Origin of the sequence: Nannocystis punicea, from assembly GCF_026965555.1 — a bacterium.
Lineage (GTDB): Bacteria > Myxococcota_A > Polyangia > Nannocystales > Nannocystaceae > Nannocystis > Nannocystis punicea.
Genome location: NZ_CP114040.1, coordinates 2819824 through 2935166 on the forward strand (window position 1 = coordinate 2819824; position 115343 = coordinate 2935166).

General features: G+C 72.0%; 75 protein-coding genes and 5 pseudogenes (1 of these 80 running past the window's edge). 44 read left to right on the forward strand and 36 right to left on the reverse strand.

Annotated features, from left to right (window positions below; genetic code table 11):
* The 7 genes in view from O0S08_RS10700 to O0S08_RS10735 are tightly spaced (at most 38 nt apart) and all read right to left on the reverse strand, a layout consistent with a single transcriptional unit that may run on beyond the window.
* A protein-coding gene (locus tag O0S08_RS10700; protein ID WP_269038982.1) for a non-ribosomal peptide synthetase crosses the window boundary here: on the reverse strand, window positions 1-3534 show its 5' portion. 6840 nt of this gene lie to the left of the window's left edge; 3534 of the gene's 10374 nt are visible here — the first part of the coding sequence; its start codon is at window positions 3532-3534; its stop codon lies beyond the left edge, outside the window.
* Between the two features lie 32 nt (window positions 3535-3566).
* Window positions 3567-8198: a non-ribosomal peptide synthetase gene (locus tag O0S08_RS10705; RefSeq protein ID WP_269038983.1), complete on the reverse strand. Its 4632-nt coding sequence runs from the start codon at window positions 8196-8198 to the stop codon at window positions 3567-3569.
* Window positions 8195-13783: a type I polyketide synthase gene (locus O0S08_RS10710; protein ID WP_276082593.1), complete on the reverse strand. Its 5589-nt coding sequence runs from the start codon at window positions 13781-13783 to the stop codon at window positions 8195-8197. Before O0S08_RS10710 ends, O0S08_RS10705 begins: the two co-directional genes overlap by 4 nt.
* Before the next feature lie 38 nt (window positions 13784-13821).
* Window positions 13822-19665, reverse strand: coding sequence for a type I polyketide synthase (locus O0S08_RS10720; RefSeq protein WP_269038984.1), 5844 nt, complete (start codon window positions 19663-19665; stop codon window positions 13822-13824).
* 7 nt (window positions 19666-19672) lie between these two features.
* Entirely contained in the window at window positions 19673-32185 is a 12513-nt protein-coding gene (locus tag O0S08_RS10725) for a type I polyketide synthase (RefSeq protein ID WP_269038985.1), read from the reverse strand.
* Window positions 32182-39132: an SDR family NAD(P)-dependent oxidoreductase gene (locus tag O0S08_RS10730; RefSeq protein ID WP_443094083.1), complete on the reverse strand. Its 6951-nt coding sequence runs from the start codon at window positions 39130-39132 to the stop codon at window positions 32182-32184. The genes O0S08_RS10725 and O0S08_RS10730 overlap by 4 nt, the downstream gene beginning before the upstream one ends.
* A 19-nt stretch (window positions 39133-39151) precedes the next feature.
* Window positions 39152-39439: a DUF6072 family protein gene (locus tag O0S08_RS10735; protein WP_269038987.1), complete on the reverse strand. Its 288-nt coding sequence runs from the start codon at window positions 39437-39439 to the stop codon at window positions 39152-39154.
* A gap of 290 nt (window positions 39440-39729) precedes the next feature.
* On the opposite strand from O0S08_RS10735, the gene O0S08_RS10740 reads away from it, so the two are divergent.
* The 5 genes from O0S08_RS10740 to O0S08_RS10760 are packed head-to-tail and all read left to right on the forward strand — an operon-like array spanning window position 39730 to window position 45762.
* On the forward strand, window positions 39730-40032 hold the full coding sequence (locus O0S08_RS10740; protein WP_269038988.1) for a DUF6072 family protein: 303 nt from the start codon (window positions 39730-39732) through the stop codon (window positions 40030-40032).
* Window positions 40033-40075: 43 nt separating this feature from the next.
* Window positions 40076-42121 carry an HAD-IC family P-type ATPase gene (locus O0S08_RS10745; RefSeq protein WP_269038989.1) on the forward strand — a complete coding sequence of 682 codons (2046 nt, stop codon included), beginning with the start codon at window positions 40076-40078 and terminating at the stop codon, window positions 42119-42121.
* A 51-nt stretch (window positions 42122-42172) separates the two neighbouring features.
* Entirely contained in the window at window positions 42173-43666 is a 1494-nt protein-coding gene (locus tag O0S08_RS10750; RefSeq protein ID WP_269038990.1) for a bifunctional metallophosphatase/5'-nucleotidase, read from the forward strand.
* Window positions 43667-43706: 40 nt separating this feature from the next.
* Window positions 43707-45263, forward strand: a complete 1557-nt coding sequence (locus O0S08_RS10755) for a hemopexin repeat-containing protein (RefSeq protein WP_269038991.1) — start codon at window positions 43707-43709, stop codon at window positions 45261-45263.
* Window positions 45264-45294: 31 nt separating this feature from the next.
* On the forward strand, window positions 45295-45762 hold the full coding sequence (locus O0S08_RS10760) for a YcjF family protein (protein ID WP_269038992.1): 468 nt from the start codon (window positions 45295-45297) through the stop codon (window positions 45760-45762).
* Between the two features lie 13 nt (window positions 45763-45775).
* On the opposite strand, the gene O0S08_RS10765 is transcribed toward O0S08_RS10760, so the two are convergent.
* Complete coding sequence (locus tag O0S08_RS10765) at window positions 45776-46129, reverse strand: hypothetical protein (RefSeq protein ID WP_269038993.1); 354 nt, start codon at window positions 46127-46129, stop codon at window positions 45776-45778.
* 109 nt (window positions 46130-46238) lie between these two features.
* On the opposite strand from O0S08_RS10765, the gene O0S08_RS10770 reads away from it, so the two are divergent.
* The 8 genes and pseudogenes from O0S08_RS10770 to O0S08_RS51255 all read left to right on the forward strand — a co-directional run.
* The gene (locus O0S08_RS10770; protein ID WP_269038994.1) at window positions 46239-46439 is read left to right on the forward strand and encodes a hypothetical protein; all 201 of its coding nucleotides are present in this window, start codon (window positions 46239-46241) and stop codon (window positions 46437-46439) included.
* Entirely contained in the window at window positions 46436-46747 is a 312-nt protein-coding gene (gene tnpA / locus O0S08_RS10775) for an IS66 family insertion sequence element accessory protein TnpA (RefSeq protein WP_269038995.1), read from the forward strand. Before O0S08_RS10770 ends, tnpA begins: the two co-directional genes overlap by 4 nt.
* Window positions 46744-47088: an IS66 family insertion sequence element accessory protein TnpB gene (gene tnpB, locus O0S08_RS10780; protein WP_269038996.1), complete on the forward strand. Its 345-nt coding sequence runs from the start codon at window positions 46744-46746 to the stop codon at window positions 47086-47088. The genes tnpA and tnpB (O0S08_RS10780) overlap by 4 nt, the downstream gene beginning before the upstream one ends.
* A gap of 33 nt (window positions 47089-47121) precedes the next feature.
* Window positions 47122-48753, forward strand: coding sequence for an IS66 family transposase (gene tnpC, locus O0S08_RS10785; protein WP_269038997.1), 1632 nt, complete (start codon window positions 47122-47124; stop codon window positions 48751-48753).
* Between the two features lie 307 nt (window positions 48754-49060).
* A complete protein-coding gene (locus O0S08_RS10790) occupies window positions 49061-49639 on the forward strand; it encodes a hypothetical protein (RefSeq protein WP_269038998.1) in 579 nt (192 codons plus the stop codon).
* A gap of 97 nt (window positions 49640-49736) precedes the next feature.
* The gene (locus O0S08_RS10795; RefSeq protein ID WP_269038999.1) at window positions 49737-49874 is read left to right on the forward strand and encodes a hypothetical protein; all 138 of its coding nucleotides are present in this window, start codon (window positions 49737-49739) and stop codon (window positions 49872-49874) included.
* A gap of 32 nt (window positions 49875-49906) precedes the next feature.
* Window positions 49907-50155: a DUF1993 family protein gene (locus tag O0S08_RS10800; protein WP_269039000.1), complete on the forward strand. Its 249-nt coding sequence runs from the start codon at window positions 49907-49909 to the stop codon at window positions 50153-50155.
* Between the two features lie 133 nt (window positions 50156-50288).
* Window positions 50289-50408: pseudogene (locus O0S08_RS51255) on the forward strand (transposase domain-containing protein); the annotation flags it as partial.
* Between the two features lie 47 nt (window positions 50409-50455).
* Here the strand turns inward: O0S08_RS51255 and O0S08_RS10810 are convergent.
* The 3 genes from O0S08_RS10810 to O0S08_RS10820 form a co-directional block, all read right to left on the reverse strand.
* Window positions 50456-52453: a hypothetical protein gene (locus O0S08_RS10810; protein WP_269041968.1), complete on the reverse strand. Its 1998-nt coding sequence runs from the start codon at window positions 52451-52453 to the stop codon at window positions 50456-50458.
* Between the two features lie 94 nt (window positions 52454-52547).
* Window positions 52548-53057 (reverse strand): magnetosome protein MamC family protein, encoded by a 510-nt coding sequence (locus tag O0S08_RS10815; protein ID WP_269039001.1) that lies wholly within the window; start codon window positions 53055-53057, stop codon window positions 52548-52550.
* 408 nt (window positions 53058-53465) lie between these two features.
* A complete protein-coding gene (locus O0S08_RS10820) occupies window positions 53466-54494 on the reverse strand; it encodes an aspartyl/asparaginyl beta-hydroxylase domain-containing protein (RefSeq protein ID WP_269039002.1) in 1029 nt (342 codons plus the stop codon).
* 1339 nt (window positions 54495-55833) lie between these two features.
* Between O0S08_RS10820 and O0S08_RS10825 the strand changes: the two genes are divergently transcribed.
* Together O0S08_RS10825 and O0S08_RS10830 are read left to right on the forward strand one after the other, a co-directional pair.
* Window positions 55834-57936: a choice-of-anchor L domain-containing protein gene (locus O0S08_RS10825; RefSeq protein ID WP_269039003.1), complete on the forward strand. Its 2103-nt coding sequence runs from the start codon at window positions 55834-55836 to the stop codon at window positions 57934-57936.
* Between the two features lie 160 nt (window positions 57937-58096).
* Window positions 58097-60076: an SBBP repeat-containing protein gene (locus O0S08_RS10830; RefSeq protein WP_269039004.1), complete on the forward strand. Its 1980-nt coding sequence runs from the start codon at window positions 58097-58099 to the stop codon at window positions 60074-60076.
* Between the two features lie 109 nt (window positions 60077-60185).
* On the opposite strand, the gene O0S08_RS10835 is transcribed toward O0S08_RS10830, so the two are convergent.
* Window positions 60186-60794, reverse strand: coding sequence for a DUF1036 domain-containing protein (locus O0S08_RS10835; protein WP_269039005.1), 609 nt, complete (start codon window positions 60792-60794; stop codon window positions 60186-60188).
* A 908-nt stretch (window positions 60795-61702) separates the two neighbouring features.
* On the opposite strand from O0S08_RS10835, the gene O0S08_RS10840 reads away from it, so the two are divergent.
* The 3 genes from O0S08_RS10840 to O0S08_RS10850 all read left to right on the forward strand — a co-directional run bounded on the left by O0S08_RS10840 (window position 61703) and on the right by O0S08_RS10850 (window position 65341).
* A complete protein-coding gene (locus tag O0S08_RS10840; RefSeq protein ID WP_269039006.1) occupies window positions 61703-63229 on the forward strand; it encodes an FG-GAP repeat domain-containing protein in 1527 nt (508 codons plus the stop codon).
* Window positions 63230-63408: 179 nt separating this feature from the next.
* The gene (locus O0S08_RS10845; RefSeq protein WP_269039007.1) at window positions 63409-63558 is read left to right on the forward strand and encodes a hypothetical protein; all 150 of its coding nucleotides are present in this window, start codon (window positions 63409-63411) and stop codon (window positions 63556-63558) included.
* Between the two features lie 76 nt (window positions 63559-63634).
* Window positions 63635-65341, forward strand: a complete 1707-nt coding sequence (locus O0S08_RS10850) for a hypothetical protein (protein WP_269039008.1) — start codon at window positions 63635-63637, stop codon at window positions 65339-65341.
* A gap of 48 nt (window positions 65342-65389) precedes the next feature.
* Here O0S08_RS10850 and O0S08_RS10855 read toward each other — a convergent pair whose 3' ends face one another.
* Window positions 65390-65989: a hypothetical protein gene (locus O0S08_RS10855; protein WP_269039009.1), complete on the reverse strand. Its 600-nt coding sequence runs from the start codon at window positions 65987-65989 to the stop codon at window positions 65390-65392.
* Window positions 65990-66474: 485 nt separating this feature from the next.
* On the opposite strand from O0S08_RS10855, the gene O0S08_RS10860 reads away from it, so the two are divergent.
* From O0S08_RS10860 to O0S08_RS10870, 3 genes are all read left to right on the forward strand, one after another.
* A complete protein-coding gene (locus O0S08_RS10860; protein WP_269039010.1) occupies window positions 66475-66798 on the forward strand; it encodes a hypothetical protein in 324 nt (107 codons plus the stop codon).
* A 102-nt stretch (window positions 66799-66900) separates the two neighbouring features.
* Complete coding sequence (locus O0S08_RS10865; RefSeq protein ID WP_269039011.1) at window positions 66901-67653, forward strand: hypothetical protein; 753 nt, start codon at window positions 66901-66903, stop codon at window positions 67651-67653.
* A 9-nt stretch (window positions 67654-67662) separates the two neighbouring features.
* Window positions 67663-68172, forward strand: coding sequence for a hypothetical protein (locus O0S08_RS10870; RefSeq protein WP_269039012.1), 510 nt, complete (start codon window positions 67663-67665; stop codon window positions 68170-68172).
* A gap of 151 nt (window positions 68173-68323) precedes the next feature.
* On the opposite strand, the gene O0S08_RS10875 is transcribed toward O0S08_RS10870, so the two are convergent.
* Complete coding sequence (locus O0S08_RS10875) at window positions 68324-69790, reverse strand: beta-helix domain-containing protein (protein ID WP_269039013.1); 1467 nt, start codon at window positions 69788-69790, stop codon at window positions 68324-68326.
* Between the two features lie 54 nt (window positions 69791-69844).
* On the opposite strand from O0S08_RS10875, the gene O0S08_RS10880 reads away from it, so the two are divergent.
* Complete coding sequence (locus tag O0S08_RS10880) at window positions 69845-71143, forward strand: helix-turn-helix transcriptional regulator (RefSeq protein ID WP_269039014.1); 1299 nt, start codon at window positions 69845-69847, stop codon at window positions 71141-71143.
* Window positions 71144-71375: 232 nt separating this feature from the next.
* Here the strand turns inward: O0S08_RS10880 and O0S08_RS10885 are convergent, their stop codons facing one another.
* Window positions 71376-72056 carry a hypothetical protein gene (locus tag O0S08_RS10885; RefSeq protein WP_269039015.1) on the reverse strand — a complete coding sequence of 227 codons (681 nt, stop codon included), beginning with the start codon at window positions 72054-72056 and terminating at the stop codon, window positions 71376-71378.
* Window positions 72057-72168: 112 nt separating this feature from the next.
* Here O0S08_RS10885 and O0S08_RS51035 point away from each other — a divergent pair, with 112 nt between their 5' ends.
* The 7 genes from O0S08_RS51035 (at window position 72169) to O0S08_RS10920 (ending at window position 81459) form a co-directional block, all read left to right on the forward strand.
* Complete coding sequence (locus O0S08_RS51035; RefSeq protein ID WP_276082594.1) at window positions 72169-74064, forward strand: BRCT domain-containing protein; 1896 nt, start codon at window positions 72169-72171, stop codon at window positions 74062-74064.
* A gap of 435 nt (window positions 74065-74499) precedes the next feature.
* Window positions 74500-75546 (forward strand): IS630 family transposase, encoded by a 1047-nt coding sequence (locus tag O0S08_RS10895; protein WP_269037968.1) that lies wholly within the window; start codon window positions 74500-74502, stop codon window positions 75544-75546.
* Window positions 75543-75863, forward strand: a complete 321-nt coding sequence (locus O0S08_RS10900; RefSeq protein ID WP_269032845.1) for a hypothetical protein — start codon at window positions 75543-75545, stop codon at window positions 75861-75863. The genes O0S08_RS10895 and O0S08_RS10900 overlap by 4 nt, the downstream gene beginning before the upstream one ends.
* 517 nt (window positions 75864-76380) lie before the next feature.
* Window positions 76381-76794 (forward strand): PASTA domain-containing protein, encoded by a 414-nt coding sequence (locus O0S08_RS10905; protein ID WP_269039016.1) that lies wholly within the window; start codon window positions 76381-76383, stop codon window positions 76792-76794.
* A gap of 4 nt (window positions 76795-76798) precedes the next feature.
* The gene (locus tag O0S08_RS10910; RefSeq protein WP_269039017.1) at window positions 76799-77575 is read left to right on the forward strand and encodes a sterol desaturase family protein; all 777 of its coding nucleotides are present in this window, start codon (window positions 76799-76801) and stop codon (window positions 77573-77575) included.
* Window positions 77576-77976: 401 nt separating this feature from the next.
* The gene (locus O0S08_RS10915) at window positions 77977-78600 is read left to right on the forward strand and encodes an RNA polymerase sigma factor (protein ID WP_269039018.1); all 624 of its coding nucleotides are present in this window, start codon (window positions 77977-77979) and stop codon (window positions 78598-78600) included.
* Window positions 78601-78603: 3 nt separating this feature from the next.
* Complete coding sequence (locus O0S08_RS10920) at window positions 78604-81459, forward strand: serine/threonine-protein kinase (protein WP_269039019.1); 2856 nt, start codon at window positions 78604-78606, stop codon at window positions 81457-81459.
* On the opposite strand, the gene O0S08_RS10925 is transcribed toward O0S08_RS10920, so the two are convergent.
* Together O0S08_RS10925 and O0S08_RS10930 are read right to left on the reverse strand one after the other, a co-directional pair.
* Complete coding sequence (locus O0S08_RS10925) at window positions 81460-82257, reverse strand: hypothetical protein (protein ID WP_269039020.1); 798 nt, start codon at window positions 82255-82257, stop codon at window positions 81460-81462. It lies immediately after the preceding gene.
* Between the two features lie 97 nt (window positions 82258-82354).
* Window positions 82355-82747, reverse strand: a complete 393-nt coding sequence (locus O0S08_RS10930; protein WP_269039021.1) for a hypothetical protein — start codon at window positions 82745-82747, stop codon at window positions 82355-82357.
* Window positions 82748-83266: 519 nt separating this feature from the next.
* Between O0S08_RS10930 and tnpB (O0S08_RS10935) the strand changes: the two are divergent.
* Both tnpB (O0S08_RS10935) and tnpC (O0S08_RS10940) read left to right on the forward strand, forming a co-directional pair.
* Window positions 83267-83500 (forward strand): annotated as a pseudogene (tnpB, locus tag O0S08_RS10935) (IS66 family insertion sequence element accessory protein TnpB); the annotation flags it as partial.
* A gap of 30 nt (window positions 83501-83530) precedes the next feature.
* Window positions 83531-84931, forward strand: coding sequence for an IS66 family transposase (gene tnpC, locus O0S08_RS10940; protein WP_269039022.1), 1401 nt, complete (start codon window positions 83531-83533; stop codon window positions 84929-84931).
* Window positions 84932-84986: 55 nt separating this feature from the next.
* Here tnpC (O0S08_RS10940) and O0S08_RS10945 read toward each other — a convergent pair whose 3' ends face one another.
* From O0S08_RS10945 to O0S08_RS10955, 3 genes and pseudogenes are all read right to left on the reverse strand, one after another.
* Window positions 84987-85643, reverse strand: coding sequence for a hypothetical protein (locus O0S08_RS10945; protein ID WP_269039023.1), 657 nt, complete (start codon window positions 85641-85643; stop codon window positions 84987-84989).
* Window positions 85644-86311: 668 nt separating this feature from the next.
* Window positions 86312-86509: pseudogene (locus tag O0S08_RS51260) on the reverse strand (helix-turn-helix domain-containing protein); the annotation flags it as partial.
* A 149-nt stretch (window positions 86510-86658) separates the two neighbouring features.
* Window positions 86659-87282: pseudogene (locus O0S08_RS10955) on the reverse strand (cytochrome P450); the annotation flags it as partial.
* A 186-nt stretch (window positions 87283-87468) separates the two neighbouring features.
* On the opposite strand from O0S08_RS10955, the gene O0S08_RS10960 reads away from it, so the two are divergent.
* Entirely contained in the window at window positions 87469-88386 is a 918-nt protein-coding gene (locus O0S08_RS10960; protein ID WP_269038376.1) for an MBL fold metallo-hydrolase, read from the forward strand.
* 262 nt (window positions 88387-88648) lie between these two features.
* Here the strand turns inward: O0S08_RS10960 and O0S08_RS10965 are convergent, their stop codons facing one another.
* The 3 genes from O0S08_RS10965 to O0S08_RS10975 form a co-directional block, all read right to left on the reverse strand.
* Window positions 88649-89263, reverse strand: coding sequence for a hypothetical protein (locus tag O0S08_RS10965; RefSeq protein WP_269039026.1), 615 nt, complete (start codon window positions 89261-89263; stop codon window positions 88649-88651).
* Window positions 89264-89377: 114 nt separating this feature from the next.
* Window positions 89378-89974, reverse strand: coding sequence for a hypothetical protein (locus O0S08_RS10970; protein WP_269039027.1), 597 nt, complete (start codon window positions 89972-89974; stop codon window positions 89378-89380).
* A gap of 132 nt (window positions 89975-90106) precedes the next feature.
* Window positions 90107-90730, reverse strand: a complete 624-nt coding sequence (locus O0S08_RS10975) for a hypothetical protein (protein WP_269039028.1) — start codon at window positions 90728-90730, stop codon at window positions 90107-90109.
* A gap of 503 nt (window positions 90731-91233) precedes the next feature.
* On the opposite strand from O0S08_RS10975, the pseudogene O0S08_RS10980 reads away from it, so the two are divergent.
* A pseudogene (locus O0S08_RS10980) lies at window positions 91234-92055 on the forward strand (carboxyvinyltransferase).
* Window positions 92056-92345: 290 nt separating this feature from the next.
* Here the strand turns inward: O0S08_RS10980 and O0S08_RS10985 are convergent.
* On the reverse strand, window positions 92346-92522 hold the full coding sequence (locus tag O0S08_RS10985) for a hypothetical protein (RefSeq protein WP_269039029.1): 177 nt from the start codon (window positions 92520-92522) through the stop codon (window positions 92346-92348).
* 240 nt (window positions 92523-92762) lie between these two features.
* Between O0S08_RS10985 and O0S08_RS10990 the strand changes: the two genes are divergently transcribed.
* From O0S08_RS10990 to O0S08_RS11005, 4 genes are all read left to right on the forward strand, one after another.
* Window positions 92763-93968, forward strand: a complete 1206-nt coding sequence (locus tag O0S08_RS10990; RefSeq protein ID WP_269039030.1) for a hypothetical protein — start codon at window positions 92763-92765, stop codon at window positions 93966-93968.
* A 46-nt stretch (window positions 93969-94014) separates the two neighbouring features.
* Window positions 94015-94536 carry a hypothetical protein gene (locus O0S08_RS10995; protein WP_269039031.1) on the forward strand — a complete coding sequence of 174 codons (522 nt, stop codon included), beginning with the start codon at window positions 94015-94017 and terminating at the stop codon, window positions 94534-94536.
* An 865-nt stretch (window positions 94537-95401) separates the two neighbouring features.
* Window positions 95402-95785: a hypothetical protein gene (locus O0S08_RS11000; RefSeq protein ID WP_269039032.1), complete on the forward strand. Its 384-nt coding sequence runs from the start codon at window positions 95402-95404 to the stop codon at window positions 95783-95785.
* A 235-nt stretch (window positions 95786-96020) separates the two neighbouring features.
* Window positions 96021-96923 carry a hypothetical protein gene (locus O0S08_RS11005; RefSeq protein WP_269039033.1) on the forward strand — a complete coding sequence of 301 codons (903 nt, stop codon included), beginning with the start codon at window positions 96021-96023 and terminating at the stop codon, window positions 96921-96923.
* Window positions 96924-96945: 22 nt separating this feature from the next.
* On the opposite strand, the gene O0S08_RS11010 is transcribed toward O0S08_RS11005, so the two are convergent.
* From O0S08_RS11010 to O0S08_RS11020, 3 genes are all read right to left on the reverse strand, one after another.
* On the reverse strand, window positions 96946-97416 hold the full coding sequence (locus O0S08_RS11010; protein ID WP_269039034.1) for a hypothetical protein: 471 nt from the start codon (window positions 97414-97416) through the stop codon (window positions 96946-96948).
* Entirely contained in the window at window positions 97413-97640 is a 228-nt protein-coding gene (locus tag O0S08_RS11015; protein ID WP_269039035.1) for a hypothetical protein, read from the reverse strand. Before O0S08_RS11015 ends, O0S08_RS11010 begins: the two co-directional genes overlap by 4 nt.
* 338 nt (window positions 97641-97978) lie before the next feature.
* Entirely contained in the window at window positions 97979-98296 is a 318-nt protein-coding gene (locus tag O0S08_RS11020; protein WP_269039036.1) for a hypothetical protein, read from the reverse strand.
* A gap of 99 nt (window positions 98297-98395) precedes the next feature.
* On the opposite strand from O0S08_RS11020, the gene O0S08_RS11025 reads away from it, so the two are divergent.
* Complete coding sequence (locus tag O0S08_RS11025; RefSeq protein ID WP_269039037.1) at window positions 98396-98650, forward strand: hypothetical protein; 255 nt, start codon at window positions 98396-98398, stop codon at window positions 98648-98650.
* A 24-nt stretch (window positions 98651-98674) separates the two neighbouring features.
* On the forward strand, window positions 98675-99376 hold the full coding sequence (locus O0S08_RS11030; RefSeq protein WP_269039038.1) for a hypothetical protein: 702 nt from the start codon (window positions 98675-98677) through the stop codon (window positions 99374-99376).
* 96 nt (window positions 99377-99472) lie between these two features.
* On the opposite strand, the gene O0S08_RS11035 is transcribed toward O0S08_RS11030, so the two are convergent.
* Entirely contained in the window at window positions 99473-99823 is a 351-nt protein-coding gene (locus tag O0S08_RS11035) for a hypothetical protein (protein WP_269039039.1), read from the reverse strand.
* Window positions 99820-100218: a hypothetical protein gene (locus tag O0S08_RS11040; protein WP_269039040.1), complete on the reverse strand. Its 399-nt coding sequence runs from the start codon at window positions 100216-100218 to the stop codon at window positions 99820-99822. Before O0S08_RS11040 ends, O0S08_RS11035 begins: the two co-directional genes overlap by 4 nt.
* Window positions 100219-100374: 156 nt before the next feature.
* On the opposite strand from O0S08_RS11040, the gene O0S08_RS51265 reads away from it, so the two are divergent.
* Both O0S08_RS51265 and O0S08_RS11045 read left to right on the forward strand, forming a co-directional pair.
* Entirely contained in the window at window positions 100375-100614 is a 240-nt protein-coding gene (locus O0S08_RS51265; RefSeq protein ID WP_371879533.1) for a MerR family transcriptional regulator, read from the forward strand.
* Between the two features lie 14 nt (window positions 100615-100628).
* Window positions 100629-100985 (forward strand): hypothetical protein, encoded by a 357-nt coding sequence (locus O0S08_RS11045; protein WP_269039041.1) that lies wholly within the window; start codon window positions 100629-100631, stop codon window positions 100983-100985.
* A 570-nt stretch (window positions 100986-101555) separates the two neighbouring features.
* Here O0S08_RS11045 and O0S08_RS11050 read toward each other — a convergent pair.
* The 5 genes from O0S08_RS11050 to O0S08_RS11070 form a co-directional block, all read right to left on the reverse strand.
* Complete coding sequence (locus O0S08_RS11050; protein ID WP_269039042.1) at window positions 101556-102683, reverse strand: acyl-CoA dehydrogenase family protein; 1128 nt, start codon at window positions 102681-102683, stop codon at window positions 101556-101558.
* A gap of 544 nt (window positions 102684-103227) precedes the next feature.
* The gene (locus O0S08_RS11055) at window positions 103228-103929 is read right to left on the reverse strand and encodes a hypothetical protein (protein ID WP_269039043.1); all 702 of its coding nucleotides are present in this window, start codon (window positions 103927-103929) and stop codon (window positions 103228-103230) included.
* A gap of 31 nt (window positions 103930-103960) precedes the next feature.
* Entirely contained in the window at window positions 103961-104419 is a 459-nt protein-coding gene (locus O0S08_RS11060) for a hypothetical protein (protein ID WP_269039044.1), read from the reverse strand.
* 61 nt (window positions 104420-104480) lie between these two features.
* Window positions 104481-106178 carry a DUF8740 domain-containing protein gene (locus O0S08_RS51040; RefSeq protein ID WP_276082595.1) on the reverse strand — a complete coding sequence of 566 codons (1698 nt, stop codon included), beginning with the start codon at window positions 106176-106178 and terminating at the stop codon, window positions 104481-104483.
* Between the two features lie 2 nt (window positions 106179-106180).
* Window positions 106181-106738, reverse strand: a complete 558-nt coding sequence (locus tag O0S08_RS11070) for a hypothetical protein (RefSeq protein WP_269039045.1) — start codon at window positions 106736-106738, stop codon at window positions 106181-106183.
* Between the two features lie 999 nt (window positions 106739-107737).
* Here O0S08_RS11070 and O0S08_RS11075 point away from each other — a divergent pair.
* A complete protein-coding gene (locus tag O0S08_RS11075; protein WP_269039046.1) occupies window positions 107738-108193 on the forward strand; it encodes a hypothetical protein in 456 nt (151 codons plus the stop codon).
* A 75-nt stretch (window positions 108194-108268) separates the two neighbouring features.
* On the opposite strand, the gene O0S08_RS11080 is transcribed toward O0S08_RS11075, so the two are convergent.
* Both O0S08_RS11080 and O0S08_RS11085 read right to left on the reverse strand, forming a co-directional pair.
* Complete coding sequence (locus O0S08_RS11080; protein WP_269039047.1) at window positions 108269-109441, reverse strand: DUF8740 domain-containing protein; 1173 nt, start codon at window positions 109439-109441, stop codon at window positions 108269-108271.
* Between the two features lie 2 nt (window positions 109442-109443).
* Window positions 109444-109983, reverse strand: a complete 540-nt coding sequence (locus O0S08_RS11085; protein WP_269039048.1) for a hypothetical protein — start codon at window positions 109981-109983, stop codon at window positions 109444-109446.
* Between the two features lie 598 nt (window positions 109984-110581).
* Between O0S08_RS11085 and O0S08_RS11090 the strand changes: the two genes are divergently transcribed.
* Window positions 110582-111550: a tetratricopeptide repeat protein gene (locus tag O0S08_RS11090; RefSeq protein ID WP_269039049.1), complete on the forward strand. Its 969-nt coding sequence runs from the start codon at window positions 110582-110584 to the stop codon at window positions 111548-111550.
* Window positions 111551-112765: 1215 nt separating this feature from the next.
* The gene (locus O0S08_RS11095; protein ID WP_269039050.1) at window positions 112766-114895 is read left to right on the forward strand and encodes a sulfatase; all 2130 of its coding nucleotides are present in this window, start codon (window positions 112766-112768) and stop codon (window positions 114893-114895) included.
* Window positions 114896-115343 lie beyond the last annotated feature (448 nt).

The following is a 115343-nucleotide window of genomic DNA, read 5'->3' on the forward strand; positions in this document are numbered from 1 at the left end:
GAAGCGCAGGCGCAGGGCGTCGTGGTGGGCCTGGAGCTCCTCGAGGGCGCCGCGCAGCAGGTCGGGGTCGGTGTCGGCCGGGACCTCGAGCAGGACCGACTGGTTGAAGTGATGCACGTGGCGCGCGGTCGGGTGGTCCTGGTCGAGGAACCACTGCTGGATCGGCGTCAGCGGCACCGGGCCGGAGACCGTGCCCTCGTCGGCGGCGCCCGGTCCGCTCGGGGTCGCGGCGGCGGCGAGCTCGGCGACCGTGGGGTGGTCGAACAGCTGGCCGGGGCGCAGCGCGAGGCCGGCCTCGCGGGCGCGGGCGACGACCTGGATGCCGAGGATCGAGTCGCCGCCGAGCTCGAAGAAGTTGTCGTGGATGCCCATGCCGGCGACGCCGAGGACGGCGCGGAAGATGGCGAGCAGGGCCCGCTCGGCGTCGGTGCGCGGCTCGGCCGGCGCGGCGCCGGCGACGTCGGGGGCAGGCAGGGCGCGCAGGTCGATCTTGCCGTTGAGCGTCAGCGGCAGGGCGGCCAGGGCGACGACCGCCGAGGGGACCAGGTGGGCCGGCAGGGCCGCGCGCAGGCCGTCGCGGACGCGGCCCTCGAGGCCGGCGGCGAGGTCGGGGCTGCGCGGGGTGACGTAGGCGACCAGGCGCGGCGCGGCGGCGGCGTCGACCGAGTGCACCGTGACGACCGCGTCGGCGACCCCGGGCAGGCCGCGGAGGACGTGCTCGATCTCCGTCGGCTCGACCCGGTAGCCGCGGATCTTCACCTGAGTGTCGACGCGGCCGAGGAACTCGAGCGGCGGCGGGCCGGCCTCGCCGAGGCGGTAGCGGACCAGGTCGCCGGTCCTGTACAGGCGGCCGGGGCCGAACGAGTTGGCGACGAACTTGCGGGCGGTCAGCTCGGGGCGGTTGTGATAGCCGCGGCCGACGCCGACGCCGGCGAGGCAGAGCTCGCCGACGGCGCCCGGCGGGACCAGGCGGCCGCGGCGGTCGAGCACGTAGGCCTGCACGTTGGCGATCGGGCGGCCGATCGGGGGCGCGGCGCCGTCGGCGACGCAGGGGGCCCAGGTGGCGAGGATCGAGGCCTCGGTCGGGCCGTAGAGGTTGAGCATGCGGCGGCCGGCGCCCCAGCGCTCGACCAGCGCGGCCGGGCAGCGCTCGCCGGCGACGACGAGGGTGTGCAGCGACGGCAGGGCGGCGTCGGGCAGGGCCGCGAGCATGGTCGGCGGCAGGCAGGTGTGGGTGATCGACTCGCGCTCGATCAACGGCACCAGGCCGGCGGCCAGGAACTCGCCGTCGCGCGGGGCGAGGTAGACCGCACCGCCGGCGCACAGCATCACGAACAGGTGGGCGAGGGCGCCGTCGAAGTTGAACGACAGGACGTGCGCGTGGCGGGTGCCCGGGCCGGTCTCCATGATCCGGACGTGGGCGTCGATCGAGTTGCAGAGGCCGCGGTGCTCGATCTGCGCCCCGTTGGGCGTGCCGGTCGAGCCCGATGTGTAGAGCACGTAGGCGAGGTCGCCGGGGCCGGCGGCGCCGCGCGGGCGCTCGTCGGGGAGGTCGCCCGGGTCCGTGTCGAGGTCGACGAGCCGGAGGTCGGGCGCCGGCAGGCGCTCGCGCAGGGCCCCGCGGCTGACGACGACGTCGACGCCGGTGTCGGCGAGCAGCAGCTGCAGGCGCGTGGGCGGGTGCTCGGGGTCGAGGACGACGAAGGCGCCGCCGGCCTTGAGCACGCCGAGCAGGGCGGCGACGAGGTCGGCGGAGCGCTCGAGGCAGACGCCGACGAGCCGGTCGGGGCCGACGCCGAGGCGCAGCAGGCGGTGGGCGATCGCGTCGGCGCGGCGGTCGAGCTCGCGGTACGAGAGGGCGCCGCCGCGGCCGCACAGGTCGACCAGCGCGGGCGCGTCGGGGGTGCGGAGGGCCTGGGCCTCGAAGCGAAGGTGGACGCAGGCGTCGGGGCCGAGCGGGACGTCGGTCTGGTTCCACTCGACGAGCAGCTGGCGGCGCTCGTCGTCGGCGATCGATTCGAGCGCGGAGGCGGGGCGCTGGCGGTCGCGCAGGACGTCGCGGAGCAGGCGCTCGTAGCGGGCGGCGAGGGCGACGATCGAGCGGCGATCGAAGAGGTCGCAGTTGTACTCGACGGCGATCTCGAGGCCGGTGTCGAGCTCGGAGATCCACAGGGCCAGGTCGAGCTTGGCGGCGCGGAAGCGGAGCTCGCGGCGGGTGGTGCGGAGGCCGGGCAGGGCGAGGCCGCCGGCGGAGAATTTTTCCAGCGAGAGCGCGACCTGGGCGAGCGGGTTCTGGCCGGCGACGCGGTCGGGCCGCAGGTCCTGGGCGACGCGCTCGAACGGCAGGTCCTCGTGTTCGCCGGCGGCGAGCACCGCGGCGCGCACGCGCTGCAGGAGGGTGGAGATGCTCGGGTCGTCGGCGAGCTCGGCTCGGATCACGGCGATGTTGAAGAAGTGGCCGATCAGCGGCTCGAGCGCGGGGTGGCGCCGGCCGAGAGTGCCCGAGGCGACCCCGAAGTCGTCCTGGCCGGACAGGCGCGCGAGCAGCACCTGGAAGGCGGCGAACAGGACGTTGTGCAGGCTGACGCCCTCGGCGCGGGCGACGTCGCGGAGTGATTGTGTCAGGGCGGCGTCGATGACATGGAGGTGATGATCGCCGCGGAAGGCCGGGGTCGCGGGGCGCGGGCGGTCGGTCGGCAGGCGCAGGGCCGGGAGGTCGGCGAGGGTCTGTCGCCAGTGGGCGAGGTGGCGCTCGGCGGCGTCGCCGGCGAGGCGCTCGGCGTGCCAGCGGCTGAAGTCGGCGTACTGCAGCGGCAGCGGCGGCAGCGGCGACGGGCGGCCGGCGGCGAAGGCCGGGTAGAGCGCGGCGAGCTCGCGGCAGAGGACGGTCAGCGACCAGCCGTCGGCGACGATGTGGTGCACGACGAGGCACAGGACGTGCTCGCCCTCGGCGAGGCGGAACAGGCGGGCGCGCAGGAGCGGGCCGCGCTCGAGGTCGAAGGGGCGGTGGACCTCGCGCTCGAGCCGGCGCTCGAGCTCGGCCTCGCGGGCGGCGAGGTCGAGGTCGGCGAGGTCGTCGACGGCGAGGTCGAGGGAGCGCGCGGCGTGGATGACCTGCACGGGGGTGTCCCCGCGCAGCTCGAAGGTGGTCCGCAGGCTCTCGTGGCGGCGGACGACCTCGTCGAGGCTGCGCGCGAGGACTGCGACGTCGAGCGGGCCGCTCAGGCCGGACACGAACGGGACGTTGTAGGCGACGTTGCCGCCGCCCTGCTGGCCGACGAACCACAGGCCGCGCTGGACCGGGGAGACCGCGACCACGCCGTCGTGCGGGAGGGCGCGCAGCTGCTGGTGAGCGGCGGCGTCGCGACCCTGGCGGATGAAGGCCAGCAGCTCGTCCTTGTGGGCGCGCAGCTCGGCGAGCAGGGCGTCGTCGATCGCGCCGTCCGGGGCGTCGTAGCCGAGGAAGCCGTCGTCGTCCCACAGGCGGACGTCGAGGCGCTGGAGGCGAAGCACGAGGTCGTGGATGTTCGTCATGGCGAGGGGATGCGAAGGAGGAAAAGCGAGGGTCACAGGCGGCCGCTCTGGCGGCGCGCGGGGCCGGGTTCGGGGCGCGCGGCGAGCTGCAGGGTGGCGCGCGCGAGCTCGACGTGGCGGGCGACCTCGCGGATCGTCGGCTTCTCGAGCAGGGCGCGGACCGGCAGCTCGACGCCGAACACCGCGGGCAGGCGGGACATGGCCTGGACCGCGAGCAGCGAGTCGCCGCCGACCTCGAAGAAGTCGTCGTCGATGCCGACGCGGTCGAGGCCGAGCAGGGTGCACCAGACGTCGGCGAGGCCGCGCTCGACGTCGTTGCGCGGCTCGACGAGCGCGGCGTCGCTGTCGCGCAGGTGCTCGGGCGGCGGGAGGGCGCGGACGTCGACCTTGCCGTTGATGTTGATCGGGATCTGCGGGAGCACGACGATCGCCGACGGGATCAGGTAGTGCGGCAGGGCGTCGCGCAGCTCGCGGCGCAGGGCGGTGACCAGCTCGCGCTGACGCTCGCCCTGCAGCGGATCGCTGGCCAGGTCGGTGCGAGGCCCGAGCGCGGCCGGCGGGGCCAGCGGGACGCGCGGGACGGTGTCGCGGCCGGCGGCGATCGCCGCGTCGAAGCTGCCGTCGCGGCGCCCGGCGGCCCAGCTCAGGCGGACGCGGCACCCGAGCTCGTCCTCGAGGGCGAACAGGGCCTCGGGGTCCCAGGCGCGCGGGTCGGGCGGCGCCGACTGCCACGCGCGCTCGTCGTCGCCGTGCAGCCAGCGGCGCAGGTCGTCGAGCGCGGCGAGGCGGGCGTTGCTCAGGTCGCGCAGGCCGAGCACCCGGCCCGCAGGCGCGTCCGCCAGCCAGGCGCGCACGCCCGCGAGGTCGATCGCGCCGGCGTCGCGCCACTCGTGCGGGGCCTGGCCCTGCGGCTCGACGCCGAGGCGCAGGGTGACGTCGTAGCGGAACTGCGTCAGCTCGTTGAGGAAGGCGCCGCGCTTGGGCGCGACCTCGACGTCGACGATCTGCGGGAACTCGGCCCGCAGCTCGGTGAAGAAGCGGGGGTCGAGCACGAGCTCGTTGTCGCGGACGAGGGCGCGGCCGACCCGGGCGTGCAGGTCGCGGCGGGTGGCGCCGGGGTTCCGGTGGTGCTCGACCGAGGCGTGGTAGGTCTCGAGCAGCGGCAGGCTGCGGATGTCGCCGAGGAAGATCGCGCCGCGCTCGCCCATGCGCGCGAGCAGGCCGGCGAGGACGTGGCGCAGGTAGGCGGCCGAGGGGAAGTACTGGACGACCGAGTTGAGGATGACCGTGTCGTAGTCGCCGCCCAGGCCGGAGAAGTCGTGGGCCGGCTGTTGCGAGACCTCGACGTGCCCGAGGCCGCCGAGGTGGGCCTTGAGCGCGGCGGCCTTGGTGATCGCGTAGGACGACAGGTCGGTGCCGCGGTAGCGGCGGACGCGAGGCGCGATGCGGGCGAGCAGCATGCCGCTGCCGCAGCCGATCTCGAGCACGTCGCGCGGGGCGAGCCCCAGGATCCGCGCGCCCGTCGACTCGGCCCACACGCGCATCTGCGCGGGGTCGATGTCCTCGCCGGTGTAGCTGTTCTTCCAGCCGCGCAGGTCGAGGGTCAGGTCGCCCTCGAGGGCGGCCTGCGGCGCCGGGGCCTCGGCGCGGCCGCGGGTGGTGTCGAGGCCGGGGGCGACTACCTTCTCGTAGATCGCGTCCCACGAGGCGACGTGGGCCAGCTCCTGCTCGCGGGTGCTGTCGCGGCGAGCCGGGGTGACGTAGGCGACGAGCCGCTGGGTGTTCGGGGTGGCGCCCTCGACGACCGTGACGACCGCCTCGCGCACGAGCGGCGAGGCGCGCAGCGGGGCCTCGATCTCGCCGAGCTCGAGCCGATAGCCGCGCAGCTTGACGAGGTTGTCGATGCGGCGGATGAACTCGAGCGTCGGCGCCTCGCCGGGCAGGACGCGCCAGCGGACCAGGTCGCCGGTGCGGTAGAGCCGGCCGCCGCGGAACGGGTCGTCGGAGTACTTGCGCGCGGTGGCGTCGGGCCGGTCGTGATAGCCGCGGCCGACGCCGACGCCGGCGAGGTGGAGCTCGCCGGCGACGCCGGCAGGGACGACCTGGCCCCAGCGATCGAGGACGTAGGCCTGGATGTTGGGGATCAGGCGGCCGATCGGCGGCGGGAGGCCGTCGTCGACGCAGCGCCACGAGGTGACGAGGATCGAGGTCTCGGTCGGGCCGTAGATGTTGATGAGCCGGCGCGTCCGACCCCAGCGGGCGACGACCTCGGGGGTGCAGCGCTCGCCGCCGACGAGGATCGTGTGCAGCGTCGGCAGCTCGGCGTCGGGCATCGCCGCGAGCATGGCCGGCGGGAAGAAGGTGTGCGTCGACCGCTCGCGCTCGATGAGGGCGATCAAGGCCTTGCCGAGGTAGTCGCCGTCGCGCGGGGCCAGCTGCACCGTGCCGCCGCAGGCGAGCATCCAGAACAGCTTGGCGAGCGCGCCGTCGAAGTTGAACGAGAGGATGTGGATCAGGCGCGAGCCGGGGCCGCTCTCGAGGATCCGGACCGTGGCCTCGACCGAGTTGACGAGGCCGCGGTGCTCGAGCACGGCGCCGTTGGGCTCGCCGGTCGAGCCGGAGGTGTACAGCACGGCCGCGAGGTCGCCGGCCCGTACGCCGCTGTCCGGGCGAGTGACGGGCTCGTCGGCGAAGCCGCGGTCGACGTCGACGAGCTGCGCGGTGACCTCGGGCAGCACCGACAGCAGCCGGCCGCGGGTGACGACGACGGGCGCGGCGGCGTCGGCCAGCACCGCGGCGAGGCGCCGCCGCGGGTGCTCCGGGTCGAGCGGGACGTAGGCGCCGCCGGCCTTGAGGATCCCGAGCAGGCAGACGACGAGATCGGCGCCCCGCTCCATGCACATGCTGACCAGCACGTCGGGGCCGACGCCGAGCCGGCGCAGGCGGTGGGCGACCTGGTTGGCGCGCCGCTCGAGCTCGCCGTAGGTGTAGGCGACCCCGCGGCTGCCCTCGGGCTGGTTGCAGAAGTCGACCAGAGCGATCGCGTCGGGGTCGCGGTCGACCTGCGCCTCGAACATCTCGTGCAGGCACAGCTCGCTCGAGAACGGGGCGTCGTTGCGGTTCCAGGCGACGACCTGCTGCTCGCGCTCGGCGTCGGTCAGGAGCGGCAGCCGCGAGACCGGGCAGCGCGGGTCGGCGACGACGCCGGCGAGCAGGGTCTGAAGGTGCCCGGCCATCCGCGCGATCGTGGCGGCGTCGAACAGGTCGGTGTTGTAGCGGATGCCGAGCTCGAGCCCGGCGGCGTGCTCGGTGATCTCGAGGATCAGGTCGACCTCGCTGATCGTCTGCGCCAGCGCGACCTGGGCCACGCGCACGCCGGCGACCTCGACGGCCTGGCCGGTCATCAGCCGCAGCGCGGCCTCGCCGAGCGCCTGGGCGCGCTGGTACGAGAACATGACCTGGAACACCGGCGGCCGGCCCGGGTCGCGCTCGCCGAGCAGGTGCTTGGCCAGCAGCGGGAACGGGTACTCCTGCAGCTCCAGCGCGCCGAGCACCCGCTCGCGGGTCCGCTGCAGCAGCGCGGAGAACGGCGGCGGATCGTCGGCCGAGATCTGCGCGCGCAGGACGATCGCGTTGACCATGTAGCCGAACACCGACGCGAGCTCCTCGCGCTCGCGCAGCGCCGCGGCCGAGCCGACGCAGAAGTCCTCCTGGCCGGTGTAGCGGAACAGCAGCGCCTGGAAGGCGGCGAGGAAGATGGTGTAGAGGGTGACGCCCTCGGCCCGGCCGAGCGCGCGCAGGCGGTCGACGAGCGCCGGATCGACGGCCTGCGAGTGGGTCGCGCCGCGGAAGGTCTGCAGCGGCGGCCGCGGGCGATCGGTCGGCAGGTCGAGCACGTGCGGGGCGCCGGTGAGGGCGGCGACGGCCTGCTCGCGGAGGGCGTCGCCGCGGCTCGCCAGCAGCTCGCGCTGGGCGGCGACGAACTGCAGGTAGGTGCGGCGGACCGGCGGCAGCGGGTTGGGCTGGCCGTCGGCGGCGAGCAGGCGCAGGAGCTCGTCGCCGATCATGCGGATCGACCAGCCGTCGACGGCGACGTGGTGGACGCACAGGACCAGCACCGAGGCGCCCGGTCCGCGGCGCAGCAGGCAGGCCCGGAAGCCGCCCTCGACCGCGAGGTCGAACGGCCGCAGGTGAAACTCGGAGGCGGCGCGCTCGACCTGCTCGCGGGTCCAGCCGGCGGCGTCGAGCTCGGTCAGCGGCACGGTCCGGTGGGCGTCGACGAGCTGGCGCGGGCGGCCTTCGACGGCCTCGTAGCGGGCCCGCAGCAGCATGTGGCGATCGACGAGGCGCTGCAGGGCGCGCCGCAGCGCCGGCGCGTGGTCGTGGGCCGACTCGAGGTCGAGGGCGACGCCGACGTTGTAGGCCGAGCTGTCGGGGGCGCTGGTCTGGATGAACCACAGGCCCTCCTGGCCGGCCGACATCGGCGCCTCGAAGCGGTGCGCGGGCAACAGGCGCAGCAGCTCGTCGCGAGCGTCGCGCAGGGCCGCCAGGCGCTCCGGCGTCAGCACGCCGTCGGGGGCTCGCACGCGCAGCTTGCCGTCCTCGATCGACAGCTCCGCGCCGGCGACCAGCAGTTGTTCCACCAGTTGCGTCAGCGTGCTCATAGTTCGATGTCCGTCCATCCGCCGCCGTCGGCCGGGCGCGGCGCCTCGCCGGCCGCGGGCCACTGTTCGAGGACCCGGCGCACCAGCCGGGTCACTGTCATGTCGCGCAGCAGCTCGATCATCGGCACGTCGATCGAGGTGTCGCGCCGCAGCCGGTGCTTGAGCTCGAGGCCCATCAGCGAGTCCATGCCGAGGCCGGTGAGCGGGGTGTCCTCGTCGACCCTGGCCTCGGGCAGCCGCAGGACGCGGGCGACGTGGCCGCGCACCAGGCCGCGCACCAGGTCGGGTCGCTCGCCGGGCGCGGCCGCGGCGATCCGCGCCGCCAGGTCCTCGTCGCGCGGGCCGGCGCCGGTCGCCGCGCCGAGGCGGGCGAAGCGGGCCATGCCGGCCACCGCGGGCACGAGCTCGGCCCAGGCGCGGACGTCGAGCGGCAGGACGCCGACCTGCGGCGGGCCGCCGGCGAGCAAGCGCTCGAGGATCGCGAGGCCCTCGTCGGCCTTCAGGCTGCGAGCGCCGCGGGCGACCAGCCGGGCCCCGCGCTCGCTCAACACCGCCGCCAGGCCGGTGTCGGCGAACAGGCCCCAGTCGACGCTCAGCGCCGGCAGGCCGCGCGCGCGCCGGCGGTGGGCGAGGGCGTCGAGCACCGTGTTGGCGGCGGCGTAGTTGGCCTGGCCGGGGGCGCCGAGCAGGCCGGCGCCCGAGGCGTAGAGGACGAAGAAGTCGAGCGTCGCGTCGCGCGTCAGGGCGTCGAGGTGCAGAGCGCCGCGGGCCTTGGCCGCCATCACCGCGTGCAGGCGCGGGGCGTCGAGCTGCTCGAGCAGGGCGTCGTCGAGGATCCCGGCGGTGTGCACCACGCCGCCGAGCGGCGGGCCCTCGGCCGCGATCGCGTCGACGATCCGCGCGACCTCGGTCCGCTGCGAGACGTCGGCCCGCACGACCGTCACGCGGGTGATCGCGGCGAGGGCGGCGACCTTGTCGCGCTGGCCGGGGCTGTTCGCCCCGCCGCGTCCGACGAGCACGAGGTGCCCCGCGCCGCGTGCAGCGAGCCAGCCGGCGACGCCGAGGCCGAGGCCGCCGAGGCCGCCGGTGATCAGGTAGGTCCGATCGCCGCGCACGCGCACCGGCGTCGCGGCCTCGGCGGCCTGCTCCGGCGGCCGTCGGACCACGCGGCCGACCCACCGGTTGCCGTCGCGCAGCGCGACCTCCTGCTCGGGCTCGTCGCCGAGCAGCTCGGCCAGCAACGCCTGCACCTCGCCGGCCGGACGCGCCGGGTCGAGATCGATGCAGGTGCACCGGAGCTCGGGGTGCTCGAGCGCGGCGGTCCGCGCCAGGCCGAGCTGGGCCGCTTGCTCGACCGCGACGTCGTCTCCCATCACTGGGGCGACCTCGAGGCCCCTGGTGGGCTTGCCCTCGGTGGTGACGCCGACAGCGCCGAGCTTGACCCCGGCTCGCTCGATCGCCTGCGCCCCGCGGGTGACCAGCCACAGGCGCGGCGCCGAGGCGAGGCCGATGGTCGCCCGGAGCGTCGCCAGGAAGCGCGCTGCGGTCTCCTCGAGCGCGTCGCTCGAGTCGAGGCCGCGCAGGTGCACGACCGCGGTCGGCGAGAGCCCGGCGAACGCGTCGCGCAGCTCCGTCGTATCGGCGTCGCTCACCAGAGTCGCCGCCACGCCGGCCGTCGTCGGTGCGTCACGCAGTGCCGCGTTGGCGTCGCTCACCAGAGTCGCCGCCACGCCGGCGGCCGTGAGTGCGTCGCGCAGCGGCGCGTTCGCGTCGCTCACCAGAGTCGCCGTCATCCCGGCGGAAGTCAGTGCGTCGCACAGCGCCGCGCCGAGTCCTCCGCCGTCGCCGAGCACGACGACCCGTCCGTCGCCGACGCGGCGCGCGGGCGCGGGCGCGGCGTCCCACGTCGTGTTTAAAAACCACTCGTCCTCCTCGCGGCGTCCGCCGGCGACGCGGCGCGCGACCAGGCCGCGGACCTCGGCGATCGGCGCGCCCTGGGCGTCGACGACCACGAAGTCGGCGGTGCGGCGCGCCCCGGACGTCCCGGTCAGGCGCGCGTGGCACCACAGCTCGCCGGACGGCCGCGCGAACACCCGCAGCGAGCCGACCGCGACCGGCAGCCACCCGCTCGCGTCGCCGCTGCCCTGCGCCCCGGCGATCACGTGCATGCACGCGTCGAGCAGGGCCGGGTGGAACCGGTAGTCGGCCTCGCTGCCGACGGCCGGCGGCAGCCGCAGCCGCCCGAGCGCCTCGCCGTCGCCGCGGTGCAGCTCCACGAGGCCGCGGAACGCCGGCCCGTAGTCGAAGCCCATCGTTGCCAGGGCCGCGTACAGCCCGTCCGCCGGCTCCGCCGCGCCCAGCCTCGCCAGCGCCGCAGCGACTGCGAAGGCCGGCGGCGTCGCCTCGTCCGCGGTCAGAGTCCCGGTCGCGTGCACGATCCACCCGCCGGTCGCGGTCCGGCTGGCGATCTGCACCCGCCGCGCCTCGCTCACGACCACCTGCACCGGCGCCGGCGCCTCCTCGGCCAGCACCAGCGCCTCGACGAACGTCGCCTCGGCGACCGCGACCGCGCGGCCGAACACCTGCTGTCCGGCTGCCAGCATCATCTCGAGGTAGCCGGCGCCCGGGAACACCGCGACGCCGCGCACCCGGTGATCGGCGAGCCATGGCAGGCGCGCGGGGTCGATGCTCCGCTCCCACAGGCGCGTGCCGGGCTGGATCGACAGCGACAGCGACTCGCCGAGCAGCGGGTGCAGGCCGGCGCGCTCGTGCTGCGGCGCGCGAGCCGGTCCGGCGGCGATCCAGTGGCGCTCGCGCTGCCAGGCGTAGGTCGGCAGCGGCACCCGCCGTCCGCCGGCCGGGAACAGGCCCGACCACGCGGGCTCGAGTCCGTGGACCCACAACGTCGCCAGCGACTCGAGCAGCGCGGCCCGCTCCGGCTGCTCCCGCCGCGTCGACCCGACCGCCACCCCCGAGACTCCGAGTGTTTGCCGGATCTCCTCGACCGCCCCCGTCAGCACCGGGTGCGGGCCGAGCTCGACGAACAGCGCGTAGCCCTCGCGCAGCAGCGCCTGCACCGTCTCCGCGAAGCGCACCGGCTCGCGCAGGTTGGCCACCCAGTAGTCGGCGTCGAGCTCCGGCCCGTCGAGCTGCGCCCCGAACACCGTCGACCGCAGCGGCAGCTCGGCGCGGCGCGGGCGGAGCTCCGCCAGCGCGGCCAGCATGTCCGGGCGCAGCGGCTCGACCTGCGGGCTGTGGCTCGCCACGTCGACCTTCACCCGGCGGCAGAACACCTCGCGGGCCGTGAGCTCCGCGAGCACCTCCGCGAGCGCCTCCGGCTCGCCGGACAGCACCGTCGCGCGCGGGCTGTTGCTGACCGCGACGCTGACTCGATCGGCGCGGTGACCCAGCGCCGCCTTCGCCTCCGCGAGCGGCAGCTCGACCAGCGCCATCTCGCCGCGGCCGCTGATCCGGCGCAGGAGTCGGCTTCGCCGGCAGACGACCGCGACCGCGTCGGCCAGGCTCAGCGCGCCCGAGAGGCACGCGGCCGCGACCTCGCCCATGCTGTGGCCGATGACGACGTCGGGCTCGACGCCCCACGAGCGCCACAGGGCCGCGAGCGCCAGGCCGAACGCGAACAGGGTCGGCTGGACGACATCGATGCGCCCGGCCATCGCCGCGTCCTCGGAGGTCAGCGCCGCGAGCACCGAGAAGCCCGCCTCGGCCTGGATCGCCCGGTCGCACTCGGTGAGCCGCGCGCGGAACACCGGCTCCTCCGCCAGCAGCTGCCGGCCCATCCCGGGCCACTGGCCGCCCTGGCCGGGGAACACGAACACGACCCGCGGTCGCCCGGCGGCCGCGCGTCCGCGGACCGTGTCGACCGGCGTCGCGCCGTCGGCCGCCTCGGCGAGGCCCGCCGACAGCGCGGCCGGCGACGTCGCCACCAGCGCGAGCCGGTGGGGCAGGGGGCTGCGCGTCGTCCCCAGGCTGAACGCGAGATCGACGAGCGCCGCCGGCTCCGCGGCGAGCTGCGCCTGCAGCCGCCGCGCGGCGGCGTCGAGCGCGGCCTCGCTGCGCGCCGACAAGACCACCAGCTCGGCCCGCCCCGCCGCAGAGTCGAGCGCCGGAGCGACCTGGCCGATCGGTCCTGTCCTCGGAGACACTTCATTCACGGCCTGCGCGTGCGCCCCTGCGCCGCCCGCGACATGTCCTCCAGGACCTGTCCGAGAGGACATCTCCTGTCCCCGCGCGACCGACTCGGGCGCCTCCTCGAGGATCACGTGGGCGTTCGTCCCGCTCATCCCGAACGAGCTCACGCCTGCCAGGCGCGGCCGCTCGCCGCGGGGCCACGCGATCGGCTCGCTCGCCAGCGCCAGCGCGCTGCCGGCCAGGCGGACGCGCGGGTTGAGCGTGCGGAAGTGCAGGTTCTGGGGGATCTGCCGGTGGTGCAGCGCCAGGGCGGCCTTGATCAGGCCGGCCACGCCGGCGGCCGCCTCGAGGTGGCCGAGGTTCGTCTTGACCGCCCCGAGCACGCAGCGCGACCCGTCGGCCCGCTGGGTCCCGACCGTCGCGCGCAGCGCCTCGACCTCGATCGGATCGCCGAGGGAGGTCCCGGTCCCGTGCGTCTCGACGAAGCCGACCTCGCCGGCCTCGGCCCGCGCGTCGCGGAGCGCCTCGCGGATCAGCGCCTCCTGGGCGCGCACGTTCGGCGCGGTGAGCCCGGTCGAGCGGCCGTCCTGATTGACCGCCGACCCGCGGATCACCGCCCACACGCGATCGCCGGCCCGCTGCGCGTCGGCCAGGCGCTTCAGCACCACCACCCCGCAGCCCTCGCCGCGGGCGAACCCGTTGGCGAGCGCGTCGAAGGTCTTGCAGCGGCCGTCGGGCGCCAGCGCCTGCGTCCGGCCGAGCGCCCCCATCATCAGCGGCGACAGCAGCACGTTGACGCCGCCGGCGAGCGCCAGGTCGCTCTCGCCGGCGCGGAGGCTGCGGCACGCCAGGTGGACCGCGACCAGCGACGACGAGCACGCGGTGTCGAGCGTCATGCACGGCCCCTGCAGGCCCCACGTGTAGGCCAGGCGCCCGGCGGCCACGCTCAGCAGGTTGCCGGTGACCGCGTACGCGTCCTGCTCCTCGCCGAGGCGGCGCGCCACCATCCCGCCGTAGTCGCTGACGCACGCCCCGACGAACACCCCGGTGCGGCTGCCCGCCAGCGTGTGCGGCGGGATCCCGGCGTCCTCGAGCGCCTCCCAGCCGACCTCGAGCAGCAGCCGGTGCTGCGGGTCGAGCGACGCCGCCTCGCGCGGCGACACCCCGAAGAACTCGGCGTCGAAGCCCTCGAGCGGCCCGCGCAGCAGTCCGGCCCACGACGGCACGTCCTCGCGCGCCGTCTCGCCGACCAGCGCCCACCGCTCGGCCAGCGGCGCGATCGCGTCGCGGCCCTCCGCGAGCAGCTCCCAATAACCCGCCGGGCCGTCGGCCCCGCCGGGGAAGCGGCAGCCCACGCCGACGACCGCGATCGGCACCGCCGCCGCCGCCTCGCCCTGCTCGAGCGCCGCGATCCGCTCCTTCAGCCGTCGGATCACCAGGGCTGCTTTTTGCAGCCGGTCCTGTTCCGTCTCGCTCATAGCAGCGCGTCGAACTCCTCGTCGATCAGTCGCTGGGCCGCCTCGCGCGACAGCTCCTCGGCCGGGGCCGGGCTCGGCGCGCCGAGCTCCGCCAGCAGGTGCTCGCTCAGGGCGGCGACCGTCGGGTACGTCCACAGCAGCGTCGCCGGCGAGCGGATCCCGAGCGCCACCTCGATCCGGTTGCGCAGCTCGAGGCCCATCAGCGAGTCCATGCCGAGGCTCGTCAGCGGCGCCTGGACGTCGAGCGCGGCCTCGGCGATCCGCAGCACGTGCGCCGCGTGGCCGCGGATCGCCAGCAGCATCAGGCCGGCGCGCATGCTCGGTTCGGCGGCCAGCACCTGCGCCCGCAGCTCGCGGGCGGCCGTGCCCGCGTCTCCGCCGTGGGCCGCGAACAGCGGCGCCAGCCGGCGCGACGCCGCCGCGACCGGGTACGACTCGACCCACTGGGCCCCGTCGAACGGCGCCACCGCGACCTGCGTCCGGTCGCTCGCCAGCAGCCGCGAGAGCGCCAGCAGGCCCTCGCCGGAGGTCATCCCGCGCAGCCCGGCGGTGAACGCCGCCGCCGCCCGCTCGTCGGCGCGGGCCGCCAGGCCGAGGCCCGTGAAGATGCCCCAGTCGACGCTCAGCGCCGGCAGCCCGCGCGCGCGCCGGTGGTGCGCCACTGCGTCGAGCGCCGCGTTGGCGGCCGCGTAGTTGCCGGTCCCGGGCAGCCCGAGCAGCCCCGACACCGACGCGTACAGCACGAAGAAGTCGAGCTCCGCCGCCCGCGTCAGCGCGTCGAGCAGCAGCGCCCCGCCGAGCTTCGGCGCCAGCACCGAGCGCAGGCGCGCCGGCGTCAGGTCGACCAGCATCGCCGGGTCGGCCACGCCGGCCGCGTGGACGACCCCGCGCAGCGGCGCCCCGGCGGCCCGCACCGCGGCGAGCACCTGCTCGAGCTCCGCCGGCGCGGTCACGTCGGCGCGCGCGACCGTGACCCGCACGCCCCTCGCGGTCAGCGCGTCGATGGCCGCCTGCTGCGCGCCGTCGGTCGCTCCGCGGCGCCCGACCAGCACCACGTGCCCCGCGCCCTGCTCGGCCAGCCACGCCGCCACCTCGAGGCCGAGCGCCCCGAGGCCGCCCGTCACCAGGTAGGCCGCGCCGTCGCGCACCGGCGGCCCGCCTGGCCGCGCCTGCGGCGTCTGGCGGACCAGCCGGGCCACGAACCGCCCGCCGCCGCGCAGCGCCACCTCGTCCTCCGCGTCGTCGGCCAGCAGCTCGCGCGCCAGCGCGGCGACATCGTCCGTCCCGCGGTCGCTCGGCAGGTCGACCCGGACGCAGCGCAGCTCCGCGTGCTCGGTCGCGATCACCCGCCCGAGCCCGAGCACCGGCGCCTGGACCGGCGCCACGTCGTCGCCCGCCGCCACCGCCTGCGCCCCGCGAGTCACCAGCCACAGCCGCGGCGGGTCGCGCCAGCGCATCCCCGCCAGCGCCTGGACCGTCGCCAGCACCGCCTCGGCCGCCCGTGACGCCGCCTCGACCGCGTCTCCAGCGATCGCAGCCGTGAGCGCCCCGAGGTGGACCACCGCCGTCGGCGCCGCCCCCTGGAACGCCTCGCTCAGCCGCGCCCGCACCTCGCCCGGCCCGCGCGCCGCCTCGGCGACCACCACCGACTGGCCCGCCTCCGCGAGCGCGGCCCGCAGCTCCGTCGCCAGCCCGTCGCAGTCGCCGAGCACCAGCCAGCGACCGGCCCGCACGCTCTCGCGGGGGACCACCGCCGGCTCCCACGCGACCTCGAGGTAGCGCCCGTCGTCGTCCTCGCGCCCCGCGATCGCGCCCGCGACCGCCGCGTACGGCGTGCGCTCGGCCAACGCGCGCCGGTTCTCCACCGCCAGCGACGCCGGCGCGGTCGCCACCCGGCGCGCGGTCATCAGCACGTAGCTGGCCATCCGCCGGCGCAGCAGCCGGCCCAGCTGGTCGTACGACTTCAGCGCCGCGGCCGTCCCCGCCGCGCCGACCGTGGCGACGTTGCGCTCGAAGGCCGGGTCGTCGAGGAAGTTGGCGATCTCGCGGCTCACGTCGACGCACTCGACCAGCTTCAGGCCGTTGCGCGACAGCACCTCGACCCATCGCTCGGCCGTCGCCAGGAACGACCCGGCCTCCTCGTGCTCGATGTCCGAGCTCAGGCCCGACACGAAGTCCGACAGCACCAGAGTCCCGCCCGGCCGCAGGTGCGCCCCGATCCGCTCGAACAGCGCCTCCTTGTCGCGCACGTGGCACACGACCTCGACCCCGATCATCAGGTCGTAGTCGCGGACGTACGGCCCTGCCGCGCTGTCGCGCTGGAACACCTCGACGCGCCCCGCCAGCCCGGCCCGCCGGGCCCGCTCGCCGCCGATCCGCGCCTGCTCGGCCGACAGCGTGTAGCCGTGCAGCTTCAGGTGCGGGTGGGTCTCGCCGAGGCGCAGCAGGTCGGTCGCGTAGCCGCAGCCGAAGTCGAGGACATCGGCGCAGCGCGCCAGCTCGACCCCGCGGAACAGCACCTCGCGCATCGCTCGCTGGGCCGCGACCACCTGGCGCGCCTGCTCCGGGTGGCCCGCCGGATCGACCGTCGCCAGCACCCACGAGAACCCGGCCACCGGCGCGGCGAACGGCGCGAACGTCAGGTAGCGCTCGCCGCCGTCGATCTCGCTGGCGCCGTCGGCCAGCGCGTCGCCGCGAGCGACCGCGTCGTACAGCGCGCCGACCGTGGTCGCCCGCGCGCCGTCGGCCGGCACATCGACCGTCGTCCGCGGCGCCTCGAACCAGCAGCGTTGACGCTGCCAGGGGTAGTGGGGCAGGGGCACGCGCCGTCCGCCGGCGACGAACACCCCGCGCCAGTCGAGCTCCGCGCCGCCGGCCCACAACGACCCGAGCGCCGCCAGCACGCTCGTCGTCTCCGCCCGGCCGCCGCGCAGCGACGCCACCAGCGCCAGCTCGACGCCCGGCAGGCACGACGGCACCCCGGCCAGCAGGGCAGGCCTCGGCCCGACCTCGACGAACGTGCGCGCCCCGGCCTCATGCAGCGCCCGCACCCCGTCGGCGAACCGCACCGCCGCGCGGGCGTGGCGGACCCAGTACGCCGCCGTCGCCATCTCCGGCCCCGCCAGCGTCCCGCTGACGTTCGACACCACCGGCCGGCCCGGCGCCGCGAACGTCACGGTCGCCGCGACCCGCCCGAACTCCGCCAGCATCGGCTCCATCATCGGCGAGTGGAACGCGTGTGACACCGGCAGCGCCCGCGTCTTGTGCCCGCGCGCCGCCAGGGTCGCGGCGATCGCCGCCACGGCCCCCGGGGTGCCCGCGACCACCACCTGCTCCGGCCCGTTGATCGCCGCGATCGAGGCCTCGGCCGCCAACGGCTCGACCACCGCCCGCACCTCCGCCTCGCTCGCAGTCACCGCGACCATCGCCCCCGCCGGCATCGCCTGCATCAGCCGCGCCCGCGCGGCCACCAGCCGCGCCGCGTCGGCCAGCGAGAACACCCCCGCGGCGTAGGCCGCCGACAGCTCGCCGACGCTGTGACCCGCCAGCAGGGCCGGCTCGATCCCCCACGAGCGCCACAGCGCCAGCAACCCGACCTGGAAGGCGAACAGCGCCGGCTGCGTATAGAGCGTCTGATCGAGCAGCGCCGCCGCGGCGCTGCCCGGCTCGGCCCACATCACCTCGGTCAGCGGCCGCTCGAGCTCGCGGTCCAGCAGCGCGGCGCAGGCCGCGAACGCCGCGCGGAAGGCCGGCCACGCCGCCGCCAGCTCGCGCCCCATCCCGATTACCTGCGCGCCCTGGCCGGTGAACAGGAACGCCAGCGCCCCGCGCGTCGGCCGGACCGCCCCGCGCAGCGCCTCCGGCGGCGTCTCGCCCGCGGCCAGCCGCGCCAGCGCCGCCGCCAGCTCCTCGCGCGACCGGGCCACCACCGCCGCGCGCTGCTCGAGCGGGCTGCGCGTGGTCGCCAGGCTGAACGCGAGGTCCGCCAGGCCGACCGTCGGCGCGTCCGCCAGATGCTCCCCGAGCCGCCCCGCGACCGCCGCGAGCCCCTCCGCCGACTTTGCCGACAGCACGACGAGCGTCTCGCCGCGATCGCTCGCCAGCTCGTGCGCGTGCACGACACCTGTCCCGGAAGCCAGCTCGCCGGCACGCGCGGAACCTGCCCCGGAAGCCAGCTCGCCCGCGAGCGCAGCACTCGTCCCGGGAGCGGTGTCGTGAGCGCGCGTGGCACCTGTCCCGGAAGCCATGTCGTGAGCGCGCGGGGCACCTGTCCCGGGAGCCATGTCGTGAGCGCGCGGGGCACCTGTCCCGGGAGCCATGTCGTGAGCGCGCGGGGCACCTGTCCCGGGAGCCATGTCGTGAGCACGCAGGGTGCCAGTCCCGGGAGACAGGTCGTGCGCCCGCGCAGTACCTGTCCCGGAGGCCACTTCGCCCGCCCGCGCGGCACCTGTCCCGCGAGCCAGGTCGACTGGCGCCTCCTCGAGGATCACGTGCGCATTGGTCCCGCTGAGCCCGAACGCGCTCACCCCGGCGACGCGCGGCCGTCCTCCGCGGGGCCACGGCGCCTGTGCGGTCGCCAGCGCCAGCGCCGAGTCCTCGAGGCGGATCCGCGGGTTCGTCGCCCGGAAGTGCAGGTTCGGCGGGATCGACTCGTGCTGCAGCGCCAGGATCGTCTTGATCAGCCCCGCGATCCCGGCCGCCGCCTCGAGGTGCCCGAGGTTGGTCTTGACCGCCCCGAGCAGGCAGCGGCTCCCGTCGGCGCGCGGCGCCCCGAGCACCGCGCGCAGCGCCTCGACCTCGATCGGGTCGCCGAGGGAAGTCCCGGTCCCGTGCGTCTCGACGAAGCCGATGTCCTCGGCGGCGACGTGGGCGTTCGCCAGCGCGTCGCGCAGCATCGCCTCCTGCGCGCGCACGTTCGGCGCGGTCAAGCCGGTCGACGCCCCGTCCTGGTTGACCGCCGACCCGCGGATCACCGCCAGGATCGGGTCGCCGGCCCGCTTGGCGTCGCGCAGCCGCTTGAGCGCCACCACCCCGCAGCCCTCGCCGCGGGCGAACCCGTTGGCCAGCGCGTCGAAGGTCTTGCAGCGGCCGTCGGGCGCCAGCGCCTGCGTGCGCGACACCCCGTCCATCGACTCCGGCGCCAGGATCAGGTTGACCCCGCCGGCCAGCGCCAGGTCGCTCTCGCCGGCGCGCAGGCTCTGGCAGGCCAGGTGCACCGCGACCAGCGACGACGAGCAGACGGTGTCGATCGTCATGCACGGCCCCTGCAGGCCCCACGTGTACGACAGCCGCCCCGCGGCCACGCTCAGCAGGTTGCCGGTGATCGTGTACGCGTCCTGCTGCGCCGGCGGCAGGCGGGCCAGCAGCGCCGCGTAGTCGAGGTTGGTCGCGCCGACGAACACCCCGGTGCGGCTGCCCTTCAGGACATGGGGCGGGATCCCGGCGTCCTCGAGCGCCTCCCAGCCGACCTCGAGCAGCAGCCGCTGCTGCGGATCGAGGGCGGCCGCCTCGCGCGGCGAGATGCCGAAGAACGACGGATCGAACCCGTCGATGGCGCCGGTGAGCAGGCCCGCCCAGCGCGGCGCGGCCGGGCCCGGCTGGCCGCCGACGACCTGCCAGCGCGGCGCCAGCGGGCCGATCGCGTCGCGCCCGTCGCGGAGCAGCTCCCAGAACCGCGCCGGGTCGTCCGCGCCGCCCGGGAAGCGACAACCGACCCCGACCACCGCGATCGGCTCCGAGCGCGCGGCCAGCAGCGCGTCGCGCTCGTCGAGGGTGTCGCGCAGCGCGAGGGTCGCCTCGCGCAGGCGCTGGAGAAGTTGTTCCTCGCGCTGAGTCGTCATCCCGCCCTCACTCCCGCGCCCGCGCCCGCACCAGCGACGCGTCGAGCAGCGCCATCAGGTCGTCCTCTTCCGCCGGCGCCGGCGCGCGCTCCTCGACTGGCGTCGCCCGCGTCGTCGTCGTCGCCTCCGGCCCCGCCAGCAGCCCCGCCAGGTGCTCGGCCAGCGCCGTCACCGTCGGGTAGATCCACAGCAGCGTCGCCGGGATCCGCAGCCCCAGAGTCGCCTCGATCCGGTTGCGCAGCTCGAGCCCCATCAGCGAGTCCATGCCGAGCGCCGTCAGCGGCGTCTCGACCGCGAGCTCGCCGGCGGGGAGCCGCAGCACCCGCGCCGCCTCGTCGCGCAGCCGCTCGAGCAGCAGCGCGACCCGGGCCTCCGGACCGGCGCGCAGCAATTGGGCCCGCAGCGCCTCGCCGTCGCCGGAGCGCGCCGACGCCGGCGCGGTCAACAGCCGCGACAACATCGCCGACGTCGCCGCCGCCGGGAAGAACTCGGCCCACTGCCGCAGGTCGAACGGCAGCACCGCCGCCTGCGTGACCCCGGCGTCGAGCAGCCGCCCGAGCGCCGCCAGACCCTCGGCCGGGCTCAGGCTCCGCAGCCCGCGGGCCGCCAGTCGCTCGCCGCGGCTCGCCGACGCCGCCGCCAGGCCGACCTCGGCGAACGCCCCCCAGTCGACGCACAGCGCCGCCAGGCCCTGCGCTCGCCGGCGGTGCGCCAGCGCGGCCAGGAACACGTTCGCCGCCGCGTAGTTGCCCTGACCCGGCGCCCCGAGCAGCCCCGCCGCCGACCCGAACAGCACGAACAGGTCGAGCGGCAGCCCGCGCGTCAGCGCGTCGAGGTGCAGCGCCCCGTCGATCTTCGGCGCCATCACGGCGCGCAGCCGCCTGCGGTCCTGCTGCACCAACAACGCGTCGTCGAGCGACCCCGCCGCGTGCACGACCCCCGCCAGCGGCGCCGGCACCTCCGCGAGCACCCGCGCGACCTGCTCGCGCACCGCGACGTCGGCCTGCGCCACCGTCACCTGCGCCCCGCGCCGCTCGAGCGCCGCGATGGCCTCGCGTTGCTCCTCGCTGGTCACCCCGGCCCGCCCGACCAGCACGAGGTGCCGGGCCCCGCGCTCGACCAGCCACGCCGCGGTCACCAGCCCGAGCCCGCCGAGTCCGCCGGTGATCACGTAGCTCCCGTCGGCCCGCGGCGCCCACGGCCGCGCGCTCCGTCCCGCCTCGGGCGCGCGCCGGACCAGCCGCAGCACTTGCCGCGTCGCCCCGCGCCACGCCACCTCGTCCTCGGCCGCGTCGGCCAGCAGCTCCCCCATCAGCAGCGCCGCCTCGTCGGCCGGGCGCGCCGGATCGAGGTCGACCCGCGCACAGCGGAGCTCCGGGTGCTCCATCGCCACCACCCGCGCGAGCCCCAGCAGCGGCGCCTGGCCGACCTCCGGCGGCGCCCCGCCGATCGCCTGGGCCCCGCGGGTCACCAGCCACAGCCGCGCAGCGTCGCGCGAGCCGACCTCGACCAGCGCCTGCACCGTGTGCAGCGCGCTGTCGCAGCCGCGCGCCAGCGCCTCCGCGACCTCGCAGTCGCCCTCGAGGCTGCGCAGGTGCACGACCGCGGTCGGACCTGTCCCCTGGAACACGTCGCCGAGCAGCGCCCGCAGCCCCGCCGGGTGCCCGTCGTCGAACGCCCAGCAGCCCGCAGGCACCGCCCCGGGCGCCCCCGCGACCGCGTGCACCACCGCGTGACCGGCCGCCTCGAGCCGCCCCCGCAGCGCCGCGCCGAGGCCTCCGCCCGCGCCGAGCAGCAGGAACCGCCCGCGCCCGACCTTCGCCGGCCCGGCCGCGACCGCCTCCCACGCCTGCTCGAGGAACCACTCGTCGCTCGCGTCGCGCCGGCGCAGCGCCACCTGCTGCACCGTCAGCCCCGCGACCTCGACGACGGTCCGGCCGTCCGCGTCGCACACCGACAGATCGGCAGTCCGCCGGTCCGCGCTCGCCTGGGGCCGCAGCCGCACGTGGCACCACAGCTCGCCGCGCGCCCCCGGCGTGTGCACGCGCAGCGCCTCGATCGCGACCGGCAACCACGTCGCCTCGTCGGCCGCGAACACCCCGGCGAGCGCCTGGAAGCACGCGTCGAGCAGGGCAGGGTGGATCTGGCACCGCCCCGCGTCGGCGAGCCCGTCGACGAGCCGCACCCGCGCGAGCGCCTGCCCCTCCACCCGCCACAGCGCCGCGATCCCGCGGAACGCCGGCCCGTACTCGAGCCCGCGCGCCGCCTGCGACGCGTACACCGCCTCGCTCGACTGCCCCTCGTCGCCGCCGCTGGCCGCGCGGAACATCGCCAGCAGGGCAGCGCGATCGATCGTGGCCGGTTCAGCGGCCTCGGCCCGCCGGGCAGCGCGATCGATCGTCGCCGGTTCAGCGACCTCGGCCCGCCGGGCCGCGCGATCGATCGTGGCCGGTTCAGCGACCTCGGCCCGCCGGGCCGCGCGATCGATCGTCGCCGGTTCAGCGACCTCGGCCCGCCGCACCGCGCGATCGATCGTCGCCGGTTCAGCGCCCTCGGCCCGCCGGGCCGGGCGATCGATCGTCGCCGGTTCAGCGGCCTCGGCCAGCAGGGCAGCGCGATCGATCGTGGCCGGTTCAGCGACCTCGGCCCGCCGCACCGGGCGATCGATCGTCGCCGGTTCAGCGGCCTCGGCCCTCCGCGCAGTCGCCCGCGCGTGCACCGTCCACGCCCCCTGCGGCGCCTCCGACCGCCGGCTCGCCAGCTGCACGCGCAGCGCTCCGGGCTCCTCCTCGGCCGCGAACACCTGCACCGTCGCCGCCGACTCGAGCGTCAGCGCCGCGACGAACGCGACCTCCGTCAGCACCACCGGCCCGCCGAGCGCCTCGGTCGCCGCGGCCAGCATCATCTCCGCCGACCCGGCCCCCGGCAGCACCACGGTCCCGTTCACCCGGTGATCCGCCAGCCACCCCGGCCGCTCGCTCGCGATCTCCGACTCCCACAGCCGCGCCCCCGCGGGCGCCGACAGCGACTGTGAGGCCCCCAGCAGCGGGTGCCCGCTGCGGTGCGCCGTCCTGTTCGCCGACGCCTCGACCCAGTAGCGCCCGCGCTGCCACGCGTACGTCGGCAGCGGCACCCGCCGCGCCTCTGTCGGCAGCACCCGCTCCCACGCCGGCGCGCAGCCGTGGACCCACAGGGCCGCCAGCGACTCGAGCAGCGCTCGCCGCTCGTCCTGCTCGCGCCGCTGCGACCCGACCGCCACCCCGGGCGCGCCCGCGGCCGCCCGGATCTCCTCGACCGCCGGCGTCAGCACCGGGTGCGGGCTGATCTCCACGAACACCGCGTGCCCCTCGGCCACCAGCTCCGCGATCGCCCCCGCGAAGCGCACCGGCTCGCGCAGGTTGGCGATCCAGTACTCGGCCCCCAGCTCCGGCCCCGCCAGGATCGCCCCCGTCACCGTCGAGCGGATCGGGATCTCGGCTGTCCTCGGGGACAGGTCGCCCAGCGCCGCCCGCAGCGGCCCCCGCAGCGGCTCGACCTGCGGGCTGTGGCTGGCGACGTCGACCTTGACCCGCCGGCAGAACACCTGCGCCGCGGTCAGCCGGGCCAGCACCTCCGCCAGCGCCGCCGCCTCGCCGGCGATCACCGTCGTCCGCGGCCCGTTGCTGGCCGCCACGCTCAGCCGGTCCTCGAACCCGCGCAGCGCCGCCTCCGTGGCCGCCAGCGACAGCTCGACCACCGCCATCTCGCCGGCCCCGCTGATCGACTGCAGCAGCCGGCTGCGGCGGCAGATCACCCGCGCAGCGTCGGCCAGCGAGAGCGCCCCGGCCACGTGGGCCGCCGCCACCTCGCCCATGCTGTGCCCGACCACCGCGTCCGGCTCGATCCCCCACGACCGCCACAGCGCCGCCAGCCCGACCTCGACCGCGAACAGCACCGGCTGCACCACCTCGATGCGGTCGAGCCGCGCAGTCTCCGGCGGCGCCTGCAGCTCGGCCAGCACCGACCAGCCGACCTCCGCCGCGATCGCCCGGTCGCACTCCTCGAGGCGCGCGCGGAACACCGGCTCCTCGGCCAGCAGCTGCCGGCCCATCCCCAGCCACTGCCCGCCCTGGCCCGGGAACACGAACACCACCTTCGGCCGCCCCGCGGTCCGCCCGCGGGCCGAAGTTGCCTCGCGCGAGCCCTCGCTCTCAGTCCGCCCGCGCGCCGAGTTGTCCAGTGTCGTCTCGCCCGCGGCCCGCCCGCGCGCCGAAGTTGCCTCGCGCGAGCCCTCGCTCTCAGTCCGCCCGCGCGCCGAGTTGTCCAGTGTCGTCTCGCCCGCGGTCCGCCCGCGGGCCGAAGTTGCCTCGCGCGAGCCCTCGCTCTCAGTCCGCCCGCGCGCCGAGTTGTCCAGTGTCGTCTCGCCCGCAGTCCGCCCGCGCGCCGCGCCCTCCGGCGTCGTCTCGCCCGCCGCGGCTGTCAGCCCGGCCAGCAGCTCCGCGCGCGACCCGACCACCAGCGCGAGCCGCTGCTCCATCGCCGCGCGGCCGGTCGCCAGGCTCAGCGCCACGTCGGCGAGCGCCAGCTCCGGCCGCGCTTCCACGTGGGCCCGCAGGCGCAGCGCCCCCTCGGCGAGCGCCGCCGAATCTCTGGCCGACAGCACCACCAGCTCCGGGCGCCTCGGCCCCGTCGCTCGCTCCGCTGCTCGCGGCGCCTCCTCGATCACCACGTGCGCATTGGTCCCGCTGACCCCGAACGAGCTGACCCCTGCGCGCCGCGGCACCTCTCCCTTGGGCCAGGCGACCGCCGCCTGCGCGACCGTCAGCGGCAACTCGCTCCACGGCACGTGCGGGCTCGGCCGGTCGAAGTGCAGGCTGCGCGGGATGGTCTCGTGCTGCAGCGCCAGCAGCACCTTCATGATCCCCGTCGCGCCCGCGGCCGCCTGGGTGTGGCCGAGGTTCGACTTCACCGAGCCGATCACCAGCGGCCGGTCCGCCGGCCGCGCCCCGAGCATCACCGCCCCGAGCGCCTGCGCCTCGATCGGGTCGCCGAGCGACGTGCCCGTCCCGTGGCACTCGACGTAGTCGAGCTCCGCCGGCGCCACCCCGGCGGCGGCCAGCGCCTTGCGGATCACCGCCTCCTGCGACGGCCCGTTCGGCGCCGTCAGCCCGTTGCTGCGCCCGTCCTGGTTGACCGCCGAGCCGCGGATCACCCCGAGCACCGGATCGCCGTCGCGCAGCGCGTCCGGCAGGCGCTTGAGCACCAGCATCCCGCAGCCCTCGCTCCAGCCGACCCCGTCGGCCCCCGCCGCGAAGCTCTTGCAGCGCCCGTCCGGCGCCAGCCCGCGCAGCCGGCTGAATTCGACGAACACCGTCGGCGTCAGCATCAGCGCCGCCCCGCCGGCCAGCGCCAGCGAGCACTCGCCGCGGCGCAGCGCCTGGCAGGCCAGGTGCACCGTCACCAGCGACGACGAGCACGCGGTGTCGACCGTCATGCTCGGCCCCTTGAGCCCGAGCACGTACGACAGCCGCCCCGACGCCACGCTCGCCGCTCCGCCCGTGCTGACGTAGCCGTCGAGCTCCGCCAGGTCGGTCGTGCGGGCCCCGTACTCCTGGTACATCAGCCCGACGAACACCCCCGTGTCGCTGCCGCCGAGCCGCTCCGCCGCGATCCCGGCCCGCTCGAGCGCCTCCCAGCTGGTCTCGAGCAGCAGCCGCTGCTGCGGGTCCATGCGGGCCGCCTCGCGCGGCGAGATGCCGAAGAACCCCGGCTCGAAGCGATCGATGTCGCGCAAGAACCCGCCCGAGCGGCAGATCGACTTGCCGACCGCCGACGGATCCGGGTCGTACAGCGCCGCCGCGTCCCAGCGCTCGCGCGGCACCTCGGCGATCGCGTCGCGCCCCTCGGCGAGCAGCCGCCAGAACGCCTCCGGATCGTCGACGCCGCCGGGCAGGCGACAACCCATGCCGACGATCGCGATCGGCACCTCGCCCGCCGGCCCGACCCGCGCCTTGTTCGTCGCGAGCCCGTCCGCCGGCCCCGTCGCCAGCTTCGTCGCGGCCTCCGTCGCGAGCCCGTCCGCCGGCTCCGTCGCCGACCCGTCCACCAGCTTCGCCGCGGCCTCCGTCGCCGGCGCCTCCGCCAGCTTCATCGCCGCGAGCACGCGCTCCGCCAGGCTCGCCACCGTCGGCGCGTCGAACACCAGCGTCGCCGGCAGCCCGACCCCGAAGCGCGTCGCCAATGCGTTGCGCAGCTCGACCGCCATCAGCGAGTCGAGCCCGAGCTCCTGCAGCGGCCGATCGATCGCCACCGCCGCGCCGGACGACAGCACCCGCCCGACCTCCGCCTGGATCGCCGCTCGCACCCGCTCGAGCCGCCGCGCCGTCGGCAGCCCGCTCAGCCGCTCACGCCAGCCCTGGGCCGTCGGCAGCTCCTCCGCCTCCGCCCGCGCGACCCTCGGCCGCGCGCCCCCGGCAGCGTCGCCCGTCACCAGCGCGCGCCACACCGGGGGCACTGTCCCCGCCACCCGACCGGCTGCCCGCGGATCGATCACCGCCAGCCCGAGCAGCGCCTCGGGCCGCGCGAGCGCCGACGCGAGTAACTCGAGCCCCTGCGCCGGCGCCAGGCCGGCGAACCCCTGGCGCGCCAGTCGATCGCGCTGGGCCGCCCCGAGCTCCGCCGCCATCCCGACCTCGGCCCACGGCCCCCAAGCCAGGCTCTGCGCCGGCAGCCCTCTCGCTCGCCGATGAGCCGCGAGCGCGTCGAGCCACGCGTTGGCCGCCGCGTAGTTGGCCTGACCCGCCGCGCCGAGCGTCCCCGCGAGCGACGAGAACAGCACGAACAGCGCGAGCTCGGTCCCCTCGGTCAGCGCGTGCAGGTTCCACGCCCCCGCGACCTTCGGCGCGAACACCCGCGCGAGCCCCTCGGCCGTCTGCGCGGTCACCAGCCCGTCCTCGAGCGCCCCGGCCGCGTGCACCACCCCGCGCAGCGGCAGCGCGGCCGGCAGCTCGGCGAGCACCTTCGCCAGCGCCGCCCGGTCGGCGACATCGACCGCCGCCACAGTCACCCGCGCCCCGCCGCCGACCAGCTCCGCGACCGCCTCTGCGGCCCCCGGCGCCGCCAGCCCGCGCCGCCCGACCAGCAGCACGTGCGGCGTCCCGCGCTCGACAAGCCACCGCGCCACGTGCAGCCCCAGCGCCCCGAGCCCGCCCGTCACCAGCACCGTGCCGTCGGTCGGCGCGACAGGGGAACCGCTCCCGGACCCCGCAGCGCCGCGCTCGCTCGACGCGACGACACGACCTGCACTTTGGGACACCTCAACGCCGCCGCGCTCGCTCGACGCGACGGCACGACCTGCACTTTGGGACACCTCAACGCCACCGCGCTCGCTCGACGCGACGACACGACCTGCACTTTGGGACACCTCAACGCCGCCGCGCTCGCTCGACGCGACGACCTGACCTGCACTTTGGGACACCTCAACGCCGCCGCGCTCGCTCGACGCGACGACACGACCTGCACTTTGGGACACCCCAGCGCCACCGCGCTCGCTCAGCGCGACGACATGACCTGCACTCCCGGCCACCGCAGCATCACCGCGCTCGCTCAGCGCGACGACCTGAGCTGCACTTTGGGACACCTCAACGCCACCGCGCTCGCCCGGCGCGACAACGGAACCACTCTCGGACCCCGCAGCACCACCGCGCTCGCTCAGCGCGACGACGTGACTGTCGCTATCGGACACCGCAGCGCCGCGCTCGCTCGACGCGACGACGTGACCTGTATTTTCGGACAGATCAGCACCACCGCGCTCGCTCGCCGCGACGCCATGGCCCGCACTCCCGGCCCCCGCAGCATCACCGCGCTCGCTCGATGCGACGCCATGACCCGCACCCCCGGCCCCCGCAGCATCACCGCGCTCGCTCGCCGCGACGCCATGGCCCGCACCCCCGGCCCCTGCAGCATCACCGCGCTCGCTCGCCGCGACGCCATGACCCGCACTCCCGGCCCCCGCAGCATCACCGCGCTCGCTCGCCGCGACGACATGGCCCGCACCCCCGGCCCCCGCAGCGTCACCGCGCTCGCTCGCCGCGACGACGTGACCTGCACTTTGGGACACGCCCTCGCTCGCCGCCTCGATCCGCACCAGCCGCGCGACGTGACGCCCGCCGCTCCGCAGCGCGACCTGATCTTCCCCGTCGCCGCTCGCCAGCTCGCGCAGCAGCCCCGCGACGTCGACCTCTCCGGCCGCGACGTCGATCAGCGCGCAACGGAGCTCCGGATGCTCCTGCATCAACGTCCGTCCGAGGCCCCACACGGGAGCCGCCGCGACCGCCACCGCCTCGCCGTCCGCGACCGCGACGGCACCGCGCGTCACCCAGCACAGCCGACCCGCGCGGCCGATCGACGCCTGCGCGATCGCCAGCGCCTCGGTCGCCGTCCGCAGCGCCGCCTCCGCTCCGTCATCCGGCTCGTCGAACACCGCGAGCACCTGCGCCGCCTCGAGCTCCGCCAGCGCCGCCGGCAGCCCCGCCGCGTCCGTGCACACGCAATCGTCCAGCGCCTCCGCCAGCGTCGCCGCCAGCCGCGAGCCGCCGACGACCACCCAGCGCCCCGGCTCCGCTCGCTCCGCGACTTCCGGCGCAGCCTGCCACGCGAGCCGCCACATCGCCCCGGCGCTCGACCGTCCGCGACCGACGGCAGCCCGATCGACGACCTGCAGCCGCAGCTCCTCGACCTCCGCCACCACCGTCCCGGTCGCGTCGAGCAGCGTCACGTCCGCGACCTCGCCGGCCTCCTCGCGCAGCCGCACGTGGGCCCACGCCGCCCCCGGCCCGTGGACCGCGAACCCGCCGAGCGCCAGCGGCATCCGCAGCGCCTCGCCCGGCGCCTCGGGCAGCGTCGCCAGCACTGCCTGCAGCGCCGCGTCGAGCAGGGCAGGGGACAGCCCCTCCGCCATCCGGAGCTCGTCGCCCGCCAGCTCCGCCAGCGCCTCGCCGGCCCCGCGCCACAGCGAGCGCAGCCCGCGGAACGCCGGCCCGTAGTGGATCCCGAGCGCCGCGAAGCGGTCGTGCAGCGCCGCCGCGTCGACTGCCTCCGGACAGCGAGCGCGCAGCTGCCCCAGATCGTGCTCCGCCGGCTCGCTCCCCGCCGTCCCGGTCGCGCTCGCGTGGCGCGTCCAGCCGGCGCTCGCGGGCCCGGCCAGCGGCTGGCTGTACACCGCCACCTCCGCCTCGCTGGACACGACGACCTGCACGCGCAGCGCCCCCGACTCCGGCAGCACCAGCGGCGTCGTCAGCACCAGCCCCGTCACCCGCGACATCCCACTGGCCGCGCGCACCAACGCCGCCCGCACCAGCTCCGCGACCGCGGCCGCCGGCACCACCGCGCGCCCGACCACTCGATGGTCCCCGAGCCACGGGTGCGTCGGCAGCCCGAGCACCGTCTCGAACAGCGCCAGCACCCCGGCAGCCGCCACGCGCACCCCGAGCAGCGGGTGCCCGGTCGGCTCGCCTGCGGCCCGGCCGGTCGCGTCCGGCGCGTCGAGCCAGTGGCGCGTCCGCTGCCACGCGTACGTCGGCAGCCGCACCCGTCGGGCCCCCGGGAAAAAAACCTCCGACCAGCGCACCGCCCCGCCGCCGGCCCACACGCTGCCGAGCGCCGCCAGCACCCCGGCCGCCTCCTCGTCCGCGCCGCGCACCGACGGGATCAGCGTCACCGCTGCGTCCGCCGGCAGGCACCCGGGCACCAGCCCGAGCAGCGTCGGCTTCGGCCCGACCTCCACGAACGAGCGCGCCCCGGCCGCGTGGAGCGCCCGCACCCCGGCCGCGAAGCGCACCGGCTCGCGCACGTGGCGGACCCAGTACTCCGGCGTCCCGAGCTCCGGCCCCGCGAGCGCCCCGGTCGCGCACGACACCAGCGGCCGCTTCGGCGGATGAAATTCCAGCGTCGCAGTCGCCTGGCGGAACGCCGCCAGCATCGGCTCCATCAGCGGCGAGTGGAACGCGTGCGACACCCGCAGCGGCCGCGTCCTTGCTCCGCGCGCCGCGAACCCGGCGCAGATCGTCCGCACCGCCGCCTCGGCGCCGGCGACGATCACCTGGCGCGGCCCGTTGAGCGCCGCGATCGACACGCTCGCCGCGTGAGGCGCCACGGCGGCCGCGACCTCGTCCTCGTCGGCCTCGATCGACGTCATCGCGCCGCCGGCCGGCAGCGCCTGCATCAGCCGCGCCCGCGCCCCGACCAGCCGCGCCGCGTCCGCGAGCGACAGCACGCCCACGACGCACGCGGCCGCGATCTCGCCGATGCTGTGCCCGGCGACCAGATCCGGCACGACGCCCCACGACTGCCACAAGGCCGCCAGGGCGACCTCGAAGGCGAACAGCGCCGGCTGCGTGAACAGGGTCTCGTCGAGCTGCGCCGCCGCGGCGCTCCCGGGCTCGGCCCACATCACCGCGGTCAGCGGCCGCGGCAGCTCGCGGTCGAGCAGCGCCACGCACGCGTCGAAGCGCTCGCGGAACGCCGGCCACGCCGCATGCAGCGCCCGGCCCATGCCCAGGATCTGCGCCCCCTGACCCGTGAACAGCAGCGCCAGCTTGCTCCGCCCTGCCACCCCGCGGGTCGCCCCTGCCGGCGTCTCGCCGCGGCCCGCGGCCGCCAGCGCCTCGACCAGCCCCGCCCGCGAGCCCGCCACGAGCGTCAGCCGGTGCTCCATCGCCGTCCGCGTGGTCGCCAGACTGAACGCGACATCGCCGACCCCGACCGACGGCTCTGCCACCAGATGCGCCGCCAGCCGCTCCGCCTGCGCATCGAGGGCCGCCGCGCTCCTGGCCGAAAGCACCACCAGCTCGGGCCGCATCACCCGCTCGCTCGCACTCTCGTCGCCCCGCGCCGAACCTGTCCCCGCGGACATCCCACCGGTTCGCGCCGAACCTGTCCCCGAGGCCATCTCACCGGCCCCGTCCGCCCGCGCCGAAGCAGCTCCCGAGGACATCCAGTCAGCCTGCGTCGGGCCTGTCCCCGAGGACATATCGACTGCCCGCACAAAACCTGTCCCCGCGGACATCCCACCGGCCCGCGCCGAACCTGTCCCCGAAGCCAGCTCACCGCCCGCGTCCGCCCGCGCCGAGCCTGTCCCCGAGACCAGCCCACCCGCGACCGCGGGCGCCTCCTCGAGCACCACGTGCACGTTCGTCCCGCTGATCCCGAACGAGCTCACCCCCGCGATCCGCCGCCGCTCGCCGCGGGGCCAGGGCACCGGCTCGCGCGGCACCACGAACGGCGTCCCTGCGAGGGAGATCCGCGGGTTGAGCCGGCGGAAGTGCAGGTTCTTCGGCACCACCTCGCGCTCGAGCGCCAGCGTCGCCTTGATCAGCCCGGCGACCCCTGCCGCCGCCTCGAGGTGCCCCAGGTTGGACTTCACCGCCCCGAGCACGCAGCTCGGGCCGTCGGCGCGCGGCGCCCCGAGCACCGCCTTCAGCGCGTCGGTCTCGATCGGGTCGCCGAGGGGCGTCCCGGTCCCGTGCATCTCGACGTACCCGACCTCGTGCGGCCCCACGCCGGCCCGCGTCAGCGCGGCGCGCAGCAGCTCCTCCTGCGAGCGCACGTTCGGCGCGGTCAGCCCGGTCGAGCGCCCGTCCTGGTTGATCGCCCAGCCGCGGATCACCGCCCGCACCAGGTCGCCGTCGCGCCGCGCGTCGGACAGCCGCTTGAGCACCACCATCCCGCAGCCCTCGCCGCGGACGAACCCGTTCGCGCGCGCGTCGAGCACCTTGCAGCGCCCGTCCGGCGACAGCGCCTGCGTCCCGGCCGCCAGCGCCATCATGAACGGCGACAGCAGCAGCGTCACTCCGCCCGCCAGCGCCACCTCGCACTCGCCCGCGCGCAGGCTCTGGCACGCCAGCGCCACCGCCACCAGCGACGACGAGCAGGCCGTGTCGAGCGACACGCACGGCCCCTGGAACCCGAAGCTGTACGAGATCCGCCCGCTCGCGGTGCTCAGCAGCGTCCCGGTCGCGCTGTACGCGTCGACATCGGCGAGGCCGCGGCGCATCAGGTGGTGCTGGTAGTCGAGCGAGTTGAGGCCGGCGAACACCCCGACCTGCGCCCCCGCGAGCGCGTCGACCCGCGCCCCCGCGTCCTCGAGCGCCTCCCAGGCCACCTCGAGCAGCAATCGTTGCTGCGGGTCGAGGCGCTCCGCCTCGCGCGGCGACACCCCGAAGAACTCCGCGTCGAAGCGGTCGACCGCGTCGAGCAGCGCCGCCCACCGCACCTCGGGCCTGCCGCCGGGGATCGTGTCCTGCGGCCAGCGCTCCGCCGGGATCTCGCGCACCGCGTCGACCCCGTCGGCGAGCCGCTCCCAGAACGCGTCGAGCCCGTCGCCGCCGCCCGGGAACCGGCACGCCGCCCCGACGATCGCCAGCGGCTCCTCGCGCGCCTCGTTGCGGGCCTGCTCGGCGGTCAGCTTGCCGCGGAGCCGCTCGATCACCGCCGTGGCTTCCTTGAGCCGCGCGCGGTACTGCCGGAGCTGATCCTCGCTCACCCGTCCGCCTCCTCGCCGTCCAGGCCGCGCAGCGACGCGTCGAACGCCGCCAGCACGTCGTCGTCGCTGTCGTCGAGGTCCGTCGCCGTCTCCTCGTCATCGTCGGCCGCGAGCCCGAGCGTCGCCAGCAGGAACGCCGCCAGGCTCGTCGTGTCGGGATAGGTGAAGCACAGCGTCGGCGGCAGCTTGAGCCCCAGGCTGCGCTCGAGCCGGTTGCGCGTCTCGAGGCTCATCAGCGAGTCGAGCCCGATCCGCGTGAACGGCAGCCCGCGCTCGATCTTCTCCGGCGGCAGCCGCAGCACCCGCCCGAGCTGCTCGACCACGTGGTCCTCGAGCGCCGCCATCCGCTCGCCCGCGGGCGCCCGCGCCACGGCCTCGCGGATCGACCCGCTCGCCGCGCTCGGCCCCGCCGCCGCTTCTTCCTCCTGCGGCAGCTCCGACAGGAACGGCGCCCCCGCGACCTGCGGCGTCGAATCGACCCACCGCCGCAGCGAGAACCGGGCCAGCGCCACCTCGACCCGCGGTCGCGCCAGCAGCCGCTCGATCAGCGCGTTGCCCTCGGCCGGCGAGAAGTGCTCGAGCCCGTGCGACACCAGCCGCGACCCGCGATCGAGCAGCGCGGTCGTCATGCCGACGTCCGAGAACGTGCCCCACTGCACGCTGGTCGCCGGCAGCCCCTCGGCCGCGCGCGCGTGCGCCAGCGCGTCGAGGAACGCATTGCCTGCCCCGTAGGCCGCCTGTCCCAGCGACCCGAGCACCGCGACCAGCGACGAGTACATCACGAAGAACTCGAGCGGCAGCGCGCGGGTGGCCGCGTGCAGGTGCCACGCCCCGAGCACCTTCGGCCGGATCGGCACCCAGAACTCGGCCTCCTCGAGCCGCGCCACCGTGCGATCGCCGATCACCGCCGCCGCGTGCACGACCCCGCGCAGCGGCGGCAGCGTCGCCGCGATCTGCCCGACGATCCGCGCCGCCTCGCCGGCCTCGGCCACGTCGCCCGGCATCACGTGGACCTTCGCCCCGGTCGCCTCGATCGCCGCGATCGCCATCCGCGCGGCCGCCGTCGGCTCGCTGCGGCCGACCAGCACGAGGTGCCGCGCCCCCCGGTCCGCCAGGCCGCGGGCCAGCGCCAGACCCAGCCCGCCGAGCCCGCCCGTGATCAAGTACGTCGCCTCTGCAGGCAGCCCGCGGACCTCCGCCGGCGCGTCGATCCGGCTCCGCACCAGGCGCGCCACGAACCGCGTCAGCGGCCGCTTCACCCCGGTCGCGCGTGGGTCGTGCACGGCCCGCAGCGCGACCTCGGTCTCGTCGTCGTCGGCCAGCAGAGTGTCCGCCAGCAGCTCCACCTCGTCGGCCGCCGGCGACGGCGGCAGGTCGACGCGCAGGCACTCGAGCTCCGGGTGCTCCAGCACCAGAGTGCGAGCCATCCCCCACAGCGGCGCCTGGGCGGCCGCCACCGCGTCCGAGTGGATGGCCTGGGCCCCGCGCGTCACCAGCACCAGCCGCGGCAGATCGCGCAGGCCCGCCGCGAGCAGCGCCCGCGCCGTGGCGATCGCCGAGACCGTCCCGCGCCGCAGGTCCGCCGCCAGCGAGGCGGGCGTCGTCTCCGCCCACTGCGCCGCGTCGAGGCTGCCGCAGTGGATCACCCCGCGACACCCGCCGGCCAGCAGGCCCGGCAGCTCGTCCACGCGTCCGGCCGCGAGCTCGACGCACGTCGCCCCGCGCCCGCGCAGCGCCCGGGCCAGCGCCGCTCCCGTGCCGCCCGCGTCGCCGAGCACGATCCACCGCCCCTCGGCGGCCTCGCGCGCGGCCGGGGCCCGCTCGTAGCGGCGCCACGTCACCTCGTAGGCGCACTCTGCCAGTGGGTCGATGCTGCCGGCCATCGCCGCGCAGCGCAGCCCCGACAGCTCGGCGAGCACCCGCCCGTCGTCGTCGAGCAGCGCCAGCTCCGTCACCTCGCCGTCGCGGCGCGCGTGGACCCACGCGGCCGCCGGCAGCGGGGCAGGGACCCGCGTCCGCGCCAGCGCCACCGGGATCGCCGGACTCGCCGCGCCGCGCAGCACCAGCGCCATCGCCACCTGCAGCGCCCCGTCGAGCAGCGCCGCCTGTCCCGCCTCGTCCGCCGCCTCCGGCACGCGCACCCGCCCGAGCGCCTCGCCGTCGCCGAACCACACCTGCTCGACCGACCGCAGCCTCGGCCCGTACGCCACCCCCCAGCGCTCGAGCGTCGCGTAGTGCTCGGCCGCCCCGACCGCGCCCGCGCAGCGGCCACGGATCTGCTCGATCTTGCCGCCCGGCGCCCTGTCCGCAAGGACAGCCCCACCGGCGCCGCCCGTCGACATGTCCGCAAGGACAGCATCGCCGGCGCTGCCCATTACCCTGGCCGAAAGGACAGCCTCACTGGCGCGGCCCGTAGCGATGTCCGAAAGGACAGACCCAGCCCCGCCGACGCGGCCCGTCGACATGTCCGAAAGGACAGCTGCATCGCTGGCGCGGCCCGTCGCTATGTCCGAAAGGACAGCCGACTCACCAGCCACCCTGTCCGAAAGGCCAGCCTGAGACCCGGCCTCACCAGCACGCCCCGCCTTCCTGTCCGAAAGGCCAGCCCGCGACCCCGGGCCGATCCTGTCCCCCGGGACATCCGCGCTCGTCGCCACCAGCCGGCCCGACGCGTGCCGCGTCCACGCGGTCCCGTCGGCCCGGCTGGCGATCGTCAGCCGACCGTCCCCGGCGACCCCGACCTGCAGCTTCCCGCAGGGCAGGGCGAGCATCCGCTCGAAGCGCAGCTCGTGCACCGCGAACCCGTCCGCGCCGTGGATCGCCGCCCCCGCGGCCAGCGACAGCGCCAGGAACGCGCTCCCCGGCACGATCGCCGCGTCCCCGAATCGGTGCTCCGCGACCCACGGCTGGTCCTCCGCCAGGGAGCCCTGCTCCCACACCTGCTCCTCCGGATGCAGCGCCGACGCCAGCGGCGCCCCGAGCAGCGGGTGTTCGTCCGCCGAGCGCCGCGTCGGCCGTGCCGCCTCGACCCAGTGCCGCTCGCGCTGCCAGGGATACGCCGGCAGCGCCAGCACGCGCCCGCCGGCCGGATGGAGCGCCGCGAGGTCGACCTCGCCGCCGTGCGCCCAGACCTCGCCGAGAGTCGTCAGCAGCTCGCGCCGCGGGTCCCCGTCGCGGCGCAGCGTCGCGATCGCCCGCCCGTCGCCCGCGGCCGCCAGGCACTGCGACAGGCTCTGCAGCGCCACCGGATGCGGCCCGATCTCGACGTACAGCCGGTGCCCGTCGGCGAACGACCGCGCGACCGCGCGGGCCAGCTCCACCGGCTCGCGGACGTTGCGGCCCCAGTAGGCCGCGCCGAGCTCCTCGCCGGCGATCCGTTCGCCGACCACGGTGCTGTACATCGGCACCGTCGTCGGCCGCGCCGCGACCGTCCCGAGCGCCCGCACCAGCGACGCCGCGAACGGCTCCATCAACGGCCCGTGCGACGCGAAGTCCACCGTCGGCATCGCCCGGTGGACCACGCCGCGCGCGGTCAGCTCGGCCAGCACCTCGGCCAGCGCCGGCCCGCCCGACAGCAGCACCGAGCCCGGGTCGTTGACCGCCGCGATCGCCACCTCCGCCTCGCGCCCCGCGATCGCCCGCGCCGCCGCCTCGCGGGGCAGGGCCACCCACGCCATCTTCCCGCAGCCCGACGCGCCTTGCAGGACCTGGCCGCGCAGCACGATCACCCGCACCGCGTCCTCCAGCGTCAGCGCCCCCGCCACGTACGCAGCCGCGACCTCGCCCGCGCTCTGGCCGATCACCGCGTCCGGCCGCACCCCCCACGCGGCGAGCAGCGCCGCCAGGCCGATCTGCACCGTGAACAGCGTCGGCTGGGCCACCTCCGACGCGAACAGCCGCGACCGCTCCTCCGGCGCGTGGAGCTCCGCCAGCAGCGACCAGCCCGTCTGCTCGCGCACCAGCGCGTCGCACAGCTCGACCTGCGCGCGGAACAGCGGCTCCTCGGCCAGCAGCTGCCGGCCCATCCCGATCCACTGCGAGCCTTGCCCGGCGAACACCAGCACCCGCGGCTCCGGCCCGCCGCGCCGCACTCGCCCGCGCGGGCTGCCCTCGCCGGGCTGTCCCCCGGCGAACGCCGCCAGCTCGTCCGCCAGCGCCGCCCGCGAGCGACCGATCACCACCAGCCGCTCCGCCAGCGCCTCGCGCCGGGCGCTCGCAGTGAACGCCACGTCGCGCAGCCGCGCCCCCTCGCGCAGCAGCGCCGCGACGTCGCCGGCGCGGGCCGCCAGCGCCCCGGCGTCGCGGGCCGACAGCGGCAGCAACCACGCCTGCCCCTCGTCCGCAGCGTCGTCCGCCGCCTCGCGGACTGCCACCCCGAGCGACGTCAGCGTCGAGCTCGCCTCGCGCAGCGTCGTCCGGCCGTCCTCGTCGCGCCGCAGCGACGCGATCACCGAGCCACCGCCCGCGCGTCGCAGGTTGGCCGCCAGCGAATGCGCGGTGATCGGGTGCGGACCCACGTCGAGGAACACCCGGTGGCCGCGCTCGAGCAGCGTGTCGATCGCCCGCGAGAAGAACGCCGGGTCGCCGAAGTTGCGGACCCAGTGGCCGGCGTCGAGCGTGCGCCCGTCGACCTCCGCGCCCGTCACCTCCGAGATCAGAGGGACCTGCGCCGGTCGCGGCCGGATCCCCTGCAGCGCCGCGAACAGCTCCTCGCGCACCGAATCGACCAGCGGCGAGTGGGGCCCGACGTCCATTCGCACCGGCCGCGCGAACACCCCGCGGGCCGTGAGCGCCACCAACAATTCGGCCAGCGCCTCCGGCGGCCCCGCGACCACCGTGCCCTCGACGCTGTCCTCGATCGCCCGGAACACCCGCGCGTCGAGCTCTGCCAGCACGCGCCCGCACTCGTCCCACGGCAGGCCGACGAACGCCATCCCGCCGCGCCCCGAGAACCGGCCGACGAACCGCCCGTACGCGCAGATCGTCTGCATCGTGTCCGCGAGGTCGAGGATCCCGGCGACGTGGGCGGCCGCGATCTCCCCTGTGCTGTGACCGACGACCGCCGACGGCTCGACCCCCCGCGAGCGCCACCAAGTAGCCACCGCGATGTCGAGCGAGATGATCGCCGGCAGACTGCATTCGATCTGCTCGAGCCGCGACGCCCTCGCGCCCGCCAGCTCGTCGAGCAGCGACCAGTCCATCCACCGGCGGATCAGCCGGTCGCACGCGCTCAGGGACGCGCGGATGACCGGCTCCTCGTGAAGCAGCGTCCGCGCCATCCCTGGCCATTGCGCGCCCTGGCCCGGGAACACGAACGCCACGCGAGACGCAGTCGAACCGACTTCGACCCGTGACGCCGACGTGACCGGCCCCGGCCACTCTTGCAGCACCACATGCGCGTTCGTCCCGCCGAGCCCGAACGAGCTCACCCCTGCGACCAGCGCCCGCTCCGGCGCCGGCCACGGGCGGGCCGTCGTCGGCACCGCGAGGCCGAGCTCGGCCAGCGGCGCGTGCGGGTTCTCGGCCGTGAAGTGCAGGTTCGGCGGCACCTCGCGGTGCTCGATCGCCAGAGTCGTCTTGATCAGCCCGACGATCCCGGCCGCGCCCTCGAGGTGCCCGAGGTTCGTCTTGACCGAGCCGACCAGCAGCGGCGCCTCGGTCGGCCGGCCCGCGCCGAGCACCGCCCCGAGCGCCCGCGCCTCGATCGGGTCGCCGAGCGGCGTCCCGGTGCCGTGCGCCTCGACGTATTGCACCTCGCCGGCGGACACCCCGGCCCGGCGATACGCCGCGGCCAGCACCGCCTCCTGGGCCGCGCGGCTCGGCGCGGTCAGGCCGTTGCTCGCGCCGTCGTTGTTGACCGCCGAGCCGCGGATGACCGCCCGGATCCGGTCGCCGTCGGCGAGCGCGCGCGCCAGCGTCTTCAGCACGACCAGCCCGCCGCCCTCGCCGCGCACGTAGCCGTCGGCGCGGGCGTCGAAGGTGTGGCAGCGGCCGCTCGGCGACAGCGCCCCGAACCGCTGGACCGCGAGCGCGCTCTCCGGGCGCACGTTCAAGTTGACCGCGCCCGCGAGGGCGACCGTCGATTCGCCGCGCCGCAGGCTCTCGCACGCCAAATGCGTGACGACCAGCCCCGACGAGCACGCGGAATCGATCGTCATGCTCGGACCTCGCAGCCCCAGCACGTACGAGATCCGATTGGCGATGATGCTGTAGTGGCTGCCGGTGACCGTGTACGGCCCGAGCGCGGCCGCTCCCGCGCGATAAAGGAGATCCTCGTAATCGGACCAGATCGCCCCGGCGAATACGCCGGTCGCCGATCCAGTGAGCGAGCGCGGCGCGATCCCGGCGTCCTCGAGCGCCTCCCACGCCAGCTCGAGCATGAGCCGTTGCTGCGGATCCATCGCGGCGGCCTCACGCGGCGAGATCCCGAAAAACATCGGATCGAACCCGTCGATTCGCGCGAGGAAAGCCCCGCGCCGGACCGTCGTTCGCTCCGCCGGGGACACCCCGCGCGTCGCCAGCAAATCGTCCCAGCCGCGCTCCGCCGGCACCTCGCCGACGGCGTCGATTCCGTCGTGCAGCAGCCGCCAGAACGCCGCGACGTCGGGCGCCTGCGGCAGCCGGCACGCCATGCCGACGATTGCGATCGGCTCGGCGGGAGCCTCCGGCCCGTGGGCCGCTCCGGACCCTTCCGTATGTTCGTCGAGCAGGTGCGAGATCAGCGAATCGACCGTCGGGTGCTCCCACGCCAGGGTCGGCGAAAGAGCGCGGCCGAGCCGCTCGCCGAGCGCCGCGATCAGTCGGCTCGCTCGCAGCGAATCGAGTCCATAGCGATGAAAACGCTCCCCCGGATCGATCGCGGCCGACTCCACCCCACAGGCGGAGGCGACCGCAGACACCAACCAGGAGCGTAATTCACCGTGTCGAGACAGTGAGGTCGTTGCCATTCAGCGCGCGGGTTCTGGCCTATTCATGGCCATGGCCTTCCTGCCGCGTCGGCCCCGCTTGCACATCCTGTGCAACCTTGGACAGGTGCTTGAGTAAATTCTTACCCGTGACCGATTCGGAGTACGAATTGGCGATTACGAGCGCCAATCCGACGGGACCCACCGCCGCCTTCGCCCAGGTGCCGGCGATCAGGTGCGCGCTGCCCTCGACGATCTTGCCGTCCATCAGGAGGCTCGCACCGGGCAAAAAGGCCTCGCCGAGCAGCTTGATCGCATTGTCGATCATCGGATTCTTGGGCGTTTCCATGGCGTTCTCCTCCGTGACCGACCGTCGCCGGTGTCCTTGCTTGGGGGCGTGCGCGACGGGGCGAAAGTACGTGGGGCAATTGAGCCTTGTCAACGCGGAGCTTCGCGCCTGTCCGCCGAGCGGTATCGGGAAATAGGGGACCCGGGGGTAGGTCTGCGTCCGAGGGTGTGTCAATTCCGAGCGCCTCCGCGCGCAATGCGAGCACAGGCGCGCCGTTCGTCGTCGTCGCCGAAGATTCGCGGTCGCGCCTTGACGCTCCAGGTCGAACCCCGTACCGTCGATTGAGGCCTATGCAAAACTCGAAGACGACGGATAACGCGGTCAAATTGCTCGGTGAGGCGCTCGTGCCCGGTGCCAGCCTGATGATGGACGGCAAGATCCTCTCCGGCGGTCTGCACACCATCGTCGGCGTGTGGGCCAAGATGGCGCTCGGCCCGGCCGGTCTGGCGGTCGTGCTCGCCAACTCCTACGCCCAGTCGACCACCGGCAAGGGCTTGCTCAAGCAGTTCAAGTCCGACGCGCCGAAGGGCGAGGCCCCGAAGGCCGAAGCGCCGAAGGCCGAAGCGCCGAAGGCCGAAGCCGCCAAGAACTGAGCCCACGCGTCCGCCTGGCGGACGCTGACGCCGCCACAGCGCCGTGTTCCTCCAGATCTGTCTCCTCGTCGCCGGTCTCCGTTACGGGCGCAAACTGCTCGATCGGAGCCCGCCTCCCGAGCCGCCACCGCCGGACGAACCGGCGCCGCTGCCGGCGGTGCCTGCTCGGCCGGAGCCGCCCTCGGCTGCGGCGGACGAGCGCGAGGAGATTCAGCGTCAGTTCGACCTCTCGCTGGTCTGTATGGGCCTGGCGACGGTCACCAATTTGTTCATCCCGCAGCTCCGCGCCTTGAGCGGCGTCGCGGTGCTGTACGCCGGGCTGCCGATCATGCGGCGGGCCTGGGAGATGATCGTCGACGAGAAGCGCGTCGGCGCCGAGGTGCTCGACACCGCCGGCATGGTCACGACCGTGGCGACCCGCCATTACGTGTCCTCGTCGCTGATGTTCTTCCTGTACGCCGGTAGCCGCCGGCTGCGGCTGATGACCGAGCGCGTCGTCCAGGACAGCATGGCCGACGCATTCCGGCGCCACGCCGAATTCGTGTGGGTGCAACAAGGCGACGTCGAGGCCCGCGTCCCGCTCGCCTCGGTGCGCGTCGGCGACGTCGTGGTCGTCGACGCCGGCGCGCCGATCCCCGTCGACGGCGAGGTCCTCCGCGGCCTCGCGCTCGTCGACCAGCACGCGCTCACCGGCGAGGCTCAGCCGCTGGAGCGCGGCGTCGGCGACCGCGTGTTCGCGGCGACCGTCGTGTGCTCGGGCCGGATCCACATCCGGGTCGAGACCGCCGGCGACGCCACGGTCGCCGCCGAGTTCGCCGGCATGCTCGATCGCACCGCCGACTTCACCAGCAGCCTCGAGGCCCAGGGCCAGCAGATCGCCGACCGCATGGCGCTGCCGACCCTCACGCTCGGCGCTGCCGCCCTCCCGCTGGTCGGCCCGCAAGGCAGCATCGCTCTGCTCAATTCGAGCTTCCTCGACAGCATGCGCATGTTCATCCCGCTGAGCATGCTGCAGCACCTGCGCAGCGCCGCCGACGCCGGCGTGCTCATCCGCGACGGTCGATCGCTGCAGAGCCTCGGGCAGGTCGACACGATCGTGTTCGACAAGACCGGCACCCTCACTCTCGGGCAGCTCCGCGTCCGTCGCGTGCACCCGTGCCGCGGCGTCGATCCCGACGAGCTCCTGCGCCTCGCCGCCGCCGCCGAGCACCGGCAGTCGCACCCGATCGCCCGGGCGATCGTCGACGAGGCGAGCCGCCGTGGGCTCGAGCTGCCCGCCGTCGAGGACAGCACCGTCGAGCTCGGCTTCGGCCTGTGCGTGGTCCACGAGGGCCGCCCGATCCGGATCGGCAGCCGCCGCTTCATGGTCGCCCACGACGTCGACGTCGCCGGCGTCGACGTCGACGACGACGCCCAGCACCTCCGGCTCGCCTCGCACGTCTACGTCGCGCTCGGCGAGCGTCTGCTCGGCGTCCTCGAGCTCGAGCCCACGGTCCGGCCCGAGATCGAGGGCCTGCTGAAGAGCCTGCGCGACCGCGGATTCTCGCTTCACCTCGTCTCGGGCGATCACGAGACGCCGACCGCGGCGCTCGCGGACGCTCTCGGATTCGACCATTATCAGAGCGGGGCGTTGCCCGCGGACAAGGCGCAGCTCGTCACCGAGCTGCAGGCCCGGGGCCGGCGCGTCTGCTTCGTCGGCGACGGCATCAACGATTGCCTGGCCCTCACGCGCGCGGCCGTGTCCGTGTCGTTCGACGGCGCCTCGCCGGCCGCCCTCGACAGCGCCCAGATCGTCCTGACCGATCTCGCAGCATTACCGGGGTTGTTCGCGCTCGCGGACGCGTACGAGCGCGACGTGAGGCGCCTGAAATGGGCGCTCGGGGTCCCCTCCGCGCTCGGAATCGCGGGGGTCCTGGTCGCCGGATACGGTGTCCCGGCGATGACCGCACTTTATAGCGTGAGCATGGTCGCTGGTTTGGGTGTGACCTTTTGGCCACACGCGCCGGCGATGGGCAATACGGCGGCCCCGGGCGCCCGGGTCCCCGAGGATCTGCACGCGATCGAGCTGCCGGCCGCGGCGAACTGGTGAGCGCCGATCCGGCGATTCCGCGGCCCACGGAGTTGCCCTAACATGGCGCGTATGACCACACCCACCATCACGCTGCGGATGGCCGAGTCGCGCGACGAGGTCACCGGTGACAGCGGCGCTCGCGTCGTCGACTTCATCATCCTCCAGACCAACGACGTCTACGACGCCATGTCCGTCGAGGGCGGTCGGCGCGGCGGCCTCGCCCGCGTGGCGACCCTGCGCCGGCAGCTGGCGCGGGAGAACCCCAACCTGCTCTCCGTCCTGGTCGGCGACTTCCTCGCCCCCTCGGCGATCTCCGCCGTCACCGGCGACTGCGGGCTGCACATGATCGAGGCCCTCAACGCGACGGGGCTCACCCACGTGACGATGGGCAACCATGAGTTCGACCTCCCCGAGGCCGAGCTGCGCCAGCGGATCGCCGAGAGCGACTTCAAGTGGATCGTCTCCAACGTCAAGGACGGCAACAAGGCGCCGTTCGACAAGGTCGACGAGCACGCAGTGGTCACCTTCCAGAACAGCCACGGGGACGCCGCCCGCGTCGCCCTGCTCGGCTTCTGCATCGACATGGTGAAGAAGCCTTGGCTCAGCTACCAGAACCCGATCGAGAGCGCCAACCAGCAGGTCGCCGCGTTCGGGGACAGCGTCGACGTCGTGGTCGCTATGACGCACCTGACCATGGCCGAGGACCGCCAGCTCGGGACCGAGGTGCCGCGCCTCGACGTGCTGCTCGGCGGGCACGAGCACGAGGCCGCGAGCGCGTTCGTCGGCGCCGACATCACCCCGATCTTCAAGGCCGACTCGAACGCCCGCAGCGCGTTCGTCCACCGCTTCCGCTTCGACCCGAAGACGCGCACCACCTCGCTCTTCTCCGAGATCGTGCAGATCGACAGCAGCCTCGAGGAGGAGCCGGAGACGGCCGAGGTGGTCCGCCGCTGGCGTGACATCACCTTCGCCAGCTTGCGGGCCCAGGGGACCGAGCCGCTCGAGGTCGTCGGTCGGACGAGCGTGCCGCTCAACGGCAGCGAGGGCGATCTGCGCAAGCAGCCGACCAACCTCGGCCAGCTGATCGCCGAGACCTTCCTCGCCGAGGTCCCGGACGCCGAGGGCGTGATCCTCCCGGCCGGCCAGATCCGCATCGACGGGGTCATCCCGCCCGGCGACATCGTCGCCTTCGACGTCGTCCGGATCTTCCCGCTCGGCGGCAAGCTGAGCGTGCTGCGCATGCCGGGCACGATCCTGCGGATGATGCTCGACGGCGGCGCCGCGAGCGTGGGCCAGGGCGGCTTCCTGATCCGCGCCAACATCGACCCGACCGGCGACGGCGGGTGGACGATCGCAGGCGCGCCGCTCGTCGACGACAGGACCTACACGATCGTCGGCGCCGAGTTCCCCGCGGCCGCGCTCGCGTACCCGCCGTTCAAGGGCAGCGGCACGAGCAAGCTTTATGACACCCGCGAAATGCGGGCGATCCTGACCGATCGACTGCGCCGCGATCTCGTCGGTGCGCCGGCTGCGGGGCAGGACGGCGCCGTCGCGGCCACCTGATCCTTTGCATCGTCGGTCGCGGATTTGGTACCTTCGAGCAATGAGTAGCTCCGTCGATAAGGCGACCGACGCCGGCGTCAGGAACCTCCCGCAGCTGCCCGGCCTCGAGGTCGTCGGGCGCGCGATCTACCTCCGGCCGTACCTGCCGTATACGCTGGGCCAGCTGCTGTTCGAGCGCGGCGAGAGCCGCGTCATCAGCTCCAAGGAGACGCGCGAGAATTACCAGCTCCCCGTCCACTACGAGGTCAACGACAGCCCGCCGTTCCCGATGAACGAGTCGCTGAACCAGGTGATCATCGAGGAGTCGTGGGACCGGTTCGAGAAGCAGATGAGCATGGACGCCAACGCCGCGATCGGCAGCGGCACGTTCAGCGTCAACGCCAACAGCAGCTGGAACAGCCGGCTGCGCGCCGAGCAGGAGGCCTACTACGCGGTCCGCAGCTCGTTCGTGCCGCTGTGGATGGTCTACGTCCCCAACCCGAACGACTGCATCGCCGAGGTGCGCGACCCCGACATCCCGGCGCCGTTCTCGCACGAGCACCGGCAGAAGTACGACGAGTTCTTCCGCCGCTGGGGCTCGCACTACGTGCGGGGCGCGTGGGTCGGCGGCAAGTCGATGCTGGTCTTCACGGTGCTCAAGTCGTCGCAATTGAGCAAGGCGGCGATCCACGCCGGCATCAAGGCCAGCTTCGGCGCGACCAGCGGCGGCGCCAGCAACAAGGACGAGGAGAACAAGGAGCGGCTGCGCAACAGCTCGCAGTGCACGGTGATCGGCAAGGGCGGCGACGAGGTGCTGCTCGCGGCGATGAGCTCGCTCGACCAGGCCGCCTACAACAATTGGCTCAAGACGATCCCGCAGAACCCGCAGGTGATCGAGCTCGACGTCGCCGGGATCTGGACCCTGGTCCGCGACTCGGCCAAGGCCACCGCCCTGCTCGAGGCCTACCGCGAGGCGGTCACGTTCGAGCCGATCAAGGCCGTGTTCGACATCGGCTCCGACCTGTTCTTCGTCCGCGGCAGCAAGTTCGTCCGCTACGAGCGCGAGCTCAAGCGCACGCACCGGCCGCTGCCGATCCGCGAGCTGTTCCCCGCGCTCGAGGAGGAGGGCTTCGACCGCATCGACGAGGCCTTCCGCGGCAGGAACCTGGTGTCCCCGGAGGGCGAGCGCCTCGACCGCAAGCTGTTCGTGGCCCGGCGCGACCGCATCCTCCGCATCGACATCGACACCCGCGCCAAGGATCCCGGCTACCCGATGCCGATCTCGCAGGCGTTCCCGGGGCTGCCCTTCGAGCGGATCGACGCCGCGCTCGTGGTCGGCTTCGACTCGATCTACATCTTCTACGGCAACCAGTACGTGCGCTTCAACCCGGTGACGAACCGGGTGGAGGACGGATACCCGCAGCCGATCTCCAAGCGCTGGGTCGGCATCACCTTCGATCGCCTCGACTCCGCGGTGTATTGGGGCAACGGCAAGGTGTACTTCTTCAAGGGCGATCAGCACATCCGCTACGATCTCGCCAACTACCGCTCGGATCCAGGGTTTCCGCGGCACGTGGTCGGCAACTACGTCGAGGACTGGAAGTTCGTCGACGAGTGATCCACCCGATGTCGAATGAGGCAGGTGAATGATGTCCGCAGACAACGAGAAGTCCACACAAGCGGCGAAGATCGTCCGCAGCCACATGTTCGGATCGGTCGCCGCGGGGATCGTGCCGATCCCGCTGCTCGACATCGGCATCCTCGGCGGGGTCCAATTGCGCATGGTCCGCAAGCTCGCCGAGCTCTACGACGTCGAATTCTCGGAGCAGCGCACCCGCGTGCTGCTCAGCTCGCTGGTCGGCGTCGGCCTCGCCGGGACTGCCGGCAGCGTCCTGAAGATGCTCGCGCCCGGGGCCGCCAAGGCGCTGTTCGGCCTCGGCTCGCTCGCGGTCGGCCCGGCGACGACCTACGCGATCGGGCAAGTGTTCATCAAACACTTCGAGTCCGGCGGGACGATCTGGACCTTCGACGCCTCGCGCGCCAAGGAGGACTACGACGAGGAGCTCGAGCAGGGGCAGCGAGTGGTCGAGGAGACCTACGCGGGCATCCGGCCCTGAGCGCGCCGGCGACTCACGACAGCCGGTCCACGAGCCCCGCGGCGCCCTCGCGCAGGCGTGGATCGGCGTCGAGCTCCGCGCGGAAGTGTGCGCGCATGCGGGCGACGTCCAGCGTCAGCAAGGTCCCGCCCGACTCGAAGTGAGCCGCGAACAGCTTGCCGATCGCGTGGGTCACGGCGCCGCCGAGGGCCGAGACACCGACCGCGCCGACCAGCGCGCCGAGCCCCGGCACGAGTCGCCACAATCCGCGCGCCAGCCGGCGGGTCATCGACACCGTGCCGAATCCGCCGAGCAGCGCCGCGACGGCCGTCCGGGCGCGCTCGCTCGAGAAGTCCGCCCCGTGCAGCTCCGCGAGCGCCTCGATCATGTCGACCTGCACCGCCGTCAGCGCGATCGCATCGAACGTAAGCGTGCGACGAACCGCGTAGTGACGAGTTCGGCCTCGAGGCGCTACCAGGCACCTCGGAGGCTCGAAGATGGACGACGACGAGAAATTGGACGATCGCGGGGCGCTGATCGTGGGGCCGGAGATGCCGAGGCGCGGCAGGTTCACGCTGCTGGTCTCGGATTCGTTCTGGCTTGATGTCACCGAGATCGGCGATACGGTGCGGCTCGACTTCAGGCCGAGGACGATCCGCGAGCGGGTGGAGCTCTGGCGCAGGAAGTGGGGCCTATGACGACGCAGGAGCGCTGGCGGGCCCACGTGGACGCGTGGAAGTCGAGCGGCCTGTCGTGCAGGGCGTACGCGGCGAAGGCCGGCATCAACCAGCGGACGCTGACGTGGTGGAAGTCGAAGCTGGCGGGCGCGGGCGCGACGGAGCCAGCGCCGGCGAGCTTCGTCGAAGTGACGGAGCATCTCCCTGCGCCGGCTGCCGATGTCGGGGTGATCGAACTCGACGTCAGCGGCGTGCACGTCCGGGTACGAGGTCGCGTGGAGGCCGAGGCGCTCGCGCGCGTGCTCGACGTGCTGGAGGCGCGCCGATGATCCCGACGTCGGTGCGGATTTTCGTCTGCACGCAGCCGTTCGACATGCGGCGCAGCTTCGATGGACTCGCCGCGGCAGCGAAGCAGGTGATCGGCGAGGACCCGCGGAGCGGCGCGCTGTTCGTGTTCACGAACCGGCGCTCGAACCGGCTCAAGGTGCTCTGGTGGGACAAGAACGGCTACTGCATGCTGTGCAAGCGGCTACACCAGGCGCTGTTCCGGCTACCGTCCACGCGTGACCCTTCGGACAGGTCGGTGATCGTCGACGGGCGCGGCCTCCACGAACTGCTGCGCGGCGTCGCCTCGGCGCCACGACAGCGGCAGGCGCGAGATCGCTCTTGACTCCTACGTGGCAGGGAGTATCAGAGAGAGGCCGTGAACGAGGCCGCCTACCGCCAGCTTGAGGCTCGAGCGAGCAAGCTCGAGGCAGTGGTCGACAGCCTCAGCGCCGAGCGCGAGCAACTGGCGGTAGAGCGCGAGCAGTACCGCAAGCTCTACCTGCAGACGCTCGAGCGGTGTGCGACGCTCGAGCGGGGGATCGTCGCCGGCAGGCAAGCCGAGCGACACGCCGTGGACGACTCACAGCTCGCGCTGCAGGTCCTGGGCATGCTGCTCAGCCCCGACGAGCAGGCACCGGCGCCGGAACTGCCCGAAGAGACCGATCCGGAAGTGCCGGAGCGCGAGCGTGCGCCGCGGCGGCCCACGGGTCGGCGGAAGCTGCCGGAGCACCTGCCGCGCGTCGACATCGAGGTGCTGCCGCCCGAGGTGCAGCAGGAGGGCCTCGCCGCGTTCAAGCGGATCGGCGAGGAGGTCAGCGAGGTCATCGAGCGTCGGCCCGAATCGCTGGTCGTGGTCCGGCTCGTGCGGCCGAAGTTCGTGCGCATCGCCGAGGACATCGCGGACGCGTCGCCGGTGAAGATCGCCGAGCCGCCGGAGCGGCCGATCGAGCGCGGGCTCGCCGGGCCCGGGATGCTCGCCGACACGATCGTCCGCCGGTGGCAGGACCACACGCCGCTGCACCGCCAGGAGAGCATCTACGCCCGCGACGGCCTCGAGCTGTCGCGCTCGACGATCTGCGGCTGGCACGAGCAGCTCGCCGACCTCGTCGAGCCGCTCGTGGAGGCGATGCTGCGCGATGCTCTCGAGGCACCGTACCTGTGCACCGACGCGACCGGCGTCCTCGTGCGCGCCGAGGAGCAGTGCCAGCGTGCCCACTTCTGGGTCCTCGTCGCGCCCGAGCGCCACGTTCTCTACCGATTCTCGCACAAGCACGACAGCGCCGCGGTCGACCGCTTCCTCACCGGCTACAAGGGCTACCTCGTCGCCGACGCCCACTCGGTCTACGATCATTTGTACAGCACAGGCGACGTCGTCGAGGTCGCGTGCTGGGCGCATGCGCGGAGGTATTTTTTCAAGGCCCTGACCTCGGACCCCGAGCGGGCCGAACGCGGCCTGGCGCTGATCAAGGGCCTCTTTCGTGTCGAACGCTCGATCAAGACTGCGCCGCGGAAGAAGCGCGAGGAGACCCGCCGCGAGAAGTCGCGGCCGATCGTCGATGCCTTCTTCGCGTGGTGCGACGAGCAGGCGGCCGTCGTCCTCGACGAGACGCCGATCGCCAGGGCGATCCGCTACGCGCAGAACCAGCGGACCGCGCTCACGCGCTTCCTCGCCGACGGCCGTCTGCCGCTCGACAACAACGTGAGCGAGCGGAACCTCCGCCGCGAGGTGCTCGGCCGGAAGAACTGGCTGTTCCTCGGCAGCGACGAGGGCGCCCGCACCAACACGCTCTTCGTGTCTCTCCTGGCGAGCTGCCAGATCCACGGCATCGAGCCCTGGGCCTACCTGCGCGACCTCCTCTGCCTCCTGCCATCCTGGCCCAAGAGCCGCGTCCTCGAGCTGGCTCCCGCCTTCTGGAAGCAGATCCGCCAGCACGAGGACGCTCAGCAGCGTCTCGCCGCCAACGTCTTCCGCGCCGTCACGCTCGCCGAACATGCCTCGCCGGTGTAGTCCGGGCCTGGCCGCGCGGGCGGCAGGGGGGCGCGGATACGGTCGTGCTCGAGGGATCGACGAACCGCTTAAGCGCGAGAGTGACCGAGCGGCGGCGCGAGCTCGGTCACCACTTCGTGCGCCGTGCCGCGGTCACCGCTCCAAAAGTGCGTCCGCGAGGAACCGGAGCTGAGCCGGGGTCTGATCGAGGACGGCCGCGTCCATGCGACGAGGATGCCTCCGGTGGGTCATTCGCGGAGGTGGGCGCTGTCGTACGCCGATCGGACGTCCGCGCAAGTGGACCGCGGAGACGGCTATCGTGTGGCCCATGCATAGAACCTTGTTATTCGTCGCGCTGGTGAGCGGGTGTGTCGAACGAGTCCAGCCCGATACGAGCTCGGCGACGGCGGACGAGCCGGAGACGACGGCAAGCGAGCAGACGACGACCGCGGACGAGCCGACGACGACGACGGGGCCCGAGCCGACGACGACGGGTGAACCAGCGGAGACGACCAGCGCGCCGCACGTCCCGGAGGGGCTGTTCATGTGCCCGGAGACCGAGCTGTGCCCGCGCTGGGACTGCGCGGACGGGTGCGACGAACCTGGCCCCGCGGGCATGTGCGTCTTCAAGGCGCTGCAAGACCGCGCGGCCGGCTCGCTGGAGATCGAGCGCTGCGTCGGCACCTGCACGGTGTACCGGCTGATCCCGCGTGGCGAGGCGACCGGCGCGGCGCGCTGGCAGTGGCAGCGGCAGACGAGCCCGCCGGGCTACTCGGCGGTGCACGACTGCGAGCTGCAGTCGCCGGAGTTCTTCTCGGGGTGTCTGGCCGAATTCACGGCGGTGTGCGCCGATCCGGCGGAGTGGGTGAAGAATTGCTTGCCGACGTCCGCGGTGTGCTTCGATTGAGTCCGGCGTACGGGGGGCAGAGGGCCAGCCAACTCGCGAGCTCCTCCTCGAGGTACGCCGAGAGGCTCGTCCATACGAGCTCGGCTCGGGCGTCGGGTTGTCGAGCTCGGACTTCGCCCACTTCCTCTCGGCGTTCTTCGTCGGCTGCGTGGTCGTCGACGCAGGCCTCGGCGTCGCCTGGTACCTCTGGCCGACGTCGCACAACCCCTACGCGCGGCCTATCCCGCGCCTCTGAGCGGCCGCCTTGGTACGGCGCGACGGGCCGCGATGCCTCAACTGCGCAGGCGACGAGGGACGCAACGTGCGCCGCTCGAGGTCGACGGATGGGCGGGCAAGGACCTGGACCTCCAGATCGGCCCCCGCAGGCTGGCCTTCACCTCGGAAACCTTCATCCTCTCGTTCTCGCTGCCGAACTTCCATTTCCACGCCGTCACCGCCTACGACATCCTGCGGTCGCACGGCGTGCCGATCGGCAAGCGCGACTACGAGGGGCAGCTGCGCACGCGGACGGCCTGAGGCGGGGTCCCGCGCCGACCGGGTCAGCGCTGCTTCTTGGCCGTGGTCGCGTGAAATCGGGATCCTTGTTCGCGACCCAGTCGACGAACTTGCGCACCGCGGGGTTGGCCAGCAGGCCTTCCACATCCATCCCGTGGCGCCGCAGCTCTTCGTCTCGCTCCTGGCTAGCTGCCAGCTCCACGGCATCGAGCCCTGGGCCTACCTCCCCGACCTCTTCTGCCTGCTCCCCGCGTGGCCCAAAAGCCGCGTCCTCGAGCTCGCCCCGGCCTTCTGGAAGCAGACCGCCGAGCAGGAGGACACTCAGAAGCGCCTCGCCTCCAACGTCCTCCGCGTCGCCACGCTCGCCGCGCATGCTGGTGGGTCCGTCGAACGGATACCATCGAACCACGGGAGCGGCACCAGCCCGAGGCCGATCGCCAGCATCACGTGGCGACGCACGATGTCGTGGGCCTGCTGCGCCCGCGCATCGGCGACGAGCGCCGCGACCGACCCGGCTACGGGCGGGGCGACGCTCTCGGCGGAGGCATCGCGGGGCGCGGCCGAGACCTCGACCGCCGGCGCGGCGCGCTCGACGGAGGCATCGCGGGGCGCGGCAAAGACCTCGGAGCGAGGCGTGTCGATCGCCGGCGCGATGCTCTCGGGGGAGGCATCGCGGGGCGCGGCCGAGACCTCGATCGCCGGCGCGACGCTCGCGGCGGAGGCATCGCGGGGCGCGGCCGAGACTTCGGAGCGAGGCTCGACGGAGGCATCGCGGGGCGCGGCCGAGACCTCGGAGCGAGGCGTGTCGATCGCCGGCGCGACGCTCTCGACGGAGGTATCGCGGGGCGCGGCCGAGACCTCGATCGCCGGCGCGACGCTCGCGGCGGAGGCATCGCGGGGCGCGGCCGAGACTTCGGAGCGAGGCGTGTCGATCGTCGGCGCGACGCTCTCGGTGGAGGCATCGCGGGGAGCGGCCGAGACCTCGATCGTCGGCGTGGCGCTCTCGGCGGAGGCATCGCGGGGAGCGGCCGAGACCTCGGAGTGAGGCGTGTCGACCGCCGGCGCGATGCTCTCGGCGGAGGCATCGCGGGGCGCGGCCGACGTCGAGGAGCGAGGCGAATCGATCGCCGGCGCGCGCTTGAGGGCGAGCGCCGCTGCGGCCCGTGACGGCGCTTTCACGGTCACGACGCGGGTGTCTCGCGAGACGTCGACGAGCGCCGCGAGCGCTGTCATGGTCGTATGAATCACCGGCTCGACCTCCGCGCGCTCGAGGTCGCGGCTGCGGGCGAGCTCCTGGCCGTTGGCGGCGAGCACCGCGAAGAAGCACGGCGCCGACGTGACGTGCGCGCGGTAGTGCGAGCGCACGCTGCCCGCCGCGATCACTGCGCGCACGCCGGCCTCGCAGCTCTTCGTCGACCTGTACGCGTGCGAGAGGAGGAGCGCGTGGCCGTCGACGTCGTTGAAGCGGAAGTGGAGCAGACGGGCGGTCGCCGCGACGATCTCGAAGCCCGGCGCGCCCGGTGTGCTCATGAGGTGGAGCGGGTACGGGGTAGGGCGGGCGCGGGCGCGGGCGGCCGTGGACGACCGGGAGGACGACCTGGCCAGCGCGGGCGCCTCGCCCAGCAGCCAGGACCTCGCCGCCGCCAGCTCCGACTCGGATTTGAACACCCGACTGCGAGCGAGCTCGCGGCCGTTCCGCCCGACGACGACGAAGTGGCGCGGCTCCTCGCCCTCCGGCACGCGGTAGCGCTTCGCGTCGCCGAGGGCCTGGACGAGCGAGCGCGCCTGCGCGTCGCGCTGGCGGCGACCGGAGAAGCCCGGCAGATACAGCAGCGGGCGCCCGTCGGCGTCATTGACATGAGCCGAGTGCAGGCCGTCGCTCGCCCGCTGCAGCGCCTCGAGGCCGCGTCGTCGCGAGCGCGACGGTTCGTCGAGCGCGTAGCTCACCCGCACGGCCTTCGCCACCCGACGCCGCCGCGCCCGCGGCTCGCCGGGCACAGTCACCGGGAACTGCGACTCCGAGCTCGCCCACCGCCGCAACGCCGCGAGCGTGGCGTCGGCGTCGGCCGCGTCGGCGCGGGCGACGACCTCCGCAATCGTCGCCCCGCGTCCGTCCCTCAGCGTGAACGCGTGTCGCCGGCCCTCGCCGTGGCGGGTGGGCCGCGTCTCGTCCCGCAACGCGCCGACGATCGCCTCGACCGTGCGCAGGCAGCTGTCGACATCGGCGCAGGGAGTGCCGAGCACGCCGACGCTCCCGTCGTCGAGCACGATTCGTGCGAGCCAGGAATCGGGCGCGCGACGCGAGAGCTCGAAGCGCATGAGGCGGTCCCACGGCAGGATGCCAGTCGCCGGCCGTCCCCTGCAACCAGCGACTTTGCGCCCTCTCGGCGACGCACGCGATCTCGCCCGTGCCTCAATCGGTGGTGTCTGCGGGCTCAGCTGTAGGCTCGTCGAGCATGCGGACCAGCCCGAGCTTCGCAGCGACCGCACCGCCTGCGCCGATCGCCATCAACGCGGCACCGGGGAGGCCGCCGGTCAGGGTCACCGCGCAGGCCGCGAGCATGACGCCGGCCGAGGTCGACACCGCGCCGGTGCTCGCCTCGACCAGGACGTGCTCGCACGCCTGCTCGCCGGTCATCTCGCCGCGCTGATAGGCGAGCAAGCCCTCCACCGCGCCGAAGATCGCGTCGACGACCAGCCCGATCGCGCCCGCCCGGGTCGCCGTTCGCAGGAGCTGGGCCCCCGCGGCCCTGGCCGTCGTCGCCCTCGCGGCGTCGCCGGCCAATGTGCGGACGACCGCCTGCGAGGTCTCGACGATGCCCGCGGCGTGGAGCGTCTGCGCGGCGGCCTGCACGGCGACGGCGGCCCTTCCGGCGATCTCGTTCATGACGATGTCGCGCTGCTCGCGGAGGTGGTCGTCCATGAACTGTCAGTCTAATGAGCCCCTCCACGCGGTCTTGTGGGGTGGATCGCCGTCCAGGCGGCGGACCGCGCGCTGAACGACGAATGTCGTGACCGCGGCGAGGCGACGCGCGCAGAGCGATGAATCACCCGGGTCTGCGATGAGCGTCACGCGAGGCGACGCTCTCGGGGGGCGCGGCGGGCGAACTCCGATGCGCGCGACCCGAGAGCTGCAGGTCCAGGTAATCGTGGGTGCGTCGATCCACGAGGACACGAACGACGGAGCCGGCGCACCCACTTGTCCGGAGCTTTTTATGGGGGGCCCCCGGCGGCGTCGCGGACGCCGCCGGAGTGACGGGCGCCGGGTCGTCCGGGACGGGGACGGCGCCAGGGGCAGCTTCGGGGGCGCGAGGCGCTGCCCCCGGTGGAATCAGCGCACCAGCCACTCCTTGCCGTTCAAGAGGCCCTTCGTCTTGTCGCGAGTCTCGTGGAAGATCGCCATCACCGCGGTGTTGTCGAAGGAGCGGTCGAGCTCGTCCAGACGCTCGACCTCTTCGTCGGACCAATCGGGGTGGTAAATATCGAAGTGGAGGATGATGCGGGTGCGATCGGACCGGTTCCACGCCTGGTGCGCGAAGGAGTCGTCCCAGATCTCGACCTTGCCGTCCTGCCACTCGAACAGCTCGCTCCCCACGTTGAGATAGCAGCCCTTGGGGGCCACCAGGGGCAGGTGGACCCGCAGCACGCCGTTGCGCGGGCCGTGGTGCGTGGCGATGTGCGCTCCGGGGTGGAGCGCCGAGAACACGCTGGGGGCGCGGCGGTTGAAGCGGGGGATGGACTCGAGGAGCTCGACGGTCTTGGGACAAAGGGCCTGGTTCTCCAGGATCGGCCCGCCCATGTAGAGATACATGACGTTCCACATGGAGGGGGCGCTCGTGTCATTCGCGAACACGACGCCGTTGTCGCTCTTGACGAGCCAGCGCTCCGTCCCCTCCTTCTCGGCCGGCACGTACGGCTGAAACCCCTGGTTGTTCGCGAGCACCTGCAGGAGCTCTTCCTTGATCACGGGGTATGCCGCCTCGAGCCGGGGCACCCAGTCGAACTCGGCGGTATCGTAGCGCATCCGCGCGGTGACGCCGGGAGAGAAGAACAGCGGCCGCATCATCGGGTGGGTGTACGGCGACCTCGTCCGCATGATCCGGTCGCGGTCGAGGTTCCACTCCATCAGCGACTTCATCCCGAGCTCGCGCATGCCCTTCTGCACCGTCGGCAACCTCTCGACCTCGCGCTGGAAGCTGAAGATGGCGTCCACATCCTCGCGCGAGAGCCCCTTGGAGCCGCCGCGGACCAGCCCCTTGAGCACGGAGTCCGGGAGCATCGGCACCAGGCGGCTCATCAGAAAGCGAAAGTCCGACTTGCCCGTGCTCCTGCCAATCTCGCTCTGGAACAGAAAGGGCACGTCCTCTTGCTTTTCCGGGGAAGTACGCCCCGGTGAGCCCTCTCGGGCGAGCCTCTCGCGCGCGGAGTCCGGAAGAAGTGACAGTAGGCGGTCCGTCAGCAAGCGAGTCTCCGACATGGCCCTCTCCCTACCATAATAGGTATAAAACTTCAAAACGGCCATGAAACTTTCAAGTCTGCCGAAGGGAATCCTGCCGTCCTGCGGCGAATGAGCTGGACCGCCCCCGTGCGCCCCGGCGACCGCCGGTCGAGCGGAACTGCTCGTAAGGCGCTCACCCAACCCGGCCACGGGGACCGGCTTGCGAGCCATCTCATGTGTTCAGGGGCCCCGGCTCCTCCGGCGCGCAGATTCGGTGGGTTGCTCGGAGCCCCGGCGGAGGCGCGTGGCCGCCCATCGCCCACGGAGCCGGGCTCACCGGGGGTGCCGGCAGAGCGCGAGAGAGATCGTCCGAGCGGGCCGGTGCGAGTCGTGGTGCATGCAATCCACGCGACACCCGGAGGTTTGCTCGCTCTGGGCGATCGACAGAAGCGCAGGCCCGAAGTGCCGGGAATGGGGCGTCGCGAGCGGGGTCCGGGTCACAGCATTGCCCTTCAAAAATCTTCGCCGTCGTCCGGGACGTTCGTGGCGCTCTCGTCATTGCACGGCCGCGTCGCCGGACCTCCCGAGCTCGATCGCTCGACCCGCGGCCTGCGATGGGTGCGCGAATCGCCGCGTCTGGCCGCCCGAGGCACGGGCAGGCCGTCGACGTGACCATCGAGGGGCCGTCTGCCGGTGTCGACGGTGCGTCGGCGTCGGCTTCGACGACCCCGAGGTCGTCCGCGGCGCGACCACGAGTTCGCCGATATGTTCGCAGAGACAGGTGAGGCGGGGCCGGCTGCCGGGCTGCCAGGTCGCGCCGGTGGTGGTGGACGTCGAGGCCGCGCTGCTGCGTTCGCCGAGCACGGCCGAAGCTCGCAGTCGCCGCCGTCGGCCGCGACGCTGAACTCGGCGCTCTGGTGCCCACGAGGTCGTCGTCGCCGGCCGCCTCGTTCCGCGGGGGACCGGAAGATGTCGTCCTGCAGCCGTTCGGGACCTGCTGGGTGCGACCGTCTGCGACAGGCTCGAGCGGACCGGCCGGCATCGAGCACGATTGCGGGCCGGCGGGCCTGCGGCCATTGACCGCGACCTGCGAAGATCGGTGCACTCATTCGTGCGAGCCCGCGAGCGCGGGATTGCCCTGTCGCGTCCGCCGAAGGCGCGCGGCGAGAAGGCGCGCGTCCTCGTACACGTGCGCAAACACGGACCCTGCTCGGGGCGCTTGCGACGATCGCGGCTCCGGGACCCTGGTAGAGTGGCTGAAATGCGTAACATCTGCCTCGATATCGCCGCTCTGACGTCGTGCGCCGTGCTGCTCGCGGCCTGCGGCGACGGTGGACCAGACTCCACCGATCCCACCGTCCAGGTCACGTCGGCCACGATCACCGCCACCGGCGAGATGACGTCCACCACCGCGCCCGGGACCTCCGAGCCCACCACGATGGTCCCGACCGACCCGGGCAACAGCACGGTGGGCACCGAGTCCGGGACGACGGACACCGGCAACGAGCCGGAGACGTCCAGCACCGGCACCACCGGCACCACCGACACCACCGACACCACCGCCACCACCGATACCGATACGACCAGCGCGACCGACACGACGGGGATGTCGATGCCGTGCGTGGAGGCGAACTGTCCCATGGGACAGTTCTGCGACCCCAATGGCGACACCTGCGTGCCCGGCTGCAACGACGACAGCGACTGCAACAGCCCGTCCAAGTGCGACGTCGGCAGCAACACCTGCAAGGGCTGCCTCGGCGACGGCGACTGCCCGCTCGGCACCGTGTGCGACGCGGGCGAGTGCGTGCCCGGCTGCAACGACATGCAGCCGTGTCAGGACGGCCTGGCCTGCTGCAGCAACAGCTGCGTCGACCTGCTGGTCGACACCGCCAACTGTCAGAGCTGCGGCAACGCCTGCCCGGAGCCGGCCCACGGCGAGGCGTCGTGCGTCATGGCGCAGTGCGGCCTCGGCTCGTGCACGGCCCCGTGGAACGACTGCGACAAGGACCCGGCCAACGGCTGTGAGAACCAGGGCCCGTGCCAGTGCGAGCCGGGCGCCCAGATCGCCTGCTACACCGGCCCCAACGGGACCCAGGGCGTCGGCATCTGCAAGGAAGGCATGCAGACGTGCAACCCGCAGGGCACCGGCTACGGCCCGTGCAACGGCGAGATCACGCCCAACCCGACCGACATCTGCAGCAACGCGCTCGACGACAACTGCAACGGCCAGGTCGACGAGGACCCCGACGCCGACGGCGACGGCTACACCGTGTGCGGCGGCGACTGCTGCGACGAGGTCGGCCCGAGCTGCCTCAACCCGCCGCTCGTCAACCCGGGCGCGTTCGAGGTCGGCGGCAACATGGTCGACGACGACTGCGACGGCACCAAGGACAACCCGGTCCCCTCGTGCGACGGCAACCTGGCCAGCAATTCGTCGAACGCGCTCGACTACGCCAAGGCGATCGACCTCTGCCAGACCACCACCGAGAACCCGCCGCAGAACCAGAAGAAGTGGGGGGTCATCTCCGGCACCCTCACCCGCGCCAACGGGGCCGGCGCGATCGACTCGGCGGCCAAGTCGATCCGTCCCGGCTTCGGCACCAACGTGGTCCCGCAGCAGAACGCCCGCCTGGCGATCCTCTCGACCGGCAACGCCGCCGACCAGAACGACGCCAACCCGGGCTACGCCGACTTCCAGGGCGGCAAGGACAACGGGGCCGACAGCCCCGCCCCGGCCGACTGGCTGGGCGCCAACGGCGGCAACTTCCCCAACGCCCCCGGCTGCCCGGGCCCCAACAGCAACCAGGCCAACGACAGCGCGATGCTGAAGCTGCGGATCCGCGTGCCGACCAACGCCAAGTCGTTCAACGTGCAGATGTACTTCTACTCGGCCGAGTGGCCCGAGTACGTGTGCACGCAATTCAACGACCTGTTCGTCAGCCTGGTCAACTCGAGCGCCGCCGGCAACCCGAACGACAAGAACATCGCCATCTACACCACGCCGAACAACCAAAAGTACCCGGTCGGCGTCAACCTCGCCAAGGCCGCCCCCGGCCTGTTCACGCAGTGCAAGAACGGCGCCTACGCCTGCCTGGGCAACGGCGGCAACTACAACGGCTGCACCAGCCAGGCCGGGCTCGCCGGCACCGGCTTCGACGTCGTCGACAACGGCTGCGGCACCAACAACACCACCGGCGGCGGCACCGGCTGGCTGAAGATGTCGGGCAACGTCACCGGCGGCGAGATCATGGAGATCCGCTTCGCCATCTGGGACACGGGCGACGGCTCCTGGGACTCGCTGGTCCTCCTCGACGACTGGGTCTGGTCGGTCCAGGCGTCGCAGCCCGGCGTCCAGCCCAACTGAGGCATGGCTCCACCGTGCCTGCACATCGACCGGATCGAGGGTCGATGCGCAGGCACGGGCTCGCGTGTAGTCTCTGGACGATCCTGCGAGGATCTGTCGCGCGTCCGCGGCGTCCAGGGATCACCATCGAGTCGCCATGCAACCACTTCTGCGATCGTCCGTGCCCGTCCGTATCGGCGGGCTGCTCATGCTCTTGACCTCGGCCTCGCTCGTCGCACGGGTCGCCCGCGCCGACGAGCTGAAGTGGGGCACGTACCTCGGCGGCGCCGACGACGATCGCCTCTACGCGGTCGATGTCGACGTCGACGGCAACATCTACGTGACCGGCAGCACCCGCAGCGCCACGGGAGTCACCAAGGCCGCCCACAAGCCGGCGCCGGAGGGCACGGACGCGCTCCTCGCCAAGTTCGCGCCGACGGGCGAGCTGCTGTGGGCGACGTGCTTCGGCGGGCCCGGTGAAGATCACGCGTTCGCGGTCGCGGTCCGCGGCGACTCGGTGGTGATCGGCGGGCGCACTGCGTCGTCCAGCGGGATCGCGGTCGACTCGAAGTTCCAGGGCGCGAAGGACCCGGCCCCCGAGGACGACGGCTTCGTCGCCCAGTTCACCGACGACGGCGCCCTCGAGTGGGCGACCTATATCGGCGGCGACCGCCTCGACTTCGTGAACGCGTTCGCGGTCGGCGAGCAGGGTGAGCTGTTCGTGGTCGGTCGATCCGGGCTCGGGCCGGAAATCGCCGGCCTCGACTCGCACCAGCCCGAATTCGGCGGCGGGGTCGACGGCTATGTCCTCGTCCTCGACGAGACCGGCGCGAGGAGCTGGGGCACGTGGTACGGCGGATCGGGCTTCGAGGAGGTGCGGGCCGTGGCGCGCCGCGGCGACACCCTGTACGTCGGCGGCCACACCAGCTCGGCGACCGGCATCGCCACCCCCGGGGCGTTTCAGCCGACCTACGACGATGCCATCGACCTGTTCGTCGCCGCCTTCGACGTCGACGGCGCGCGGCACTGGGGTTCGTACTTCGGCAGCGCCGGCGCCGAGACCGAGGCGGCCATCGTGGCGCACCCCGACGGCGGCGTCGTGCTCGCCGGGATCGGGTCGAAGCCCGGGCTCGCCACCGACGGGACCGCGCCGGTGGGCGAGGCCGACGTGATCCTGGCGCGCTTCGACGACACCGGCGCGCGCGTGTGGAGCACGTACTTCGGCGGCCCCGAGGACGACTATCCGCGGCACCTCGCAGTCGACCCGACCGGCGGGCTCGTCCTCGTCGGCATCACCAATTCCGCCGCGGGCATCGCCTCACCGGACGCGTTCAAGCCGGCGCTGGGCGGCGACCGCGACGCGTTCGTGGCCGGCTTCGGCGCCGACGCGGCGCACCTGTGGGGCACGTACTTCGGCGGCGAGGTCGTCGACGACGCCGGAAGCGTCGTCGTCACCCACGACCGTCTGCTCCTCGTCGGCCGCACCGACTCGACCGCGGGCATCGCCACGCCCGCCGCCCACCAGGACGTCCACGCCGGCACCAGCGACGGCTTCCTCGCAGTGTTCGGCCGCCTCGCCCCGCTCGGCGGGCCGTGTGTCGCTGCCGACGCGTGCGCCTCGGGCCTCTGCAGCGACGGCGTCTGTTGCGACACCGCGTGCGGCGGCAGCGACGACGGCGACTGCCAGGCCTGCAGCGTCGCCGCCGGCGGAGCCGCCGACGGCACTTGCGGTCCGCGTGCCCCCGGTCCGTGCCGCCCTGCTGCGAGCGAGTGCGACGTCGAAGAGGCGTGCGACGGCGTCGGCCTCGTCTGCCCCGCCGACCTGTTCCAGGACGACGGCACCGCGTGCGCGGACGGCCTGTGTTCGCGCGGCGCGTGCATCCCCTCGGGCGAGACGGCGGAGCCGACATCGACGGCGACGACCGGTCCCGACTCCGACTCGGGGACCGGAGGCCAGCCCGTCCCGACCACCGGCGAACCGCCCACCGGCACCGCCTCGACCGCCGGCGAATCGTCGGGGAGCGACGAGCTGACCGATTCCTCCGGTGGGTCGCAGACCGAGGACGCCGGCTGCGGCTGTTCCGCGACGTCGACGCCCGGCCTGCTGGTCCTCGGCCTGCTGGTCCCGCGACGTCGCCGCCGTCGCTCGGGTGTGCAGTGAGTTCGGCCGAGCCGACGCGAGCCACCCGCACCGACTCGCGCGCGCAGGTGCGGCGAGCTCGAGAGATCGCCGATCGCCTCGAGCGCGCTGTCTTGCTACGTAGTCGGGTCTACTCCGCGAGATCCGCCTCCGGCGGCGGCATCGACAGCGCAGTCGGTCCGGCGTCGCCGCCCTTGCGGGCGATGGCGTCGGGGACGACCCGGAACGTGACATCGGTGAAGCCGCCGGTGAGGACCTCTCTGAAGTTCACCCAGTAGCCGGAGTGCGTACAGGTGTCGTACACGGCGGATTCGATGAGACATTCGTTCGGGTGGAGATCGAAGATCTTCACGTTGCTGTCCCAGGTGAACCGGTCGTTCGTGACGTAAAACCCCGCGGTGGTGGCGGTCAGCTCGTCGCCCGAGTCGGTGACGATATAGACGTAGCTGCGGGCGTCCGGGAACGGCGGGAGGTCGGCGGAATCGACCCTGCGGCACTGTTGCGGCTCGATCCGCCACCAGCCCCGGGTCTTGTAGGACAAGTAGTCGCAGCGACCGTCGACGACTTGCGAGAAGCTGCACTCGGTGGTGATGATGCGGCTGCGGTAGATCCGCGAATATGCCGACCAGACGCTCTCGGACAGGTCGTTGCAGATCGTGAAGCCGGCCCGCGCCTCCTGGGCGGCGAGGGCGAGCGCGCAGAACGTGATGGTGGTGGCAATGGCATGGATCGAGGGCATGGCTCTCCTCCTTCACAAAAGATCGTCTCGGGCTCGGCGCTGGCCGCCCGCTCGTCGCCGTCCATCGAGGGCGTGGGAGGGCGCCGACGTCTCAAGCTGTAGCGCCGCGCTCGGAGCCGGCCTGCCGGTCCGTGCGACATGGCCTGAGATACGGTTATCGTCACCCAGAGCGCCGGCACTCCGCGTTTTGCGGGGCGCACGCCCGGGCCGTGCGGGGGCGAAGCTCGCGGCGCCTGACCCGAAGGCCTGCTCACCGGCGCTCGACCGGGGCAGCGCCGCCGACAGCGACGGTCCCGCCACCGGCGGCTCGGACGCCGAAGATGCCGTTCGCGGCAGCATCGCCGGCACCCGCCGCGCGAGCCGTCGATCCCCGGAACCTGTCCATGATTTTTTTAGAAAGAGGCGCGGGTCTGGTTTCGTGAGTGTGGGGATTCGACGTCCTGGCAGCCCGGCGATCGATCGATCTTGATGCACCTGTCCGTAAAGACATGGATGTCGTACTCGCGAAGGCCTCGGTCGGGACGGCGAGCGGGTCGTGTGCGGCTTCGTCCACTGCGCACCAGCTCGCGCTCGACATGCCGCCGGACTCACTGGAGCCTCATCGCCGACGAGTACCCCTGCACGACCGTCAGGGATGGATCCGCGATCCGCAGCCGCCTCCGGGCCTTGAACCGGCTCCAGCAGCCGCGCGCGGTCCGGCGCAAAAACTGCCGCCGGGCAGGCGCTGGGGGTCCGCGCTGCTGTTCGGGCAGCCTCGTCGGACCTCCTCACGCGGCGTATCGACGACGCACCGGTCGAGGACGGTACCCGCAATCCATCTCATGAAGTGGCGGCCGGGCCGGGGACGAGCACGCGCGATTTTCGTGACCCGTACAAGACGCAGGCAACTTCGGGTAGAACCCTTGGCGATGCTCGACGACAGGATGGGTGGGTGGTCGTTGCTCCTGAGCTTGTGCGTGGCCTGCAACGGCGGGGAGGACCCGAACGAGGCGACCGGGGTGAGCGCGACCGTCGGGCAGCAGAGTGTCGGCGGTCCGGGCGGGGGCGGCGAGGACAGCGAGACCGGTGTCGGCACGACGGATGACGTGGTCGTGACGGGCAGCGGCGGGCCCACCGAGACCGGTGGGACCGGCGATAGCGACGGCGAGACCGGCGACAGCGACGGAGAGACCAGCGACGGCGGCGTGGACCCCCCGTGCGTGGGCTCCGGGTTCGCCGACACGCCCACCGTCTGGTCTGTCCCTGTCGCGCTCAACGTCGGCTCGTTCGCCGACGGCTTCTGCGAACCGTACACCTACAGCACCCTCGATCTCGACGGCAACGGCAAGGGCGACCTGGTCGCGACCAGCGACTGCGACGACCAGACCGCGCTCGGCTCGACGCACTGGCTGGTGTACCAGAACACCGGGTCGGGCTTCGCGGACCAGCCCAGCATGTGGTCGGTCCCCGCGATCCTCGACGCCGGCAGCCCCGGCAGCACGTACTGCGAGCCGTACACCTACACGTTGCTGGACCTGGCGGGCGACGGCCTGGCCGACCTGGTCGCGACCAGCGACTGCGACGATCAGACCCCGCTCGGCACCTCGCACTGGCTGGTCTTCGAGAACACCGGGTCGGGCTTCGCCGAGGACCCGACGAGTTGGTCGGTGCCGCCGGAGCTCAACGCGCACCAGCCGGGCTGGGGCCTCTGCGAGCCGTACTCCTTCGTGCTGCTCGACCTCGAAGGCGACGGCCGGAGCGACCTGGTCGTGACCAGCGATTGTGACGACCAGACCGCGCTCGGCACCAGCGAATGGTGGGTATATCCCAATACGGGGAGCGGCTTCGCCGCGGAGTCCCACATCTGGTCGTTGCCGGTGTTCCTCGACGTGGAATGGCCGGTGAGCAGCTACTGCGAGCCCTACACCTACACGCTGCTCGATCTCGACGGCGACGGGCTGCCGGAGCTGGTAGCGACCAGCGATTGCGACGATCAGACCCCGCTCGGCAGCACACAATGGCAGCTCTTCGCCAACACCGGCAGCGGGTTCGCCGACCAGCCGGAGACCTGGCCGGTGCCGGCGGTGCTCGCCGCGGAGAGCTTCGGGAGCGACAACTGCGACCCCTACGCCTATGTCTCGGCCGACTACGACCGCGACGGGCGCGTCGACCTGGTGGCGACCACCGATTGCGACGACCAGACCCCGCTCGGGACCTCGCACTGGTTGATCTACGGGAACACCGGCGCGGGCTTCGCCGAGAGCCCGAGCCAATGGTCGGTGCCCGCCGAGCTCGACGCCGGCAGCCTGTCCAGCGTGTACTGCGAGCCCTACGCGTACGTGGTCAGCGACGTCGACGGCGACCAGGTCCCCGATCTGGTCGCGACCTCCGATTGTGACGACAATCAGCCGGTCGGGAACGAGCACTGGCTGGTCTATCGCGGTCTGTGCGGGTGACGGCTCGCCCGCACGAAGCCCCGATGAATCACCGCGGGCAGCGAGCCCCTTGCGCTTCGGCGCTGGCGCTCGTCGCCGTCGCCTCCGGCGCAGCAAAAAAATTCGACGGGGCTGCGACGGGACCGGGCGGTGGATGACTCGTCGCAGCGGCGCCCGACGACCCCGCCGCGCTCGCATCGATGTCGACGCCGCCGGGCGCGTCGATCTCGTGGTCGCCGGCGGGGGGCGACCGGGTGTCGGTCATCCTCGCCGAGGTCGTCGGCTCGCTCACGCTCGCAGCCGCGTATCCGGCCGACGATCTGCGCGTCGCGGCGATCGGCGATCGCTAGGTCCGATCGAACATGGTCTAAAAAACAGGATGCTTGATGGGCGCGCCTGCGTCGGGGCGTCTGCTATCCTCGCGGAATGAGCTTTCGACCTATTCTTTCCTTCGCGGCGCTCGCGCTGCTATCTGCCTGCCCCGATTCGTCCGGCACCGAGACGGACGCCGGGTCGTCGACGAACGGGGGCTCGACGAGCGACGCGGTCACGACCACCGACGAGCCGACGACCGGCTCGACGACCACGGATGACATGACCCCAGGGTCGACGACCGGCTCGACGACGGATGACACGACCACGGGGTCGATGCCCGGCGCCACCCGGATCCTCTACGCGGTGGTCGCGGAGGGCACGTCCGACGTGGTCGCGGTGCGCAGCGTCGAGATCGTCGACGGCGTCGCCGGAGCGCCGGTGACGCTCCTCGAGGCGCCGGAGGGCGCGAGGTTCGGAGAGTACGATCTCCCGGAGGCGGGCAAGCCGCACGCGGCGGTGCAGTCGTATGGGGCCGGTCCGAAGCGGCTGTGGCTGCTCGACGCCGCCTCGGCCCACGAGGTGAGCCTGCCGGGGGCGTACGACATCCTGTACGTCAACTTCTCGGCGGACCGGAAGCACCTCATCGTCGGCGGGGGGCCGCAGGACCTTCAGCCCGGGGACCTCGAGTTCTCGGTGTGCGAGATCGGGGCCGACGGCGCGTGCGCGCTGCAGGTGTTCGCGCCCTCGCTGGCGCCGATGACGTACCTCTCGTACGTGTTCGATGTCTCGCCGGCCGACGGGCGCCTGTTGTACCAGACCCGGACGCTCGACGACTCGAACACCGAGGTCTTGCTCGGCGATCTCGCAGGGATCGACGCAGCGCTGGTGGCGGCGTCGGCCGACCCTGCGCTGACCCCGACGCTCGCACCCGACGCGAAGACGGTCTATCTCCGCGACGCGACGCAACAGAACTTCGCGGTCGACGTGAGCGCCGATGTGCCGGGTCCGCTGGTGCCGCTGCACGCGCCGCTGGCCGACCTCGCGCGGCCGACCTGGGACCCGTCGATGTCGCACCTCCTGGTGTGGAACGGCGCCGGCGTGTACGGCGACCTCCACCACGTCGCGGTCGACGGGGCGATGCCGGGGCCGCTGCAGACGTTCAACGCGGGCGCGCCGATGCATGTCCAGGCCAAGAGCGCGAAGTTCTCGCCCGACGGCGCCCGGGTCGGCTACCTGGCGGACCACGAGACGCCGGACGACACGCAGCTGTACGTCAGCGAGATCGCGGACGTGGCGGCGCCGCCGAGCAAGATCAACGGAGCGCTCGCGCCGGGCGGCAGCGTCACGTCGGGGTTCACCTTCCTGGCCGACGGGCAGCGCATGCTCTACGCCGCGCGCCTCGATCAATTCCCGGACTACCACGTGTTCCTGGCGCGCCTGGATCAGCCCGGCACGGTCATGCCCATCGGCCCCGCTCCCGAGCACGCGATCCTCACCGTCCAATTGCTGCCGAGCCACGATGGCGAGCGGTTCCTGTACCTCGGCGGCCTCGGCCCGGCGGTGGCCGAGCTGCTGCTGGTCGACATCGCCGGCGACCAGCCGAGCGCGCCGCTCAGCCTGTCGAGCGCGCTGCCCGTGGGGACGCTCCCGACCCTGAATAGCGCGTTCGCGGCCGACGACAGCGCGGTGTTCTTTCGCGCCGCCGCCGACGGGGCTGCGGCCAGGCTGTACATGATTGCGATTGCCCCTGACGTCGGGACCCCGGCGGCGATCTCGGCGGCGGGCGAGAGCGTGCAGCGCTTTGTCGTCTTGCCCTGAGGACAGGTCACGAGAAAAAACGGGCCTTTCCGGGCTTTCGGACATGGCCTAGAAGAACCGGAACACGCAGCGCGTGCGCTGCGAAGCGTTCCCGTTCAATCGGTGCATCGCAGCTGCGATCGCCTCGAGCTCCGCCGCAGGCTGACCTTGACGCTCCTGATAGGCTTTGCAGACCTCGTCGAGCTCCGCTGCCCACAGCCAGGTCGCGCCGCTCCAAGCATTCGCACCGTCGACCGAGCGCGGCGGAATCAACGCATGGCCAGGATCGTCGGAGCGCGCGCCGCTCAGCAGATCGAAGAGCACGTAGTCCCGGTCCAGGTTGATTTGAGCCCACTGCGGCCCCGCGGTTCGTCGCAAGCCCAGGATCTCGATGGTGGCGTTCGCGTCCGTCGACATGCCCCCATCGTAGCGGGAAGGGCGCTCTCGAGCGGCCTCGAGTTTGCGGTCGCGCTCGGTGAAGATGACGACCTCACGGCCAGCGAATTTGTCGCTGGGCGCGATGTCGCCGATGGCGCTGTGGAGACGGCGGGCGTTGTCGTCCTGAAGGCCGGTCCGACGTGCGCGCCTCAGCAGGTGCTCGGCGAGGACCGGTTTCCGGGCCTGCTCGACCCGGCCGTGACAACCCACGACGAGGACGAAGAGCTCCAATATCAGCGGAACTTGCCCGGCCGGTGTTGTACTCGCAGTCGATCTCGGCCTCGATCGACTGCGGCCACGTTCGGACCTCGCTGAGGGCATCGCCTTGGCCACGCTCGCGCACCCGAGGCCGCGTGCTGGGGACCACGGGTTCGAGCACTGCGGCGCGCTCGAGCCGACAAGAGAGGGCGTCCAGAGATGCTTGCCGGATGCCCTTGGGGAAAAGACCCGGGCGTGCTCGGCCGTGTGGGGGGCGACGAATTGGCGCGCCTCTCTTCGTCTATCAAGGATAGCGATCGAGCACCGATCGATAGCCCCAACGAGCGCAGGGGAACCTGCGCATAATGCGCTGAGAGGGATTGGGGGAAACGAGCCGCAGCTCATCCCGAATGGACAGAGACGACCGAGATTTTCGGGGGCGAGGCAATCATCTCTGGATCGGGCACAAGCAATTTAAAGTGTTGTCATCCCGTTGCGGACCTGTCAACATGGCGGCCATGCAGAATCGTTCTTTGAAGTGTATCGAGACGGGATTTCTCGCCGGTGCGTTCGCATTCGCGTTCGCCTTCGTCGCCTCCCTGGGCAGCGTCCAGGCGCGGCCGCAGGTTCAGGACAGCCTGTCGGCCGACGCCGAAGCGGCGCAGGAAGCGGATGACCCGCCGTGCATGAAGTACCTGACGCTCCCGACGTGCCACGCCACGCCCTACAACTGCACCATCTGCTCCATCGGCGGGACCACCGGCCTCGCCGAGGACGACGGCGAGGGTGACGGCGCGGCGCCGCCGGTCCCGCGCTACCTCCCGCAGGCGTTCGGGTTCTAGCGCGTGTGAGCGAAGACCAGCCCGAAGGGGACCGGGTCTTCGCTCTTTTCTGATAGAGTGGAGGGTGAAGTTCTTATGCAGGCGCGGGAGACGATAGGGCCGTTGTTGGTCATCGCCGGGGTCTTCGTGGCGGTGATGTGGTGGCAGCGGAGCGGGACCATCACGCCGCCGGCACCTACGGCAGTGCGCGCAGACAAGAACTCAGCCCTCCCGGAGGGAGGCGGCGGCGGCGTGGACAGTCGGTTGTACGACCCCGCCAACATCATCCTCGATGAATGGTCTTTGCGCCCCGACGACAAGGAGACCCTCTCGACGCGAGCCGATGACGCGTTCGAAGTGGCGTCCTTGTGGGAGCAACAGGGGGAGATCTGGTCGAACACGCTCCTCCACTTGAGTACGCCCTTCTTCGGGGCGGAGGAGCGCCGCCAGTGCGGGGAGAAGTTCGCCCAGAACGCGACCGGCACCTGCAAGTACGGCGTGGCGATGGTCGTCGAGCGGGAAGACGAGAGCTCCGGCAGAGTGGTTTTTTCGCGCAGCGATCTCGTCCCCTCGAAGGAACCGGCCTGCGAAGACTTCGTCAACTGTATCGCCAAGCACCGCCTGGGCCGGGTGATCCCGTTGCCGCCCGGTGATCAAAAGACCTATGCCCTGTCTCAACGGATCTCGTCCGGGCCGGAGAAGCCGCGGACCCCGGACCAACTCCGAGCGTCCGTGGACGGCATGAAGTTCGATCTGCAGCGAGCGCGCGAGCAGGGCCTCGAAGGCGCCGGCGACTACAAGATGGACTACCAGATCCGCATGCAGGAAGAATTCGTGAAGTACTACGAGCAAAAACTCGCCACGATGAATAATTGAGGGCGGACGATGACACTTCGACGAAGCGCGGCTCGATTGCTCGTCGCGACGCTGGTAGGCGGGCTCGCGGCCTTATTGACACGCTACACGCTCTCGCCGGCCCGACACGTGATGCGTGCGGATTTTGCAGCGCTGATCCTCGACGGCTGTCCGGCGGCGAAGCTGCTCCTCGACGAAGTTACGGCCGACCCCGCCGTCGCCGATGTCCTGCTACTCGCTCCTCTCGAATTTCACGAACACCCGCTCGGCCAGCGAACATGCCGCGAGACCCTTCGAGTCCTGCGGCAGCGGGGCGTATGGTCGGTCGCCGTCTTGCCCGAGGCCTGGGCGTGCGACTGGATGGCCGCCGACTTGCGCGAGGCGATGAAGGATGGGATGAACGGTAGCCCCACCTATCTCCGGCGCGGCGAGGTCGTGCAGCTCAGCCAGATCGAGGCGGCGATGACGGCGAACGGCCTCAGTTACAAACCATCTGCGACGACCCACGGCATCCGCTTGGCGGGTTCGACCAACGGTTGACATCTCGCCGGCGCCGGAGTGAAGCGAGCGGACCATCACCCGCGAGGAAGACGAGGATGCGAGGGGGGCGCTCGGTGTCGAGGATCCTGTGAGCGCGCGGGGGTTTCCCGTTGTGCTCGTCGAGCTTGCCGTATCGCTCGGCCCCGGTCGCTCACTTCGGGCAGGGCGGATCCGCCGGACACGAGTCGTTCGGCGGCTGGGGGAAGGTCTGTAGGCAGCGCGCGACATCGACGAAGGTGTTGGTCGCGGTGAAGTCGAGCGGAGCGCCGGTCCAGCCGCGCACCACACCGTCGCGGGCGCTGTGCTCGATGCGGCAGCCCGTGAGGAACACCGAGGCCGGTTGCTGGCCATAGAACACCACCGCGCCGTTGTTGGAGAAGGTGTCGCCCGACAGCGCGCAGTCGTAGCTGGAGATCCCCGAGTCGCCGCCGGCGTAGGCGATGGTGGTGTGCTCGATGCGGTTGTCGGCGGCGGGTGTGCCCTTGAAGGTGATGCCCACCCAGTCGCCCGGCGCCGGCGTCTCGGCCGCCGAGGTGAGCACGATCGGTTTCTCCGCGGTGCCGAGCGCACGCAAGCTGCCGGTGGCGGCTTCGTCGGTGTCGTAGGCCTGCACCAGCAGCCGCGAGCCCTGCTGGAAACGCAGCTGCACGCCCGGCTCGATGGTCAAGCTGCCGGGTGTGCGATCGTCGCCGCTGCTGCCGACCACCAGCATGCCGGCGACCATGTGATAGGGCACGCCGCGATCGTGCAGGGTGGCCTCACCGACGATCTCCGAGTTGCCGAAGCCCTCCTCGATCGTGATCTCATCGTCCTGGTTGCCGGCGTAATGACCACTGGGCACGCTGCTCACTGCACGCTGCCACAGGCGCAGCGGCGCCGAGCCACTGCCGGTGACGGTGAGCTCGCGCGAGTCCTCGCTGAACGTGGCGTTTTGGCTCAGCAAGACGCCGAGCGAGGCTGAATCCTCGATGGTCACGTGCTGCACGCTCGCGAGCGGCATCAGTCCCTGGGCCGAGCGCGGATCGCCGACCAGGACCAGGGTGCCGGTGCCGTCGATGCTCGAGTTGCCGAGCGCGCCGCCTCCACTCAGCGAGGCGTAGGCCAGGCGCGCGCGGCCCGTCTCGGTGACGCGGAGGCTGTCCCAGGCAGCGGCGCCGGCGCGCTCGAAGACGATGGGTTTGTCGGCGGTGCCCTCGGCGATCAGCTCCCCTTCGATCTGCATGCCGACGCGTTCGGCGAAGCGCACCACCGCGCAGGGCTCGATGGTCAGTCGCTGTCCCTCCTGGATGGTCGGCGGAAAATCCACGATGTGGGGGCTTGCGGCCGCGGTCCACACCGCGTCGTCGGACTCGAGCGTGGCGGTCGCGTGCACGGTGCCCTCACCGCTCGGGACACTGCACGTCGCGGGCACCGGGGCGTCGGTCCCGGTGTCGGTGCCAGGATCGGCCCCGTCTTCGCCCTCGCAGGCGACCACGACGGCGGCGCAGAACAGGAGAGCGGACCCTGGCAACGAGCGAAGTGACGGCATGAAAGCTCCTTGGGCGGCGCGCGAGGATGCACCCCCGAAAAACCTCACCGCCCGCACGACATGCTCCAAGGTTTTGCGCAGCTCCGCCATACTCCGATCACCCGGCGCATTGGCCATTCGGTGTCACCCGTTCGGAGACCGAGCATGCTCACCCGCACCCCCACGAGCCGCCCCCCGCTCGTCCGCGGCACGACCGCCATCGATCTCGTCGAGGCCGCCTACCAGCTCGACGGCACGGAGGCCGAGTGGCTCGAGGCCGTGACCGCGCGCGCCCAACCCGACCTCGACGTGGGCGCGGGGTTGTACGCATTTACCGGTGACAGCACCGCTCCGGACTACGCTCGCAGCCCAGTATTCGCCGCGCGGGCTCTCTCGCCAGCGTTCCAGGCGCGCCTGCTCGAGCTCAACGAGACCGCCCCCGACGCGATCTTCGATCTGCTGCGCAAACGACTGGTGACCTGCGGCGGGCTGGAGCAGGTCCTCGGCCGAGGCTCACCGGTGGTCGAGCATTTTCGCCGCGTGATGGTGCGCGCGGGGATCTCCGATGGCTTCTGCATGTTCGCCCAGGACACCGAGGGTGGCAGCGTCACCCTGTCGGCACCGTCCGCCGCCGTCGTGGCACCATCGCCGCGCGTGCGTGGGATCTGGCAGCGCGTGGGCCTGCACCTGGTGGCGGGGCTGCGCTTGCGGCGCAAGCTGGCGGCGCGCACGATGAGTCACGACGCCTTGCTGTCGCCGGCGGGGCGGGTCGAGGACGCCAGCGCCGAGGTCGCGGCCGATGGAGATGCACGGCGCACGCTCACCGAAGCGGTGCAGGCCATGGACCGCGCGCGCAGCGTCGAATTGCGCGGCTCCCCCGAGCGCGCCCTCGAGCTCTGGCGCGGTCTGGTCGCGGGTCGCTGGTCGCTCGTGGAGCACTGGGAGCGAGATGGCCGCCGTTACCTGGCCGCCTACACCAACCGGCCCGGCGTGCTCGACCCGCGCGCGCTGACCTCGACCGAGCAAAGCGTGCTCCGCCACCTGGCGCTGGGCGCAACCAACAAACAAGCCAGCTATGCGCTCGGTCTGCCGGAGAAAACCGTGTCGTCGTGTGTGACGCAGATCCTCAAGAAGCTGCGAGCCCGTTCGCGGGTGGAGCTGGCCGCCCTGCTCCAAGCCCGCAGCGCCGGGTCGCTCGACGTGGCCTTCGCCGAGGACAGGCTGCGGGTGCTGGCGGTGGACGTAAGCGTCGGCGACCCCGACTCGGTGCTCACCCCCTCCGAACGCGAGGTCGCCAACGGCGTAGCGCGTGGTCTCCGCAACGCACAAATCGCCAGCGCGCGGGGCGTCGCGCCGAGCACCGTGGCCAAGCAGCTACAGACCATCTATGCCAAGCTCGGCGTCGACAACCGCAGCCAGCTCGCCCGCCACCTCGCCCGCCACCGCGGGCCGGCGCGGGGGTGAGCGCCGTTCGATCGCGCCCCGAACGCGGCCTTCGCGAGTAGGCCGTCCATGTCCTTACGGACAGGCGCATTACGACAGATCTATCCTCCGATCATCACTCGGACGAAATCTCAAATTCACTAAACCTGACCAGCACCGTGTCTCAAGGTCATTGACAGGCTCCGGGGCTCGGGCACCTGGCAAGGCTCGAGCGCCACCGTGTGGCGAGCCACGACGAACAGGGCACGAATCTTTAGCGCATGCGCCGGAGCCTGAGCGTGACAGCCCAGAACAGGAGCGCGCCCGGGAGACCTCCCACGAAGATCGGCAGTAGCAGCTCGACCGTCAACGGCTCGGGCCGGCGTTCGAGGTACCACGCGACCGCCGGGAGCGAGCCGAGCGAGACGGCCACGAGCGCGATGCAAGAGCCGAGGCGCGTGAGCGCCGTCCGGCCATGCACGAGCCCCGCGACGAGCCCGAACAGAGCGGCCACGACGATGGCCGGGGCGAACGCGCCGGGATCGCCGAACCAAGCCTCGAACCAGCCCGCGCGGATGGCGGCCCCGGCCACGCCGCCGCCGGCCGCAATGCCGAAATTCCTCGCGGCGCGCAGGCTCTCGGGGTCCCCTTTGTCATTCACGGCCGCGCGGAGCTCGGCGCGCGCGGCACCGGCCATTGCCCCCAAAACTCGCCCTTCCCGGCGCAGCGTGAACGCGGCGAGGACGAACATCAGGACGAGCGCCGGAACTTCGGTCACGATGAACGTGAGGCCGGCGGCTGCGAGCGGATGCGTCGCTGGATCCTCGCCGAGCTCGGCCGCGAGGAACACCGCGTAGGGACCGGTTCCGGTAGCGACCCAGTACACCGTAAGCGACAGCGCCACGGCGCAGAGAAGGCCGCCGATGATCCGGACACGGAGGGGGAGGGGGGACACGCCGTGAGTATAACCAGCATTGGTGCGGGCCGCATATGTCCGCACCTTTGCTGCGCCGCAACATTGATCTCCGTTATGGACGCTTACCCCGGTCAACGCCAGGTGTGGCATCTTGCACCGCATTCATGTTGCAGCGCAAAATAGATCGCTTGACCATCCACGGGCCCCGAGACTAACGTCCCTGCCCGTCCGGACATTGAGGAGAAGTGTCATGCGGTGCTTGCTGCCCTCGCTGTCGTATCTGTTCATAGCGCTCTCTGGCCTCGGCCTGGCGACATCCGCCGGCTGCGACGCCTCGCCCGACGATGCGGGCGCCGTCGACGAGGCCGACGGTGGGAGCGACACCGGCGACGCCGTGCCCATCGCGAGGAACTTGCTCGATCCGGGGGAGGCCGTCCCTGCGCCGTTCGACGGACACTTCGATCCGCCGGCCGACGACGTGTACAAGGATGATTATCGGATGGTCGGCCAGCTCACGCCGCCGTCGTGGTCGTGGGGGAAGATCGAGCTGCTCGAGGGGCTCCAGGCCTACCGCACCGAGGGCTACAATCTGCGGAAGCAGAAACCTCGCTCTCGCTGCTCCCACTACGGACTCTCGCCTGCGAGGGCGACGATGGTGGCCGCGAAGGCGACGACACCGCAATCAGGCGATCAGTGTCCCCGGTCCGGTCGATCCACCGGGAGGCGGACCCCCGGCGAATACCTCCAGGGCATCGAGGGCGAGTTCATCCGCGCGGCAAGTCGCTCGCGGTCGGTCCAGGTGCACACAACGGGTCGACGGCGAGATCTCGCGGGGACGGCGCGAACCGCGCGGACCCGCCTGATGCACACTCGGCACATGGACGTCCGAGGGAAGACCATCGTCCTCACCGGGACCTTCGCGCGGGTGAGCCGCGCGGTCGCCGAGGCCGGGCTGAAGGCCCGCGGTGCGAAGGTGACCAGCTCGGTCTCGAAGAAGACCGACCTCGTGTTCGCGGGAGCGGATGCGGGATCGAAGCTCGAGAAGGCGCGCGAGCTGGGCATAGCGATCGCCGACGAGAGTGCGCTGTTCCTGGCGATCACCGGAGTCGCGCCCGCGCCGATCGGATCCCATCCGTTCCACGCCGCGTTCGATCGCCTGGTCGCGGAGCTCGAAGCGCACCCGCGGGTGCACCTGGCGATCGTGCACCGAGGTCCACCGCGAGATCCGAGCTCGATCGTGCCGCCGTTCGTGAGCCGCCTCGGGATCGCTCCGACCGACGAGGTGATCGCGTTCTATGCGGAGCGCGATGGTTGCGCGCTGGTGTGGCTCGACCGCGACGACCCACAGCTCGATGCGGCGGTGCATGCCCGCGACGATCGGATGCCGACGATCGCGCGCATCGACGAGCTGATGACGGACACCATGCACTTGATCGCAATGCCCTCGATCGATCGGGTGTTCGGACCGGAGGGCCTCGACTACTCGCGCGCCCACGCGACGATCGACGGCGAGATGGAGCGCTACGATCGGAGCTTCGTGGGCTTCGACTTCGTGGGCGACTGGTACACGCCTGCGTTCCTGGTCGATCGCGGCGTGGTGCGGGTGCAGGTCGGCGACGATCACGGCGTGTTCGACGACGGGCGACCCACGGTCTCGTTCGACGACTACGTCGGCGCAGTGGTAGCGACGAAGGGCTCGAACCGCTGGCGCGGCGAGCTCTTCGGGTTCTGCGCGACGGAGAAGCGTTTCGAGGAGGCACGCCGCGATCCCCGCGGCTTCCTCGCTACACGCCCGCCCTCGATCGACGATCTACTGCCCTCTCGCTACGGGCCGCCCGAGGAGGTGCGGGTCGCGGCGCTGCCGGCCGAGCCGCGGCTACGCGCGCTCGTCGAGGCCGCGGAGACCGCGCGCGCGGTCACGTACGAGGCGCAGAAGGACGGGCGCATGCTGATGCGGATCGAGCGCGCCGACGGGGGGCGTCAGCTCGCGTTCCTCCGCGAGGACGAGCGCGCCACGGTCGAGGCCGCGATCGCCGCCCGGCGTTGAGCCAGACGTCGTCGAGCACCTTCCGCGCGCCAGCGGTGAAGATCGGCTTCGGCTGTGACGCGACCAGCGGCGCCGCCGACGGGCTCGCGTGGCGCGGCGCTGCGTGGTTGGCGATACGCCGGCGCTCACGGAAACGGTAGGCGAGGGCGCGGGCGAGGCCAGTCGATCAGCAGCCGATTCCACATCGAGAGGCAACAGCACGGGATGGCGATTGAACAGCGTCCAGACGAGCGCTTGTTCCCGGGATTTGGTGATGTGGTGTACAGGAGGCGCTAGTACTGCCTGCCCGAAGTTCTCCAGGGGTTCTGTCCTGGATCCATCGCCAGGGCGGTATAGGCGGTGGAATAGGCGAGGCGCGAAAACGATCTCGTCGATGTGCCAGGCCCACGAGCACAACGGCTTCGTTTGGCACCTTCGGTCCGTGACGAACTGGAGGTGCTGGCCCGGAGTGGCCGCGCCGAGGCACGCCTCGTACTCCGGGCGAGGCTCGTGCTCCTCGCTGCCGAAGGGCACTCAAACCAGGAGATTGCGCGGAGATTGGGCTGCCACGTGGACACGGTGAGGGGGTGGCGTGGGCGCTTCGCGCGTGATGGGCGAGTCGTGACGCTCGAGGATCGTCCGCGAAGTGGGCGACCTCCTCGGGTATCGCCGGCGACACGCTGCAAGCTCATCAAACTCGCCTGTGACAAGCCTGCCAGGCATGGCCAGCAGACCCGTTCGACGTGGACATATGCGACGTTGGCAAGGCGCCTGCTTCATGAGACAGGTGTCGGGCTCAGCGTGTCCGAGGTGGGGCGAATCTTGCGCAACGAGGATTTCCGGCCGCACAAGATGAGGCTCTGGCTGCACAGCCCCGACCCCGACTTCTGTCGCAAGGTTCAGCGCATCTGCGATCTCTACCATCATCCCCCGGACGGAGCTCATGTGCTCTGCGTCGACGAGAAGACCGGCATGCAGGCGCTCGGACGGAGATTTCCCAGCAAGCTCCCCGCGCCCGGCCGCGCGGGCCGTTTCGAGTTCGAGTACGTCCGCCGCGGTACCTGGTCGTTGTTCGCGGCCTTCGACGTCCGCACCGGTGAAGTCCTGGGCGAGTGCAAGCCGCAACGACGGGCCGAGGACCTCTTGGACTTCATGGAGAGCCTTGCCCGCAAATATCCTACCGGCCAGCTCTACGTCGTCTGGGATAACCTCAACATCCACTATGAGGGTGCGGACCAGCGTTGGGCTCGCTTCAACCGGCGTCACGGCGACCGCTTCCACTTCGTATACACGCCGATCCATGCCTCGTGGGTCAACCAGATCGAGATCTGGTTCTCGCTGCTGCAGCGCCGCGTCCTTCGTTACGCCGACTTTCCTTGCGCCGGAGCCTTGCCCCGCGCCGTGATGAGCTTCATCCGGCGCTGGAACAGCGACGAAGCGCACCCGTTCAACTGGACCTTCCGCGGTCACTTCGTCCACACTCAGCGGCACCACGCCGCATGAGCCGTCCACGCACCACCCGCAACGCCGCTGCGAAATCGGATGATGACGCTCGCGCTGTCGAGCAGTTCCTGCGCCAACACCAGGGCCTCGCACATATCCGTGTCCGGCATCGCGCCCCGCTCATCACCCTCGAGTCCGGCCCCACCCACGATCCGATCCCGCACGCGCGCCTGCGCCGTCTCGCCGCCAACTTGTGGCAGCTGGAGATGGCTACCCATACCGGGCGCTGGGAACCAACACCCTTCCGCGCCTCTCGCGACGAACTGCTCGAGCTGCTCCTCGGCAACTTCGGCTGGACCCTTGCAGAGAGGGCCTAGCAACCCCTGGAGAACTTCGGGCCGGATGTACTAGACCCCAATGCCAACGACGGCGGGAACAATGGGGACGCACTTGAGGCTGTTCCAGGTCGTTCTACCGTGCATTGCGAGCTCTGCATGTCCCGAGGGCCAGAAGTGCAGGCCCTACGCTGCGAGCGACAGGGGCTCGCCGGGAGCGACACCGGCGGCACGATCACGGCGAACGACAGCGGCTCGCCGGGCTCGTGGCGGAGCGACAGCGTCTCTTCGGAGGCAACTCCGCGAGCGCGGCGGAGCGACTGGGACCGAGCTCGGGGGTGAGGGCTCCGTCGACGCGATCGGCGGTTCGGCACCAGCCCCGACGACAGCGACGCGAGCGCGCATCCTCGTGGCCGCGGAATCGGTCGGCCCGGTGGCGCGTTGGCAGCCACGGGGTCGCATGAGCCGCACGAACGAGCGTATCCGGGAGAGCCGCCGCCTGGCCGTGGGCCTGGGCCTGAGCGGGGCAGCGTTGGTCGGTTTGATTTATTTCGAGGGCATGTCCGCCCGCGCGGTCGAAGAGGCGGGGGAGGACGACCTCGACGGGCTCGCGGTGTTCGCGGTCGACGACTTCGAGTCCGAGTCGGTCGCTCCCGTCGCTGCGGTCGAGCCGATCGTGATGGCGACGGTCACCGAGGTCGACCTCGCGGCGCTGCCGGTCGAGCCGCTGGGCCCCGCGCTGGTCGTCGTGCCCGATATCGAGCAAATGACCCTGCGCAAGGCCGCGAAGGAGCTCGCGGCGGTCGGCCTCAAGCTGTCGGTGCGCGACGAGTACGGCGACGCGGTCCCGCGCTGGTCATGGGGCGACTACGAGGTGCGCACGCAGAAGGTCGACGCCGGCACGGAGGTCGTGCCCGGCGCGACGGTGAAGGCGAAGGCGCGCGCGCTGAGGCGTCTCGTGTCGGGGTACTGAGCCGATGAACGACGCGATCGTACAAGTGCTCGTGTTCACGGCGCTGGCGGGCCTCGCGTTCGCGCCGCTCGAGCAGCTGTTCGGCCGCCATCGCGGCCCGCGGCCCGATCGCCTCGCGGACCTCGGCTTCGCTACCTTCGGCGGTCTGCTCGTCCACCTCGGCGTCGCCACGCTGGTCGGGGGCGCGCTGGCGGGGCTCGAGCCCCTCGCGCTCGCGGAGCCGCTGTTCGTCGCGGTCGGCGATCGCACGGTTCGCACCGCGCTCGAGGTCGGGGTCGGGCTCGTGATCTTCGAGCTGGTCGGCTACGCGTACCACCGGCTCGCCCACGCGGTCCCGTGGCTGTGGCGGCTGCACGCGGTGCACCACAGCTCGGAGCGCATGGACTGGCTGGCGTCGTTCCGCCAGCACCCGCTCGAGATCGTGCTGATGACGCTGGCCCAGAACGCGGCGCTGGTGCTGCTCGGCGTGCCGCTCGGCGCGCACGCGCTGGTGCTGCTCGCGCTGCGCCTCAACACGGTGTTCGTCCACGCCGATCTCGAGCTGCCGCGCAGCCGGGCGACGAAGTGGTTGAGCGAGCTGCTAGCCACGCCGGCGTTCCACCACCGGCACCATCAGTGCGACGGAGCGCCGCGCAACTTCTCCACGGTGTTCCCGTGGATCGATCGCCTGTTCGGCACCCACGACCCCGCGCCCGCGGGTCCGGTGGGGTTGTCCACGCCGACGCCGCGCAGCTTCCTCGGACTCCTCGTCCTGCCGTTCGTGGGTCGCCGCGTGGAGTGACGGAGCATGGATGGACAGCTGCTGCGAATTCGAATGAGCGGAGAGGCGACCAGGGCTTCGACGTCCGGTCGCAGCCACCACCCTCGACGACCGTCGCCGCCGGCTGACTCAATCGTCTACCACGGTGACGGCGCATCGCGGCCGCGGCGAGGGACGACGGGGTGAACGCCATCGTGCCGACACCGCGGTCCCGCGCCCCGAATCGCAGGAGTGCCGTGTCGACGACGACACCGGCACCCGATACGAACCTTGGCGGTCTGGACATCGACGCAACGGCGCCCGCGTTCGGCGAATCCGCGCCTCCGGACAGCTGTCAGCACCTCGACGAGCGCCCCGCGCGTGCGATGGCGACCCGAGCCGGCCGGCGGGACGAGGACCAGCCGATTTGCTAACGTCGCCCCATGGACGAGGACGACGGAGCGCTCTTGAGCGCCTGGGCTGCCGGCGATGGAGAAGCCGGTAGCCGCCTGTTTATCCGCCATTACCGCACCGTCTACCGATTCTTCGCCAACAAACTGTCCAGCTTGGCCACCGTCGAGGATCTGGTCCAGCAGTGCTTCCTGGCGGGCGTCGAGGCGCGCGCGCGCTACCGCGGGGACGCCAGCTTTCGCACGTTCTTGCTGTCGATCGCGCGTAATTTGCTCCTGAAGCACCTGCGTGACCGCCACAAGGATCAGCCGATCGACAGCGACGAGATCTCGCTCGCCGATTGCGGACTGGGGGTGAGCACGATCATCGGCATCCAGCGCGAGCAGCAGATCCTGTTGACGGCGCTTCGGAGGATTCCGATCGATTCGCAGGTCGCGCTCGAGATGACGTACTGGGAGCAGATGTCCGGCAAGGAGATCGCGGCGGTCCTCGGCGAGACCGAGCCGGCGATCCGCGGGCGGCTGCGCAAGGCCAAGCTCGAGCTGCGTGGCGCCGTCGAGGCGCTGGCCAGGACGCCCGAAGAGATCAGCTCCACGATCGACGGGCTCGAGCGCTGGGCCGACGGCCTGCGCGATTACTGGGACGCTGGCCGCTGAGCGATGACCGACGCGGGTGGCGAGGCGAGCGAAGAGCCGGCCGGCCTGGCGCGGGCGCTGCCCGACAGCGTCGACGCCGAGTTGGTCCGTGCGCGGTTGATGACCACGATGTTCGGCCGTGAGGCAGTCTCGCCGCGCTTCGGTCGCTTCGAGCTGCGCGAGCGGATCGGAGAGGGCGGCATGGGCATCGTGTACCGCGCCTTCGATCCGCAGCTCGAGCGCACGGTGGCGGTCAAGTTGATCGACACCCGCGCCTTCCCTGCGAGCCAGCGCGAGCGGGCGCTGCGAGAGGCACGGAGCCTGGCCCGGCTCGCCCACCCCAACGTCATCACGATCTTCGAGGCCGGGTTGACCGACGAGCGCGTGTGGATCGCGATGGAGCACGTGCCCGGGACGACGATGCGCGACTACCTGACGCGCACGCCGCGGCCGACGTCCACGGCGATCCTCGAGCACTGGATCGCCGTGGGCCGCGGCCTCGTCGCGGTTCATGCGGCCGGACTGGTCCACCGCGACGTCAAGCCCAGCAACGTGCTGATCGGGGACGACGGCCGCGCGCGGCTGATCGACTTCGGCCTCGTCCACTCGCCGCGCAGCGAGCCGTACGCGCCCGCCAGCACGCAGGAGAGCGGAGCGAGCGGCGACGACACGCCGCGCGCCGCCGGGTTCGCCGGCACGCGGGCCTACGCCGCGCCCGAGCAGCTCGCCGGGCGCGAGGTCGACGCTGCGGCCGATCAATACTCCCTGTGCGTGGCGATCTGGGAGTCGCTCGCCGAGCGCCGGCCGACGGGCGCCGACGACGCGAAGATCGAGCACGCGTCACCGCGGCTCACCCGCGCCCTCTCGCGCGGCCTCTCGCTCGATCCGCGGGCGCGCTTCCGGTCGCTCGCCGAGCTCCTCGCCGAGCTCGAGGCGGTCGTCGCCGGGCCGCGGCGGCGGCTCGGCCTGGCCCTCGGCGGCGCGGCCCTTGGCGCTCTCGTGACCGGCGGGGCGGCCGCGCAGTTCGTCGCGCCGCCCGAGCAGCCGCCGCTGTGCGCTGTCGACCCGGGAGCGCTCGCGGGCACCTGGGACGACGCCCGGCGAGCCGCGCTGCGCGAGCGCTTCACCGACGACTCGCTCGCCTTCGCCCAGACCACGGTGTCGACATTGACCGCGGGGTTCGACGCGTGGGCGCGCGAATGGCAGGAGGCGCGGCGGGCAGCGTGCGCGGCGACGCGGATCGAGGGGCTGCAATCCGACTCGGCCCTCGACCTTCGCAACGCCTGCCTCGAGCGCAAGCGCCGGCGCGTGGAGGTGGCGCTCGACACGTTGCTGGCCGAGGACAGCGACCTGCCGCTCGCCGGGCGGGCGCCGGAGCTGTTGGCGAACCTACCGGCGCTCGACGATTGCAGCGATCCCGAGCGGCTGGCGCAGATCGAGCCGTTGCCGGCGGAGGAGCCGGCGCGCGGGGCCGTCCTGCGCGGCTACGACGTGCTCGCGCGGGCTGGCGCCCTGGCGGCCGCTGGGGCGCTCGCCCGCGCAGAGGCGAGCGTCGATGAATTCATGGCAGGTGGCCCGCCGCGGGGCTACGTCCCGCTGCGCCTCGAGCTCGACGCATTCCCGGCGCGGCTCGATCTGCTGCGCGAGCAGACGACCCGCGGGGTCCCGGCGCTCGTCGCCGTCGCCCGCGAGGCGGAGGCGCAGCGGCTCGACGAGCTCGCTGCGACGCTGCTGGTCGAGGCGGCCGAGGCGGCGAGCGGGCGCTGGTCGAAACCCGAGCTCGAGCAGTGGCTGATCGACGAGGCCGACGCCGCGCTGCGGCGGCTCGGTCGCTCGACGGACCCGCGGACCCTGTCGCTGCGCGTGGCCAAGGCGCGGCAGCTGGCGCAGGCTGGGCGCTTCGCCGACGCGCTCGCGGCTCACGAGCAGGTCCGCGAGTCGGCGCGGCAGCTCGGCGAAGACACGCGCGCCGAGTCGCAGCGGCTGAACATCGCCGCGATGCTGGCCCAACTCGGTCGCCACGACGACGCGCTGGCGATGCTCGAGGCGGGCCACGCGGCCGCGCGGCGCCGCTGGGGCGATGGCTCGCCGGCGGCCGGCGACTACGCCTTCGACCTCGCGCTGCTCGCCATCGACACCGGCGACCTCGCGGGGGCGCGCGCACGCCTCGACGCGGCCGAGGACTCCGCGCGCCGGGCCTTCGGCGACGACTCGCTGAGCGCGGCGCGGATCGAGTTCGTGCAGACCAAGCTCGACATGCTCGCCGGCGAGTTCGCTACCGGCCTCGCGCGGCTCGACGCCGTCATGGCCGTGCACGAGCGCGAGCTCGGGCCCGCGCACGAGCTGCTCGGCGAGCTGCACGAGGCGCGCGGCGTGCTGCGCTTCTTCGCGGGTGACATCCCGGGCTCGATCGCGGCGTACCAGGCGGCGCTGCCGATCCGCGTCAGCGTCCTCGGGCCGACGCATCCGCTGGTCGCTCGCCTGTACAGCAACCTCGGCGAGTCCGAGCTCGCGCTCGGCCGCCTCGACGAGGCGCGCGCCAGCTTCGATCGCGCGCTGGTGATCTACGGGTCGACCAAGCCGCCCGAGGACCCGAGCCTGGCGCTGCCGCTCAAGGGCCGGGGTAAGGTCGCGCTGGCCGCAGGGCAGCCCCGGCAGGCCGTCGAGGACCTCGAGCGGGCGCTGGCGCTGCAGCTCGAGAGCGGCGCGGAGCCGCTGGAGATCGCCGATCTGCGGTTCTCGCTGGCGTGCGCGCTCGCGGCCGGCGAAGGGCGACGATCGCCGCGCGCGGCGCTGCTGGCCCGCGAGGCGCGGGCCGACTACGCGGTCCGCGACATGAAGGAGCAGGTCGCGGCGATCGACGCGTGGTTGCGCGGCTGATCAGGCGCCCTTGCGCTTGATCGTGAACGTCGGGTCGGGCAGCGACAGGAGAGGGAGCTGTTCGCCGTCGGCGTAGCTCCCGGTGATGCGGAGCACCGAGCTCGCGTCGGCGGGCACCTGGAGATGCACGGCGATCGTGACCGACACGAGCACGGTCTCGCTCCACCGGTTGACGCTGTCCTGCACGATGTCGACGGTGAACGGGCGACCGGTCGAATTGCGAATGGTCAATTCGACCGTGGTCGTCGCGCCGTCGACCTCCAGCTTGGCCGAGGTGTCGCTCGGTGACGACCTGGTCGACAGCGACGCCAGCAGGGGTGTCCAGCACTGGCCGGAAGCATCATAGGACTGCCAGACATAACCTTCGACATCGGGCCAGGGGCCCAGCGCGAGCTCGTAGCCGACCGTCTTGCCGTTGAACACGTAGTCGTACGATTCGCCGCCGAGGCTGCCCTGCGCGACGCCAGCGGGGAACGGCGACCTGTTCGAGTCCTCTTCCGTGTTGTCCGCGTCGTAGTAGCCGAACAGCGCGTATCTGTCGTACCCGTCGTAGGTGCGCTCGCAGTACACCTGATAGGCGCGGTCCTGGTCGGCGAGGCCGACGCTGATCCACCCCCAGGAGTCCGTATGCGGGGGATTGAAGCTGGCGATCTGAACAGCGGTCGCGCCGGCGGGGACCTTGACGAAGGTCGAACCCTGCGGGCAATTCAGCGCCACCTCGGATCCGGCGGGGACCACTTCGAATGCATAGAGATCGACGCGGGAATTATTGGTGAGGTTGATCTTGTAATTCGTCACGTCGCGGCCTCCATCGCATCGTACTTCGCGGCCGGGTGCGCGAGGGAGGACGAGCGAGGTGAGGCCGCGCACCGCGCTCGTCCGCGCCTCGTCGCGTTCAGGACTCCATCTCGAACCGCAGGATGTTCTGGTTGTTGTCGCCGGCCTCCGTGAAGGCGACGTAATTGGCGGTGATCTTGGCGACGGGGCCGTAAAGTTTCCTTCGCGGGTCGTCCTTGAGCGAGATCGAGCCGTCACTGTTGAGGATGACCGGGTTGCGCCAGCCGCCCTTGAGACCCCAACCCGCGTAGTCCTGGTCCGCGAGTCCGAGGTAGCGATCGTTGGGCGTGGTCTCCTTCTCGAGGTAGAGGTCCGCGCCGCTCGACGCCCACACGAGAACAGCCGCGCCCTTGGCGTCGGTGACGGTCACGTAGTTGTCGTGGGTGCCCAGGTAGCCCACGAACTCGCCGGTCATGAGGTTGAAGCACTTCATCTTCTTGTAGGTGGTCATGGTCGTTCTCCGAGGAGGGAAGCCGCGATCGTCGTGGCTTGCATGTCCGTAGTTCCGCGACCTCCGAAGTCCGACATAAATTGGCGAAATTTCGCGTTATAGGGACTCAAATCCGGAATTTGGAAGGGAGGACGGAGCGTGGCCGGCACGACATTACCGTCGACGCGCGGCCCGCGTGATCGGCTGCGAGCGTCTTGGACGATGACGTCGTCGAGGCGCTTCGCATGGTCCCGGCGTGCGCCCCCGGAGGGTCCGATCGGGGTCCGCGGTCCAGCGCAGGCTGCGACTCGTCGATGATGTGTGTGTTTCAGGGGCGCGAACCTGTCTGCAAAGAGCCGCGAGCCCTCGGAGGTAAGCGTCCGGTGAGCTGCGTCGTGACGAGGCGTCAGCCGGGGACCTACAAGGAGGCCCCGGAGGATGAATGGCGAAAGAGACCGACGAAGATCGTGATGACCGTGGCGCGGTCGTGCTGCAGCCCGAGCCGCCAGCGCGAGGGACGTTCGCGCTGCTGATCCCGGGCGACATGTCGTGGTCTTCGTGTTCGCCAGTCGCAGGTCCGATCGCGTGAAGGTGCTGTGGTGGGACCGTAACGGCTACTGCCTGATGTACAAGCGGCTGCATCGGGCGCTGTTCCGCGTACCGGTGGCGGGCGAGCCGTCGCAGCGCTCGGTGGTCGTCGACACGAAGAGCTTCGCGGAGCTGCTGCGAGGCGTCGAGCGAGCTCCGCGGCGTGAGGGGCGAAATCGCTCTTGACGTGAGCGCTCAAAAGCGTACGTAGGAGACGTGACCGAGGTCGAGCTCGTCCGCCATGAACTCGAGAGCCGCATCCGCGAGCACGCGGACGCGATCGACAAGCTGACCGCCGAGCGCGAGCGGTACAAGAAGCTCTACTTGGACTTGCTCGAGCACTGCAAGCTGCTCGAGAAGGGCATCGTCGTCGGCCAGAAGGCCGAGCGCTTCACCGCCGGCGACGACCCGCAGCTCGCGCTGCAGATCCTCGAGATGATGCTCGCGGGCCGCGACGTCGTCGTCGAGGAGATCGGGGAAGAAGTCGAGCTCGACGATGCCGACGACGAAGACGCCGACGACGCGGAGGTCGATCGTCCCGCGCCCACTCGGCGGCGCTCTCGCGGCCGCCGGCCCCTGCCCGAGAACCTTCCGCGGGTCGAGATTGAGGTGCTGCCGCCCGAGGTCGTGCGCGAGGGCCTCGACGCGTTCCAGCGGATCGGCCAGGTCGTCTGCGAGGTGGTCGAGCGTCGACCGGCCTCGCTGGTCGTGGCGCGGATCGTCCGGCCGAAGTTTGTCCGCAAGGGCGAGGCGGAGGGCACGATCGACGACGAGGGGCCGGCCGTGCAGATCGCGGAACGACTGGAGCTGCCGATCGAGCGCGGCCTCGCCGGCCCCGGCCTCCTCGCCGACACGATCGTGCATCGCTGGCAAGACCATCTGCCCACGAACCGCCTCGAGGCGCTCTACGCCCGCGACGGCCTCCAGCTCGCGCGCTCGACGATCTGCGGCTGGCACGAGCAGCTCGCCGACCTGGTCGAGCCGCTCGTCGAGGCGATGTTCGCCGACGCCTTCGCGCAGCCCTATCTCTGCACCGACGCGACCGGCGTCCTCGTGCAGGCGAAGGAGCAGTGCCAGCGCGCCCACTTCTGGGTGCTCGTCGCGCCCGAGCGCCACGTCCTGTTCCGCTTCTCGCCGGCCCACGACAGCGAGGCCGTCGATCGGCTCCTGAAGGGCTATACAGGCTATCTCGTCGCCGACGCCCACGCCGTCTATGACCACTTGTATGCGACCGGCGAGGTCGTCGAGGTCGGCTGCTGGGCCCACTGCAGGAGGTACTTCTTCAAGTGCCTCGGCTCGGAGCCGGAGCTGACCAGGCACGCGCTGTCGCTGATCAAGGCACTCTTCAAGATCGAGCGGGCGCTGGCGACGGCGCCACGCAAGAAGCGAGAGTCGGTCCGGCAGGCGAAGTCGAAGCCGATCGTCGACGCTTTCTTCCTCTGGTGCGACCAGCAGGCCGCGCTCGCCCTCGACGGCACGCCGCTGGCCAGGGCCCTCGGCTACGCCCGCAATCAACGGACAGCCCTGCAGCCGGCGCGAGGTCATCGGGCGCAAGAATTGGCTGTTCCTCGGCAGCGAGGAAGGGGCCCTCTCGCCGGCTGCCTCGAATTGCCATGAATTCATGGTGCGTCGATTCGCGCACTCGCCTTGATCCCGCCTGCGCGGCTCTGTCTTAGAGGTGGAGCGGGCGGGTGAAACTAGCGATGTTCCCACCCAGCTTTCTCACTGTGGTGTCGCGGGACATGGCAAACAGCTGCAAGTTCAGGGTCCGGGCCTGGACGGCGGTCTGCATTTTGGTTTTTCCGCTCGAGAAGCGGAAGGACAGGAGGTCGGTCACCTCGTCCTCGGTCTCGAAGATGAAGCTCATGTCCTGCAGGAACACCAAACCGTCGAGCTCGGTGCACACGGCGATCTGGAAGTTGCCTCTGCGCTGGCTGTGGGCTTCGCGGTAGAACTCGCCGAGCCGGCCGTCCGTCTTCGGCAGCCGAGTCAGCTGCTTGAGAACGGCCGCGACCGCCTGCGACTGGACGCCGGTCAGGCTCGCCGCGGCGATCTCGAGGATCACCTCGTCCATGGTGAAGGAATCGTTGCTGGACTCCCAAGACCTTGGGTCGAAGGAGCCCCCATCCCAGCCTAACGTCGCGAGAACCTGGTTGTATTGTCGGTACCAGTCATACGTTGCATTCTCGCGGTCGAACTTCTTGTCGGCGGCGAGCTGAGCGAACAGCGTCGAAATCAGCACGTCGCTCTGGGTCTGCTCCGAGACCGCGGAGACGAAGACTACCAGGCTGCCCTTGTTGATGGTGACTTGCGCGTTTGTAGAGTCCATGGCGAGCGAGCATAACCCGCACGGACGGCGCCGGGGAGTCGGGCGAACCGCGAGCGGACGCGCGGTATGCACCCCTGCCATGCTGCGACCGACGCAACACCGATCCACGCCCAACCCGCAACGCGGCCCCTGGGTCATCTGTCAGGCCGATGATCTGGCGACGGAGACGGGACGACGTCGTCCGGCGTGAACCACCTGTCGCTCTGGATCGGCTCGACCTCGACCTGGCTTCGGCCCTGGCGCTTCGGCCTCGCAGCGGGCGTCGTCGGCTTCGCAGTGGGCGTCGTCGGCTCGGTTGGCTCGACCTGGCTCCGGCTTTGCCTCGGCTTCGCAGCGGGCCGACCTGGTTCATCGTCCCGAACCGGCTCCCGCCCGGGATCGCTGGCGACACGTTGAGAATCCTCGCGCTGTCTAACGACACCGGCGAGATTGTGGCAGCGGGGGGTTGCACCTCCGCGCGTGCGGGGTCGGCCGCAGGTAGTCGGGGAACCGCGCGGCTCCCCCCCCAAGCGTACCATCCTCCAGTGAAGGCCCAGACCCTTTGCCAGGGCTTTGCCAAAACCGGCCGTTTTGCCAGGGATGGATCGTAACTGATGGTGGAAACGCGTGGCTAAACACCCATCAATACGGCCAGGAGACGAGGGGGCCGAATGATGGGTGTTATAGTTCTTGTTGGGGAAGTACTGGTAGAGCGAGCCGACGCTGACGCCGGCCCGCTCCGCCACGCGAACGGTGGTGAACGCGGCCGCGCCGTCGCGCTCGAGAACGCGAACCGCGGCCTGCAGGATGGCCTCGACGAGGCGGCTCGAACGCGCCTGCTGCGGGGTCTTTCGGGGTGATAGGACGGGCCTGGGTCGTCTCGGCATGACGGGTGGGGTGACGAGTGTGTTCGACATGGATCCTCTTCGTGTGGCGCGAGGTCGCGTCCCTCGATAAAATACGAATGAACCTTCGCTTTCACAATTCGCGGCGCCGCGTCGCGCACCGCCGCCGCGGGACGTGCGTGCCGCCCGGCTCACGACGCGAGCAGCAGCGGCAGCTTGCGCGCCCCCGTCATGTTCGGGCTCGGGATGAACTCCGGCCCCTCGGGGTCGACGCGCAGGTCGGGGAAGCGGTCGAGCAGGATGCCGAGCGCGACGCGGCCTTCGAGGCGGGCCAGCGGCGCGCCGAGGCAGACGTGGATCCCGCGGCCGAACGCGACATGCGGGCTCGGATCGCGGGTCGGGTCGTATTCGTCGGGGCGGGCGAACTGCCGCTCGTCGCGGTTGGCCGCCGCGATCCACACCATCAGCAGCTTGTCGGCCGGGATCCGCGCCCCGCCGAGCTCGGTCTCGACGGTGGTCGCCCGGCCGACCGCCGCGAACGGGCTGAGGAAGCGCAGCGACTCCTCGATCGCCCCTGGCAGCCAGCGGCGGTCGGCGCGGACGCGGGCCATGTGTTCGCGGTGAGCGTCGAGGCACAGCACCGTGTTGCCGAGCAGCATCGTCGTCGTGATGTGACCGGCGATCAGCAGGACGGTGGCGAAGTTGACCACCTCGTTGCTGGTGAGGCGCTCGCCGTCGACCTCGGCCTGGACCAGCTTCGTCAGCAGGTCTTCACGCGGCCGCTGCATGCGCTCGGTCGCGTGGGCCGCGAGGTACGCCAGAGCGGCCATCAGCTCCAGGCGCCCGCGCTATCCTTTGGTGCAGATCAGGCACCACAGTGATCCCCTCGGCGTGCCTACCGCACGGTACGCTCCCTGTCTACGATGAAGACCAGCCAATTGCTGCCAGTCGCCCGACTGGCTTGGCCCGCCCAGGCGGGCCGTTTTCATGGAGGTTTCATCATGTTTGCAGTAGATAACACCGCGCACCAGGGTAGCCAGCAGTTCAACGAACTGGTTCCGTCCCGCTACGCGCTGCAGGTCGGCGAGATCGACGTGCTGGTCGTCAGCGACGGCGTGCTGCCGCTGCCCACCGCGACCATGGCCACCAACGTTGATCCGGCCGACCTGTCGGCCTGGCTGGACCGCATGTACATGCCGCAGGACGCGTTCGACTGGCCGCTGAACGTGATGGTGGCGCGCAGCGGCGAGCAGATCATCCTGGTCGACGCGGGCCTGGGCGGCCAGTACGCTGGCTTTCCCCGCGCCGGCCAATTCCCGCAGCGCCTGAAGGCGGCCGGCATCGACCTGGCGGCCGTCACCGACATCATCATCACCCACATGCACATGGACCACGTGGGCGGTCTGCTGGTGGACGATGTGAAGCAGCGCCTCAATCCCGATGTGCGCATCCACGTGGCTGCCGCCGAGGTGGAGTTCTGGGGCACGCCGGACTTCTCCCAAACGTCCATGCCTACGCCGGTGCCGAACGTGCTGCGCACTACCGCCACGCGCTTTCTGGAAGAGTACCGCGACCGCCTGCGCATTTTCCAGGACAGCTACGAGGTGGCGCCAGGCGTGGTGGTTCGCCTCACCGGCGGCCACACCCCTGGCCACAGCGTGGTTGACCTGGCGTCGGACGGCGAGCGCCTGACCTTCGCCGGCGACGCCATGTTCCTGGTCGCGTTCGACCACCCGGACTGGCACAACGGATTCGAGCACGACCCGGAGGAGTCGGCGCGCGTGCGCATCGGCTTGTTCCGCGAACTTGCCAGGACGGGCGGCCTGCTGGTGGCGTCGCACTTGCCGTTCCCCTCCGTCGGCCGCGTGGCTATTGAAGGTGAAGCCTTCCGCTGGGTACCGGTCATCTGGGATTTCTGATCTCTGCCACAGGCAGGCGGAGTGAGGACTAAGCCCCTCCGAGTGGAGACCCGCGGCGTTTTGGCAGCGGAGGGGCTTCCAGAACTCCTTCAAGGTCTGGACGGTCCCCTGGGTCTTCTTGATGGTCCTGGGCGCACCCGCTGCCCGCAGGCCGCGGACCCTCGACATCGAGCGCGGCGCAGAGCTCGTCCAGGTCGAGCTGGCAGCTCGCGCGCTCGCATGGCTCGACGGCGGAGTCGGGCAGGTCGTATCCGCACGCCGATCAACCCGGAAGACGCGTGGGTGTGTAGTTCGCCTCGGGGAAGCCGCAGTCGAGGGTGTAGGTGCCCATGAAGTTCAACTCGACGCCCGCGAGCTCCGGCGTCGGCAACCACACGATGTCATCCTGCAGGCAGTCGCACGAGCCGATGTTCGGCGGGCCGCGCAGGGCCTCGAACTTCCGGCACAGGGTTGTGTGCGCCGCGGGGCCCCGCGGTCGCGTCTCGACGCGGAGGCGGCCGAGCAGGTCCTGACCCTCGCACACGGCGTGGCACGCGGAGATGTCGACGTCCATACCGGCGAATTGACAGGCCTCGACGGCGACCTCGAGGAAGCCGTAGCCGCCGTGCTCGTTCCGCCCGAGCGACCCCGTGGCGAACGCGGGGCGCGGCTCACAGGGGGTCGCGCAGGCGATCGCGCCGCTCGTCCGCCGTGCGATGTCCTGATGGGTGTCGCGCGGGTTGTGGAGGGCGTACGGGCGTGTGCCGCACTTCCCGGGCGCCGCCCCGTCGCCGTGCGCCGGGGCGGTCGGTGGCGGCGGCGCGACGGACCGCGGTGTCGGCGTGCAGCCGACCATCGCGGACGCGGTCAAGAGCGAGCACAGGCGCCAGAGCGTCATGAAGAACCATCCTGCCTCATTACGACCGGCGCGCACCATTCGATCCTGCGTGCGACAGACGTGGAGGGCGGCCGCTCGCGGCTGCCATGCCGCTCTGCGGGCGGTGGGGCACGTTCAGACGAGACATCGAGCTCGTGTCGGGGCATCTTCTTGTCGGCATGAGCACCGACGCCGAACTCGTCGACGGATGGCGCCGCGGGGAGCGCGAGGCCTGCGCGCAGCTCTTCGAGCGCTGAACACCAGGAGCTCGACCACCGCCGGCAGCCCGAGCTGGGCCATCAGCAGCAGCGGGACGTGAAGCAGCGCCGAGACGGCGAAGGCGAGCGGATCGGCCGCCGGATCGAGGTACATGCCGCAGCCCTGGGCGCCGTGGCCGAAGGCGCGATAGGCCGCGTACCAGGCGACGACGACGAGCGCGTACGGGGCGAGCGTCCGCACGCGAGCTCGCCAGCCCTCGGCGCGCTCGAGTACGAGGGCGTATGCCGCGAGGTACCCGAGGCACGCCAGCGCCGACTCGGGGGCCAGGAGACCCAGCGCGAGCGCGCCGGGCCCGACGACGACGCCGACGGTCCAGCCACGGGCGCGCCAGTGGTGATGCGCGAGCAGGGCGAGCACGCCGAACACGGCGCCGATGAGTCCGTGTCGCGCCGCGATCCACCCGACGCTGGCGGCGTGGGCGTCGTCGACGGCGAACAGGAGCAGCGCGTGCATGCGGGGCGCGACCCTGATGGACTACCCCGACGCGTGCGCTCGACGTGCCGGTGCGAGACCGCTGAGGCGAGATCGATCCGCGCCGCGATGGAGCGCGCTCCATCGCGGCGGCGGGCCTCGCCGGCGGCGGGCTCACTCGACGTCGATGTCGGTGAGGGTGTCCGGCAGCGGGCTCGAGGGCTGCGCGGCGCGGGGCTTCATGAAGTTCGCCTGCGAGGGCTCGCGCATGAAGGCCGGCGGCGGGACGTCGCGGCTGTTCATGAAGTCGCCGAGGCCGGGCTCCTGGTGGGCGAAGAACGCGAGGATCGGCTTGACGCCGGCGATCTGCTCCTCGGTGGCGGCGTCGCGGATCGCCTGGTCGGCCAGCGCGGCGGCCATCGACTCGCGGATCTCGGCGATCTCCGCGTCGAGCTCGGCGATGCGTGCGGTGCCCTCGTCGATCACCTTCTGGGCCCGCGCGCCGCCCTCGCGGATGAACGCCTGCAGCGCGTCCACCTCGGCGCTCGCTGCCTGGATGATCTTCTGCGTCGGGACATCGAAGGCGGTGAACGCCGCCTCGACGATCTGCCGCTTCAGCGCGGCCGGCGAGTTCTCCGGCAGGCTCCGCAGCAGGTCCTGAGCCTTGGTCACGCGCTGCTGCTGCTCGACCTCGACGCCAGCCCGGCGGAGCACCGCCGGGAAGTCGATCTCGGTCGGGTAGCGCTCGGCGAGGCGAAATTGGGGCGGGGGCGGGGGAGCGGGTGGCTGGATCGGCATGGGTGCGGGTGCGGGTGCGGGTGTGAACGCGGGGACGGGTGCGGGGGGGAGCGCGGGCATGTCGTCATCGACATCGATCGGGCGGCTCCCGAACAGGCCCTTCAGGAAACTCATCAAGCCCATGGTCTGGCCCTCTCTGGCATGGGACCGACTTTACTCCATTTTTTGAGGGGGCGCGCTTAAGCGGTTCGAAGGGGGAATTTCGTCGAAGTGTCGAGTACGAGAACGCTTGGAGGTCCACGGAGCAGGGTCAGTTCGTGAACCCCGATGCTCGACCTCGAACAGCTCTACAGAGCTCTCGGTCGGCAGGTATCGTGAACCTGGGCCCGGCGGGCACGCCGAGACGGACTCCTCGTCGGGCAAACGACAAGGGGCACGCCGAGACGAACTCCTCGTCGGGCAAACGACAAGGGAGGCCGAGCGCGGCGCTGGAGGCCGGTGCGGTCCACCGGTGAACAGCAGGAGCGGCGCTGGAGGTCACGACAAGGAGGCCGAGCGCGGCACTGCGTCCGCTCGGCGTCGCCACCGCCGGGACCGCCGCGCGCTTCCTCGCCGCCTTGCTGGCCGCCTCCCCGGTCGCCTGCCTCGTCGACGGCAGCGCCCGCATGCGCGAGCGGCCCATGGAGGGCCTCCTGTAGGCCCTGCGGGCCCAGGGCGCCGACATCGTCTGCCGCGGCGCCGACGACATGTTGCCGTGCGAGATCAGGGGGGCGCCCACCTGCGCGGCGGCGAGATCCGCCTGGCCCGTCCGCCGAGCTCCCAGTTCATCTCCGCCCTCCGCCCCGCTCGCCGCCGCCCCGCTGCGCATCGTCCTCGAGCAGGGCACCCCGGCGCGGCCCTACGTCGACATGACCCTCGCCTGCCTGCGCGACTTCGGGGCCGAGGCCGCGTGGGTCGAATCAGATGTCCTTCAGGTCAGCCCGGCCGAGCTGCGCGGGCGCGACTACCTGGTCGAGCCCGACGCCTCGGCCGCGACCTACTTGTGGTCGCTGGCGGCGATCTACGGCGGCGAGGTCACGGTGCCCGGGCTCGGCCGCGCCAGCCAGCAGGGCGACGCTCGCTTCGGCGAGGTGCTCGCGCGCATGGGCGCCGCGGTCGAGCAGGGCGAGCACGACACCCTGGTCCGAGGGACAGGTTCGCTGCGCGGCGTCGACCTCGACCTGGCCTCAGCCTGGCCGGCCGCGTCACGATCCGCGACCCCGGCTGCGTCGGCAAGACCTTCCCCAAGTTCTTCGAGGTGCTCGCCGGCCTCGGCATGGTCGAGTGACGGTGCGCCGCGGCGACCCGCTGACCCTCGAGCTGGACGGGCTCTCGCCGGAGGGTGATGGCCTGTCCGATGCGACAGGTATCATCGTACATGTCCCCGGGGGCTACCCCGGCGAACGCGTCGAGGCCCGCGTCGAGCACGCCTCGCCGTGGCCCGCCCGCACCCGCGCCGGCGCCCGCCGCCCTGCCCGCACAGCGACGCCGGCGCCGCCGCGTGCCCGGGCGTCTGCTCCGGCTGCCCGCTGCAGGCGCTCGACGTCGCCGCCCAGCGCGAGGAGAAGCGGGCCGCGCTGGTCCGCCGCCACGGCCTCGACCCCGGCCCGCTGGTCGCCGGCCCGGACGAGTGGGGCTACCGCTGGTCGAGCAAGCGCGTCGTCGCCGGAACTTCCGGACATGTCCTCGTGGGCAGCTGGTACCGCGGCGGCCACGACCTGGCGGCGATGCCGCCGACCGGCGTGCGGGGGATCGCGGCCGCCGGAGGACGGTGCAGATGCAGCGAGCCGGGGAAGTGCTTGGGAGATCGCATCGCCCGGGACTGGTGCAGATGCAGCGAACCGGTGCGAGCATGTGGCGAGAGGTCGGTGCGATGCGACGATCGAACGATCGATATCTCACGATGTCGATGCATATCGCGGGGATCCACGCGACGCCGCGGGTGGTCGGGACCGACGTGCGAACGATCAGCCGCGCCATTGTTGCACGATCGCGTAGGTTGCGCGGCGACGCGGAGATTGCTGGGGTGCGGGCAGAGTGAGAGCATCCGCGGATGAAACGTTTTGCGCTTGTGATTTCAGGGTTGTTTGCGTGTGGTGGGACTGCGACCGAGGGCACCGAAACGGCGTCGGGGTCGAGCACGGGCGCGAGCTCGACGACGACGGCGAGCACGACCGAGGGCACGCCGACCACGGGGTCCGTCGATGAGTCGACGGGCGAATTGACCGGGGGATCGACGACCGGGAGCAGCACCGGCGACGCGACGACGATGGCAGTCGATCCGAGCACGAGCGACACGACCGTGGGCGCGACGACCGACGCGACGAGCGTCGGCGAGACGACGGGCACGGAGGGGTCGACGAGCGGCGAGGGGTCGACGAGCGGCGAGGGGTCGACGAGCGGCGAGGGGTCGACGAGCGGCGAGGGGTCGACGACGGGGTCCGGCGAGTCGACGTCGAGCACGAGCGAGTCGAGCAGCGAGACGACGGCGGACAGCAGCTCGAGCGGCGAGGCGGTGGTGTGCGGCGACAACGACGTCGGGCCCGGCGAGGCGTGCGACGACGGCAACGACGTCGACACGGACGAGTGCACGAGCATGTGCCTGCTGGCGGAGTGCGGCGACGGGTTCGTGCAGGTGGGGGTCGACGCGTGCGACGACGCGAACGAGGTCAACAACGACCTGTGTAGCAACAAGTGCGTGGTGACGCCGAAGACGATCACGCTGGTGGCGGGCGGTAATACCAACCAGGTGGGCAACGTGAACGGCGGCTCGCCGTTCAACGACCCGTGCCCGGCCGGCAAGGTGCTGATCGGCTTCCAGGGGTTCGTCGGCTCGTACCACGGGCGGATCCAGGGCGTGTGCGGGACCGTCGGGCTGGTGCCGGCGATGGAGGGGTTCTCGGTCGCGGTGACGGACCCGGTCACGCTGCCGCAGCGCGGTCTGCAGGGCGTGACGCAGTGGATGCGGATGTGCCCGACGGACCAGATGATCGTCGGGTTCAGCGGTCGCTCGGGCGGGCTGGTCGATCAACTGACGTTCACGTGCGCGCCGCTGGTGGTCAGCGAGGCGAATGACGGGGCGTGGTCGATCGCGCTCGGTGCGACGACCAACCTGGCGGCGATCGGCGGCAACGGCGGGCAGCCGTTCGCGCAGACGAACTGCCCGGCGGGGCAGGTCGGCACGATGCAGCGGCTGCGCGCGGGCGACGGGATCGACGCGTTCGGGGTCGGCTGCAGCACGTTCGGCCTGGGCTTCTGAGGGCCGCTCGACGCGGGAGCGTCGTGGGTCGTATGCTCGGCCCACGATGGCCTACACGTTGAATGCATTGATCGCCGAGGCCTCGCTGCTGCGCGGCGAGCCGGGGCTGGTGGTGGCGCCGCTGGTGGGCGGCCTCGGGCTCGCGCCGCTGACCGGGGCGATGGTTTTGCAGGCTGACCCGTTGCTGGGAGCCGAGGGGCTGCGCGCGGCGCCGGACGACGAGTTCGACGAGCCGGGCGAGCGAGCGGTCGAGCGGACGCGGGCGGAGGCGGCGTTCGTGCGGATCTCGCGCTTTAGCGGTTCGAAGGGGGAATTTCGTCGAAGTGTCGAGTACGAGAACGCTTGGAGGTCCACGGAGCAGGGTCAATTCGTGAACCCCGATGCTCGACCTCGAACAGCTCTACAGAGCTCTCGGTCGGCAGGTATCGTGAACCTGGGCCCGGCGGGCACGCCGAGACGGACTCCTCGTCGGGCAAACGACAAGGGGCACGCCGAGACGAACTCCTCGTCGGGCAAACGACAAGGGAGGCCGAGCGCGGCGCTGGAGGCCGGCGCGGTCCACCGGTGAACAGCAGGAGCGGCGCTGGAGGTCACGACAATGAGGCCGAGCGCGGCACTGGAGGCCGGCGCGGTCAACCAGTGAACAGCAGGACCGGGGCGGTCGCGGTGGGGCTCGCGCACCGTGGAGGACACGCACGATGTCGTCGGGGTCCGAGACCACCTCGAGGACGCGCGTCTCGGCGGACGATGAACGCGTAGACGGCCGTAGCGTCGGCTTTCCTGCCGATCCCACGGGTGGTGAGGAACTCGAGGAACTCCTGACGGATGCCACGGGGCCACCGCTTCAGCTCGAGCTGGGATGTGTTCTGGCTCGCACCATCTCCGGTGGCTCGGCACGAGCCCCACGTGGAGAGCCAGGGGCTGTCCACCGTCAGAGGATCATGTGCGAGGGCCTCTGCGAGGACTTGCGGCCGCCTGCGCTGCCATGCGTAGTGGTCGATCGTAGCGTCCCACGACTCGGGTGTGAGGATCCGCGAGACGTCGGTGGAGGAAACTTGGGTGCCGGCCTTATCGGCCAGCGTATCAGTGAGGGGGGACAGTGCCATGTCCTTCTTCTTTCCAAAGGTCCGGGGGTGGATCCCCGGGCCTTTCTTTTTGGTTACGACGCGCGGGCCGGAACATCCGGGCCCGCACACCAAAGGCGTGCGCATAGGCTGTCTGGCGGCCCGCCACGGACCCATGACAGAACTATGACAAAGCGCATTGTCCGCACCGTGATTCTGCGGTCGATGATTCAATCTACTCCTCAAATCGGGGCTACTCTACTCTACTCCAATCCCCCAAGTCGGAAGGCTAATCTACTCTACTTCAGTCTAATCTTTCCCCGACGAAGATTATCCTCAATACCTCGCTCATACCGCTGCCAAAACAGCATGAGCACCATCATCATCCAATCCATCCCAATCCAGCTCCCACCCGATCGCGTCGCCCACATCACGACGCGCGACGGCATCCGGATCCGCGTCGAGCCGGCCCCCGCGTCCGCCTCAGATCCACCCCCTCGGCTCCGTCGCAGCCGCAAGGAGGTGGCCGAGGAGATGGACCAGCTCCTCCGGCTGGTCCGTTCCAGCGGGAGGATGGGCGCCTCCATGGACCTCATCCGCCGGGCGCTCGGGATCGAACCCTACTCCCGCGGCTACTTCCGCCTTTGCCAGCGGCTCCACCGCATGGTCAAGGCTGGCAAGCTGGTGAGCACCGGGCCCTGCGCGCATCGGACCTACCACCCGGCTCTGGATCCGGCGATCCACTCCAGATAGTGGATCTCCAGAGGTTCACGGGGGATGTGGACATTCACTATCCCCCGTGCACCGAGCGCCGCCTGCGCAGAATTGTCCGGATTTGGCCCGTCCAATTGCGGATCGGTCGTGGGAATGGCCGACCAACTCGGCACGCAAGGGGCAAGCGGCGGAAGGACCACCGCGGCAACGCCGCCAGGACAGCGTTCAGCCGTCCGTGGCACGGGACCGAGACCGCTCTTAAACTGGCCGCACCATGAACGAGCACGACCGCGACCCCGACTTCAACGATCCCGGCCACCAAGACACCGAGCCCACAAAGGCCATCGCCAGGAAGACGATGGAGGTGGGGAAGGCAACGGGGATCGACCTGCTGAAAGAGTACCTCCCGCAGAACATCAACACGAACGTAGGCGCGCTCTCGGCCGTGCTGGGTTTCATGTCCCTTGCCTGGTCGGCCTACCACATCCGCAAGTTCTCCAAGTACCTCGAGGATCTGGCGTTCGAGCTCGACTGCGACGACCCCGGGGCTCTCACCCAGCTACTGGAACTACATGGCGAGGAAGCTTGGTTTGCTGAGAACCTCGACAGAGGTTTTCGTCAGATGATGGAGGCGACTGACCACATTGCCAGGAAGTGCATCCTGCTGCTGGTGGCAGCCTATGCGAAGAGGAGAGAGCATCCAGACAGGGAGTACCGCATCTTCGGGTCTTATTTTGCCCAGGCTGACGCCGAGATCTTGCGGTTCACGCTCTCGATAGCGGATTGCTTTGCAAAACTGAGCACAGTGGATAGCGACGAAGAGGCGGTTGTCGCGCAACTGACCCAGAAGATCTCGCCTCAAGTCCTTCTCCATCAGGTCTTCCGGATCTACGAGGGGAGCGCACTTAACGTGCAGCTTGTTCCTGTGCCGGGAAATGGTGCTTTGAAACTGCGCAGCGCTTGCGATTCTCTCGTCCAGAGCGGGCTCTTGGCAGCTTGGACCGGAGATCTGCCGAAGCACGAACAATATAAAACCCATTTCATCGCAATCTGGGCCAGAGCCTCTCCTCCGCAAGTCGAGCAGATGAAGCGATTGCTTGTATACTTGGAGCCAGTCCGAGGACTGTTAACCCACGACGCACTGGATGGCCAAGGCCAGCCACAAGGCGCCCAGTAGCGCGCAGGTCGACGCCACGAGTTCAGTTGGTGGGCATCTTCATCGGGGGCGTGGTGGACCGGTTGTCCAGAACGAGATCCTCGGCCGCGTAGAGCTGAGGAGCGGTCGGCGGGGGCAGGGCAGCCTTGAGTCCCCCATGACGATCGGTCTCGGTGATCACCCCCTGGACTTGCCGGTTCGACGCCAGACGGACCGCGTCACCGACCTGGAATGGGCGCTTCTCCAGCGGGAGCTTGATCAAGACGAGGTCCTCACCAACGTTCGCGCGCAGCCATTTGGCATCCGCGGTGGTGTGTACGCCGAGGAAGGGGTCGAACGGTCCTTGCGGGAGATGGGCGAGAACGTCGGGGTCTTCCCAAGGGGAGGGCCCGTTGTGGAGGTTGAGGCGGAGGTAGGCCTCCTCGTCCACGACCACATGCCCCTCGACCGGGAAGGGGAACAAGTTGGTGACGCGGATGGTGGGGAGGTCGAGCGGAGAGGATGGGAGGCTCATGTTCGCCTCTTGTAGCACGTCTCGGCCAGCAGGATCTCGAGGTGGAGGCGGGCAGCCTCCAACCCTCGGAGCAAGGACCCGAGCTGCTCCTCGTCGCGGCGGGAGTCGCGCTCCTCCTCAAGCGAGCACTCCCAGCCCCACACGATCCACTGCGCCGTCTTGAGCTCGGCCATGGCTTCCCCTCGCGCTTCCTCAATGAGGAGCGCCTCGAGCTTCGTGTCCATGGGTTTTCATGATAGCACGCCAGGGGGGTACGAACGTGGCGCTCTGCCACGTCGGCGCGGTCGAAGTCGACACGCTATAATCCATCGCTTTTGGTCAACCCACCACGCACTGGATCATCAACGCCAGCCAGAGCGCCCCCAGCAGCATCACCGTCTGCATGACTCGGGCAGCAGCATCGGGCGGCGGTCGACCTCGCCGCGTCTGGCCCAGGCCTGTCCCGTGTTCCCTGGCCAGGCGATGGGCCCAAGTTTCGGTGACCAGCCTCGGATAGGGCCCGTTCCGCGAGGCAACCTGGTGCGGTCCAGTCGTCAACCGGCCCATGGTCATGTGGGTGAAGCTAGGCATCGTCGCCTCCTTCCGAGTCGACCCTACGGGCCAACGCCACCAGTTCGCGGCGAACCGCCAGCGCCTCGGGGGACCCTGGTGAGGTTGACTCGAGCCGCTCGACCAGGCGATGGAGTTCGTCACGCTCCATCTCGAGGGCGCGCCACCTGTTGTCGCTCTTCGATTTCAGCAGCGCATAGCCCACGAAAGCAGCGAGCGATGCCTTAGTCCCTTCAGACAAGGGCAAGCGGGCCCAGTCGGAGATCAGCCACACGCCCACGACGAGACCGGCGCTGATCTGCACCAGCCAGCGATCCAGGACCATCAGCACGACGGAGCCCACGCCACCTGAGCGGCGGCGCTGTCGTCGTGCTGGCCGAGGATCATCCCCCATGCAGACCTGCTACCTAGCCTCTGGGTAGCGATAGGCATGAATAGAGAACAATCTGCCGCACTCCAGACCGCCAAGCAAGGGACGATCCAAACGGGCCTGCTCGTCGTTCTCATCATCGCCGTCGCAATCATTGAGCGCGCCTGCCCTCCAATCCCGGTCCCTGCAGATCAGAGCCAGCCCAAGGTCGAAGCAAAGAACGAGGAGTCGAAGCAGGTCGAGGCAATCACGCCAATCAAGCTCGAGCCAAAGGTCGAGATTGAGGTGATCGGAGATCCTGCGGTTGGGCACTGACCAGACGTAGGTGTGTTCACAATCATGCTGCGTTCGATCGCCATCATCTCCTTGTCCGTCATGCTCATCGGCTGCGACCTCCCCGACGGGCCCAGTTCCACCAGCGCCACCGCCACGGAGGGCGCCACCACATCATCGCCCACCAGCTCCGAGACCGCCACGGAGGGCATGTCCAGCACGTCCGGCGAGGGCACGTCATCGCCTACCACCACCTCATCGCCGACCACCACCGGAGGTTCATCGCCGGTGACCGAGTGCCACGATGTCCTGGGCGGCTTCGGCTTCGAGCCGCCCGAGGAGCGCGTCGGGACGATCTGCCAGACCTGCGAAGGAGAGGACTGCGGTTGCCTCTGGGGAGTCGAGCTTGGCGGCCAGTGCGTTCTCGACTGCGAAGACGACTCCTGCCCCAAGGATCTGACCTGCCTGCATCTCCAGTGGGACGGCCAAGACGCATGGGGATGCTGGCCACACGCAGGCGGCGGCGATGAATCGGGCTCGGGCTCGGACTCCGGAGAAGAACCCGAGCCCGCCTGCACGCCCATCATGGATCTGTTGGGCAACGTAGTCGGCGAGAGCTGCCAGAGCCCCGACTGTCCGCTCGGCGTTGAGCCACTCACCGGGCTGTGCCTCCAGCCCTGCGAGTTGGGCTGTCCCAAGGGGCAGGCGTGTATGGACGTGGTTCTCGACCGGGAGGTGGTCTCGGTCTGCTGGCCGGCGGAGGCGTAGGTAGAAGCAAGAACACCGCGGGTCCTGGGGGGCCGCGGCGGTGGGTGCTCTGCTCCGCCCCGGGAGGGATAGTCCTCCCGGGGTTTTCTCGCGTGGCTACGCGAGCTTGAGGACAGCGAAGGACTCGCGCAGGCTCTCGAAGACCATGACTCGGTTCTCCTCGAGCGGGACGACCCAGACGAGGATCTTTCCGGCCTCGTACCCCTCGCGCAGCCGGCCCGGGTCGCAGGAGGCGGGAAGCCAGCCGAGGAAGGGGGGCAGGTGTTCGGCCACTTGGTTCGAGATGTACTCGTGGGCGCTCTGGTAGATCCCGCGGAAGTCCCTCGCGGCCGCGTCCAGCACGGTCGCGTCGGTGGTCTTGAGGGCGAGGCTCAAGCGCTCGAAGAAGTCCACGGGGGACCCTACGGGGCGCGGCGGCATGTCCTCGATGTCGAGCGCCACGTTCATACGTGCCCCCGTTCTTCGATCGTCCGGAGGTCCCGCAGGAGTGCGACGAGGTGTTCAGCGGTCTCGAGTTCAAGGATCACGAGGCCGGTCTCGGTGCGCACCTTGAGTCCGTGCGCTCGGAGCTGCTGGGCCACGACCGCGAGCCGGTTCGGCCTTTCGTCCTTGTCCTCGTCGCGGAGGGGGAACAACAAGGGAACGCCAGTGAGCTTCGAGACGGCCCTCAGCTTGGCGACCGAGACCTGGCAGAGGCGAGCGCACTCCTTCTCGTCTCGGGTTTGGGTGATGGCGTACCGAAGGAGCGCGCCGAGCGCCGACGACATACTCCGATCCTCTTGGAGAAGGAGGAGACGGCCGCCAGGCAGGCCGCGGACGCGGGTCTTGGGTGGTTTGGTCATGAGTTCCTCGCAGGCAGACTGAGCGTCGATCGAGCGTCGACTGAGCGATAGCCATCCTCGAGGACCCGGAAATCACAACCGCGCGGCAGCTAAACTCTGGGAGTGTCGCACGGCGCTTCACGAACCTCGGAAAGACCTTGGCGGACGACCCGCGAGGTGGCCGCGAGCGTCGGTGTACACGCAACGACCATCCTCAGATGGGCCCGCGAGGGGGTTCTTCCGACTCCCGAACTCCATCACGGCGGTCGGAGGGGACAGACTTCACGGTTCTCGGAGGTCGCTGTCGCTCAAGCCGCGTGGGTGAAGTCTCAGTTGGATGCTGGGTTCGACTTCGGCGAGATCCGCGGGAAGCTCGAGCGCGGGGAGTTCAAGCCGTCACAAAAAGGACAGCCATGAAGCCAAGGAGAGTCATGACGCTAAAACTGGACGAACTACCCCCTGATCTCCAACCTCTGGCTCGGCTCATCAATCGGTTCCACGCGATGAGCATGTTGGTCCACAAGCGAACTGCGAAGACTGTCCTGCTGGAGTTGTACGAGAAGATACTCGCGGATCTGGAAACCCTGCAGTCGACGCACCCCTCCCTGCCAAAGATTCTCTCGCAGACTAAGGGACGCGCGCCGGACGTGATTGCTTGGATGAAACCCGCAAATGAGTTGCGCCAAGCGCTTGCGTTGGCTCTCCAGCAGAAGGAAGCTGCAGGGGAGTGGGTGGCGGCAGAGGTGGATCTGAGGCTGCATCAAGCTGATGGGGTGCCTGCAGAATGATCCCCTTCCCTCCTGGATCGACCTCGTCCTCGTGGCCTTCATGGCCGTCTACGCCGTGGTCCAGTGGCGGCCTGCGCTCCAGGCGCTTGGCCGGCGACAGCCGGCCGGACTGACTGCCAGCGGGTTGCCTTTCGCGGTGCGCGACCTACGTTGAGGCCCGTGACCGCGCGAAATTATCCCGTTCTGCAGATCCCAGAGCTCCTGACGACCACTGTGCTTGAGGTTGACCCGGAGGAGTGGTGGCGCAGCGAGGCGAAGAGACTCCGCTCGGCCAGACGTGCCCCGCGACCGAGCGCTTGAGCTCAGCGACGAAGAAGACGAGGGGACCGGCCTGACGGCTTGTCCCCTCTGTCTTTTGGGTCAGCTTTCTTTGCAGGCCGGCTGCGTGATCTGACTTGCAGAGCATGTGTCCCAAAGGCCAGTTGGATTTTGCCAAATTGCCCTATGTTTTGCCAAGCCAGACGCGGGTTGCCGCGGGCCTGATGGGGGAATTGGTAACTCCCTCGGAACACCGTCTACTGGCCCAGGAGAGGAGAACGGGCGAGTTGAGGGTGCTGCGAGGGAGTCTGTTTACAGCATCGGCAAGCCACATGCGTGCTTGCCGATGAAGTCGTACAGCAGGTCGGTCGTCGGCGACATCACGGTCGCGGCGTGGGCGTCGCGGAATTGGCGTTCGACGCCGACCTCCTTGCGGAAGGCCGCGCCGCCGCAGATTCGCATGGCCAGCTCGGTGACCGTGGTGGCGACCTCGGCGGCGGCGGCCTTGACCTCGAGCACGCGGAGCTGGGCGTCGGGGCGGCCGGCCTCGAGCGCGGAGAGGGTGTCGGAGAGCAGGGCGCGGGCCATGTCGCGCTGGACGATGCAGCGAGCGACGAAGGCGCGGATCGTCGGCAGATCGGCGAGGGTCTGGTCGATGTGGGCGAAGCGGGCGCGGCTGGCGTGGGCGACCGCGCCGGCGACGGCGGCGTCGACGAGGCCGACATAGCAGGCGGCCGACAGCACCTGGAAGTGGGGCAAGATGGTGGTCATCATGATGTCGAGGCCGCCGCCGTCGGGGCCGAGCATGGCCGAGGCGTCGACGAGGGCGTTGTCGGCCCGGATCGGCGCCGACGAATTGCCGCGCAGGCCGAGCCCGTCGAACGGGCGCGGAATGCTGAGACCCGGGGTGCCCGCGGGGACCAGCCACAAGGTGCTGAGCTCCTGGGCGGCGACCGGCTGGCTCGACCATACGTAGCTGTCGGCCTCGCCGGCGGAGGTCGACCAGCTCTTCTCGGCGTCGAGGCGGATCCGGCCGCCGGCGACGCTGCGCGCGGTGCTGACGGGCGCCCAGAAGTGGCTGCGCGAGCCGGCCTCCGAGAAGGCGAGGGTGGTGACGTGCTCGCCCGCAGCGATCGCGGCGCGGATCGATCGCGGGCCGTGACGCTCGATCACCGCGACCCCGCAATAATGCATACACAAGACCATCCCGGTCGAACCACACGCGCCACCGACGAGCTCGACGACCTCGGCGGCCGCCCGCAGGCCGAGGCCGGCGCCGCCCACCTCCTCGGCGCTGAGGAGCCCGAGCAGGCCGGCGGCGCCGAGGCTGCGCATGGCGGCCCGCGGAAACACGCCGCGATCGACCTCGCAGGCGTGGGGGGCGATGACCTCGTCGACGATTCGCCGCGCTCGCTGAAGATGACCAGGGTCGCTTTGCATGGCCGCCATCGTCTTGCGCCAGGGACCAGCGGGCAAGCACGCGCGACCGAGGTTGCGCGTGGTGGGCATACCCCGAACCCTGTTATGAATCGCCGTTAGGTGTCGCGGGCCGGCGACACCGGGCGCGAGACGGCGCAATCGCTGCGGCACGCGGGCGCGCCGGCGAGCGGTCGGCCTGCTGGTTACGACATGTCTTTCGGGACATGGTCCGTCGCTCGCCGGCGACGGCGAAGCGGCCGCACGCCCCTCGCGGCGAACGGCGGTCACTACGGGGCAGGCGAGCGGAGCCGTGCGCCGGCCGTCGCGGTGAACGACGAGGCAATCGCGGGGCGAGGTGTGTCAAGGCGACGACGAGGCGATCGCGGGCGGACCGCCAATGCGCCGTCCGGCAGAGCTGCGAGGCGTGCGAAGGCGGTCGCGGCGAGAGGCAATCGCGGGCCGACGCGCAGCTCCAGCGAAGGCCGTGTCGCGGCGAGAGGCAATCGCGGGCCGAGGCGCGGCCGCGGGCGAGTTGCGATGGATTGAAAAGTCCGCGGCGCCCGGGTCAGCGGGCAGGATCCGGCTCGTCGCCGCCGAACGTGCGCGGCTCCGGCTCCGGCGGCTTCTGGTCGCCGGCGAAGACGACAGGGACTGCGACCGTCACGTCGGCGCCGGGGGCATCGGCGAGCACCGGCGGCTTTTGGCCGATCTGGCCCATGAGGCAGGTGCCGACCCCGGGCATGCCCGGGACGTCCGACACGCCGAGAGTCAGCAGCGAGCCGTCGGCGGCGTAGGTCGTCTCGACCGTGAACGTCGCGCCGTAGTCGGAGCCGGGCGGCCAGCAGGCCTTGCGCAGGGCGTCGCGGCGGCCGTCGAGGTCGGCGCGCAGGGCGGCGAGGACCTTCGGCTGGGCGGCGACGCTGGCCTCGCTGGCGGCGTTGAGGCCGGGGCTGCCGACGATCGGCGGCTCCGGCGGCAGCACGGCCGCAGGCGGACGCGCGGGGCGTTCGGCGACCTGCGGGGGCTCCTGGGCGAGCAGGTCCGCGGACGCGCGGCGCGGCGAGTCGCCGCGTTCGGGGTCGCGAGCGGGGTCGTAGTCGGCGCCGGCGACCCCGAGCGCGCGCCCGTCGGCAGCCGCGGCCGCAGCGGCGGCGGCGGTCGAGGCGTCGGGGCCAGGGGAGGGCGCGCCGCCGAGGACGAGCCACAGCAGGAGCGCGCTGCCGCCGAGCAGCGCCGCGCTCACCAGGTAGAATCCGCGCGATGCCATCAATGTTCCTTTGGACAGGTCCCGAAAGACATCATGGGAAAGACAGCGGGAGGGTCGCCGTCACGAGCTGGCCGGGCCGGGGGATCCGCAGCGGCGGCAGCTTGGCGAGGACGCACTGGGTGACCTCGGGGCGCGAGGCCCCGCGGGTCTCGACCGCGCCGCGGGCGATCTGCAGGCCCTCGGCGTCGAAGGTGTAGTTGAACTCGAGGAGCACGGTCGGCGGCGTGGCCTCGCCGGCGACCGCGGGGAGGTAGCAGTCCTGGCGCAGGGCGTCGCGGTGATAGGCGAGGGCGTTGGCGGCGTGGCGCTGCGCGGTCGCCAGGTCGAGCGCGGGCGGCTGCGGCGGCGGGCTCGCGGGCGCGGGAGGGGCCGCCGGCGGCGGACCGCCGGGCGCGGCCGCGAGACCGCCCGGGGCCAGGCTGCGGAGGCCGAGGAACAGGCCGAGGCCGATGAGGGCGCCGGCCAGGAGGATCGCCGTCGAGGTCGACACGGAGTGCGGAGGATGCCGGAGCCCGCGCCCCGCTGCCAGCCGCAGCGGGGCGCGTGGCCTCTCAGTTGGTGAGCATCACCCAGCCGGTGACGAAGCCGTTGTTGTTGATGGTGAAGGGGCCCAGGTTCTGGACACACAGGCCCACGTTCCAGCTGCCCGCGCCGGGCACCACCGAGCCGCTGCCGCCGATCGGGAACGGGTTGATGCTGAACAGGTGCTCGACGCCGGCGGCGTTCGAGAAGGTGCTCAGCGCCCCGTTGATCGGCGCGAAACAGAGGTCGGCGTTGCTGAATTGCGTGGCGTTGGACGAGAGGCCGAGCGACGAGATCGCCGAGCCGGTCAGGCGCTGGCCGGCGGCGACGTTGACGGTCACCGGTGGGCCGGCCCAGGTCCACACGCCGTTGGCGGGGATGCTGCCGACCTGGCCGACGAAGCGGGTGACCGCGACGATGCCGGTGGGACCCTGCGGGCCCTGGGGGCCTTGCGGGCCCTGGGCGCCCTGGGGGCCTTGCGGGCCGGTGGGGCCGGTGGGGCCGGCGGGACCGGCGGGGCCGGCGGCGCCAGCGGGGCCGGCGGGGCCCATGGGACCGATCGGGCCGATCGGCCCGGTCGGGCCCTGGGCGCCCTGGGGACCGGCGGGGCCGGCGGGGCCGGCGGGGCCGGCGGGGCCGGCGGGACCGGCGGGGCCGGGGTCGCCTTGCATGCCCTGGGGACCGGCCGGGCCGGGGTCGCCCTGCATGCCCTGCATGCCCTGCGGGCCGGGGTCGCCCTGGGGACCGGCGGGGCCGGCGGGGCCAGGGTCGCCTTGCACGCCCTGCGGGCCCTGGGGACCGGCGTCGCCCTGCGGGCCCTGGGGACCGGTCGGGCCGGGTTCGCCTTGCACGCCCTGCGGACCCTGGGGACCCGTCTCGCCCTGAGGCCCCTGGGCACCCTGCGGGCCCTGCTGGCCTTGCGGGCCCTGGGCGCCCTGGGGGCCTTCGGGGCCGGCGGGGCCGGCGGGGCCGGCGGGACCGGCGGGGCCGGCGGGGCCGGGCTGACCGACGTCGCCGGGGGCGCCCTGCGGGCCTTCGGGGCCGGCGGGGCCGGCGGGGCCGGCGGGACCGGCGGGGCCGGCGGGACCGGCAGGACCGGCAGGGCCCTCCGCGCCGGCGGGGCCGGCGGGGCCCGCGGGACCGGCGGGGCCTTCGGGGCCGGCAGCACCCTCGGCGCCGGCGGGACCGGCGGGACCGGCGGGTCCGGGCGGGCCGGCAGGTCCGATGAGGCCGGAGGGGTCGCCGACCCATTGACCGTTCTGGTCGATGACCGGGCCGAAGCCCTGGATGTTGACGTTGGTGGGATTGATCTCGCCGCGGACGTCGCCGGCGAACATGGCATAGGGGACGCTGACGATGGCGGCGCGGGGCGTCATCTCCGGGTCGGCGCCGACGGTGATGCCGAGCCAGCGGGTCGAGCCGTCGAAGACGTTCTCGTCGAGCGCCAATTGCTCGCCGAGGCGGACCGAGAAGAAGCCCTCGTCGAAGCTGACGCTGATGGTCTCGGACCAGATCTCGTTGCCGGCGACCTCGGCGTCGTAGATGGTGAAAGTGAGGTCCTGGGTGCCGTCGACGGGCAGGCCGTTGGCGTCGAACAGGCGACCCTGGTGGGTGACGAGCTCCGGCACGGCGAGCGCGCTGGCCTCGATCGGCAGCGCCCACGCGCCGGCGAGGATCGTGCCGAGACACCATTTCTTCAGGGTTAAGAAGGAGCCGAATCGTTGCATTCTCATGGAGGGTTCCCGTTGGCGCCGATCAGGCCGCCTTGCAGTCGAAAGTTGTTCGAGGTGTAGACGCCCTGGTTCTGGGTCGGCTGACCCAGCGTGAAGACCATGCGGAAGTTGGGGCTGGTCGCCACGGTGCCGCTGTTGACGGTCTGGGTGATCGACTTGCCGACGATCTCGTTGCCGGTGGTGCCGTCGGTGTCGGTATCGGTGGTGTCCGTCGTGGTCGTCGTGGTGTCCGTCGTGGTCGTCGTCGTGTCGGTGGTGTCCGTCGTCGTCGGGCCGGTGGTGGTCGTCGTCGGGTCGACCGCGGTGGTCGAATCGGTGCCCGTGAGCGACGTCGTCGGCGGCTGCTCCGTGGTCGTCGGCGTGACCGTGGTGGTCGGCGGCGACTCGGTCGTGTCGGGCTCGTCCGTCGTCTGCGTGGTCGTCCCCGGGAGGGTGTCGGTCACCGTGGTCGTGTCGTCGGCGCACGCTGCTGCGAGCAGCGCGACGATGCCGAGCGCCGACCACGGGCGCGGCGGCCCATGGGCCGTACTTCCAATCCATGCCATCAAGTGCATCCTCGCTCCCTATCCAATCTGCCGACGGCACCCACAGGCCCGCCGGTGGTGGCGAGACTATCCACAAAGCCCGAGGCTGCTGAAGGTCCCCGTGTGTGGTCGCTCGGAGACATTCCCGCCGCTCGCCGGCGCGGAATCGACACTCGCGGGGCCGCGCGCGGCGGGGCGCCGATCGGCTGAATCGCGCGCGAGGCGGGCGCGGGCGGCCGATTCGGCGGCGAAGAGCGGGGGCGACCGGGCTCGCGGGCGGCTCGCTGGTGTGAACATTACGTCGCGGATAACGGGCACGACCGCGCGCCGAATGGGGGCTCGCGGAGACGATCGTCGCGCGCGCCCGGGCGGGCGGACGCGAGCGGGAGGCCGGGATCCGGCGCGCGAACGGGCGCGAAATCGCTGCTCGTGGCAATCGGCCGGCGGCAATGATGGCAGGGCGCGGGCCGGAGTGTTCAGAGGCCTGTCCGTCGACCTGAGGCGAGCGGGCGCGGAGGGGTTCAAAGCGGCATGTCCGACCGGTCCGAAGCATGCAGACGCGGCCGGAGGGGTTCAAAGCGGCATGTCCGACCGGTCCGAAGCATGTGGGCGCGGCCGGAGGTGTTCGAGCGGCATGTCCCATCAAATCTGTCCGGAGCGAGCGAGCGCGGGTCGGATATGTTCAAAGAGACATGTCGAACCGACGCGAAGCGAGCGCGCCCGGGCGAATTCGACATGTTCGAAGGGACATGTGGATTCGACGCCGAGCGAGCGCGGCCGGGGGCCTGACATGTTCGACGAGGGCGTGCCCCATCGCCGCGAAGCGAGCGCGGCCGGGCCGGCGTGGCCCAGCGCGGGCGACCCCGGCGGCCGGGCGAGTCATCATCGTTGCAGTGCGTGTCCCGCTCGTCGTGGCCGCGTCTGGCACGCTCCACGACGAGTATTCGCGCGACCGCGCCCGCGCGAGGAAACCGCGATTGACAGTCATCGCCCCGGTGCTACCTCTTCGCAGAGGAAGGAGGAATTGCCATGCTGATGAAGAATCGGATGGCTCATGTCGGCATTGCCGTCGCCGTCGCGCTGGCCTCGGGCGCCCTGTACGCGCAAACGTCGTCGGACATGCGCGGCCTCGCAGGCGAGGGCGTGCTCGCGGTCCACCCGGTCGCCGCCACGGAGGCCGCGCCCGCAGCCGCTGCGCCGCCCGCGGCCGAGCCGGGCGACGAGCAAGAAAGACGCGGCTTCACCGTCGCGTGCGACAAGCCCCAAGACGACGGGGCCAACTTCTCGTGGAAAGAAGGCGAGGGCTCCACGACCATCTACTACCACAACCACTGCCCGCATCCGGTGAAGGTCACGATCCACGCGAGCGATGGGGTCGGGGTCGATTATTCCGAGTGCTGGAAGGTGAAAGCCGGCAAGAAAGGCAAGAGGGAGATCAAGACGAGCCCGTTCGGGGAGTTCCACAGGCTCACCAGGGGCTGTTGAACGAATGCCGTCTGGCGAAGGACATGTCCGAGCGGCCCGCGGCGACGACGGGCCGCGGGCCGCGGTGGCCTGCCGTCAATTGGTCAGCTGCACCCAGCCGTTGACGCGGTTGTTGTCGTCGAGCGCCTCGACGCCGTTGTTGCGGATGCACATGCCGACGGTCCAGCTGCCGGCGCCGGGCACCACGGTGCCGGCGGCGGTGAGCGAGTTGGCGTATTGCTCGACCCGCGGCTGCACGAAGTTGACGCCGCTGAAGTTCTTCAGCGGCTGCCCGCCCTCCTGGTAGCAGAGGTCGAGGTCGACGCGGCGCCAGGTGAGGGTCGTGCCGTGGGCGAGGCCGGCGGTGGCGACGCCCGTCAGTCGCTGCCCGGCCTCGGTGACGATGACTGCGGTCGGGCCGACGAACACCCAGGCGGGATCGACGGGGATGGTCGGGACGGCGCCGGCGAAGCTGGCGGTGGCGACGATGCCGGTCGGGCCTTGCGGACCGGGAGGTCCTGCCGGGCCCTGGGGCCCTTGCGGGCCGGCGGGGCCCGCAGCGCCGGCGGGTCCGGGCGGGCCCGCGGCACCGGCGGCGCCGGCGGGTCCCTGCGGGCCGGCGGGGCCCATCGGACCGGCGAGGCCCATCGGACCGGCGGGGCCGGAAGGACCGACGGCGCCGGGAGGACCGGCGGGGCCGGAAGGACCGGCAGGGCCCTCGCTGCCGGCAGGACCGGCGGGACCGGCGGGTCCGGGCGGGCCGGCGGGACCGATCAACCCCGAGGGGTCGCCGACCCATTGACCGTTCGCGTCGATCACCGCACCGAAGCCCTGGATGTTGACATTGGTGGGGTTGATCTCGCCGCGCACGTCGCCGGCGAACATCGCGTAGGGGACGCTGACGATCGCGGCCCGCGGGGTCATCTCGGGATCGGCGTCGACGGTGATCCCGAGCCAGCGGGTCGAGCCGTCGAAGACGTTCTCGTCGAGCACCAATTGCTCGCCGAGGCGGACCGAGAAGTAGCCGTCGTCGAAGTCGACGGTGATCGTCTCGGACCAGACCTCGTTGCCGGCGACCTCGGCGTCGTGGATGGTGAAGGTCAGGTCGTGGGCGCCGTTGACGAGCGAGCCGTTGGCGTCGAACAGGCGACCCTGGTGAGTGACGAGCTCCGGCACCGCGAGCGCGTGGGCGGCCAGCGGGGCCATCGCGGCGGTCGCGAGCGCGGCGGCCAGGCACCGGCGCGAGAGGATCAGTCCGGGTCGTTGCATCGTCATGGAGGGCTCCCGTTGGCGCCGATCAGGCCGCCGCGCAGGCGAAAGTTGCTCGAGGTGTAGACGCCCTGGTTCTGCGTCGGCTGACCCAGGGTGAAGATCATGCGGAAGCTGGGGCTGGTCGCCACGGCGCCGCTGTTGACGGTCTGGGTGATCGACTTGCCGACGAGCGGGTCGCCGGTGGTGCCGTCGGTGTCCGTATCGGTGGGGTCGGTCGTGGTCGTGGTGGTGGTCGTGGTCGTCGTCGCGTCGGTGGTCGTCGCGTCGGTGGTCGTCGGCAGAGTCGCGGTGGTCGAGTCGGTGCCGGTGGAAGTCGTCGACGTCGGCGCGTCGGTGGTCGGCACGACTGTGGTGGTCGGCTCGTCCGTGGTGACTGTCGGCGCCTCCGTGGCCTGCGTGGTGGTGCCCTGGGCCGTGTCGGTGACCGTGGTCGTGTCGTCGGCACATCCGGCGAGCAGGCCGACGACTGCGAGCGTCGCCCACCCTCCGGGCCGCTGCCGGCGGTGGCCCGCGGCTCCTGTCCATCTCCTGCGCTGCATCGTCGCTCCTCTCGCCAATCCGCCGCCGACCCGCGGGTCGCCGGCGAGGCGAGACTATCCGCGAGTCGTCGCCGCGGCGACTGTCCACGGGTGAGGTGACGCGTCGGTGGTCGCGCGAAAACGCTCAGCGGGGACGGGCAAATTACGCTGCACCGGCGTGCAGTCGACGAGCCCCGCGCCCGGTGCTCGAAGCCCATGCCACGGGCACGTGGCGTCGACGACCTCCGTGCCCGGGTGATCGCGGCGAAGGCCGTGGCTCCCCTGGCGCTGCACCGCGTCCGCGGCGAAGACCCGGCGAGGGTGTGGACATTTCGCCGCGGCGACGGTGGGGAACCGCGGTCCGCGGGGAGGGCTCCTCACCGCGTCGACCCGGGCGGCGGGCGAACGACGATCCGCGGCGACCGGCATGTCTCGAAGGACATGTACCCGAGGCGGCACTCAGCTGTCCGAAGGGCCAGCTCCTCACGCGAGCCACGGGCGACCGGCTCGGGCCGTCGCTGATGCGAGATGTAAGCGGTGAGATCGCGGTCGAAGCGGGGCGGACTTCCTCACACGAAAGAGCCGCGAAATCCGGCCGCGGTCGCGGTAGCGTCGCGCAATGGACGAACGCGAGAACGACACGCGCGAGAAGATCGCGGCGCTGAAGGCAGCGCTGGGCGGCAAGAGCTCCGGCGAGGAGCTTTACGAACAACATCGGGTCGCCGAGGTCGCCCTCGACTTCCGCCAGTCCGACGAGATCGCCGGGCTGCCGCCGGTCGACGAGGAGCTCGTGGAGCAGCTGCGTGCGCTGTCGCTGGAGGCGCTCAAGCGGGCCGCCGCGGCCGGTCACGGCGAGGCGGCGATCGGGCTGGCGCGGCGCGTCCTGCAGCACGAGGACTCCGAGCTCGCCAGCGCGGCGTGGCCGACGTTGACGCGCCTGGCCCCGGCCGACGAGAGCGGCACGCTCGACGTGCTGCTCAGCTACATGTGGACGCGCGGCCTGGGCGGGCCGGACGGCAGCGACGGCGACGAGGACGAGGCCCGCTCCGCGGCCGTGCGCGCGGCCGAGAAGGGCAACGCCGACGGTCTGTTCGAGGCCGCGGTGCTGGTCGGTCGCAGCGATCCGGAGGCCGGCCGGGCCTACAACGCCAAGGCCGCCGGCCTGGGGCAGCCGCGGGCGATGTTCAACGAGGGCTATTACGCCGAGACCGGCGACCGCGTGCCGCAGGACGACGCGGTCGCGTTCGAGTGGTACCGCAAGGCGGCCGACCTCGGGCACGTCAAGGCGGGCGCGCTGGTCGGCATCAAGTGCTACCAGGGCCGCGGCCACGAGCGCGACCCTGCCATCATCACCCAGTACCTCGGCCTCGCCCAGAACGGCGGCTTCCCCTGGGCCAGCCTCGCCGAGGTGCTCGCCGTCAGCGACGAGGAGATCGCCGAGATGCGGCAGATCGCCGGCATCGAGGAGGACGACTACGACCCCTACGGCGACGAGGACGAAGACGAAGACGAGGAAGAGGGCGAGGACGAGGACGAGGACGGCGAGGACGAGGACGGCGAGGACGAGGACGAAGACGAGGACAAGTGAGCCTCGCTGGCCTTGGGGGCATGTCGCATTCGACATGTCTCCGGGGCCACGCTCGACTCAGGTCGCGTCGGCCAAGGCCGGCGGCCCGCTTCGTCCTGAATATGCCCTGAGGCTCGAGGATGCCGGGCGGCGGCGGTGCGATTCGCGGCTGCTCGCCAGCGGCTTCGTCCTGGAGATGCGCGAGGGTTGGTCGATGCCGGGCGGGGCAGGTGCGACTGGCGGCTGCTGGCCCGGGGCTGCGTGCCAGGCCGGTGCGATTGGCGGCTGCTAGCGAGCGGCTTCGTCCTGGAGATGCGCGAGGGTCGGAAATGGCAGGCGGGGCGGGTGCGATTCGCGGCTGCTCGCCCGGGGCTTCGTTGTGGAGATGCGCGAGGGCCGGAGATGGCGGGCGGGGCGGGTGCGATTCGCGGCTGCTCGCCAGCGGCTTCGTCCTGGAGATGCGCGAGGGTCGGAAATGGCGGGCGGGGCGGGTGCGATTCGCGGCTGCTCGCCCGGGCTTCGTCCTGGAGATGCGCGAGGGCCGGAGATGGCGGGCGGTGCCGGTGATTCGCGGCTGCTCGCCAGCGGCTTCGCCCTGAAGATGCGCGGGGATCGGACGATGCCGGGCGGGCAGGTGCGATTCGCGGCTGCTCAAGGCGCTTCGTCCTGGATATGCCCTGAGGGTCGGACGATACCAGGCGGCGGCGGTGCGATTCGCGGCTGCTCGCCAGGGGTTCGTCGTGAAGATGCGCGAGGGTCGGAGGATGCTGGACGGAGGCCGGTGCGATTCGCTGCTGGCCGCGACCGTGCGCGGCGGCGGTGCGATTCGCAGAGCCCCGCCCGCGCGAGCGGTGTCCCGGCGCCGAGGCGCTCTCCGCCGCTGTCTGAATGGACATGTCGATATGAACATGTCCCAAAGGTTCAGCCGAGATCCGCGGCTGTCGGACATCTCGTCGCCTGGGACATGTCCCTGAAGACATGTGCATCGGGCCACCTGCGCGCGGGCCGTGGGAGCCGTGGCGGGCGCGTCGCGCGTCGCGCGCGATGTCGCGTCGCCCGCGCGGGAGCGCGACCTTCGTGCGCTACGGCATGGCGTGCGGGCGAGCGGGCCGAATCGGCGCCGGAAAGCCGGCTGGCGGGGCGGCGGGGGCACCGGCCTCTGCATATGTGAGCGCCGGCAAACATCGTCACGCTTCCGTCACGCCGCGACGTCGGGCACAATGCGGCGCTGCCGCGATGTCCGTCGAAGATCCGTCCAGAACGGCGTTCCTGGCCCACATTCCGTTTGCCGCCGGGGTCGCCGGCCTGGCTGCCCTGATCGACTTCGTCAGCGGGGGGCAGGGTGTGGGTGTGTCCGCGGCGCTGGCCGCCCTCGGGGTCGGTGTCGGCGCCGGCGCGGTGCTCGGCGGAGTGTTCGCCGGGGTGCTGCGGGGGCTTCGGCGGCTGCCCGTGTGGGGGCGGGCGCTCGCGTGGCTGGCGGTCGGCGCCGGCCTGACCGCCTGGCTCATGGACCAGCTCGGGGTGGTCGCCCGCTTCGGCGGCAAGGACCACGCCGACGCAGTCGCCGCGGCGCTCGCCGGGGTGGGCGCCGGCCTGGGGCTGGCGGTCCTCGGCTTCGTCGCCCAGCCGTCGGCCGACAAGCCGGCCTGGCTGTCGCGCACCTGGAAGCGCCCGCTGTGGACCGGCCCCCTGCTCACCGTGGCGGCGATCGGCTTCATCGTCGCCGACCGCCAGGTGGGCGTCGACAACTACCCCGCCGCGCACACCGCCCTGCGCGTCATGGCGGTGCTGATGTTCACCATCACCGGCGTCGCCTGCATGCGCTACTGGCCCCGCCGCCTGCGCCTGCCCGCGTGGGGGCGTCGCGTCGGCGCCGGCCTGCTCGCGCTGCCGTTCGTGTGGGCGCTCGTGGTCGTCGACGGCGATCGCGACCTGCTCGCGGGCCTGCTCGCGCGGCCCTTCTCGAGCCTGTCGCTGCGGACGCTGCGGACCCTCGGCGACGTCGACCGCGACGGCTACTCGCCGATCCTCGGCGGTGGCGACTGCGCCCCGTTCAACGCCGCGGTCCACCCGTTCGCGCGCGAGCTGCCCGGCAACGGCGTCGACGACAATTGCGTCCTCGGCGACGCGCCGGTCGAGACGACGCCGGTCGACCCGCCGGTGCCGGACAAGCCGCCGCCGACCAGCGTCATTCTCATCACCATCGACACCCTGCGCGCCGACCACGTCAGCTGGGGCGGCAAGCGCAACACCACCCCCGAGATGAAGAAGTGGTCCGAGAGCGGGACCCGCTTCCTCCGCGCCTACACCGGCGGCTCGTGGACCAGCCTCGCGCTGTCGTCGATGTTCCGCGGCGTGTACCCGCGGCGGCTGGTGTGGAACCCGTTCTTCGAGACCAACAAGTTCCGCCTGCTGCGCAGCAGCGAGATGGACCAGCTCGACGACGGCGAGCTGCTCAAGCTCAAGTTCGGCCTGCCGTCCGCGGACAAGTACGTGCCGCTGCAGACCTACTTGAAGCGGCGCGGCATGTACACCGCGGCGGTCATCGACGACGGCTCGACCGGCTTCCTCGACGCCTCGACCGGGGCGTACCCCGACTTCGACGAGTACCAGGAGGTCTCGGGCAAGGCGCTCGACGTCGCGGTCACCGACGCGGCGATCAAGATCCTCGACGCCCAGCCGAAGGACCGCCCGTTCTTCCTGTGGGCCCATTACTTCGGCCCGCACGGCGGCCATTCGTGGCACCGCGGCGTGCCGCGCTGGGGCAACAGCGTCGCCGGCAAGTACGACCACGAGGTCGCCTGGACCGACAAGCACGTCGGCCGCCTGCTCGCGCGCATCGACGAGCTCGCCAAGGAGCGCGAGATCGCCGTCATCATCACCGCCGACCACGGCGAGAGCCTCGGCGCCAAGCGGCGCACCCACGGCGTCGGCGTCGGCGAGGACGACATCCGCGTGCCGCTGGTCGTCCGCGGCCCCGGCTTCGCGCCCGGCACGACGTCCAAGCAGCTCGTCGGCACCGTCGACGTGATGCCGACGATCCTCAAGTGGACCGAGACCCCGGCGCCCGAGGGCCTCGACGGCCGCGACCTCGCCGGCATCCTGTCGAACCCGGCCTCCAACAAGAACCGGACCCTGGTCGCCGAGACCTGGCGCTTCACCGCCAACGGCGACGCCACGCACAACATGGTCACGGTGTTCGACGGCACCTACAAGCTGGTGTGCAACCTGCTCGACGAGGCGCTGTCGGCCCGCAAGCAGCAGGGCGACAAGCCGCTGCCCTACGGCGACCCGAAGGTCGAGCGGCTGCAGGGCGCGCTCGACGAGTACCTCGAGCGCACCGGCCCGCCGAACTTCATCGATTGATGCGGGTAGCGACTCGAGCCTTCGAGGATCTCGAAGGCTCGCCCTCGCGGTTCGCACCCGCTCCGCGAGCGCGCAAGCCCGACGAACTCGTCGATGGGGGTCGCGCAGGACTCGAAGCGCCGAGAATGACTGCACTCGCGGTTCGCGGCGGCACACGCTCCGCGGGCGCACGGGGCCGCTGAGCTTCATCGATGGGCGCGGGGGCGCGGCGCGACTCGGGCCTTCGAGGTCCTCGAAGGACCGCACTCGCGGTTCGCCCTCGCTCCCCGAGCGCGCAAGCCCGACGAACTCATCGATGAGGTCGCGGGCCGGCGGGCAGGACTCGAGCCGCCGAGAATGACAGTACTCGCAGTCGCGGCAGCACGCGCTCCGCGGGCGCACCGGCCCGCCGAACTTCTTCGATGGACGCGGGTCGCTGCGCGGGGCTCGAGCCACCAAGAATTTCGGA

What these genes read in the sequence shown, in the direction of transcription:
- O0S08_RS11090 (WP_269039049.1), top strand. Translation starts at nt 110,582, where the DNA reads ATGGACGAACGCGAGAACGACACGCGCGAGAAGATCGCGGCGCTGAAG.
- O0S08_RS11055 (WP_269039043.1), bottom strand. Translation starts at nt 103,929, where the DNA reads ATGGCATCGCGCGGATTCTACCTGGTGAGCGCGGCGCTGCTCGGCGGC.
- tnpB (WP_269038996.1), top strand. Translation starts at nt 46,744, where the DNA reads ATGATCCCGACGTCGGTGCGGATTTTCGTCTGCACGCAGCCGTTCGAC.
- O0S08_RS10810 (WP_269041968.1), bottom strand. Translation starts at nt 52,453, where the DNA reads ATGCGCTTCGAGCTCTCGCGTCGCGCGCCCGATTCCTGGCTCGCACGA.
- O0S08_RS10720 (WP_269038984.1), bottom strand. Translation starts at nt 19,665, where the DNA reads ATGACGACTCAGCGCGAGGAACAACTTCTCCAGCGCCTGCGCGAGGCG.
- O0S08_RS10845 (WP_269039007.1), top strand. Translation starts at nt 63,409, where the DNA reads ATGTCGACGCCGCCGGGCGCGTCGATCTCGTGGTCGCCGGCGGGGGGC.
- O0S08_RS10850 (WP_269039008.1), top strand. Translation starts at nt 63,635, where the DNA reads ATGAGCTTTCGACCTATTCTTTCCTTCGCGGCGCTCGCGCTGCTATCT.
- O0S08_RS11025 (WP_269039037.1), top strand. Translation starts at nt 98,396, where the DNA reads ATGAATAGAGAACAATCTGCCGCACTCCAGACCGCCAAGCAAGGGACG.
- O0S08_RS10975 (WP_269039028.1), bottom strand. Translation starts at nt 90,730, where the DNA reads ATGCCGATCCAGCCACCCGCTCCCCCGCCCCCGCCCCAATTTCGCCTC.
- O0S08_RS11005 (WP_269039033.1), top strand. Translation starts at nt 96,021, where the DNA reads ATGAACGAGCACGACCGCGACCCCGACTTCAACGATCCCGGCCACCAA.
- O0S08_RS10750 (WP_269038990.1), top strand. Translation starts at nt 42,173, where the DNA reads ATGACCACACCCACCATCACGCTGCGGATGGCCGAGTCGCGCGACGAG.
- O0S08_RS10860 (WP_269039010.1), top strand. Translation starts at nt 66,475, where the DNA reads ATGCAGAATCGTTCTTTGAAGTGTATCGAGACGGGATTTCTCGCCGGT.
- O0S08_RS10985 (WP_269039029.1), bottom strand. Translation starts at nt 92,522, where the DNA reads ATGCGATCTCCCAAGCACTTCCCCGGCTCGCTGCATCTGCACCGTCCT.
- O0S08_RS10835 (WP_269039005.1), bottom strand. Translation starts at nt 60,794, where the DNA reads ATGCCCTCGATCCATGCCATTGCCACCACCATCACGTTCTGCGCGCTC.
- O0S08_RS10870 (WP_269039012.1), top strand. Translation starts at nt 67,663, where the DNA reads ATGACACTTCGACGAAGCGCGGCTCGATTGCTCGTCGCGACGCTGGTA.
- O0S08_RS10765 (WP_269038993.1), bottom strand. Translation starts at nt 46,129, where the DNA reads ATGATCGAGGCGCTCGCGGAGCTGCACGGGGCGGACTTCTCGAGCGAG.
- O0S08_RS10920 (WP_269039019.1), top strand. Translation starts at nt 78,604, where the DNA reads ATGACCGACGCGGGTGGCGAGGCGAGCGAAGAGCCGGCCGGCCTGGCG.
- O0S08_RS51040 (WP_276082595.1), bottom strand. Translation starts at nt 106,178, where the DNA reads ATGCAACGATTCGGCTCCTTCTTAACCCTGAAGAAATGGTGTCTCGGC.
- O0S08_RS11015 (WP_269039035.1), bottom strand. Translation starts at nt 97,640, where the DNA reads ATGGACACGAAGCTCGAGGCGCTCCTCATTGAGGAAGCGCGAGGGGAA.
- O0S08_RS11085 (WP_269039048.1), bottom strand. Translation starts at nt 109,983, where the DNA reads ATGCAGCGCAGGAGATGGACAGGAGCCGCGGGCCACCGCCGGCAGCGG.
- O0S08_RS10875 (WP_269039013.1), bottom strand. Translation starts at nt 69,790, where the DNA reads ATGGCGGAGCTGCGCAAAACCTTGGAGCATGTCGTGCGGGCGGTGAGG.
- O0S08_RS10740 (WP_269038988.1), top strand. Translation starts at nt 39,730, where the DNA reads ATGCAAAACTCGAAGACGACGGATAACGCGGTCAAATTGCTCGGTGAG.
- O0S08_RS10755 (WP_269038991.1), top strand. Translation starts at nt 43,707, where the DNA reads ATGAGTAGCTCCGTCGATAAGGCGACCGACGCCGGCGTCAGGAACCTC.
- O0S08_RS10970 (WP_269039027.1), bottom strand. Translation starts at nt 89,974, where the DNA reads ATGCACGCGCTGCTCCTGTTCGCCGTCGACGACGCCCACGCCGCCAGC.
- O0S08_RS10910 (WP_269039017.1), top strand. Translation starts at nt 76,799, where the DNA reads ATGAACGACGCGATCGTACAAGTGCTCGTGTTCACGGCGCTGGCGGGC.
- O0S08_RS10900 (WP_269032845.1), top strand. Translation starts at nt 75,543, where the DNA reads ATGAGCCGTCCACGCACCACCCGCAACGCCGCTGCGAAATCGGATGAT.
- O0S08_RS10915 (WP_269039018.1), top strand. Translation starts at nt 77,977, where the DNA reads ATGGACGAGGACGACGGAGCGCTCTTGAGCGCCTGGGCTGCCGGCGAT.
- O0S08_RS10800 (WP_269039000.1), top strand. Translation starts at nt 49,907, where the DNA reads ATGCCTCAACTGCGCAGGCGACGAGGGACGCAACGTGCGCCGCTCGAG.
- O0S08_RS11000 (WP_269039032.1), top strand. Translation starts at nt 95,402, where the DNA reads ATGAGCACCATCATCATCCAATCCATCCCAATCCAGCTCCCACCCGAT.
- O0S08_RS11010 (WP_269039034.1), bottom strand. Translation starts at nt 97,416, where the DNA reads ATGAGCCTCCCATCCTCTCCGCTCGACCTCCCCACCATCCGCGTCACC.
- O0S08_RS10945 (WP_269039023.1), bottom strand. Translation starts at nt 85,643, where the DNA reads ATGGACTCTACAAACGCGCAAGTCACCATCAACAAGGGCAGCCTGGTA.
- O0S08_RS11070 (WP_269039045.1), bottom strand. Translation starts at nt 106,738, where the DNA reads ATGCACTTGATGGCATGGATTGGAAGTACGGCCCATGGGCCGCCGCGC.
- tnpA (WP_269038995.1), top strand. Translation starts at nt 46,436, where the DNA reads ATGACGACGCAGGAGCGCTGGCGGGCCCACGTGGACGCGTGGAAGTCG.
- O0S08_RS11075 (WP_269039046.1), top strand. Translation starts at nt 107,738, where the DNA reads ATGCTGATGAAGAATCGGATGGCTCATGTCGGCATTGCCGTCGCCGTC.
- O0S08_RS10705 (WP_269038983.1), bottom strand. Translation starts at nt 8,198, where the DNA reads ATGAGCACGCTGACGCAACTGGTGGAACAACTGCTGGTCGCCGGCGCG.
- O0S08_RS10825 (WP_269039003.1), top strand. Translation starts at nt 55,834, where the DNA reads ATGCGTAACATCTGCCTCGATATCGCCGCTCTGACGTCGTGCGCCGTG.
- O0S08_RS11095 (WP_269039050.1), top strand. Translation starts at nt 112,766, where the DNA reads ATGTCCGTCGAAGATCCGTCCAGAACGGCGTTCCTGGCCCACATTCCG.
- O0S08_RS10770 (WP_269038994.1), top strand. Translation starts at nt 46,239, where the DNA reads ATGGACGACGACGAGAAATTGGACGATCGCGGGGCGCTGATCGTGGGG.
- O0S08_RS10730 (WP_443094083.1), bottom strand. Translation starts at nt 39,132, where the DNA reads ATGGCAACGACCTCACTGTCTCGACACGGTGAATTACGCTCCTGGTTG.
- O0S08_RS11040 (WP_269039040.1), bottom strand. Translation starts at nt 100,218, where the DNA reads ATGACCAAACCACCCAAGACCCGCGTCCGCGGCCTGCCTGGCGGCCGT.
- O0S08_RS10960 (WP_269038376.1), top strand. Translation starts at nt 87,469, where the DNA reads ATGTTTGCAGTAGATAACACCGCGCACCAGGGTAGCCAGCAGTTCAAC.
- O0S08_RS11030 (WP_269039038.1), top strand. Translation starts at nt 98,675, where the DNA reads ATGCTGCGTTCGATCGCCATCATCTCCTTGTCCGTCATGCTCATCGGC.
- O0S08_RS10735 (WP_269038987.1), bottom strand. Translation starts at nt 39,439, where the DNA reads ATGGAAACGCCCAAGAATCCGATGATCGACAATGCGATCAAGCTGCTC.
- O0S08_RS10760 (WP_269038992.1), top strand. Translation starts at nt 45,295, where the DNA reads ATGTCCGCAGACAACGAGAAGTCCACACAAGCGGCGAAGATCGTCCGC.
- O0S08_RS10990 (WP_269039030.1), top strand. Translation starts at nt 92,763, where the DNA reads ATGAAACGTTTTGCGCTTGTGATTTCAGGGTTGTTTGCGTGTGGTGGG.
- O0S08_RS10815 (WP_269039001.1), bottom strand. Translation starts at nt 53,057, where the DNA reads ATGGACGACCACCTCCGCGAGCAGCGCGACATCGTCATGAACGAGATC.
- O0S08_RS10905 (WP_269039016.1), top strand. Translation starts at nt 76,381, where the DNA reads ATGTCCGCCCGCGCGGTCGAAGAGGCGGGGGAGGACGACCTCGACGGG.
- O0S08_RS10880 (WP_269039014.1), top strand. Translation starts at nt 69,845, where the DNA reads ATGCTCACCCGCACCCCCACGAGCCGCCCCCCGCTCGTCCGCGGCACG.
- O0S08_RS11050 (WP_269039042.1), bottom strand. Translation starts at nt 102,683, where the DNA reads ATGCAAAGCGACCCTGGTCATCTTCAGCGAGCGCGGCGAATCGTCGAC.
- O0S08_RS10790 (WP_269038998.1), top strand. Translation starts at nt 49,061, where the DNA reads ATGCATAGAACCTTGTTATTCGTCGCGCTGGTGAGCGGGTGTGTCGAA.
- O0S08_RS10995 (WP_269039031.1), top strand. Translation starts at nt 94,015, where the DNA reads ATGGCCTACACGTTGAATGCATTGATCGCCGAGGCCTCGCTGCTGCGC.
- O0S08_RS10965 (WP_269039026.1), bottom strand. Translation starts at nt 89,263, where the DNA reads ATGACGCTCTGGCGCCTGTGCTCGCTCTTGACCGCGTCCGCGATGGTC.
- O0S08_RS11045 (WP_269039041.1), top strand. Translation starts at nt 100,629, where the DNA reads ATGACGCTAAAACTGGACGAACTACCCCCTGATCTCCAACCTCTGGCT.
- O0S08_RS10840 (WP_269039006.1), top strand. Translation starts at nt 61,703, where the DNA reads ATGCTCGACGACAGGATGGGTGGGTGGTCGTTGCTCCTGAGCTTGTGC.
- O0S08_RS11035 (WP_269039039.1), bottom strand. Translation starts at nt 99,823, where the DNA reads ATGAACGTGGCGCTCGACATCGAGGACATGCCGCCGCGCCCCGTAGGG.
- O0S08_RS11080 (WP_269039047.1), bottom strand. Translation starts at nt 109,441, where the DNA reads ATGCAACGACCCGGACTGATCCTCTCGCGCCGGTGCCTGGCCGCCGCG.
- O0S08_RS10930 (WP_269039021.1), bottom strand. Translation starts at nt 82,747, where the DNA reads ATGACCACCTACAAGAAGATGAAGTGCTTCAACCTCATGACCGGCGAG.